Origin of the sequence: Janthinobacterium sp. 61 (assembly GCF_002846335.1) — a bacterium.
GTDB lineage: Bacteria > Pseudomonadota > Gammaproteobacteria > Burkholderiales > Burkholderiaceae_D > Janthinobacterium.
In genome coordinates, this window is record NZ_PJMQ01000001.1 from 4,808,126 (window position 1) to 4,920,801 (window position 112,676).

At 60.2% G+C, this 112,676-nt stretch carries 114 protein-coding genes, 1 tRNA gene and 1 pseudogene (2 of these 116 running past the window's edge); 95 read left to right on the forward strand and 21 right to left on the reverse strand.

The genetic code is table 11. From position 1 onward, the window contains the following. Positions 1–728, reverse strand: partial view of an efflux RND transporter periplasmic adaptor subunit gene (locus CLU92_RS21740; RefSeq protein ID WP_101484822.1) — the 5' portion only. It extends 541 nt beyond the left edge of the window; only the first 728 of its 1,269 coding nucleotides appear in the window; its start codon is at positions 726–728; its stop codon lies beyond the left edge, outside the window. A gap of 156 nt (positions 729–884) precedes the next feature. On the opposite strand from CLU92_RS21740, the gene CLU92_RS21745 reads away from it, so the two are divergent. After that, a complete protein-coding gene (locus CLU92_RS21745) occupies positions 885–2,555 on the forward strand; it encodes a DNA mismatch repair protein MutS (RefSeq protein ID WP_257561222.1) in 1,671 nt (556 codons plus the stop codon). A 16-nt stretch (positions 2,556–2,571) separates the two neighbouring features. Here the strand turns inward: CLU92_RS21745 and CLU92_RS21750 are convergent, their stop codons facing one another. Further along, positions 2,572–4,497, reverse strand: coding sequence for a phosphoethanolamine transferase (locus CLU92_RS21750; RefSeq protein WP_133988821.1), 1,926 nt, complete (start codon positions 4,495–4,497; stop codon positions 2,572–2,574). A gap of 425 nt (positions 4,498–4,922) precedes the next feature. On the opposite strand from CLU92_RS21750, the gene rpsL reads away from it, so the two are divergent. The 6 genes from rpsL to CLU92_RS21780 all read left to right on the forward strand — a co-directional run bounded on the left by rpsL (position 4,923) and on the right by CLU92_RS21780 (position 10,964). After that, entirely contained in the window at positions 4,923–5,306 is a 384-nt protein-coding gene (gene rpsL, locus CLU92_RS21755) for a 30S ribosomal protein S12 (protein ID WP_010394376.1), read from the forward strand. Between the two features lie 152 nt (positions 5,307–5,458). After that, positions 5,459–5,929 (forward strand): 30S ribosomal protein S7, encoded by a 471-nt coding sequence (gene rpsG / locus CLU92_RS21760; RefSeq protein ID WP_010394377.1) that lies wholly within the window; start codon positions 5,459–5,461, stop codon positions 5,927–5,929. Positions 5,930–6,037: 108 nt separating this feature from the next. Then, positions 6,038–8,143 carry an elongation factor G gene (gene fusA, locus CLU92_RS21765; protein WP_101483577.1) on the forward strand — a complete coding sequence of 702 codons (2,106 nt, stop codon included), beginning with the start codon at positions 6,038–6,040 and terminating at the stop codon, positions 8,141–8,143. Between the two features lie 72 nt (positions 8,144–8,215). Further along, positions 8,216–9,406, forward strand: coding sequence for an elongation factor Tu (tuf, locus tag CLU92_RS21770; RefSeq protein WP_101483553.1), 1,191 nt, complete (start codon positions 8,216–8,218; stop codon positions 9,404–9,406). Between the two features lie 179 nt (positions 9,407–9,585). Next, positions 9,586–9,903: a 30S ribosomal protein S10 gene (rpsJ, locus tag CLU92_RS21775; RefSeq protein WP_010394389.1), complete on the forward strand. Its 318-nt coding sequence runs from the start codon at positions 9,586–9,588 to the stop codon at positions 9,901–9,903. 215 nt (positions 9,904–10,118) lie between these two features. Beyond that, a complete protein-coding gene (locus CLU92_RS21780; protein WP_101483578.1) occupies positions 10,119–10,964 on the forward strand; it encodes a DUF817 domain-containing protein in 846 nt (281 codons plus the stop codon). 18 nt (positions 10,965–10,982) lie between these two features. Here the strand turns inward: CLU92_RS21780 and CLU92_RS21785 are convergent, their stop codons facing one another. Beyond that, a complete protein-coding gene (locus tag CLU92_RS21785; RefSeq protein ID WP_101483579.1) occupies positions 10,983–11,531 on the reverse strand; it encodes a tetratricopeptide repeat protein in 549 nt (182 codons plus the stop codon). A gap of 175 nt (positions 11,532–11,706) precedes the next feature. On the opposite strand from CLU92_RS21785, the gene creB reads away from it, so the two are divergent. The 33 genes from creB (at position 11,707) to dsbD (ending at position 32,396) form a co-directional block, all read left to right on the forward strand. After that, the gene (gene creB / locus CLU92_RS21790) at positions 11,707–12,438 is read left to right on the forward strand and encodes a two-component system response regulator CreB (protein ID WP_101484825.1); all 732 of its coding nucleotides are present in this window, start codon (positions 11,707–11,709) and stop codon (positions 12,436–12,438) included. Further along, entirely contained in the window at positions 12,435–13,856 is a 1,422-nt protein-coding gene (gene creC, locus CLU92_RS21795) for a two-component system sensor histidine kinase CreC (RefSeq protein WP_101483580.1), read from the forward strand. The genes creB and creC overlap by 4 nt, the downstream gene beginning before the upstream one ends. A gap of 92 nt (positions 13,857–13,948) precedes the next feature. Further along, a complete protein-coding gene (gene creD / locus CLU92_RS21800; RefSeq protein ID WP_101483581.1) occupies positions 13,949–15,346 on the forward strand; it encodes a cell envelope integrity protein CreD in 1,398 nt (465 codons plus the stop codon). A gap of 264 nt (positions 15,347–15,610) precedes the next feature. After that, a complete protein-coding gene (locus CLU92_RS21805; RefSeq protein WP_101483582.1) occupies positions 15,611–15,799 on the forward strand; it encodes a hypothetical protein in 189 nt (62 codons plus the stop codon). 366 nt (positions 15,800–16,165) lie between these two features. Beyond that, the gene (gene rplC / locus CLU92_RS21810; protein ID WP_010394393.1) at positions 16,166–16,822 is read left to right on the forward strand and encodes a 50S ribosomal protein L3; all 657 of its coding nucleotides are present in this window, start codon (positions 16,166–16,168) and stop codon (positions 16,820–16,822) included. A gap of 3 nt (positions 16,823–16,825) precedes the next feature. Next, a complete protein-coding gene (gene rplD / locus CLU92_RS21815) occupies positions 16,826–17,446 on the forward strand; it encodes a 50S ribosomal protein L4 (RefSeq protein WP_101483583.1) in 621 nt (206 codons plus the stop codon). Next, positions 17,443–17,760 (forward strand): 50S ribosomal protein L23, encoded by a 318-nt coding sequence (rplW, locus tag CLU92_RS21820; RefSeq protein ID WP_010394398.1) that lies wholly within the window; start codon positions 17,443–17,445, stop codon positions 17,758–17,760. Before rplD ends, rplW begins: the two co-directional genes overlap by 4 nt. Next, entirely contained in the window at positions 17,760–18,587 is an 828-nt protein-coding gene (gene rplB, locus CLU92_RS21825; RefSeq protein WP_010394400.1) for a 50S ribosomal protein L2, read from the forward strand. The genes rplW and rplB overlap by 1 nt, the downstream gene beginning before the upstream one ends. A 10-nt stretch (positions 18,588–18,597) precedes the next feature. Then, positions 18,598–18,873, forward strand: a complete 276-nt coding sequence (gene rpsS, locus CLU92_RS21830) for a 30S ribosomal protein S19 (protein WP_008444295.1) — start codon at positions 18,598–18,600, stop codon at positions 18,871–18,873. After that, complete coding sequence (rplV, locus tag CLU92_RS21835) at positions 18,870–19,202, forward strand: 50S ribosomal protein L22 (RefSeq protein ID WP_170840583.1); 333 nt, start codon at positions 18,870–18,872, stop codon at positions 19,200–19,202. Before rpsS ends, rplV begins: the two co-directional genes overlap by 4 nt. A 9-nt stretch (positions 19,203–19,211) precedes the next feature. Further along, positions 19,212–20,036, forward strand: coding sequence for a 30S ribosomal protein S3 (gene rpsC / locus CLU92_RS21840; RefSeq protein ID WP_034753199.1), 825 nt, complete (start codon positions 19,212–19,214; stop codon positions 20,034–20,036). Between the two features lie 2 nt (positions 20,037–20,038). Beyond that, positions 20,039–20,458, forward strand: a complete 420-nt coding sequence (gene rplP, locus CLU92_RS21845) for a 50S ribosomal protein L16 (RefSeq protein WP_034753201.1) — start codon at positions 20,039–20,041, stop codon at positions 20,456–20,458. Between the two features lie 12 nt (positions 20,459–20,470). Further along, complete coding sequence (gene rpmC / locus CLU92_RS21850; protein ID WP_010394412.1) at positions 20,471–20,662, forward strand: 50S ribosomal protein L29; 192 nt, start codon at positions 20,471–20,473, stop codon at positions 20,660–20,662. Then, on the forward strand, positions 20,659–20,931 hold the full coding sequence (gene rpsQ, locus CLU92_RS21855) for a 30S ribosomal protein S17 (RefSeq protein ID WP_010394415.1): 273 nt from the start codon (positions 20,659–20,661) through the stop codon (positions 20,929–20,931). The genes rpmC and rpsQ overlap by 4 nt, the downstream gene beginning before the upstream one ends. 253 nt (positions 20,932–21,184) lie before the next feature. Beyond that, positions 21,185–21,553 (forward strand): 50S ribosomal protein L14, encoded by a 369-nt coding sequence (rplN, locus tag CLU92_RS21860; RefSeq protein ID WP_008444317.1) that lies wholly within the window; start codon positions 21,185–21,187, stop codon positions 21,551–21,553. A gap of 9 nt (positions 21,554–21,562) precedes the next feature. Beyond that, the gene (gene rplX, locus CLU92_RS21865; protein ID WP_034753204.1) at positions 21,563–21,877 is read left to right on the forward strand and encodes a 50S ribosomal protein L24; all 315 of its coding nucleotides are present in this window, start codon (positions 21,563–21,565) and stop codon (positions 21,875–21,877) included. A 6-nt stretch (positions 21,878–21,883) separates the two neighbouring features. Continuing rightward, positions 21,884–22,423 carry a 50S ribosomal protein L5 gene (rplE, locus tag CLU92_RS21870; RefSeq protein ID WP_010394421.1) on the forward strand — a complete coding sequence of 180 codons (540 nt, stop codon included), beginning with the start codon at positions 21,884–21,886 and terminating at the stop codon, positions 22,421–22,423. A gap of 2 nt (positions 22,424–22,425) precedes the next feature. Next, on the forward strand, positions 22,426–22,731 hold the full coding sequence (gene rpsN, locus CLU92_RS21875) for a 30S ribosomal protein S14 (protein ID WP_010394423.1): 306 nt from the start codon (positions 22,426–22,428) through the stop codon (positions 22,729–22,731). Between the two features lie 14 nt (positions 22,732–22,745). Beyond that, positions 22,746–23,141, forward strand: coding sequence for a 30S ribosomal protein S8 (gene rpsH, locus CLU92_RS21880; RefSeq protein WP_034753208.1), 396 nt, complete (start codon positions 22,746–22,748; stop codon positions 23,139–23,141). Positions 23,142–23,151: 10 nt separating this feature from the next. Further along, entirely contained in the window at positions 23,152–23,685 is a 534-nt protein-coding gene (gene rplF, locus CLU92_RS21885; protein ID WP_034778281.1) for a 50S ribosomal protein L6, read from the forward strand. Positions 23,686–23,698: 13 nt separating this feature from the next. Then, a complete protein-coding gene (rplR, locus tag CLU92_RS21890; RefSeq protein WP_071079767.1) occupies positions 23,699–24,061 on the forward strand; it encodes a 50S ribosomal protein L18 in 363 nt (120 codons plus the stop codon). Positions 24,062–24,070: 9 nt separating this feature from the next. Then, positions 24,071–24,589: a 30S ribosomal protein S5 gene (gene rpsE / locus CLU92_RS21895; RefSeq protein ID WP_010394433.1), complete on the forward strand. Its 519-nt coding sequence runs from the start codon at positions 24,071–24,073 to the stop codon at positions 24,587–24,589. Between the two features lie 10 nt (positions 24,590–24,599). After that, the gene (gene rpmD / locus CLU92_RS21900; protein WP_010394435.1) at positions 24,600–24,779 is read left to right on the forward strand and encodes a 50S ribosomal protein L30; all 180 of its coding nucleotides are present in this window, start codon (positions 24,600–24,602) and stop codon (positions 24,777–24,779) included. 30 nt (positions 24,780–24,809) lie between these two features. Next, positions 24,810–25,241: a 50S ribosomal protein L15 gene (gene rplO, locus CLU92_RS21905; RefSeq protein WP_034753211.1), complete on the forward strand. Its 432-nt coding sequence runs from the start codon at positions 24,810–24,812 to the stop codon at positions 25,239–25,241. 32 nt (positions 25,242–25,273) lie between these two features. Beyond that, positions 25,274–26,608: a preprotein translocase subunit SecY gene (gene secY / locus CLU92_RS21910; RefSeq protein WP_101483584.1), complete on the forward strand. Its 1,335-nt coding sequence runs from the start codon at positions 25,274–25,276 to the stop codon at positions 26,606–26,608. Positions 26,609–26,626: 18 nt separating this feature from the next. Next, complete coding sequence (infA, locus tag CLU92_RS21915) at positions 26,627–26,845, forward strand: translation initiation factor IF-1 (protein WP_005663428.1); 219 nt, start codon at positions 26,627–26,629, stop codon at positions 26,843–26,845. Positions 26,846–26,887: 42 nt separating this feature from the next. Next, positions 26,888–27,001, forward strand: a complete 114-nt coding sequence (gene rpmJ, locus CLU92_RS21920) for a 50S ribosomal protein L36 (protein WP_010394471.1) — start codon at positions 26,888–26,890, stop codon at positions 26,999–27,001. 14 nt (positions 27,002–27,015) lie between these two features. Then, the gene (gene rpsM, locus CLU92_RS21925; protein WP_046681666.1) at positions 27,016–27,381 is read left to right on the forward strand and encodes a 30S ribosomal protein S13; all 366 of its coding nucleotides are present in this window, start codon (positions 27,016–27,018) and stop codon (positions 27,379–27,381) included. Positions 27,382–27,398: 17 nt separating this feature from the next. Beyond that, a complete protein-coding gene (gene rpsK, locus CLU92_RS21930; protein WP_010394475.1) occupies positions 27,399–27,803 on the forward strand; it encodes a 30S ribosomal protein S11 in 405 nt (134 codons plus the stop codon). A 257-nt stretch (positions 27,804–28,060) separates the two neighbouring features. Beyond that, the gene (gene rpsD / locus CLU92_RS21935; protein WP_010394478.1) at positions 28,061–28,684 is read left to right on the forward strand and encodes a 30S ribosomal protein S4; all 624 of its coding nucleotides are present in this window, start codon (positions 28,061–28,063) and stop codon (positions 28,682–28,684) included. A 102-nt stretch (positions 28,685–28,786) separates the two neighbouring features. Beyond that, positions 28,787–29,764, forward strand: a complete 978-nt coding sequence (locus CLU92_RS21940) for a DNA-directed RNA polymerase subunit alpha (protein ID WP_008444343.1) — start codon at positions 28,787–28,789, stop codon at positions 29,762–29,764. 134 nt (positions 29,765–29,898) lie between these two features. Further along, positions 29,899–30,291, forward strand: a complete 393-nt coding sequence (gene rplQ / locus CLU92_RS21945) for a 50S ribosomal protein L17 (protein WP_010394482.1) — start codon at positions 29,899–29,901, stop codon at positions 30,289–30,291. Positions 30,292–30,449: 158 nt separating this feature from the next. Next, on the forward strand, positions 30,450–32,396 hold the full coding sequence (gene dsbD, locus CLU92_RS21950) for a protein-disulfide reductase DsbD (protein WP_101483585.1): 1,947 nt from the start codon (positions 30,450–30,452) through the stop codon (positions 32,394–32,396). 87 nt (positions 32,397–32,483) lie between these two features. On the opposite strand, the gene CLU92_RS21955 is transcribed toward dsbD, so the two are convergent. Further along, the gene (locus CLU92_RS21955; protein ID WP_180338560.1) at positions 32,484–33,017 is read right to left on the reverse strand and encodes a Spy/CpxP family protein refolding chaperone; all 534 of its coding nucleotides are present in this window, start codon (positions 33,015–33,017) and stop codon (positions 32,484–32,486) included. A gap of 187 nt (positions 33,018–33,204) precedes the next feature. On the opposite strand from CLU92_RS21955, the gene CLU92_RS21960 reads away from it, so the two are divergent. The 5 genes from CLU92_RS21960 to CLU92_RS21980 all read left to right on the forward strand — a co-directional run bounded on the left by CLU92_RS21960 (position 33,205) and on the right by CLU92_RS21980 (position 40,824). Continuing rightward, a complete protein-coding gene (locus tag CLU92_RS21960; RefSeq protein ID WP_101483586.1) occupies positions 33,205–33,933 on the forward strand; it encodes a response regulator in 729 nt (242 codons plus the stop codon). Then, complete coding sequence (locus CLU92_RS21965; RefSeq protein ID WP_101483587.1) at positions 33,930–35,288, forward strand: ATP-binding protein; 1,359 nt, start codon at positions 33,930–33,932, stop codon at positions 35,286–35,288. Before CLU92_RS21960 ends, CLU92_RS21965 begins: the two co-directional genes overlap by 4 nt. Positions 35,289–35,376: 88 nt before the next feature. Further along, complete coding sequence (locus CLU92_RS21970; protein WP_101483588.1) at positions 35,377–36,549, forward strand: efflux RND transporter periplasmic adaptor subunit; 1,173 nt, start codon at positions 35,377–35,379, stop codon at positions 36,547–36,549. Continuing rightward, positions 36,546–39,656, forward strand: a complete 3,111-nt coding sequence (locus tag CLU92_RS21975) for an efflux RND transporter permease subunit (protein WP_101483589.1) — start codon at positions 36,546–36,548, stop codon at positions 39,654–39,656. Before CLU92_RS21970 ends, CLU92_RS21975 begins: the two co-directional genes overlap by 4 nt. Before the next feature lie 259 nt (positions 39,657–39,915). Further along, on the forward strand, positions 39,916–40,824 hold the full coding sequence (locus CLU92_RS21980; protein ID WP_180338561.1) for a hypothetical protein: 909 nt from the start codon (positions 39,916–39,918) through the stop codon (positions 40,822–40,824). 70 nt (positions 40,825–40,894) lie between these two features. Here the strand turns inward: CLU92_RS21980 and yihA are convergent, their stop codons facing one another. Next, a complete protein-coding gene (gene yihA, locus CLU92_RS21985) occupies positions 40,895–41,632 on the reverse strand; it encodes a ribosome biogenesis GTP-binding protein YihA/YsxC (RefSeq protein ID WP_077398853.1) in 738 nt (245 codons plus the stop codon). A gap of 186 nt (positions 41,633–41,818) precedes the next feature. Here yihA and CLU92_RS21990 point away from each other — a divergent pair, with 186 nt between their 5' ends. From CLU92_RS21990 to CLU92_RS22010, 5 genes are all read left to right on the forward strand, one after another. Then, entirely contained in the window at positions 41,819–42,490 is a 672-nt protein-coding gene (locus CLU92_RS21990; RefSeq protein ID WP_101483590.1) for a cytochrome c, read from the forward strand. Between the two features lie 183 nt (positions 42,491–42,673). Then, the gene (locus CLU92_RS21995; protein ID WP_101483591.1) at positions 42,674–44,770 is read left to right on the forward strand and encodes a cytochrome c biogenesis protein ResB; all 2,097 of its coding nucleotides are present in this window, start codon (positions 42,674–42,676) and stop codon (positions 44,768–44,770) included. Positions 44,771–44,819: 49 nt separating this feature from the next. Continuing rightward, positions 44,820–45,971 (forward strand): c-type cytochrome biogenesis protein CcsB, encoded by a 1,152-nt coding sequence (gene ccsB / locus CLU92_RS22000; protein ID WP_101483592.1) that lies wholly within the window; start codon positions 44,820–44,822, stop codon positions 45,969–45,971. Positions 45,972–46,120: 149 nt separating this feature from the next. Then, positions 46,121–47,098, forward strand: coding sequence for a protein-methionine-sulfoxide reductase catalytic subunit MsrP (gene msrP, locus CLU92_RS22005; RefSeq protein WP_101483593.1), 978 nt, complete (start codon positions 46,121–46,123; stop codon positions 47,096–47,098). A 9-nt stretch (positions 47,099–47,107) separates the two neighbouring features. Continuing rightward, complete coding sequence (locus tag CLU92_RS22010) at positions 47,108–47,761, forward strand: sulfite oxidase heme-binding subunit YedZ (protein WP_101483594.1); 654 nt, start codon at positions 47,108–47,110, stop codon at positions 47,759–47,761. Here CLU92_RS22010 and CLU92_RS22015 read toward each other — a convergent pair. Further along, entirely contained in the window at positions 47,758–47,940 is a 183-nt protein-coding gene (locus tag CLU92_RS22015) for a lipoprotein (protein WP_180338562.1), read from the reverse strand. The genes CLU92_RS22010 and CLU92_RS22015 overlap by 4 nt on opposite strands. 40 nt (positions 47,941–47,980) lie before the next feature. On the opposite strand from CLU92_RS22015, the gene cyaY reads away from it, so the two are divergent. Further along, positions 47,981–48,310 carry an iron donor protein CyaY gene (gene cyaY / locus CLU92_RS22020; protein ID WP_034753246.1) on the forward strand — a complete coding sequence of 110 codons (330 nt, stop codon included), beginning with the start codon at positions 47,981–47,983 and terminating at the stop codon, positions 48,308–48,310. A gap of 64 nt (positions 48,311–48,374) precedes the next feature. Here the strand turns inward: cyaY and CLU92_RS22025 are convergent, their stop codons facing one another. Beyond that, positions 48,375–50,720 (reverse strand): penicillin-binding protein 1A, encoded by a 2,346-nt coding sequence (locus CLU92_RS22025; protein ID WP_101483596.1) that lies wholly within the window; start codon positions 50,718–50,720, stop codon positions 48,375–48,377. Between the two features lie 301 nt (positions 50,721–51,021). On the opposite strand from CLU92_RS22025, the gene pilM reads away from it, so the two are divergent. The 10 genes and pseudogenes from pilM (at position 51,022) to CLU92_RS22075 (ending at position 64,274) form a co-directional block, all read left to right on the forward strand. Next, positions 51,022–51,654, forward strand: a complete 633-nt coding sequence (gene pilM, locus CLU92_RS22030; protein ID WP_180338563.1) for a pilus assembly protein PilM — start codon at positions 51,022–51,024, stop codon at positions 51,652–51,654. A gap of 65 nt (positions 51,655–51,719) precedes the next feature. Beyond that, on the forward strand, positions 51,720–52,223 hold the full coding sequence (locus tag CLU92_RS22035; RefSeq protein ID WP_180338564.1) for a PilN domain-containing protein: 504 nt from the start codon (positions 51,720–51,722) through the stop codon (positions 52,221–52,223). Positions 52,224–52,235: 12 nt separating this feature from the next. After that, entirely contained in the window at positions 52,236–53,273 is a 1,038-nt protein-coding gene (locus CLU92_RS22040; protein ID WP_101483599.1) for a pilus assembly protein PilP, read from the forward strand. A gap of 98 nt (positions 53,274–53,371) precedes the next feature. After that, a pseudogene (locus tag CLU92_RS22045) lies at positions 53,372–54,697 on the forward strand (type IV pilus secretin PilQ); the annotation flags it as partial. 46 nt (positions 54,698–54,743) lie between these two features. Further along, positions 54,744–55,586 (forward strand): Ig-like domain-containing protein, encoded by an 843-nt coding sequence (locus CLU92_RS22050; RefSeq protein ID WP_101483601.1) that lies wholly within the window; start codon positions 54,744–54,746, stop codon positions 55,584–55,586. Between the two features lie 642 nt (positions 55,587–56,228). Continuing rightward, positions 56,229–57,854: a bifunctional shikimate kinase/3-dehydroquinate synthase AroKB gene (aroKB, locus tag CLU92_RS22055; RefSeq protein ID WP_101484828.1), complete on the forward strand. Its 1,626-nt coding sequence runs from the start codon at positions 56,229–56,231 to the stop codon at positions 57,852–57,854. Beyond that, positions 57,851–58,987 (forward strand): deoxyguanosinetriphosphate triphosphohydrolase, encoded by a 1,137-nt coding sequence (locus CLU92_RS22060; protein ID WP_101483602.1) that lies wholly within the window; start codon positions 57,851–57,853, stop codon positions 58,985–58,987. Before aroKB ends, CLU92_RS22060 begins: the two co-directional genes overlap by 4 nt. A gap of 228 nt (positions 58,988–59,215) precedes the next feature. Beyond that, entirely contained in the window at positions 59,216–59,926 is a 711-nt protein-coding gene (gene dsrO / locus CLU92_RS22065) for a sulfate reduction electron transfer complex DsrMKJOP subunit DsrO (protein WP_071079747.1), read from the forward strand. Positions 59,927–59,929: 3 nt separating this feature from the next. Further along, positions 59,930–61,042 (forward strand): NrfD/PsrC family molybdoenzyme membrane anchor subunit, encoded by a 1,113-nt coding sequence (gene nrfD / locus CLU92_RS22070; RefSeq protein ID WP_101483603.1) that lies wholly within the window; start codon positions 59,930–59,932, stop codon positions 61,040–61,042. A gap of 10 nt (positions 61,043–61,052) precedes the next feature. Continuing rightward, on the forward strand, positions 61,053–64,274 hold the full coding sequence (locus CLU92_RS22075) for a molybdopterin dinucleotide binding domain-containing protein (protein WP_101483604.1): 3,222 nt from the start codon (positions 61,053–61,055) through the stop codon (positions 64,272–64,274). On the opposite strand, the gene CLU92_RS22080 is transcribed toward CLU92_RS22075, so the two are convergent. Genes CLU92_RS22080 through mutM form a run of 5 tightly spaced genes read right to left on the reverse strand, consistent with a single transcriptional unit; the run spans position 64,271 to position 70,643 of the window. Continuing rightward, a complete protein-coding gene (locus CLU92_RS22080; RefSeq protein WP_101483605.1) occupies positions 64,271–64,885 on the reverse strand; it encodes a response regulator transcription factor in 615 nt (204 codons plus the stop codon). The two genes, CLU92_RS22075 and CLU92_RS22080, sit on opposite strands and share 4 nt — an antisense overlap. Beyond that, positions 64,882–66,684 (reverse strand): sensor histidine kinase, encoded by a 1,803-nt coding sequence (locus CLU92_RS22085; protein ID WP_180338566.1) that lies wholly within the window; start codon positions 66,682–66,684, stop codon positions 64,882–64,884. The genes CLU92_RS22080 and CLU92_RS22085 overlap by 4 nt, the downstream gene beginning before the upstream one ends. Then, on the reverse strand, positions 66,684–67,859 hold the full coding sequence (gene mutY / locus CLU92_RS22090) for an A/G-specific adenine glycosylase (protein ID WP_180338567.1): 1,176 nt from the start codon (positions 67,857–67,859) through the stop codon (positions 66,684–66,686). Before mutY ends, CLU92_RS22085 begins: the two co-directional genes overlap by 1 nt. A 24-nt stretch (positions 67,860–67,883) precedes the next feature. After that, entirely contained in the window at positions 67,884–69,785 is a 1,902-nt protein-coding gene (locus CLU92_RS22095) for a dynamin family protein (protein WP_101483607.1), read from the reverse strand. Between the two features lie 21 nt (positions 69,786–69,806). Beyond that, a complete protein-coding gene (mutM, locus tag CLU92_RS22100; protein ID WP_101483608.1) occupies positions 69,807–70,643 on the reverse strand; it encodes a bifunctional DNA-formamidopyrimidine glycosylase/DNA-(apurinic or apyrimidinic site) lyase in 837 nt (278 codons plus the stop codon). Positions 70,644–70,809: 166 nt separating this feature from the next. Between mutM and CLU92_RS22105 the strand changes: the two genes are divergently transcribed. The 7 genes from CLU92_RS22105 to pth all read left to right on the forward strand — a co-directional run bounded on the left by CLU92_RS22105 (position 70,810) and on the right by pth (position 76,954). Next, positions 70,810–72,612, forward strand: a complete 1,803-nt coding sequence (locus CLU92_RS22105) for a tetratricopeptide repeat protein (protein ID WP_101483609.1) — start codon at positions 70,810–70,812, stop codon at positions 72,610–72,612. 78 nt (positions 72,613–72,690) lie between these two features. Continuing rightward, positions 72,691–73,329, forward strand: coding sequence for an outer membrane lipoprotein LolB (locus CLU92_RS22110; RefSeq protein ID WP_101483610.1), 639 nt, complete (start codon positions 72,691–72,693; stop codon positions 73,327–73,329). After that, positions 73,326–74,210, forward strand: coding sequence for a 4-(cytidine 5'-diphospho)-2-C-methyl-D-erythritol kinase (gene ispE, locus CLU92_RS22115; RefSeq protein ID WP_101483611.1), 885 nt, complete (start codon positions 73,326–73,328; stop codon positions 74,208–74,210). Before CLU92_RS22110 ends, ispE begins: the two co-directional genes overlap by 4 nt. An 88-nt stretch (positions 74,211–74,298) precedes the next feature. Continuing rightward, positions 74,299–74,375, forward strand: a tRNA-Gln gene (locus CLU92_RS22120). 150 nt (positions 74,376–74,525) lie between these two features. After that, entirely contained in the window at positions 74,526–75,476 is a 951-nt protein-coding gene (locus CLU92_RS22125) for a ribose-phosphate pyrophosphokinase (protein ID WP_034753270.1), read from the forward strand. 166 nt (positions 75,477–75,642) lie between these two features. Continuing rightward, the gene (locus tag CLU92_RS22130) at positions 75,643–76,254 is read left to right on the forward strand and encodes a 50S ribosomal protein L25/general stress protein Ctc (RefSeq protein ID WP_101483612.1); all 612 of its coding nucleotides are present in this window, start codon (positions 75,643–75,645) and stop codon (positions 76,252–76,254) included. A 115-nt stretch (positions 76,255–76,369) separates the two neighbouring features. Then, positions 76,370–76,954: an aminoacyl-tRNA hydrolase gene (gene pth / locus CLU92_RS22135; protein ID WP_101484830.1), complete on the forward strand. Its 585-nt coding sequence runs from the start codon at positions 76,370–76,372 to the stop codon at positions 76,952–76,954. Here the strand turns inward: pth and CLU92_RS22140 are convergent, their stop codons facing one another. Beyond that, a complete protein-coding gene (locus CLU92_RS22140) occupies positions 76,955–78,052 on the reverse strand; it encodes a serine hydrolase (RefSeq protein WP_101483613.1) in 1,098 nt (365 codons plus the stop codon). It abuts the gene before it with no gap. Positions 78,053–78,170: 118 nt separating this feature from the next. Here CLU92_RS22140 and CLU92_RS22145 point away from each other — a divergent pair, with 118 nt between their 5' ends. The 3 genes from CLU92_RS22145 to ychF all read left to right on the forward strand — a co-directional run bounded on the left by CLU92_RS22145 (position 78,171) and on the right by ychF (position 80,223). Next, entirely contained in the window at positions 78,171–78,746 is a 576-nt protein-coding gene (locus tag CLU92_RS22145; RefSeq protein ID WP_101483614.1) for a hypothetical protein, read from the forward strand. Beyond that, positions 78,746–78,979: a helix-turn-helix transcriptional regulator gene (locus CLU92_RS22150; protein WP_101483615.1), complete on the forward strand. Its 234-nt coding sequence runs from the start codon at positions 78,746–78,748 to the stop codon at positions 78,977–78,979. Before CLU92_RS22145 ends, CLU92_RS22150 begins: the two co-directional genes overlap by 1 nt. 152 nt (positions 78,980–79,131) lie before the next feature. After that, positions 79,132–80,223 (forward strand): redox-regulated ATPase YchF, encoded by a 1,092-nt coding sequence (gene ychF, locus CLU92_RS22155; RefSeq protein WP_034778348.1) that lies wholly within the window; start codon positions 79,132–79,134, stop codon positions 80,221–80,223. Positions 80,224–80,328: 105 nt separating this feature from the next. Here ychF and CLU92_RS22160 read toward each other — a convergent pair whose 3' ends face one another. Both CLU92_RS22160 and CLU92_RS22165 read right to left on the reverse strand, forming a co-directional pair. Next, entirely contained in the window at positions 80,329–81,165 is an 837-nt protein-coding gene (locus tag CLU92_RS22160) for a MipA/OmpV family protein (protein ID WP_101483616.1), read from the reverse strand. Beyond that, complete coding sequence (locus CLU92_RS22165; RefSeq protein WP_101483617.1) at positions 81,162–81,605, reverse strand: hypothetical protein; 444 nt, start codon at positions 81,603–81,605, stop codon at positions 81,162–81,164. Before CLU92_RS22165 ends, CLU92_RS22160 begins: the two co-directional genes overlap by 4 nt. Positions 81,606–81,788: 183 nt before the next feature. On the opposite strand from CLU92_RS22165, the gene CLU92_RS22170 reads away from it, so the two are divergent. The 3 genes from CLU92_RS22170 to CLU92_RS22180 all read left to right on the forward strand — a co-directional run bounded on the left by CLU92_RS22170 (position 81,789) and on the right by CLU92_RS22180 (position 85,058). Further along, on the forward strand, positions 81,789–82,883 hold the full coding sequence (locus tag CLU92_RS22170) for a type II asparaginase (RefSeq protein WP_101483618.1): 1,095 nt from the start codon (positions 81,789–81,791) through the stop codon (positions 82,881–82,883). Between the two features lie 128 nt (positions 82,884–83,011). Further along, positions 83,012–83,863, forward strand: coding sequence for an MOSC domain-containing protein (locus tag CLU92_RS22175; RefSeq protein ID WP_101483619.1), 852 nt, complete (start codon positions 83,012–83,014; stop codon positions 83,861–83,863). A gap of 34 nt (positions 83,864–83,897) precedes the next feature. Next, positions 83,898–85,058, forward strand: a complete 1,161-nt coding sequence (locus tag CLU92_RS22180; RefSeq protein ID WP_101483620.1) for a diguanylate cyclase — start codon at positions 83,898–83,900, stop codon at positions 85,056–85,058. 14 nt (positions 85,059–85,072) lie between these two features. Here the strand turns inward: CLU92_RS22180 and CLU92_RS22185 are convergent, their stop codons facing one another. Further along, positions 85,073–87,052, reverse strand: a complete 1,980-nt coding sequence (locus tag CLU92_RS22185) for a monovalent cation:proton antiporter family protein (RefSeq protein WP_101483621.1) — start codon at positions 87,050–87,052, stop codon at positions 85,073–85,075. A gap of 84 nt (positions 87,053–87,136) precedes the next feature. Between CLU92_RS22185 and CLU92_RS22190 the strand changes: the two genes are divergently transcribed. The 8 genes from CLU92_RS22190 to CLU92_RS22225 all read left to right on the forward strand — a co-directional run bounded on the left by CLU92_RS22190 (position 87,137) and on the right by CLU92_RS22225 (position 93,869). Beyond that, positions 87,137–88,171 carry an SIS domain-containing protein gene (locus CLU92_RS22190; RefSeq protein ID WP_373918551.1) on the forward strand — a complete coding sequence of 345 codons (1,035 nt, stop codon included), beginning with the start codon at positions 87,137–87,139 and terminating at the stop codon, positions 88,169–88,171. Then, positions 88,171–88,704 (forward strand): HAD family hydrolase, encoded by a 534-nt coding sequence (locus CLU92_RS22195; protein ID WP_101483623.1) that lies wholly within the window; start codon positions 88,171–88,173, stop codon positions 88,702–88,704. The genes CLU92_RS22190 and CLU92_RS22195 overlap by 1 nt, the downstream gene beginning before the upstream one ends. Positions 88,705–88,749: 45 nt before the next feature. After that, on the forward strand, positions 88,750–89,361 hold the full coding sequence (gene lptC / locus CLU92_RS22200; RefSeq protein WP_243857874.1) for an LPS export ABC transporter periplasmic protein LptC: 612 nt from the start codon (positions 88,750–88,752) through the stop codon (positions 89,359–89,361). Positions 89,362–89,386: 25 nt separating this feature from the next. Next, positions 89,387–89,980: a lipopolysaccharide transport periplasmic protein LptA gene (gene lptA, locus CLU92_RS22205; RefSeq protein WP_101483625.1), complete on the forward strand. Its 594-nt coding sequence runs from the start codon at positions 89,387–89,389 to the stop codon at positions 89,978–89,980. Beyond that, positions 89,980–90,735 (forward strand): LPS export ABC transporter ATP-binding protein, encoded by a 756-nt coding sequence (gene lptB / locus CLU92_RS22210; protein ID WP_099760888.1) that lies wholly within the window; start codon positions 89,980–89,982, stop codon positions 90,733–90,735. The genes lptA and lptB overlap by 1 nt, the downstream gene beginning before the upstream one ends. Before the next feature lie 4 nt (positions 90,736–90,739). Then, positions 90,740–92,218, forward strand: a complete 1,479-nt coding sequence (locus tag CLU92_RS22215; protein WP_101483626.1) for an RNA polymerase factor sigma-54 — start codon at positions 90,740–90,742, stop codon at positions 92,216–92,218. A 69-nt stretch (positions 92,219–92,287) separates the two neighbouring features. Further along, positions 92,288–92,647 (forward strand): ribosome hibernation-promoting factor, HPF/YfiA family, encoded by a 360-nt coding sequence (gene hpf / locus CLU92_RS22220; protein ID WP_101483627.1) that lies wholly within the window; start codon positions 92,288–92,290, stop codon positions 92,645–92,647. 136 nt (positions 92,648–92,783) lie between these two features. Next, complete coding sequence (locus CLU92_RS22225) at positions 92,784–93,869, forward strand: enoyl-CoA hydratase/isomerase family protein (protein ID WP_101483628.1); 1,086 nt, start codon at positions 92,784–92,786, stop codon at positions 93,867–93,869. 120 nt (positions 93,870–93,989) lie between these two features. Here the strand turns inward: CLU92_RS22225 and rapZ are convergent, their stop codons facing one another. The 5 genes from rapZ to ilvA form a co-directional block, all read right to left on the reverse strand. Further along, positions 93,990–94,853 carry an RNase adapter RapZ gene (rapZ, locus tag CLU92_RS22230; RefSeq protein WP_101483629.1) on the reverse strand — a complete coding sequence of 288 codons (864 nt, stop codon included), beginning with the start codon at positions 94,851–94,853 and terminating at the stop codon, positions 93,990–93,992. A gap of 210 nt (positions 94,854–95,063) precedes the next feature. Beyond that, on the reverse strand, positions 95,064–95,999 hold the full coding sequence (hprK, locus tag CLU92_RS22235; protein WP_034753337.1) for an HPr(Ser) kinase/phosphatase: 936 nt from the start codon (positions 95,997–95,999) through the stop codon (positions 95,064–95,066). Positions 96,000–96,035: 36 nt separating this feature from the next. Then, on the reverse strand, positions 96,036–96,518 hold the full coding sequence (locus CLU92_RS22240) for a PTS sugar transporter subunit IIA (protein WP_071079718.1): 483 nt from the start codon (positions 96,516–96,518) through the stop codon (positions 96,036–96,038). A 333-nt stretch (positions 96,519–96,851) separates the two neighbouring features. Further along, on the reverse strand, positions 96,852–97,694 hold the full coding sequence (queF, locus tag CLU92_RS22245) for an NADPH-dependent 7-cyano-7-deazaguanine reductase QueF (protein WP_101483630.1): 843 nt from the start codon (positions 97,692–97,694) through the stop codon (positions 96,852–96,854). A 136-nt stretch (positions 97,695–97,830) separates the two neighbouring features. Then, positions 97,831–99,366 (reverse strand): threonine ammonia-lyase, biosynthetic, encoded by a 1,536-nt coding sequence (gene ilvA / locus CLU92_RS22250; protein WP_101483631.1) that lies wholly within the window; start codon positions 99,364–99,366, stop codon positions 97,831–97,833. 201 nt (positions 99,367–99,567) lie between these two features. On the opposite strand from ilvA, the gene CLU92_RS22255 reads away from it, so the two are divergent. The 13 genes from CLU92_RS22255 to CLU92_RS22315 all read left to right on the forward strand — a co-directional run. Further along, on the forward strand, positions 99,568–100,059 hold the full coding sequence (locus CLU92_RS22255; protein WP_101483632.1) for a YqaA family protein: 492 nt from the start codon (positions 99,568–99,570) through the stop codon (positions 100,057–100,059). A 263-nt stretch (positions 100,060–100,322) separates the two neighbouring features. Continuing rightward, complete coding sequence (locus tag CLU92_RS22260; protein ID WP_101483633.1) at positions 100,323–104,363, forward strand: DUF3683 domain-containing protein; 4,041 nt, start codon at positions 100,323–100,325, stop codon at positions 104,361–104,363. Further along, positions 104,360–104,803, forward strand: coding sequence for an HIT family protein (locus CLU92_RS22265; protein ID WP_101483634.1), 444 nt, complete (start codon positions 104,360–104,362; stop codon positions 104,801–104,803). The genes CLU92_RS22260 and CLU92_RS22265 overlap by 4 nt, the downstream gene beginning before the upstream one ends. Positions 104,804–104,812: 9 nt before the next feature. Continuing rightward, entirely contained in the window at positions 104,813–105,262 is a 450-nt protein-coding gene (locus CLU92_RS22270; RefSeq protein WP_101483635.1) for a gamma-butyrobetaine hydroxylase-like domain-containing protein, read from the forward strand. Positions 105,263–105,360: 98 nt separating this feature from the next. Beyond that, on the forward strand, positions 105,361–105,705 hold the full coding sequence (locus tag CLU92_RS22275; RefSeq protein ID WP_101483636.1) for a YciI family protein: 345 nt from the start codon (positions 105,361–105,363) through the stop codon (positions 105,703–105,705). Positions 105,706–105,707: 2 nt separating this feature from the next. After that, positions 105,708–106,949, forward strand: coding sequence for an RNA polymerase sigma factor (locus tag CLU92_RS22280; protein WP_101483637.1), 1,242 nt, complete (start codon positions 105,708–105,710; stop codon positions 106,947–106,949). 29 nt (positions 106,950–106,978) lie between these two features. Further along, positions 106,979–107,713, forward strand: coding sequence for a bifunctional demethylmenaquinone methyltransferase/2-methoxy-6-polyprenyl-1,4-benzoquinol methylase UbiE (gene ubiE, locus CLU92_RS22285; RefSeq protein ID WP_034753359.1), 735 nt, complete (start codon positions 106,979–106,981; stop codon positions 107,711–107,713). Between the two features lie 31 nt (positions 107,714–107,744). Continuing rightward, positions 107,745–108,689, forward strand: a complete 945-nt coding sequence (locus tag CLU92_RS22290; protein ID WP_101483638.1) for a Tim44 domain-containing protein — start codon at positions 107,745–107,747, stop codon at positions 108,687–108,689. Between the two features lie 152 nt (positions 108,690–108,841). Continuing rightward, positions 108,842–109,480 (forward strand): SCP2 domain-containing protein, encoded by a 639-nt coding sequence (locus tag CLU92_RS22295; RefSeq protein WP_166674655.1) that lies wholly within the window; start codon positions 108,842–108,844, stop codon positions 109,478–109,480. Next, positions 109,477–111,048, forward strand: a complete 1,572-nt coding sequence (gene ubiB, locus CLU92_RS22300) for a ubiquinone biosynthesis regulatory protein kinase UbiB (RefSeq protein WP_101483640.1) — start codon at positions 109,477–109,479, stop codon at positions 111,046–111,048. Before CLU92_RS22295 ends, ubiB begins: the two co-directional genes overlap by 4 nt. 19 nt (positions 111,049–111,067) lie before the next feature. Further along, a complete protein-coding gene (locus CLU92_RS22305; RefSeq protein ID WP_101483641.1) occupies positions 111,068–111,670 on the forward strand; it encodes a methyltransferase in 603 nt (200 codons plus the stop codon). Positions 111,671–111,761: 91 nt separating this feature from the next. Beyond that, positions 111,762–112,070, forward strand: a complete 309-nt coding sequence (locus CLU92_RS22310; RefSeq protein WP_101483642.1) for an FmdB family zinc ribbon protein — start codon at positions 111,762–111,764, stop codon at positions 112,068–112,070. Positions 112,071–112,111: 41 nt separating this feature from the next. Further along, positions 112,112–112,676, forward strand: the 5' portion of a protein-coding gene (locus tag CLU92_RS22315) for a DUF502 domain-containing protein (RefSeq protein WP_101483643.1). It continues 77 nt past the right edge of the window; only the first 565 of its 642 coding nucleotides appear in the window; its start codon is at positions 112,112–112,114; the stop codon falls past the right edge of the window.

The following is a 112,676-nucleotide window of genomic DNA, read 5'->3' on the forward strand; positions in this document are numbered from 1 at the left end:
GCGCGCACGGTCAGTTCATCGACGCGGCGCTGGGCGTTGTCGCGGCTCAGGCGCTGGCGTTCCAGTTCATTGACCTTGGTCTTCAGTGCCAGGGTCACGTCCTCGCTTTCCAGGCCTGCCGCCTGCGAAGCGTGCTTGCTGCGGATGTCGGCTGAATTGAGCGCGTCCTTGGCCTTCTGGTAATCGATTTTGGCGATGATGCCCACTTGCGCCACGCTTTCGTAGCGTTCCAGGGTGCGCTGCGCTGACAGGCGTTCGATTTCCGCCGTATCGGCTTCGCGCCGCGCCAGCAGCTTCTGTTTTTTTGCCAGGATCTGCTGGCGCGCCACTTCCGCTTCCAGTTGCTGCACGCTCGACTGCTCCCGTTTCAGGGCGTCGGAGAGGTCCGGCGATTCAAGCACGGCCAGGATGTCGCCTTTTTTTACCGTGTCACCCGCCTTGGCCTTCAGGGTCACTGTGGCCACCGTGGTCGAGTACAGGGTGGGGCTGATGGCGGCCACCACGCGGCCATTCACGGCTGCGTCGCGGATCAGGGTGCCGCGCGTGACCTCGGCGATGCGCAGGCGGCTGGCATTGACGGAATGTTCGCTGTTGCGCCAGCCGGCAAATACGGCGACGGCGCCGCCGATGACGATGACGGCGCCGGCCAGCAGCAGGGCGCGTTTCTTGTGGCGCTGGCCCGGCGGGGCGGACAGTACGGCGTCTTGAGAGGAGGTATCGCGGATCATGGTCATGTCTCGTGGAGGATGACTTATCCAATGCACGATCCGTGCCACTGCATAAGCCATTGATCTGCAAAGAGAAAAACCGGAGTGTCCGGCTGTCCGCCGTGTCCGCGCCGTCCGCCAGGTGTCCGCGCGGCCTTACCGGCGCGGCATGGAGCGATGGATCTTGATAATCTGGCAATCGGCCTGATCTGTGGCGTGGCAGTGATGGCGCGCGGCGCCATGCTGATCCCTGATTGGAGCCTGATGCCGTCCTCGCCCTCCCAGTTTTCTAGCCTGAACCGCTGGCTGCGCCAGTTTGCCAGCCTGCCTGAACCGGCGGAATTCGATTACCCCTTTGCCCGCAGCGACATTGCCATGCTGCAGCAGGTCGAAGCTGGCCCGGTCCAGCTCGATGAACAGACCTGGGACGAAATGCTGCTCGATGACTACCATATGCAGCTCGCCGATCAGACCAGCATTCTTGGCCAGCAGCGATTGCATCAGCGTCTGGCGAGCGGCATGGCAAGTGCCGCGTCGCGCGCGCGCATCACGGCCCTGCTGGCCGCGCCGGCACAGCAGGCAGCGCTCGAGCAAGCCATGCGGCCGCTGCGCACGGCAGACATGGAAGTGGCTGCGCTGCTGTGCGGCGCGCCCCCGTCAGCGCCGCCGTGGTGGAGCCGCTGGCTGCTGCTGCCGACCCTGGTGCTGCTGGTAGCGCTGCTGGCCGCGTGGCTGGTCGCGCCGTTGGCGTGGGCCGTCGTCGTTCCCGTCTGGCTCTTCCTGATGGCGTTGCAGATGCGTTTTTACGATCGCTGCAAACCGTGGGCGCGTAGCGTGTTTACCTTGCAGCAGATATTGCTGGTGCATGGCCGCCTGGGAGCGCTCGATTCGCCGTTCACGGCGCAGTTGCGCGAAGGCGTCCGGGCGGCAGGCGTGATCAATCGCCAGATCACGCCGCTGGGCTGGATCAAGATGATTCCCCTGCTGAGCGAATATGACGACTGGCTCATGCTGGGCAATATCCGGCGCTATTTCCATAGCCTGCGCGTGGTGCGGCGCGAACGGGCCTTCTTGCGCCAGAGTTTCCGGTTGCTGGCCGACCTCGAGGCCGACGTGGCACTGGCGCGCCACGTGCGCGGCCGCCCGCAATTTTGCTGGGCGCAGGAAGCCGATGCGCGGCAGTTGTCGCTCGATGCCATGGTGCATCCGCTGCTGGGCGGTGCCAAGCCGCTGTCGCTGCGGCTCGATGGCCGGGGCGCCTTCATTTCGGGGCAGAATGCGATCGGAAAAAGTACCTTGCTGCGCGGCGTGGGACTCAATCTGATCAGCGCACGCGCCTTCGGCTTTTGCTATGCGCAGGCCGCCCACGTGCCCATGCTGCCGCTGTATTCGAGCATGCAGAATGAAGATTCCCTCGATGGCGGCGAAAGTCTATATATTGCTGAACTGCGGCGCGCGCGCGAACTGCTGGCGCTGGCCGAGAGCGGGGAACCGGCGCTGTTCCTGATCGACGAGATTTTTCGCGGCACGAACCACCTTGAATCGGTGGCGGCGGCGGCCGCCGTGCTGCATTCCCTGGCCGCGCGCCACCTGGTGATCGTCTCGTCGCACAACCTGGTACTGGGGCCGCTGCTGGAAGACTGCCTGGCGCCCTGGTGCGTGCGCCGCGATGACGCTGGCGCGCTGCAGCTGGCGCCCGGCGTGCTGCAGGCCACGAACGGCATCGCCCTGCTGGCGCAGCGCGGTTTTGACGCCGGTATCGCGGACAAGGCCGGACGCGTCTTCGACTGGCTCAGCACGCACATGGCGCAGCCGGCCGATTGCGGCGGCGTGCTGGAGCGGGCCTGACGGCCGCCCTTACCCTTTACTTTTCCTGTTTCTCCGGCGTGCTCTTGTCGATCACTTCGCGGCAATCGCCGCGGATGATGGCGTTGTCGTAGTTGGTCCAGCCGTAGCTGTCGACGTAGCGCTTGTGCTGCTTGAAACGGGGGCTGGCGATGCTCCATTCGGGCTGTTCGCCGGCGAAGCGGATGTCGCCCAGGTCGAGCAGGGTATGGAACATGTTTTCCGTCGACAGGCGTGCCTTCTGATGGCGCTGCAGCTGCGTCACCTTGTCCGGATAGTGCTGCTGGAATTGCGGCGAATACCAGACGAAGGCGGGCACGTGGAACTCGAACTGCGTGTTGTGGCCATGGAAGGCCAGGCGGCAGCTGCCGTCGTACAAGGTCTGGCCGTGATCGGCCACGTAGACGAGCGAGCTGCGCAGGGCGGTGCGCTGGCCATCATCCTTCAGCATGCCGATCACGTTTGACAGGAACCAGTCCGTGTACAGGATGGAGCTGTCGTAGCTGTTGTTCAGCTGTGGCTTGATGGCCGTGTCCGTGTAGACGGGCTTGTCGACGCCGAACAGCGACGGTTGCCACTTGTCGAAGGATTTCGGATAACGCTGGCTGTAGTTCCAGTGGCTGCCCAGGGTGTGCAGCACGATGAGCTTTTTCGGCGCCGGGTCGGCCAGCGCGTTCTTGAACGGATCGAACAGGATCTGGTCGAAGTTCGAATTATTGGTGAAGCCGCCCAGGTTCAGGAATTGCACCACGTCTGCCTCCTTGGCAAACACGGATACGGGCGTATCGAATTGGCCGAACGAGATCTGGTTCGACAGCCAGTAGGTCTTGAAGCCCGCTTCCTTGTAGGCGGTGAGGAAGGATTTTTCCGAGAAGCCATCCTTGAGGCTTTGCGTGGCCGGCTTGCGCGAGATGATGACGGGCACGGACAGGCGCGTGGCGGAAACGGCCGTGATGACGTCGGCCAGCGGCACCAGGTTGCTTTCCTGTTTCAGCAGGGGATTGGTGTCGCGCTCATAACCGTTCAGGCTCCAGCGGTCGTAGCGCGACGATTCGCCGATTACCATGACGACTACTTCCGGATGGGCGTCGGGATGTTGCTGGTGCGCGCCGAAACGGAAGCTGCTGCTCTTCTTTCCCAGTTCGGCCAGGTACCGACGTTCCTTGTAAAAATCGAAGCCGCGCGCGGCCAGGCCGAAGGGCCAGGAATTGCTGACGGTGTCGAATGCATAGGGCAGGCGCGCCCAGTGGGGAAGGCTGGGCCAGCCCAGTCCCGTTTCGTCGGCGCCGGCGATGCTGGCGTTCTCCGGCTTGCTGCTTTCCTCGTCGTCTTCGGCCGTTTCGTCGTCGGCCGAGCTGGCGTCGCCGAAGCCGGAAGCGCCTGCCTTGGCGCTGGCTGGCGGCAGGCTGGCCTTGGCTGATGCGGGAGCGCTATGCAGAACCTTGGCCTCGAAACCGAATTCGTAGCCATACCACCAGAAGCCGCCCAGCAGGATCAGCAATACGAAGGCGGCCGGGCGCGTCTTGCCGCGCCAGTCGAGGTCGCGCGTGCGCGTGGCCGCCAACCAGCCGAGCGCGCACCAGGCGATCACGCCCAGCATGACGGCGCCCATCAGCCACACTTTTTGCCCCAGGAACTCCATCGCTTCCTTGGGGCTGGTTTCGAAGATGATGCCCAGGTGGTGCGTGGAAATGCCCTGGCCATAGAAGATGAACAGGTAGATTTCCGTCGGCAGGGCCAGGAAGGCGGGCACCAGCAGCCAGTGAAAGTATGCGGGGCGCTTGAACACGCTCCATACGGCCAGCCAGGCCAGCAGCTCAAGCGTGAGCATCTGCCAGGGATGTTCGAGCGCACGCCCCAGCAGCGCGGGGACGAAAGGCACGGCCGTCAGCAAGGCATACGTCAGGAGCAGGAACAGAGTGGCAGGGCGAAGCAAGGAGCGCATAAAGGGAGGCAGCGAAAAATGTCCGCTATTATCAATCCTTTTGTTGTATTGCGGTCGTACAAGAATGCGCCCTACTGATGCTTGGCCTCAGAGAAAGAATGCCAAATCATCAATCATCGCGGGATGCCGCTGCCTGCGCATTGCTGCCAAAGATTAGTCAAAATGCCACAAATGAGCCGCTTTTTTGCCTTTTTTTATAGCAAAAAGCGGTAAACTGATTGACCCCCTGTAACACAAGGTCTAAACTAGCGAGTTCTCGATTTTATTCTGCTCATCGTTTACGTATTGCCTGGCACTTTTTGGCCGCTCCTTATCGAGTGGCTGCGGGCGCCTCCGGTGCGCAGTAGATGAAAGCGGGACGAGGTTTTAGTCGCCGGGCATCTTGCCCGGGTTATTAATCGTAGTTTTTTGTTGGATTTATAACGATGCCAACCATCAATCAATTGATTCGCAATCCACGCGTCGCTTTGACCGTGAAGAGCAAATCGCCGGCGCTGGAAAACAGCCCGCAAAAACGTGGCGTCTGCACACGTGTTTACACAACGACTCCAAAGAAGCCTAACTCGGCTCTGCGTAAAGTCGCTAAAGTTCGTCTGACCAATGGTTTCGAAGTCATTTCGTACATTGGCGGTGAAGGCCATAACCTGCAAGAGCATAGTGTTGTGCTGTTGCGCGGCGGCCGCGTCAAGGATTTGCCGGGTGTGCGTTACCACATGGTTCGCGGTGCCCTGGATACCCAAGGCGTTAAAGACCGTAAGCAATCGCGTTCGAAGTACGGTACCAAGCGCGCTAAAGCAGGCAAGAAGTAATAAGTTGTACGCAGCAAACCCAAGTTTCGCTCAGTGGCAACTAGCTAAGTGAATGTAGTCGACCGCATCTGGTCGAGTAAGTGGAAGACTATGATGGTCGTCCGCGAGTGTGCGAAGAACGCGCGCTCAACTGAAGATTGAAAGGAATTGATATGCCACGTCGTCGTGAAGTACCCAAGCGCGAAATTTTGCCAGATCCAAAATTCGGCAACACTGATGTCGCTAAATTTGTAAACGTGCTGATGCTGTCCGGTAAGAAATCGGTTGCAGAAAACATCATCTACGGTGCTTTCGAGCACATCGCAGCAAAATCGGGCAAAGATCCGCTCGAAGTTTTTGCTACCGCAATCAACAACGCCAAGCCGCTGGTTGAGGTGAAATCCCGTCGCGTCGGTGGTGCAAACTACCAGGTGCCGGTCGAAGTTCGCCCAGTCCGTCGTATGGCTTTGTCCATGCGTTGGTTGCGTGAAGCTGCTAACAAGCGCAGCGAAAAATCGATGCCACAACGCCTCGGCGGTGAGCTGATGGAAGCGGCTGAAAGCCGCGGCGGCGCGATGAAAAAACGCGACGAAGTCCATCGTATGGCTGAAGCGAACAAAGCGTTCTCGCATTTCCGCTTCTAATATAAAGCCAGCTACCGCAAGGCGGCTGTCAAGCATCTGTTGTTCGAGGCCGGGCTCATTTTTGCAAAAAAATGCTGCTCGGTTTTGTCCATTCATTTAGGATTAATTATGGCCCGCAAGACCCCCATTGAGCGCTACCGCAATATCGGTATCTCCGCTCACATCGATGCAGGTAAGACGACCACCACCGAGCGCGTTCTGTTCTACACCGGCGTGAACCACAAGCTGGGCGAAGTCCATGATGGCGCAGCCACCACCGACTGGATGGCGCAGGAGCAAGAGCGCGGTATCACGATTACCTCGGCTGCTGTTACGTGCTTCTGGAAAGGCATGGCAAACAACTTCCCAGCGCATCACATCAACATCATCGACACCCCAGGCCACGTTGACTTCACCATTGAAGTTGAACGTTCGATGCGCGTGCTGGATGGCGCCTGCATGGTTTACTGTGCAGTCGGCGGCGTACAGCCACAATCGGAAACGGTATGGCGTCAGGCTAACAAGTACAAAGTGCCACGTCTGGCCTTCGTGAACAAGATGGACCGTACCGGCGCCAACTTCTTCAAGGTCTACGATCAGATGCGTTCGCGTCTGAAAGCCAACCCAGTACCTATTCAGATGCCTATCGGTGCTGAAGACGTCTTTACCGGTGTTATCGATCTGGTCAAGATGAAAGCGGTCATCTGGGATGACGCTTCGCAAGGCATGAAGTTTGAATACGGCGAAATTCCTGCCAACCTGGCTGCTGAAGCTGCCAAGTGGCGCGAAAACATGGTTGAGGCCGCTGCTGAAGCGTCCGAAGAACTGATGAACAAGTACCTGGAAGAAGGCGACCTGTCGGAAGCCGAGATCAAGGCTGCTCTGCGTCAGCGTACCATCGCCAGCGAAATCGTTCCAATGTTGTGCGGTACCGCCTTTAAAAACAAGGGCGTACAAGCAATGTTGGACGCGGTCATCGAGTACCTGCCATCGCCAATCGACATTCCACCTGTCCCAGGTCTGGACGAGGACGAGCAGCCAGTCGAGCGCGCAGCCGACGACAATGAGAAGTTCTCGGCATTGGCGTTCAAGATCGCAACCGATCCGTTCGTGGGTCAGCTGTGCTTCATCCGCTGCTATTCGGGCACATTGAATTCGGGCGATTCGGTCCTGAACTCCGTGAAGCAGAAGAAAGAGCGTATTGGCCGTATCGTGCAGATGCAAGCCAATGAGCGCGAAGAAATCAAAGAAATGCGCGCTGGCGACATCGCCGCTGTCGTGGGTCTGAAAGACACCACCACTGGCGATACGCTTTGCGACGAAAAAGCAAGCGTCGTTCTGGAACGCATGGTCTTCCCTGAGCCGGTGATTTCGCAGGCAGTCGAGCCAAAAACCAAGGCTGACCAGGAAAAAATGGGCCTGGCGCTGAACCGTCTGGCAGCAGAAGATCCATCGTTCCGCGTGCGTACCGATGAAGAATCGGGCCAGACCATCATCGCCGGTATGGGCGAGTTGCATCTGGACATCATCGTTGACCGCATGAAGCGCGAATTCAACGTTGAAGCCACCGTCGGCAAGCCACAAGTGGCTTACCGCGAAACGATCCGTAAAGTGTGCGAAGAGTCGGAAGGCAAATTCGTCAAGCAATCGGGTGGTCGTGGTCAATACGGTCACGTGGTTCTGAAGATCGAACCGCAAGAACCGGGCAAGGGCTTCGAATTCGTTGACGCGATCAAGGGCGGTACCGTTCCTCGCGAATACATCCCTGCAGTTGAAAAAGGTGTACGCGACACGCTGACTTCGGGCGTGATGGCTGGTTACCCAGTTGTTGACGTTAAAGTCACGCTGTTCTTCGGTTCGTACCATGATGTTGACTCGAACGAAAATGCATTCCGCATGGCCGCTTCGATGGCATTCAAAGATGGCTGCCGCAAAGCATCGCCAGTCATCCTGGAGCCGATGATGGCCGTGGAAGTGGAAACGCCGGAAGACTACGCCGGTACCGTGATGGGCGATCTGTCGTCGCGTCGCGGTATGGTACAAGGCATGGATGAAATTGCTGGTGGTGGCGGCAAGATCATCAAGGCCGAAGTACCTCTGTCGGAAATGTTCGGTTACGCCACATCGTTGCGTTCGTCGACCCAAGGTCGTGCGACTTACACGATGGAATTCAAGCACTATGCTGAAGCACCTAAGCATGTGACTGAAGCGATCGTAAGCTCGAAAGCTAAGTAATAGAAGTTCCGGGCCGGCTTTCACGAGAATGCCGGTCCCTACATTTAAATCATTGTTCTAAGGAAGAATAAAATGGCAAAAGGTAAATTCGAACGGACCAAGCCGCACGTCAACGTCGGCACCATCGGCCACGTCGACCACGGTAAAACCACGCTGACCGCTGCAATCGCAACGGTTCTGTCGAAGAAATTCGGCGGCGAAGCTAAAGCATACGACCAGATCGATGCGGCTCCAGAAGAAAAAGCGCGCGGTATCACGATTAACACCGCCCACGTTGAGTACGAAACGGCGACGCGTCACTACGCGCACGTTGACTGCCCAGGTCACGCCGATTACATCAAAAACATGATTACCGGTGCTGCGCAGATGGACGGCGCGATCCTGGTGTGCTCCGCAGCTGACGGCCCAATGCCACAGACCCGCGAACACATCCTGCTGGCCCGCCAAGTTGGCGTTCCATACATCATCGTGTTCCTGAACAAGTGCGACCTGGTCGACGACGCAGAGCTGCTGGAACTGGTTGAAATGGAAGTGCGCGAGCTGTTGTCGAAGTACGAATTCCCAGGCGACGACCTGCCTATCATCAAAGGTTCGGCACGTATGGCGCTGGAAGGCAAAGAAGGCGAAATGGGCGTTGACGCAGTATTGCGTCTGGCCGATGCGCTGGATGCTTACATCCCAACGCCAGAGCGCGCTGTTGATGGTGCATTCCTGATGCCAGTGGAAGACGTGTTCTCGATCTCGGGTCGCGGTACCGTTGTGACCGGTCGTATCGAGCGCGGCATTGTTAAAGTCGGCGAAGAGATCGAAATCGTTGGTATCACCGATACCGTCAAAACGACTTGCACCGGCGTGGAAATGTTCCGCAAACTGCTGGACCAAGGTCAAGCAGGCGACAACGTTGGTCTGCTGCTGCGCGGCACCAAGCGTGAAGACGTGCAACGTGGTCAAGTTCTGGCAAAGCCAGGCTCGATCAAGCCGCATGCTCACTTCACCGGCGAGATCTATGTTCTGTCGAAAGACGAAGGCGGCCGTCATACGCCATTCTTCAACAACTACCGTCCACAGTTCTACTTCCGCACGACGGACGTGACTGGTTCGATCGAGTTGCCAGCAGACAAAGAAATGGTTATGCCAGGCGATAACGTGTCGATCACCGTCAAGCTGATCAACCCGATCGCGATGGAAGAAGGTCTGCGCTTCGCTATCCGCGAAGGCGGTCGTACCGTCGGCGCTGGTGTTGTTGCAAAAATCCTGGCTTAATTCTTAAGCCTGCATAAAAGAAGACGCGTCGTCGCCCGGCGCCCTTCTTTTTATTCAACTGCCGGGGTTGGCAAGCATTTTGGTGCTATCATGTCGACCCTGACGGTTGTTGCGTCAGAAATTCCCGTATGACCTCATTGCCGTGCAGACTGCGCGGTTCGTTCTTTTAAGGAAATATCATGTCGGCACCAAACCAAAAAATCCGTATCCGCCTGAAGGCTTTCGATTACAAACTGATCGACCAGTCCGCTCTGGAAATCGTTGAAACCGCGAAGCGCACCGGCGCTGTCGTCAAAGGCCCAGTACCACTGCCTACCCGTATTCAACGTTTCGATGTGCTGCGTTCCCCGCACGTCAACAAAACTTCGCGCGATCAGTTCGAGATCCGTACGCACCAACGCCTGATGGACATCGTTGACCCAACGGACAAAACCGTTGACGCGCTGATGAAGCTGGACCTGCCAGCTGGTGTTGATGTTGAAATCAAACTGCAATAAGAGTTTCAAGGGCAGCTGACAATACCGTAGCATCAGGTGTTGGCAGTTGTTCCAGGCTGGCGGGGTGTCCCGCTGCCTGATGATGGGGCCGGGCCTGCTCACAATCGTGAGTGCGCCCGGCCCCATTGCTATTGGTGCTAGGTCGACAATGGCTGCAAGGCCGTACGCGAGCAAAATTGCTTTACAGCGTTGCGGCCGCTCGATAAAGTTCCGGCATGCTCAATGCCCTCGATACCCACCTGTTAAATGCCGCGCCCCGTAACCGCTTGCGCGGCTGGCCGCGTTTCCTGACCGAATTCCTGTATTTTGGTATCAAGGAGGCGAGGTCGTGCCTGTTCGTGGGGCTGTTTTTTACTGCCGTGTTCCTGGTGCCGCGCGCCGGCCTGTTCGGCCTGCCGCGTTATGACGTGCTTCTGCTGGTCGCCCTGGCGATCCAGGGCGCGATGGTCTGGCGCGGGCTGGAAACGTGGGATGAGTTGAAAGCCATCTGCCTGTTTCACGCGGTCGGCTTCGCGTTGGAGGTGTTCAAGGTATCGGGGTCGATCCAGTCATGGAGCTATCCTGATTTCGCCTACAGCAAGGTGTTCGGCGTCCCCCTGTTCTCCGGCTTCATGTATGCGGCCGTCGGTAGCTACATCATCCAGACCTGGCGCCTGCTCGACATGCGGATACGCCACCATCCGCCGTACTGGATGGCGGTGCTGATCGCGCTGCTGATCTATGCCAACTTCTTTACCCATCACTACATCGGCGACTATCGCTGGTATCTGGCCGCCTGCGCGCTGGGCTTGTACGCGCGCACCACTGTGGTGTTTCGTCCGCTCGACCGCGACCGCAGCATGCCCTTGCTGCTCGGTTTCGTGCTGGTTGGCTTTTTTATCTGGCTGGCCGAAAACATCAGCACCTTCTGGGGCGTGTGGCGCTATCCCAACCAGCTTGGCGCCTGGTCGGTGGTGCATGTCAGCAAATGGAGCTCATGGTCGCTGCTGGTGGTGATGACGTTCACCATCGTAGCCCACCTCAAGCACATCAAGGCCAGCATTCACGTCGCCCAGTCCTAGGCCGGGCCCTGGGGCCACTTATTGCAGGCTGGCCGCGACTGCTGCAAAGCGTACGCCCAGCGCCGCTTGCGGGCCGCCTTGCAGCTGCCCGGCGTACTGGCGCAGCACTTCCGCCGAATACGTGCGCGCAGCGGGCGACAGCTTCGGCAGCAGCGGTAGCACGCTTTCCAGATAGCCCGTGCCTTCCTGCCACTTCCCTTGCGCCGCCAGCGCCGACGCCAGTTCCACCGTGCGACGGCCGACACGCGCCTCGCTGCGTGGCTGCGCCGCTTCTTCCGTGGCCAGGGCTTGCCGGTACAGTTGCTCCGCTTCGGCATTCTTGCCCTGCAAGCGCTTGATGCGGCCCAGGTTGTACTGGCGCTGGGAGAGGATGTCTGCGCTGGCACCGGCCTGCTCGGCGCTGCGCAGCGCCTGTACGCAAGCCAGTTCCGCTTCGCCAAACTGTCCCTTGAGTTCGGCCGCGTTGCAGGCGTCGTGTTGTGCGTTGGAGGTGGTGAGTGTCGCTGGCGCCGCGCAGGCGGCCAGCAGGCTGACAGCGCATAGCAGGCTGATGGTATGGTTCTTCATAGTCTCCTCGGACGGGTGTTGGACACGGTGTATCAGTGGAGTCATGCTGCAATAAATATACTATAAGTTTTTTTGGCTCGGTGGCTTTTTGCCGGGGCACCGCAAAGCGCGCGATTGACGCCGCTTGCGTGCGTCGGGGATACTCCGGGTCTGTCCACTAATGCGTGCCGCCGCCATGTCCAAGACTGTCCTGATCGTGGAAGATGAACAGGCGATTGCCGACAGCATCGCCTATGCCCTGCGCACGGACGGCTTTACGCCGCGTCATGTGATGTTGGGCGAGCAAGCCCTGGCCGCGCTGCGCCCAACGCCCGGCGAAGCGGCGCAGATGCCCGTTCTGGTGGTGCTCGACGTGGGCTTGCCTGACATGAGCGGGCTGGAAGTGTGTCGCCGCCTGCGCCAGTTTTCTGAAGTGCCAGTGATCTTCCTGACGGCCCGCAGCGACGAGATCGACCGCATCGTCGGCCTGGAAATCGGCGCCGATGATTACGTCACCAAGCCGTTTTCGCCGCGCGAACTGGTGGCGCGCATCCGCGTCATCCTGCGCCGCGCAGGTGTCGCGCCAGCGCCCCGCGAGACTGGCATGGCGATAGCCGCGCCTGTCGCCGCGACCGCTCCGGCCCGCTTCGCGTTGCGCGCGCTGGAGGCGAAAGTACTGTTTCACGGCCAGCCGCTGGACCTGACCCGCTATGAATACCTGTTGCTGAAGACCTTGCTCGAGCATCCGGGCCACGTCCTGTCGCGCGCGCAGCTGATGGAGCGTGTGTGGAGCGGGGCGCCCGACACGCTAGAGCGCACCGTCGATGCGCATGTCAAATCGCTGCGCGCCAAGCTGCGCGCCATCGATGCGCAGGTCGATCCCATTCATACCCACCGTGGCCTCGGCTACAGCCTGAGCGGCGCATGAAGATCGGCCTGCGCATCCTGCTCGGCTACTTCCTGATCGTCGGCCTTGCCGCGTGGTTCCTGTTGAACGTCTTCATGGAGCAGGTCAAGCCTGGCGTGCGCTCGACCCTGGAAGACACCCTGGTCGATACCTCGCAACTGCTGGCTAACCTGGTGGCGCCCGACGTGGCGGCGGGCACGCTGGCACAGTCGCCCATAGCCGAACGCATGCAGGACTACGCGCGCCATGGCGTCGACGTCAATATCAATGGCGTGCGCAAGCGCACGCTCGATTACCGCATTACCATCACGGACCGGCACGGCATCGTGCTGTTCGATTCCAGCGGGCGCGACGTAGGGCGCGACTATTCGCGCTGGAATGACGTGTATCTCACCTTGCAGGGCAAGTATGGCGCGCGCAGCACGCGCAGCCGGCCAGACGACGAGATGTCGACGGTGATGCACGTGGCCGCGCCGATTCGCGACGGCAATGAAGTGATCGGCGTGCTGACGGTGGCCAAGCCGAATGCCAGCGTGCAAGCGTTTGTCGAACGCAGCCAGCGCAAGATATTGCAGCGTGGCGCCATCCTGTTGCTGCTGTCGCTGCTGATCGGCCTGGCATTCGCCTGGTGGTTGCACCATGCGCTGGGCAAGCTGATGCATTACATCGGCGACGTGGAAGCAGGGCGCAAGGTGGCGCTGCCGGCGCTGGGCAAGAACGAGATTGGCACCTTGGGCCGGGCGCTGGAGGCGATGCGCACGCGCCTGGAAGGCAAGGAATATGTGGAGCAGCTGATGCACACGCTGGCGCATGAGTTGAAAAGCCCGATCGCCGCCATCCAGGCCTCGGCGGAACTGCTGCAGGAAGACATGCCGCCGGCCGAGCGGCGCCAGTTCCTGGCCAGTATCCTGGAACAGAACGCGCGTCAGCGGCAGCTGATCGACAAGCTGCTGGCCCTGGTGCGCGTGGAAAAGCAGCAGCGGCTGGAGCATCCCGAGCGCATCGCACTGAGGCCGTTGCTGGCGCAAGTGGCGCAGGACGCGGCCGCCACCCTGGCGGCACGCGGCGTGCGCCTGCAGATGCAGGCGGACGAGGCGAGCGTGGCCGGGGACGCCCTGCTGCTGCGCCAGGCCCTGGGTAACCTGCTCGACAACGCGGCCGGCTTTGCGCCGCCGGGCAGCTGCATCGATCTGACGGCGCATTGCCAGGGCAGCCAGGTGGAAATTGCCGTGCGAGACCAAGGCGCAGGCATCCCCGCGTATGCGCTCGAACGCGTCTTCGAGCGCTTTTATTCCTTGCCGCGCCCGAGCGCGGGCAAGAGTACTGGCCTGGGCCTGCCCTTCGTGCGCGAGGTCGCTTCCCTGCACGGCGGCGCGGTCGAGGTGCTCAATCATGCGGAGGGCGGCGCCTGCGCGCGCCTGTGCCTGCCGCTGGCCTAGGCTCAGCGCACTTTATTTGCCGGCTTCACACAGACTGCATCGTCAGCGCATACAACTTTTTTACACTGGCATTCTTTATTCAAGGATGCGCCATGCAAAAAACTCTATTCGTCAAAGCGTTGATGGTGTTCGGCCTGATGCTGGTGATCGGCCTGCCTTTGCTGATGATTCAGGAAACGATCAAGGAGCGGATGGAATTCCGCCAGGAAGCCGTCGACAGCATCGCCGCCGATTCGGTGCGCGAACAAACCATCATCGGCCCCATCCTGGTGATCCCCTACACGGAACAATATGAAGAGCGCGTGGAAGTGGGGAAGGGCGATGACAAGACACAGGCAGAGAGTGGGCCTGCGCGCACGGAGTTGCTGCGCCGTACGGTGCAGCGCCGCTTGCTCGTGTACCCGAACCTTTTGCTGCAGGTGGGAACCATCGAGACCGACCGCCGCTACCGTGGTATCCACCAGGTGCTGGTGTACAGCGGCCAGCATGCGTTCAAGGGCGACTTCACGGTGCCGAGTCTTGACCAACTGCCGCGCAAGACGCCGGACGCGCGTATTGCCGTCGGCCAGCCTTTCATTGCGCTATCGATCGAGGATGTGCGTGGCATTCACAATATCCCGAAAATCGATTGGGGTGGGCGCCAAATCGAGTTTGAACAGGGCACCGACCTGTTTGCCTTCCGCAGCGGGCTGCACGCGCCGCTGGGCGCCATGCCGCTGGCGCAAACGCAAGAGGTGAAATTCAGCTTTGACCTGGGACTGGACGGCATCGAACGCCAGCATTTCGTGCCGGTGGCGAAAAACAGCCAGATCAGCATCAAGTCGAATTGGCCTCATCCGCAGTTTGGCGGGCGCTTCCTGCCGTCGCCGAAATATCGCCAGATCAACGCCGATGGCTTTCAGACCGAGTGGAACATCTCGTCGCTGGCCAGCAATGCGCAAACGCAGCTGAGCACCATCGAGGGGGAATTCAAGGTGCTCGACAGTGCGCCGCTGGGCCGGGTGGATCGCTTCAGCGTCGGCTTCATCGAGCCGGTGAACGTGTACTCGCAATCGGACCGCGCCACCAAATATGGATTGCTGTTCGTGGCGCTGACCTTTGCCGCCTTCTTCATCTTTGAAATTTTGAAAAGCCTGCCGATCCATCCGGTGCAGTATTTGCTGGTGGGCCTGTCGCTGGTGATCTTCTTCCTGCTGCTGGTGGGCCTGGCCGAGCATATCGCCTTCCTCGCCGCCTATCTGATTGCCAGCGCCGCCTGTATCGTGCTGACCAGCTTTTACCTGACTTACGTACTCAGGAGCACCGGGCGCGCGATCGGCTTTGGCGTGGCCCTGATGGTGCTGTATGGCGCCTTGTACGGCTTGCTGAACTCGGAAAACAATGCGCTGGTGATGGGCAGCATTCTATTGTTTGCCGTGCTGGCGGCCATCATGGTGGTAACGCGCAAGGTGGACTGGTATCAGATTGGCAGAGGATCAGCGCAAGAGTAGGGCGGCGATATGTGCCCGGCTGCGGCATGGCATTGGCGAGTTGCAGATGATTCCGCGGCTCGCCATTTGTATGGCTGAAGGCGAGCGCGCCAAACGCATAAACTTATCTGGTTTCTACATAAATTGGTGTTTGGTTGGTATTGTTTACGGTATTCTATTGGTGTTACTTTTTTAGTAATGGCGGGCCGTCCGTAGTGTCGTGATGGCGTGGCGGTCCTGCCGGTTCTTCCATCATTTTGTAGATAACCCGAACGGAGACATACCATGATCAAGAAAACCACGGCCTTCCTGTTTGCGCTCGGCCTGAGCGCTTCGTATGCGTTTGCCGGCAATGACTGCACGCTGGAGTGTGCCATCCGGGCCAATGTGTGTTCGGGCGGCATGCCCGGCTCGGCCTCCAGTCCCATCTGTGAGATGATTTACAAGCATTGCATCGAGCAGTGCAAGGTCTGAAATGAGGTGCGCCCGCGTGTGCACCATGCGTGATTGACGAGGTGAAGAGGGCGCGTATGCTGTGTACGCGCCCTCGTTGTTTCTGTCGCTGCCAGCGTGTGCCGCGCGCGCTGTTCATCGCTTCAAGGCCGCATGCGGCCGCGCTTTGGGTGCTTTGCATTGCCTTGCAGCAGCGTTTTTCAAGCCCGCCGACAACTCCCGCAGGGGCGTCGCGCAACACTTTGACATACCTCGTGTTAACTTGTTGCGTCAAGGGTTTTTGTGCTATATACTAGCCGGCTTCGGTATGGATTCGTCTTTTTTGAGTCCTACGTTACTTTGTAGTTAAACAAGCCCCGCCCAATCGCAGGTGGGAATGGAGAAAAAATGAGCCTAGGCCTTCTCGGTCGCAAGGTTGGTATGATGCGCATTTTCACGGATGAAGGGGATTCGATCCCGGTCACCGTGTTGGACGTATCGAACAACCGTGTTGCGCAAATCAAAACCCCTGAAACAGATGGTTACTCCGCTGTTCAGGTCGCATTCGGTCAACGTCGCGCTTCCCGCGTGACCAAAGCTGTTGCTGGTCATCACGCTAAAGCTGGTGTTGAAGCCGGTACTCTGTTGAAAGAGTTCCGTGTCGACGCTGCTAAAGCCGCTGAACTGAAAGCTGGCGATGTTGTCGCTGCTTCCCTGTTCGAAGTCGGTCAAAAGATCGACGTGCAAGGCGTTACCATCGGTAAAGGCTATGCAGGCGTTATCAAACGTTACCACTTCGCTTCTGGCCGTGCAACGCACGGTAACTCGCGTTCGCATAACGTTCCAGGTTCCATCGGTATGGCACAAGATCCAGGTCGCGTTTTCCCTGGTAAGCGCATGACCGGTCATCTGGGTGACGTTAACCGTACGATCCAGAACCTCGTGATCGCCCGTATCGATGCCGACCGTCAGCTGTTGCTGGTCAAAGGCGCGATTCCAGGTGCGAAAAATGGCCAGGTAGTTGTCTCGCCAGCCATCAAAACCAAAGCCAAGAAGGGAGCTTAAACGATGGAACTCAAGCTTCTGAATGCGCAAGGTCAAGCCGCCTCGAACGTTGCTGCAGCCGATACGATTTTCGGCCGTGACTACAATGAAGCGCTGATCCACCAAGTCGTCATCGCTTATCAAGCGAATGCACGTAGTGGTAACCGCAAGCAAAAAGACCGTGAAGAAGTTCACCACACGACGAAAAAGCCATGGCGCCAAAAAGGTACCGGCCGCGCTCGTGCTGGTATGTCGTCGTCGCCACTGTGGCGCGGCGGTGGTCGGATTTTCCCGAACTCGCCTGACGAAAACTTCACCCACAAAGTGAACAAAAAAATGTATCGCGCAGGTATCTGCTCGATCCTGTCGCAGCTGGCTCGCGAAGAGCGCCTGATCGTCATCGACGATCTGACGATCGACGCGCCAAAAACCAAGCTGCTGTCGCAAAAATTGAGCGGCCTGGGCTTTGATTCGGTTCTGATCATCACCGACGTTCTGAACGAAAACCTGGAACTGGCATCGCGCAACCTGCCTAACGTACTCGTCGTTGAGCCACGTCACGCAGACCCGATGTCCCTGGTGTTCTACAAGAAGATCTTGGTCACCAAAGCTGCATTGGCTAAGATTGAGGAGATGCTGGCATGAGCGCGATTTTGAAACATAGCGAAGAACGCTTGATGAAGGTGCTGTTGGCGCCGGTCATTTCCGAAAAGGCCACCATGGTCGCGGAAAAGAACGAGCAAATTGTATTCCGCGTACTGCCGGATGCAACCAAGCCTGAAATCAAGGCAGCGGTCGAACTGCTGTTCAAGGTTGAAGTTCTGTCCGTGCAAACTGCAAACCGCGAAGGTAAGCAAAAGCGCACCGGCAAGTTCAACGGTCGTCGTAACCATACCAAGCGTGCTTTCGTGTGCCTGAAGCCTGGCCAGGAAATCAACTTCTCCGAGGAGGCTGCATAATGGCACTCGTTAAGATGAAACCAACCTCGCCAGGCCGTCGCGGCATGGTAAAGGTGGTGAACCCAGATCTGTACAAAGGTCGTCCGTTCGCTGCCCTGGTTGAAAAGAAATCCAAGACCGCTGGTCGTAACAACAACGGTCACATCACCACCCGTCATATCGGTGGTGGTCATAAGCAACACTATCGCCTGATCGACTTCAAGCGCACCAAAGATGGTATTCCAGCGAAAGTGGAACGTATCGAATACGATCCAAACCGCACCGCGAATATCGCTCTGCTGTGCTACGCCGACGGCGAACGTCACTACATCATCGCAACCAAAGGCATGGCCGTTGGCGACAGCGTGATGAACGGTTCGGAAGCACCGATCAAATCGGGTAACTGCTTGCCAATCCGTAACATCCCAGTCGGCACCGTGATGCATTGCGTCGAGATGCTGCCAGGTAAAGGTGCCCAAATGGCACGTACCGCTGGTGCTGGTGTTGTGCTGATGGCGCGTGAAGGTACCTACGCTCAAGTGCGTCTGCGCTCGGGTGAAGTACGTCGCGTGCACATCGAGTGCCGTGCAACGGTTGGTGAAGTCGGCAATGCCGAGCACAGCCTGCGTAAAATCGGTAAAGCTGGCGCGATGCGCTGGCGCGGTGTTCGTCCTACCGTTCGCGGTGTGGTCATGAACCCGGTCGATCACCCGCACGGTGGTGGTGAAGGTAAAACAGCAGCTGGTCGTCATCCAGTTTCGCCATGGGGCCAACAGACCAAGGGTAAGAAAACACGCAGCAACAAGCGTACGACTTCCATGATCGTCTCGCGCCGCGGCAAGAAATAAGGGGTAGCACATGACACGTTCATTGAAAAAAGGGCCGTTCTGTGACGCCCACCTGGTGAAAAAAGTTGAAGCCGCGCAAGCAGCCAAAGACAAAAAGCCAATCAAAACCTGGTCGCGTCGTTCGACAATCATGCCTGACTTCATCGGCCTGACGATCGCGGTTCATAACGGCAAGCTGCACGTGCCGGTTTATGTTTCCGAAAACATGGTTGGTCACAAGCTCGGCGAATTCGCACTGACCCGTACGTTCAAGGGCCATGCAGCTGACAAAAAGGCTAAGAAATAATGGAAACTAAAGCTATCCTCAAAGGTGTGCGCCTGTCGGACCAAAAGGGCCGCCTGGTTGCTGACCTGATCCGTGGCAAGAAAGTTGACGCTGCACTCAACATCTTGCAATTCAGCCCGAAAAAAGGTGCTGCGATCATCAAACGCGTTCTGGAATCCGCTATTGCGAATGCCGAGCACAATGATGGCGCGGACATCGACGAATTGTTCGTGAAAACGATCTACGTCGAAAAGGGCCCGGTCCTGAAGCGCTTCACCGCGCGTGCAAAAGGCCGTGGCGACCGTATTTCGAAACAATCCTGTCACGTTTACGTGACTGTCGGTAACTAAGGAGCCACGATGGGTCAGAAAATTCATCCAACCGGTTTCCGTCTGGCGGTCACCCGTAACTGGGCTTCGCGCTGGTATGCAGGCAACGGTAATTTCGCTGCCATGCTGAACGAAGACTTGAAAGCACGTGCTTACCTGAAAAAGAAACTGAAGAACGCTTCCGTTGGTCGCATCGTTATCGAGCGCCCAGCCAAGAACGCGCGCTTCACGATCTACAGCTCGCGTCCAGGCGTGGTCATTGGTAAAAAAGGCGAAGACATCGAAGTACTGAAGTCCGCGCTGACCAAGATCATGGGCGTACCTGTTCACGTGAACATCGAAGAAATTCGCAAGCCAGAAATCGACTCGCAACTGATCGCCGATTCGATCGCTCAGCAGCTGGAAAAACGGATCATGTTCCGCCGCGCCATGAAGCGTGCAATGCAAAATGCAATGCGCCTGGGTGCTCTCGGTATCAAGATCATGTCGTCCGGCCGTCTGAACGGTATCGAAATCGCGCGTAAAGAGTGGTACCGCGAAGGCCGCGTGCCTCTGCATACCCTGCGCGCCGATATCGACTACGGTACCAGCGAAGCGTCGACCACCTACGGCATCATCGGTGTCAAGGTGTGGGTATACAAAGGTGACCGCGCGCCTAACGGCGATGCACCAGTCATCGATACCCCAGCTGACGAGAAGAAAAGCCGCGGCCCACGCCGTGACGATGGCAAGCCAGCTGGCCGTCCACGTCCAGCCGGTGCCGGTGCGAAACCATCCACAGCACCAGGTGCACGTGTGCGTACCGCCGCTAAACCGGCCGCCGCAGCAGCACCAGCTGAGAAAGCAGGAGAATAATCATGCTGCAACCAGCACGCAGAAAGTATCGTAAAGAGCAGAAAGGCCGTAACACCGGTATTTCGCACAGCCGCGGCACCGCCGTGTCGTTTGGCGAATTCGGTCTGAAGGCAGTTGCGCGCGGTCGTATCACTGCGCGTCAAATTGAAGCGGCGCGTCGTGCAATGACGCGTCACATCAAGCGCGGTGGCCGTATCTGGATCCGTATTTTCCCGGACAAACCGATTTCGAACAAACCGGCTGAAGTCCGTATGGGTAACGGTAAAGGTAATCCTGAGTACTACGTCGCTGAGATTCAGCCAGGCAAAGTACTGTACGAAATGGATGGCGTTGATGAAGCGCTGGCACGGGAAGCATTCCGTCTTGCCGCCGCTAAACTGCCACTGGCGACGACGTTTGTCATCCGCCAAGTCGGCCAATAATTGGAGTTGTATATGAAAGCATCTGAACTCCGCGGCAAGGACCAGCCAGCTCTGCAAAAAGAGCTGAATGACCTGTTGAAGGCACAGTTCGGCCTGCGCATGCAAATCGCTACGCAGCAGCTGAGCAACACTTCGCAGCTCAAGAAGGTACGCCGCGATATCGCGCGTGTGAAGACGGTAATGAATCTGAAGGAAGCCAAATGAACGAACCAGTGAAACAGTCGCTCAAGCGCACGCTGATCGGTAAAGTGGTTTCGGACAAGATGGACAAGACCGTTACCGTTCTGATCGAGCGCCACGTAAAACATCCTTTGTATGGCAAGATCATCATGCGCTCGAACAAGTATCACGCGCATGACGAGACCAACCAAGTCAAGGCCGGTGATACGGTCGAGATCCAGGAAGGTCGCCCGATCTCCAAAACGAAGGCATGGACGGTGACACGTGTGGTTCAAGCCGCACCAACCGTTTAAATAAAAACCACCGTTTCGGCGGTGGGTTTTAATTAGTACTTGCAGGCCCGCAAATTGTATGTAATACTTGCGGGCTTCGTTCATGTAACGCCGCAAAGTGTCTGGCCACAGACAGTAGCATTCGCGGTCAGTTGATGTATGAAGGTCATGCACCCAAACAGTGAAGCCCAGCAGGGCGGCTCTGGCGGGACCAAGACTGACCGTGGGTCTACATTGTGTGGATTCTTCGGCTTAAGTTGGGAAAGAGAATACTATGATTCAAACTGAAAGCCGGCTCGAAGTGGCTGACAATACCGGTGCCAAAGAAGTAATGTGCATCAAGGTATTGGGCGGCTCCAAGCGCCGTTATGCTGGCATTGGCGATGTGATCAAGGTAACCGTTAAGGTTGCTGCGCCACGTGGCCGTGTCAAAAAAGGTGAAATTTATAACGCCGTGGTTGTGCGCACCGCTAAAGGTGTTCGCCGCCAAGACGGTTCCCTGGTGAAGTTCGACGGCAACGCCGCCGTTCTGTTGAACGCCAAGCTGGAACCGATCGGTACCCGTATTTTTGGACCTGTCACACGCGAACTGCGTACTGAGAAGTTCATGAAAATCGTGTCCCTGGCACCGGAAGTCCTGTAAGGAGTCGTAATGGATAAGATTCGTAAAAACGACGAAGTCATCGTTCTGACCGGGAAAGACAAGGGCAAACGTGGTGTGGTACAGCAGCGTATCGATGCTGAACATATCGTGGTTGATGGCATTAACATCGCTAAAAAAGCGACTAAGCCAAACCCGATGACTGGCGTAACTGGTGGTATCGTCGATAAGACCATGCCAATTCACGTGTCCAACGTTGCATTGTTTAATGCAGCGACTGGCAAGGCAGATCGCGTGGGTTTCAAAGAAGTGGACGGCAAGAAAGTCCGCATCTTTAAATCCTCCGGCGAAGTAGTGAAGGCTTAAGAAATCATGGCACGTCTCCAAGAATTCTATAAAGAAAAAGTCGTTGCCGACCTGACCAGCAAGTTTGGTTACAAGTCGGTAATGGAAGTTCCACGCCTGACCAAAATCACCCTGAACATGGGTGTTGGTGAGGCTATCGCGGATAAAAAAGTTCTCGAGCACGCAGTTGCTGACTTGACCAAGATCGCCGGCCAGAAGCCAGTGACCACCAAGTCCCGCAAAGCGATCGCAGGCTTCAAAATCCGTGAAGGTTACCCGATCGGTACGATGGTCACCCTGCGCGGCGCTCGCATGTACGAGTTCCTGGATCGCTTCATTACCGTGGCTCTGCCGCGCGTACGCGATTTCCGTGGTGTGAACGGCCGTGCATTTGATGGTCGTGGTAACTACAACATCGGTGTCAAGGAACAGATCATTTTCCCTGAAATCGAATACGACAAGATTGACGCGTTGCGCGGTATGAATATCAGCATCACGACAACCGCTAAGACCGATGACGAAGCCAAAGCTTTGCTCGCCGCCTTTAAATTCCCTTTCAGGAACTGATCATGGCCAAACTGTCACTGATTAATCGTGAGATCAAGCGTGCTGACCTGGTGGCGAAATTCGCCCCTAAGCGCGAAGCTCTCAAGGCCATCGTCGATGACCAATCGAAATCGGAAGAAGAGCGCTACGAAGCTCGCCTGAAATTGCAGGCGCTGCCACGTAACTCGAACCCGACGCGTCAACGTAATCGTTGCGCCATCACCGGTCGTCCGCGCGGCACATTCCGTAAATTCGGTCTGGGTCGTATCAAGCTCCGTGAATTCGCCATGCGTGGTGAAATTCCGGGTATGACAAAAGCAAGCTGGTAATAGGAGAATATGCAATGAGTATGAGCGATCCTATCGCCGATATGCTGACCCGCATTCGCAATGCACAAGGCGTGCAAAAGACGACCGTGGCCATGCCATCGTCGAAAGTCAAAATTGCGATTGCCAGCGTCCTGAAGGACGAGGGTTACATTGAAGATTTCGCTGTTGCCGAAGCTGGTGGCAAAGCGGAACTGAAAATCGGTTTGAAGTATTATGTTGGCCGTCCCGTTATTGAGCGCTTGGAGCGCGTGTCCCGTCCGGGTCTGCGCGTCTACAAGGGTAAAGACGAGATCCCTGTTGTGATGAATGGCTTGGGTGTGGCGATCGTGTCGACTCCGCAAGGCGTCATGACTGACCGCAAAGCACGCGCTACCGGTGTCGGCGGCGAAGTTATTTGCTACGTGGCTTAAGGAGTTACACATGTCTCGAGTAGCTAAAATGCCTATCGTAGTGCCAGCTGGCGCCGAAGTCGCCATCTCCGCACAAGCGATCACCGTAAAAGGCCCGCTGGGCGTACTTTCCCAGGCCCTTACCGGTCAGGTCAAAGTAGAAAACAATGCAGGAACCCTGAGTTTCGACGTGGCGAACGACAGCCGCGAAGCCAATGCCATGTCCGGCACGCTGCGCGCACTGGTCAACAACATGGTTGTTGGCGTCACCAAGGGTTTCGAGAAAAAGCTGAACCTGGTAGGCGTGGGTTACAAGGCGCAAGCTCAAGGCGACAAGTTGAATCTGTCCCTGGGTTTCTCGCACCCTGTAGTGCATGACATGCCAGCTGGCGTTACCTGCGCAACACCAACCCCGACCGAGATCCTGATTAAAGGTATCGACCGTCAACAGGTTGGCCAGGTAGCCGCTGAAGTTCGTGCTTACCGCGCTCCTGAGCCTTATAAAGGCAAGGGCGTTCGCTATGCGGACGAAGTGGTTAAGCTTAAAGAAACCAAGAAGAAGTAATTAGGGGCTGACGATGGATAAGAAAGAATCACGGCTTCGCCGCGGACGCCAAACCCGCATCAAGATTGCGGAATTGAAAGTAAATCGCTTGTCGGTGCATCGCACCAACCTGCACATTTACGCCAACCTGATCAGCCCGGATGCAAAAATCCTGGTTTCGGCCTCGACGGCTGAAGCGGAAGTTCGCGCTGAACTGGCAGGCCAATCCGGCAAAGGCGGCAATGCCGCTGCTGCAGCCTTGATCGGCAAGCGCGTCGCTGAAAAAGCGTTGAAAGCAGGGATTACCGAAGTTGCGTTTGACCGCTCCGGTTTCCGTTACCACGGCCGTGTGAAAGCGTTGGCAGAAGCCGCACGCGAAGCCGGTCTGAAGTTCTAAGGATCAATCATGGCAAAAATGCAAGCAAAAATGCAAAGCGACAAGCCGGATGATGGCATGCGCGAAAAAATGATCGCGATCAACCGCGTGACCAAAGTGGTCAAGGGTGGTCGTATCATGGGTTTCGCCGCGCTGACCGTAGTTGGTGATGGCGATGGCCGCGTCGGCATGGGCAAGGGCAAATCGAAAGAAGTGCCAGTTGGCGTGCAGAAGGCAATGGAAGAAGCCCGTCGCAACCTGATCAAAGTACCGCTCAAAAACGGTACCTTGCATCACACGGTTGTTGGTCGTCACGGCGCCTCCAAGGTCCTGATGAACCCAGCTAAGCCTGGTACTGGCGTTATCGCTGGTGGCGCAATGCGCGCTATCTTCGAAGTGATGGGCGTGACGGACGTGGTGGCGAAATCCACCGGTTCGAACAACCCATACAACCTGGTACGCGCTACGCTGGACGGCCTGTCGAAAATGAGCACTGCTTCCGATATCGCTGCCAAACGCGGCAAGTCGGTCGAAGACATTCTGGCTTAAGGTGGACAAAATGACAAACACAGTCAAAGTGCAATTGGTCAAGGGCTTGATCGGTACGCGCGAATCGCATCGCGCTACCGTGCGCGGTCTGGGTCTGCGTCGTGTAAATTCGGTTTCCGAATTGCAAGACACCCCATCCGTACGCGGCATGATCAATAAAGTATCGTATCTCGTTAAAGTTGTCGGGTAAGCCTTCGGGCTTACACGAACGGAGCAAATCATGGAATTGAATACTATTGCACCAGCCGAAGGCGCTAAGCACTACAAGCGTCGCGTCGGTCGCGGTATCGGCTCCGGCCTGGGTAAAACCTCGGGTCGTGGTCACAAAGGTCAGAAATCGCGTTCGGGCGGCTTTCATAAAGTCGGTTTCGAAGGCGGTCAGATGCCTCTGCAACGCCGTCTGCCTAAGCGCGGTTTCAAATCGATGCACGCAACCTTCAAAGCTGAAGTGCGCCTGTCCGATCTGAACAACCTGGCTGTTGGCGATGTCGACATTCTGGTCTTGAAGCAAGCTGGCGTTCTGGGCGTGTTGGCCCGTGACGTGCGCGTGATCTTGTCCGGCGAAATCACCAAAGCGGTGAATTTGAAGGGCTTGAAAGTGTCCGCTGGCGCGAAAGCAGCCATCGAAGCAGCCGGCGGCTCGGTAGCCTGAGTTGACCGCTAACAGCTTGATCGGAGCGAAAATTGGCGACTAATCCACAACTTGCTAAAAGTGCAGCGGCCGGTTTCCCTTGGGGACGGCTCTGGTTTTTGCTTGGCGCATTGGTGGTTTATCGTATCGGTGCTCACGTCCCGGTTCCCGGGATTGACCCGACACAATTAGCCTCGCTGTTCAAGGAGCACGAAGGCGGCGTCCTGGGCATGTTCAACATGTTCTCGGGCGGTGCCTTGTCTCGTTTTACAGTGTTTGCGCTGGGTATCATGCCTTATATCTCGGCCTCGATCATCATGCAGTTGCTGTCGATCGTGTCACCGCAGATGGAAGCGTTGAAAAAAGAAGGCGAAGCAGGTCGTCGCAAGATCACCCAGTACACCCGGTATTTCACGGTTGCCCTGGCACTGTTCCAAGCGTTGGGCATTGCAGTCGCACTGGAGTCGCAAGCTGGTCTCGTGTTGGAACCTGGTCTTGCATTCCGCTTCGTGACGGTCGTCACTTTGTTGACCGGTACAATGTTTTTGATGTGGTTGGGTGAGCAAATTACCGAGCGTGGTTTGGGTAATGGCATCTCGATCATCATTTTTGCCGGGATTGCAGCAGGTCTGCCGTCGGCGTTGGGTGGCTTGTTCACTCAGGTGTCGAATGGTTCGATCGGCAGCTTCAGCGCGATTTTCATCGTGATTCTGGTAGCACTGGTAACGTACTTCGTTGTATTCGTCGAACGTGGTCAGCGCAAAATATTGGTCAATTACGCGAAGCGCCAGGTAGGCAACAAGATTTATGGCGGTCAAACCAGCCATTTGCCGTTGAAGCTGAACATGGCCGGCGTGATCCCGCCGATCTTTGCTTCTTCGATCATCTTGTTTCCGGCCACTATCGTGGACTGGTTTTCAAAGGGCGCCGACAACGCTAACCCTGTGGTGCGGTTCTTGAAAGATTTGGCAGCATCGATGGGGCCTGGTGAGCCTATCCATGCGCTGTTGTACGCAGTGGCTATCGTGTTTTTCTGTTTCTTCTATACAGCGCTGGTGTTTAACAGCAAGGAAACAGCGGATAACTTGAAGAAAAGCGGTGCGTTCATTCCCGGGATCCGTCCAGGCGAGCAAACAGCCCGTTACATCGACAAGATCCTGACACGCTTGACACTTGCCGGCGCAGTCTACATCACCCTGGTGTGTTTATTGCCGGAATTTATGCAAGCCCAGTGGAAAGTACCATTCTATTTCGGCGGTACTTCTTTATTGATTATTGTAGTTGTCACCATGGATTTCATGGCGCAAGTACAGAACTACGTGATGTCGCAGCAATATGATTCGCTGCTGCGCAAAGCAAATTTCAAGGGCGGAATTCCGACGCGTTAAGCGCGGTAAACATACCGAATGGCAAAAGACGACGTCATACAGATGCAGGGCGAGATTCTTGAGAATCTCCCAAATGCAACATTTCGAGTGAAGCTGGAGAACGGACACGTGGTGCTCGGGCATATTTCAGGTAAAATGCGGATGAACTATATTCGCATTCTCCCTGGAGACAAGGTGACGGTGGAGTTAACGCCGTACGACCTGAGCCGAGCCCGCATTGTGTTCCGTACCAAGTAACACACTGAATCAAACCAAAGAAGCGAAAGAAAGAGCCCAAAAATGAAAGTTCTCGCATCAGTCAAGCGGATCTGCCGCAACTGCAAGATCATCAAGCGCAAAGGCGTAGTCCGCGTAATCTGCGTGGAACCACGTCACAAGCAGCGTCAAGGTTAATCGAGGAATAACAAATGGCACGTATTGCAGGGGTTAATATCCCAAATCATCAGCATACCGTTATCGGCCTGACGGCCATCTACGGTGTGGGCCGTCCACGCGCAGAGAAAATCTGTGCATCGACCGGTGTAGCAACCAACAAAAAGATCAAAGATCTGGATGACAGCGAACTGGAAAAACTGCGCGATGAAGTAGGTAAATTCATCGTCGAAGGCGATCTGCGTCGTGAACTGTCCATGAACATCAAGCGTTTGATGGATCTGGGTTGCTACCGCGGCATGCGTCATCGTAAGGGTCTGCCTTGCCGTGGCCAGCGTACGCGTACGAACGCACGTACCCGCAAGGGACCGCGTAAAGCCGCTCAATCGCTGAAAAAATAATCCGCTAGGGAATAATTATGGCTAAGTCGCAAAATAACGCCGCATCAGCACGCGTGCGTAAAAAAGTTAAAAAGAACGTCGCTGAAGGCATTGCACATGTCCACGCTTCGTTCAATAACACCATCATTACCATCACCGATCGTCAAGGCAACGCCTTGTCGTGGGCTACCTCCGGCGGTGCAGGCTTCAAGGGTTCGCGTAAATCGACCCCGTTCGCAGCGCAGGTCGCCGCGGAAGCCGCTGGTAAAGTGGCTGTTGAGTGTGGCGTCAAGAACCTGGAAGTACGTATCAAGGGCCCAGGTCCTGGTCGTGAGTCCGCCGTTCGCGCGCTGAACAACCTGGGCATCAAGATCACCGAGATCCAGGACGTGACGCCGGTACCGCACAACGGTTGCCGTCCACCGAAACGTCGTCGTATCTAAGATAGTGTTGCAGAGGGCGCTTCGGCGCCAGCTGCTTTGCTGTCTGTTGTAACTCAGTACAGTTGTGTGAAATCGCTGGAGCAGGGAGCCGGAAACGGTTATACTGCCCGGCTGTTCTTGCCTGTCAAATTCAATTTGACGGGTTTTTCGTTTTCAGCCACCGTCTGATTGAAACCAAATCAGACTAGCGCCTAACCGCATCAGTGTGTTTCATCATGCATGTGGCTGGGGCGTTATCATTAAAAAAAGGAAGTATCGTGGCACGTTATATCGGACCTAAAGCAAAACTCTCCCGCCGTGAAGGTACTGACCTGTTCCTGAAGAGCGCACGTCGCTCGCTGGACAGCAAGTGCAAACTGGATGTCAAACCAGGCCAGCACGGTGTCAAATCCGGCGCCCGCACCTCGGACTACGGTAACCAACTGCGCGAAAAGCAAAAAGTCAAGCGCATGTACGGCGTGCTGGAACGTCAATTCCGCCGCTACTTCGCTGAAGCAGACCGTCGTAAAGGCAACACCGGCGAAACGCTGTTGAAGTTGCTGGAAACGCGTCTGGACAACGTTTGCTACCGCATGGGCTTTGGCTCGACCCGCGCTGAAGCGCGTCAATTGGTCAGCCACAAAGCGTTCACCGTGAACGGTATCGTTGTCAACATCGCTTCGTACGCTGTCAAAGTTGGCGACATCGTTGCTGTTCGTGAAAAATCGAAAAAGCAAGTGCGTATCGTTGAAGCACTGTCGCTGGCTGAACAAGTCGGCATGCCTAGCTGGGTTTCGGTTGATGCCAAGAAAATGGAAGGTACCTTCAAGTCCCTGCCAGAGCGTAACGAAATCGCTAACGACGTCAACGAATCGCTGATCGTCGAGCTGTACTCGCGTTAATAGTAGTTAGCACCATCACCGCCCACTCGATCGAGTGGGCGTTTTACTAATGCCATCAGCCTTATCGGTGTAATGAGCCGAGGGTATTGAAAAGGACATTTCATGCAAAACAGTTTGTTGAAGCCACGTATTATCGATGTTGAAGCTCTCGGTGCCGGTCACGCCAAAGTCGTGATGGAGCCGTTCGAGCGCGGCTATGGCCACACATTGGGTAACGCGTTGCGCCGCGTTCTGCTGTCGTCGATGGTAGGCTATGCGCCAACCGAAGTGACGATCGCTGGCGTCGTCCACGAATATTCCTCCCTCGATGGCGTGCAAGAAGACGTCGTCGATCTGTTGCTGAACTTGAAGGGTGTGGTTTTCAAAGTCCACAACCGCGATTCGGTAACCCTGACCCTGAAAAAAGAAGGCGAAGGCGCGATCCTGGCCTCCGACATCGACCTGCCGCATGACGTCGAACTGATCAACCCTGACCACGTGATCGCCCACCTGACCGCCGGTGGCAAGCTGGACATGCAGATCAAGGTTGAAAAAGGCCGTGGCTACGTTCCTGGTAACGTGCGTCGCCTGTCGGAAGACACGAACAAGACCATCGGTCGCATCATCCTGGACGCGTCGTTCTCGCCAGTGCGCCGTGTATCGTACTTCGTTGAATCGGCCCGCGTTGAACAGCGTACCGACCTGGACAAGCTGATCATCAACATCGAAACCAACGGCGTGATCTCGCCGGAAGAAGCGATCCGCCAGTCGGCCCGCGTTCTGGTGGACCAGTTGAATGTTTTCGCTGCCCTGGAAGGCACGGAAGCTGCCGCCGAAGCGCCATCGCGCGCTCCGCTGGTCGATCCTATCCTGTTGCGTCCAGTCGACGACCTGGAGTTGACCGTGCGTTCGGCGAACTGCCTGAAAGCGGAAAACATCTACTACATCGGCGACCTGATCCAACGTTCGGAAAACGAACTGCTGAAAACGCCAAATCTGGGCCGCAAGTCCCTGAACGAAATCAAGGAAGTGCTGGCATCGCGCGGCTTGACCTTGGGCATGAAGCTGGAAAACTGGCCGCCTGCAGGCCTGGAAAAGTAATTCGTAGTTGTAGCAAACTGCCTGGGACAGGTGTCCCAGGCTTTTATTTTTGAAGTAACAAACCGGCCCGCGATGTTGCACTAGCTTCATCGATCGAAGAGCTGGAATTTAAACACTCACCGAAAGGATTTATCATGCGTCACGGTCACGGCCTCCGTAAACTGAATCGTACCTCGTCCCACCGTCTGGCAATGCTGCGCAACATGACAGTATCGCTGCTGCGTCACGAAGCGATCAAAACCACCCTGCCAAAAGCAAAAGAACTGCGCCGCGTTGTCGAGCCAATTCTGACCCTGGGCAAAACTGACTGCCTGGCAAACAAGCGTCTGGCTTTCAACCGCCTGCGCGATCGTGAAATGGTCTTGAAGCTGTTCGCTGAACTGGGCCCACGTTACGCCAACCGTAACGGCGGCTATGTGCGTATCCTGAAAATGGGTTTCCGCGTCGGCGATAACGCTCCTATGGCGTTCGTTGAACTGATGGATCGTCCAGATACGACCGAAGCAGTTGAAATCGCTGGCGAGTAATCCCAGTAATTGCATCTAAGAAAGCCAGGCCTAGCCTGGCTTTTTTGTTTTCTGCTGCAGCTATCCTTTCAGCGGTGTACTATTCTCCTTTCGCGCCGGCCCGGCACATGCGCTGCCTGCTCCGCGCGTCCTCTGTCGAATGGTTGAAAAGGTAGTTCATGTCCCGTTTCCCCTCCAGCGCCACTGCGGGCGCCGCGCCGCGCCATCCTTTCCTCACCTGGTTTGCGGCCTGCCTCTTCCTGTTGATCGCCGTTTTTGGCGCCGGCCATGCCCGTGCCGACGATGAGTTCCTTGATCCCGAGCTGGCTTTCAAATTTTCCGCCCGCATGCAGGACCCGGCCACCATCGCCGTCACCTATGTGATTGCCGATGGTTACTATATGTACCACGAGCGCTTCAAGTTCGACGCCGTGGGCGCCAAGCTGGGCACGCCCGTGTATCCGGCCGGCAAGGTCAAGTTTGACGACACTTTCCAGAAGAACGTGGAAACGTTCCGCAAGACACTCACCATCACCATTCCTGTCGAGGCGGCTGGTGCGTTTACCCTGAAGGCGACGGGACAGGGCTGTTCCGACAAGGGATTGTGCTATGCGCCGCAGGATGCTGCGGCCCAGCTGGTGGGTGGTGGCGGCGGCCAGAGCATGGCGCCCGGTGGCGTGGCATCGAAGTTCGCCTTGCCGGCCGCGCCGGCAGCCGACACGGCGGCCGTCAACGGCCCGCAGGCGCAAGCGTCGCCTGGCGTATCAGTGATAAGCATCGCCACCCCCGATATCACGGCCACGCCCGACCCGGTGGCGGTGGCTCCCGTGGCGGCAAACCCGGCGCCGGCGCAGAACGAGCTGGGCAAGATCGAATCGGCGCTGAAGGGAGGCAAGCTGCTGGTCATCGTGCCCCTGTTCATGTTGCTGGGCCTGGGGCTGGCGTTCACCCCGTGCGTGCTGCCGATGGTGCCGATCTTGTCGTCGATCATCATCGGCGATGGTGCCAAGGTCAGCCGCTCACGTGGCTTGCTGTTGTCGCTGACATACGCGCTGGGCATGGCCATCGTCTACACGGCGCTGGGCGTGGCAGCCGGCTTGGCGGGCGAAGGCCTCGCGGCCAAGCTGCAAAATCCGTGGGTGCTTGGCGTTTTCGCCTTGCTGATGGCGGGTCTGGCGCTGTCGATGTTCGGCTTGTATGAATTGCAAGTGCCAGCTTTCCTGCAGGGCAAGCTGACATCCGTGTCGAACCAGCAGTCCTCGGGCCGCCTGGCGGGCGTATTTGTCATGGGCGCCATTTCCGCCCTAATCGTGGGGCCATGCGTGGCCGCGCCGCTGGCCGGCGCCTTGCTGTACATCAGCCAGACGCGCGACGTCGTCATCGGCGGCGGCGCCCTGTTCGCCATGGCCGTGGGCATGAGCGTGCCTTTGCTGTTGGTGGGTATTTCGGCCGGCACCTTGCTGCCCCGTGCCGGAGCCTGGATGGATGCCGTCAAGCGCTTCTTTGGTGTGCTGCAATTGGGCGTGGCCTGGTGGCTGGTCTCGCCCGTGCTACCGGGTGCCGTGCAGATGCTGGGCTGGACGGTGCTGTTCGTCGGTTACGGCATGTATCTGCTGGTGGGCAAGAGCGGTGCGAAGAACGCCTGGGTAGCCAAGGCCTTCGGCCTGGTGTTTGCCGTGTTGGGCGTGCTGCAACTGGTCGGCGTGGCCAGCGGTGGGCGCGACCCGCTGGCGCCGTTGGCCCACCTGGGCGGCGGACAGGTACATGCGCAGCCGTTTACGCGCGTGAAAACCGTGGCGCAGCTCGACGCGGCGCTGGCGCAGCTCAATGGCAAGCCAGCCTTGCTGGATTTTTATGCGGACTGGTGCGTGTCCTGCATTGAAATGGAAAAGCTGACCTTTGTCGACCCTGCCGTGCGCGAGAAGATGGGACAAGCCGTGCTGCTGCAAGTGGACGTAACGGCCAATGACGCCGACGACAAGGCCATGCTGAAGCGTTTCCAGTTGTTCGGCCCACCGGGGATCATCATGTTCAACCAGCAGGGGCAGGAAATCGCCCAGTCGCGCGTGATCGGTTTCCAAAATGCATCGACGTTCCTGACTTCCCTGCGCAAGCTCGAGGAGTAGGTCGGGTTAGCCCGTCAGGGCGTAACCCGACACCACCGTACACGCCAACAAAGTTGTCGGATTACGGTCCTGCGGACCTAATCCTACTTACCCAGCTTTGGGATGCTCCTGCATGCCGCGGTGGCCACCACGATGGCCGCCATGCTTGCCGCCAGGCACGCTGTCATCAAATACTTTCTTTTGCTCCGGCGTCAGTACGGCATAGAAGGTTTTCAGCGAGGCCAAACGGCTTTCCTGGCCAGCGATGCGTTCCTTCGACATGGCAATCCATTGCTCCATACGTTCCGGCGCCGACAGCTTGGCCATCGCTTCGTGCCTGGCCTTCCAGTCGCCCATCGGCTTCTTCGGCGCGTTGGCGGCCGTGAAGGCGGTCCAGGCCGGTTCCTGTGCGGCTGTCAGTTTCAGCTTGTCGTGCAGACGGGCCTGGTATTTGGCCATGCGTTCGGCGGGATTGCCACCACGGTGCTGGCCGCGCTGGCCGTCATGTTGCATCTTGGTACTGGCGGCAGGCGCACTGGCCGCCGCTTCCTGGGCGTGGACGGTCAGCGATGCCGCACCCATGCCGAGTACGCTCATGGCGATGATCAAGTTCTTGCGCAAGGTTGTCATTGAGGCGTTCATCTGGATTCCTTTGTAAAAGATGAGGGATGTACATGTTGCTGCACATGAATCCATGTTGGACGCGCCATGTTTCCCCGAAGTGTCCGCTGCCAGACAGTTTGTATCTATATGTTTCTTCGGGTCTCCTATATACAAGACGATACAAATGCGTTGTGCAAGGGCGGGGGAAGTGGGGATAATTCGTACCATGGAACCCACTTCTACAATTCTCATCGTCGACGATGACCGCGACATCCGCAGTTTGCTGGCGGACTACCTGGAAACGAACGCCTACCGCACCCTGGGCGCGGCAGATGGCACGGCCATGTGGAAAATCCTCGATGAAACGCGGCCCGACCTGATCGTGCTCGACTTGAACCTGCCGGGTGACGACGGCCTGACCTTGTGCCGCAAACTGCGTGCCCAATCGACGGTGCCGGTGATCATGCTGACGGCGCGCAATGAGCCGCTGGACCGCATCCTGGGCCTGGAAATGGGTGCCGACGATTATTTGCCGAAACCGTTCGAGCCGCGTGAATTGCTGGCGCGCATACGCAGCGTGCTGCGCCGCAGTCACGCCATGCCGTCGAATGCCCCGTCCGACAAGGCGCAGCAAATCCGCTTTTCCGGCTGGACCCTGGACTTGACGGCGCGCCACCTGCTCAATCCCACCGGCCTGGTGATCATGCTGTCGGGCGCCGAGTTCCGCCTGTTGCGCGTGTTCCTGGAACATCCGAACCGCGTGCTCAACCGTGACCAGCTGCTGAACCTGACGCAGGGGCGCGACGCCGACCCGTTCGACCGCTCCATCGATATCCAGATCAGCCGCTTGCGGCAAAAACTCGGTGAAGATGCCCGTTTGCCGCAAATCATCAAGACCGTACGCAACGGCGGCTATGTGCTGGCCGGGCAAGTCAACGTGGAGCCGCACGCGTGAAGGCCTTCCTTGGGTCGATGACGGGCCGTGTATTCATGTTTCTGCTGATCGGCATCGTCGCTTCGGCCGCGCTGACGCAGTGGCTGGCCGTGGGCGAACGCCAGCGTGCCATTGAGCAATACCGCGACTACCACGCCGTCGAGCGGGCCGAGCAGCTGGTGATGGCGGCCGACGTGGTGCCGCTGGCTTCGCGCGCCGCCTACCTGAAAGTGGCCAACAAGGGCAGCGTGCGCCTGGAACTGCGTCCCGACACAAAACATGTGCCCGGCGCGCCGACGGAATTTTCCAGCGCCCTGCAAGCCAAGCTGGGCGAGGGCTTCAAGGTCAGCGCGCTGGCCGAACGTCCGGCTGCCTGTATCGAGCCGCGCCAGTCGCCGGGCATGTTCGGTGCCAAACCATGGGGCGGTACCTGTGAAAACCTCGACGTGCGCATGCAGGACGGTCACGTGCTGCGTCTGATGGTCTTGCCGCCACGCCAGCAGCCACCGTTCAATGAACATAACGACTGGATGACCCTGCTGCCTTTCCTGATCAGCATCGCCATCCTCGCTTACCTGGTCACGCGCATGACCATGCGTCCGCTCAAACAACTGGCGCAGGCGGCGAAAGACCTGGGCAACGACATCAACCATCCGCCGCTGACCCTGTCGGGCGCCAGCGAGATCCGGCAGGCCAGTGCCGCCTTCAATGCCATGCAGGCGCGCATACGCCAGCATATTTCCCAGCGTACACAAATGCTGGCCGCCATCACGCATGATTTGCAAACGCCGTTGACGCGTTTGCGCCTGCGCCTGGAAAAAGTGGCCGATACAGAGTTGTATGACCGTCTGGTAGGCGACCTGTCGGCCATGCAGAGCATGGTCAAGGAAGGGCTGGACCTGGCCCGCTCGATGGATAGCACAGAAGCAATGCAGGCGCTCGATCTCGATTCCCTGCTCGACAGCGTCTGCTCCGACGCGGCCGATGCCGGCCAGAATGTAACCCTGGCCGGGCAGGCCAGCATGGCCTTGATGGCCCGTCCCATCGCCATGCGGCGCTGCCTGGTGAACTTGATCGACAATGCCGTCAAATATGGCGTGTACGCGCAGGTCACCGTCGAGCGTATCGCCGGCGCGGCGCGCATCCGCATCCGCGACGGCGGGCCGGGTATTGCGCCAGATCAACTGGCCAAGGTATTCGAACCGTTTTACCGCATCGAGACATCGCGCTCGCGCGAATCGGGCGGAACGGGCCTGGGCCTGACCATCGCGCGCAACATCGCCGAGCAGCATGGCGCCACGGTCTTGCTGGCCAATCATGGTGACGGTGGACTGGAAGTCACCCTTATCGTGCCAGAGTATTACGCAGGAAAGTGAGCATTTCCGTGCGACAATATTGTGCTTTATGCCCCCCTGGCAACTACATTCAACCTGCAGCCCTGCGCTGCAACAGCGTGACAGAACAATGAAAAAGACTAGCTTGGCAATCCTCGTGGGTGCAGCCCTGTGTATCGGTGGCGGCATCTGGTATTTCAATCATCAGTCCGGTGTGGCTGCCGGTGGGCAGGATGGCAAAGGGGGCAAGGGCGCACAGGGACCGACCACCGTGAGCGTGGTTGCGCCGCTGCGCCAGGATGTGCCGATGGTGCTGCAAGCCAATGGCAGCGTGATGTCCATCAGCAGCGTCGATCTGCATCCACAGACGACCAGTACGATTACCAAGGTGCACATTCGCGAAGGCCAGTTCGTCAAACAGGGCGAGCTGATGTTCACGCTGGACGCCCGCAGCGAGCACGCGAATGTTGACAAGGCGCAAGCGCAGGTCTTGCGCGACCGCGCCTCGGTGCTGGATCTCGAACGCCAGCTCAAGCGCAGCCAGGATTTGCTGAGCAAGAACTTCATCGCCCAGGGCGCCGTGGACACCCTGCAAAGCCAGCTGGACGCGGCACGCGGCTTGCTGGCTGCCGACCAAGCCGCCTTGCGCGCCGCCCAGGTCGATTCCAGCTACACCGTCCTGCGCGCGCCGCAGGGGGGCCGTGTGGGCGCCATCAGTGTCTACGCGGGCAGCCTGGTGCAGCCGACCACTTCGCTCACAAGCATCACCCAGCTCGACCCGATCGATGTGGTGTTCACTTTGCCGGAAAGTAGCCTGTCGGGCTTGCTGACGGCGCAGAAGGCGGGCGAGGTAGCGGTCAAGGCGCTGCTGTCGGACGCGGGTGGCAAGCAGCTGGAAGGCAAACTGAACTTTATCGATAATGCCGTCGATCCCGCCACGGGCGTGATCAAGGTCAAGGCCCGCTTCAATAATGGCGGTACCGACTTGTGGCCCGGCCAGTATGTGAATACGCAGCTGACGGTGCGCACGCTCAAGGATGCGCTGGTCATCCCGCAAAACGCCATCATCACCAATACCACGGGCGTCTTCGTGTATTCGATGGAGCCAGATAACACCGCCAAGGTGCGCAAGATTGCGCGCGTGTATGCGTTTGGCCCGAATGCCGTCGTGACCGGATTGACCGGCGATGAAAAAATCATCGTCGATGGCAAGCAGAACCTGCGTCCGGGCGGCAAGGTGCGCCTGGCGGAAAAACACAAGGCAGCCGATGGCGCCGCCGCACCGCAAGGCAAGCCAGCATGAATCTGTCCGAACTGAGCATCCGCCGCCCCGTCATGGTGGTGCTGCTATCCCTCTCCATCATCCTGGCCGGCGTGCTGGCGTATGGCCACATTCCCGTGGCGGCCTTGCCGAGCTACAACACGCCTGTCATCAACGTCAGCGCCGACCTGGCAGGCGCCAGCCCCGATACCATGGCGTCGTCCGTGGCCTTGCCGTTGGAAAAGCAATTTTCCACCATTGCCGGCCTGAGCCTGATCACCTCCACGAGTACCCTGGGCAATACATCGCTGACCCTGGAGTTTGACGCCAGCATCAATGTCAACGAGGCCGCCGTCGACGTGCAGGCGGCCCTGCTGCGCGCTCAGCGCCAGTTGCCGACGGAAATGACGGACTTGCCGTCCTACCGCAAAGTCAATCCGGCCGATGCGCCCGTGCTGTTCATCCAGATGACGTCGCCATCGCTGAACTTGTCGGATCTGAATGATTATGCGGAAAACCTGATCGCGCCCAGCCTGTCGACCTTGCCTGGCGTGGCCCAGGTCAGCGTGAATGGCCAGAAACGCTTTGCCGTGCGCGTGCGCGCCCGTGCCGACCTGATGAACGCGCGCAACCTGACCATGGACGAGCTGGCCACAGCGCTGCGCGCCTCGAACACGAATTCGCCGCTGGGCATCCTCGACGGCCCCAGCCAGACCTTGACCATCCAGGGCAACCCGCAGATGATGAAGGCGGCCGATTTTGCCGAACTCATCGTCGCCACGCGCAACGGCCAGCCTGTGCGCCTGAAGGAAGTGGCCGAGGTGGAAGACAGTTTCCAATCGACCAAGACGGCCGGCAGTTTCAATGGCGAGCGCTCGATCACCTTGCTGGTGCAGCGCCAACCGGATGCGAACACCGTGCAAGTGGTCGATGCCGTGCGCAAGCTCTTGCCGGGTTTCAAGGCACAATTGCCTGCTTCCATCCAGATCAGCCTGGTCAATGACCGTTCCGTCTCGATCCGTGAAGCCATTCACGACGTCAACCTGACCCTGGCCTTGACGGTGATCCTGGTGGTGCTGGTGATCTTTTTGTTCCTGCACCGTGCGGCGGCCACCTTCATTCCGGCCGTCACCATGCCCATTTCCCTGCTCGGTGCGCTGGCCCTGCTGTACTGGCTTGGCTACAGCCTCGACAACGTTTCCCTGCTGGGCATTACCCTGGCCGTGGGCCTGGTGGTCGACGATGCCATCGTGGTGCTCGAAAACATCGTGCGCCATATCGAGATGGGCAAGAAGCCGATCCAGGCGGCCCTCGTGGGCGCCAAGGAAATGGGGTTCACCATCATCTCGATTTCCGTCTCGCTGGTGGCCGTGTTCATCCCCATTTTCTTCATGCCGGGCGTGATCGGCTTGCTGTTCCACGAGTTTGCCGTCGTCGTCTCGCTGTCCATCCTCGTGTCGGCCATCGTGTCGCTGACCCTGGTGCCGATGCTGGCCAGCCGCTTCCTGCCGGCCGATACACGCGAACACAATGACAGCGATCCCACGCATGGCGAGAAGTCCTTCATCGGCCGCCATTTCGAAGCGGGTTTCACGAAATTGCGCAACGGCTATGTCCATTTGCTCGACAAGGCCCTGGCGCATCGTAACGGGGTGCTGTTCATCGCCGTGTGCACGTTTGCGCTGACGGTGCTGCTGTACGCGACCATTCCGAAAGGTTTCTTCCCCGAGGAAGACCTGGGCCAGATCCAGGTGAATACGGAAGCGTCGGAGGATATTTCCTCGGCGGCATTGCAGGACTTGCAAGCCCGCGTGGCGGCCGTGCTCAAGGCGGACCCCAGCGTGCAGGATGTGACCTCGTTCGTCGGCGGCGGCAACACGGGCCGCATGTTCATGGTATTAAAACCGCGCAGCGAGCGGCCGAAAATGCCCGTGGTGCTGGAAAACCTGCGCCGCGCGACGAGCACCGTGCCCGGCATGGCCGTGTATTTCCGCCCCGTGCAAAACTTGCAGTTGGGTGGGCGCCAGAGCAAGAGCCGCTACCAGTACACCTTGCAAAGCGTCAGTCCCGATGCCTTGAATGACTGGGCGGAAAAGTTCATTGCCGGCATGCGCGCCGATCCCGCCTTCCGCGACGTCACCAGCGATTCGCAGATCAAGGGCTTGCAGGCATCCCTCAGGATCGACCGCGACAAGGCCAATCTGCTGGGCGTGCAAATGTCCGATATCCGCACGGCCCTGTACAGCGCCTTTGGCGAGCGGCAAGTGTCGACCATCTATTCCTCGGCAGCGAGCTACTACGTGATCCTGGAAGCGGCCACGCAGGACCGTCAGTATGACGATGCGCTCACGCGCGTGTCCGTGCGCAGCAAGTCGGGCGAGCTGGTGAAACTGTCGAGTATTGCCTACGTGGAACGCACCATCGGTCCCACGGCCGTGAATCACCAGGGGCAACTGCAGGCCGTCACGATCGCCTTCAACCTGGCGCCGGACGTGCCGCTGGGCATCGCCACGGGCAAGATCGATGTGATGGGCAAGGAAATGAGCTTGCCGGCCTCCATCATCACGCGTTACGGCGGCGATGCGGCCGTGTTCCAGGATTCGCAGTCCAGCCAGATCATCCTCATCATTGCCGCGCTGGCCGTCATCTATGTGCTGCTCGGCGTGCTGTATGAAAGTTATATCCACCCGCTGACCATCCTGGCCGGCTTGCCGTCGGCGGCCGTGGGCGCCTTGCTGACCCTGCGCCTGTTCGGCATGGATCTGACCATGATCGCCATTATCGGCATCTTGATGCTGATCGGTATCGTCAAGAAAAACGCCATCATGATGATCGACTTTGCCCTGCATGCGCAGCGCAACGAAGGCATGAGCCCGCCTGAAGCCATCCGCCAGGCTTGCATCTTGCGTTTCCGCCCCATCATGATGACGTCGGCGGCCGCCCTGATGGGCGCCTTGCCCATCGCCCTGGGCCTGGGCGCCGGCGCCGAACTGCGCCAGCCGCTGGGCTTGGCGGTGGTCGGTGGATTGTTGTTTTCACAAGTGATTACCCTGTTCATCACCCCCGTCATCTATTTGTTCCTGGACAAGTACAGCGGCACGGGGCCGATGACGGACGAGCAACTGGTGCTACTCGACAACAAGGCTTGAGCGCGTGCGTGCCCCGTGGGCGCTTGACCGGCGCCCCATTCCTGCGTGAATGGGGCGCCGGTTTTGTATGGGCAGTGATACATACGGTAACAACCGTCAAGAGACGGCTCGGGTACTCTGTTTAGCGCTGCAAGGAATGTCGCTATCCTGTACGCTTCGGGTTGGAAAGGCCGAGGAAGTGTTCCCAAAAGCAAGGGACTCTGGCACTATGGCTGCCCTGTAATGTTATTTCTTCGCTACACAGAAAGCACGATTCATTTTGCATGACACGACCCATTTGTTGGCTGCCGATTCCGATGTTTGCCCCACTTGCGGGCAAGTAATCCAGCCACCACCGGCCTACGGGTCCAAGACCAGCACCACGCGCAAGGTTGCGCTCGGGGTGTCCGTCTTGCTGCACGTGCTGCTGGCGGCGTATGTCCTGTTGCGCAGCGACAAGATCGAAAAGATTCCTCCGCCGAAGAAGGAAAGCGCGATGGTCTACATCGCGCCGCTGAAGGACAAGCCGCAACCGAAGCCGCAGCCCAAGCCCACGCCGAAACCCAAAGACACGAAAGTGGCCAAGGTGAAACCGCCGCCGGCCCCGAGCAAGCGCGTGGTCACAAAAGACGTGCCGCGCGACAAGCCGAAACTGGAAACCTACACGCCGCCGCTGGTGTCGAAAGTGCCGTTGCCGCCGCCGCCGGCTGAAGACATGAGCTCGATGATCGAGCAGCGCCGCAAGCAGCGCGAGGCGCAGAACCCCACGCCACCGGCCGAGGAAAGCGAAAACGACCGCGCCATGCGCGTGGCCAAGGCGAATATCGCTGGCGCCCAGGGGCGTAATTCCGGTAGCGACCGCGAGGATTCGGGCGGCGTGTTTTCCATCGTCAACCAGACTTCGTTCAGCGCGGAAGTCAAGTTCAAGGGCTGGAATGGCAACTTCAAACGCAACTGGCTGAAGCAGGAAAAAGTCGAACTGGGCAATGAGCCCGATATCGAAACGGCCATCATCAAGAAGATGATCCAGCTTATCCGCGCCGAAAAACCTGGTGATTTCATCTGGGAATCGCGGCGCCTGGGGCGCAACGTCAACCTCAGCGCCAGAGTGGAAGACACGGCCGAGCTGAGCGCTTTCCTGCGCCAGGAATTCTTTTCGGAGAAGCGGCCAGGGCCGGGACGGCGCTAGGAACTCGCTGCAATAAAAAAGGCTGCACCGTGTGAACGGGCAGCCTTTTTTTACGTCGCGTTGATGTTGATCAAGCCGGTTTGTCCGACTCCGGCTCGACGTCGTCTTCCATGTCGATCAGTTCGACCATCTGGGCCGCACCGTCTTCGCTGATGCCGGCCAGTTCCATGATCTTGTCATTGGCTTCGTCGATGCCGACGCGTTTCAAGGCCGAGAACAGTTGCACGGTGAACGGGAAGCCGACGCCGTCTTCATCCACATAGCTGTCGAGCTTGGCTTTCGCCTGGCGCAGCGCGTTGACAGACTCATTGCGGTTGAGCTTATCGACCTTCGTCAGGATGCAGTGGATCGGCTTGCCCGTCGGGGCGAACCATTCCAGCATCTGGATGTCCAGGTCGGTGAACGGACGGCGCGAATCCATGATCAGGATCAAGCCGGCCAATTGTTCGCGGCGTTGCACGTAGTCGCCCAGCAGGCGCTGCCAGTGCAATTTGGCCGAGCCCGAAACTTCCGCGTAGCCGTAGCCAGGCAAGTCGACCAGCAGGCATTCGATCTCTTCGACGATGGTGGCATCCTTGCGGTGCTGCGCCACGTGGGCGCCGCCGATGGAGAAGTAGTTGATGTGCTGGGTACGGCCAGGTGTCTTGGAGGCGAACGCCAAGCCTTTCTGATTACACAAGATGTTGATGGCGGTCGATTTACCGGCATTGGAGCGGCCGGCAAAGGCGATTTCCGGCACCGTGGTATCGGGCAGGTCACGCAATTGGTTGACGGTCGTAAAGAAGCGGGCTTGCCAGAGTTTTGACATGGGAGTAGTAAAGCAACAAAAGGGAGCGATAAGGGAGCGATAACGCCAAGAAGCTATTGTACAATAAGGGGTTGTTTATTGTTGCCGGCGTAGCAGCGATGCGGCTTGCGGCCCTGAAAATAAAGCAAAAATCCACAGGGCGCGGCAATGTCCACCACTAATTTCTCACTGTCTCAGGGTGCCTGAATGAATCGTGCGTTTTCACCGTTGTTCAAATCCATGTTGCTCGCTTTGCTGGCTGTATCGGCAACTGCTTCCGCTGTCGAAGCACCGAAACCGGCCGTCAAGGCCGACGCTGCCAAGGGTGCTACCCTGTACGCCGATGGAGATGCGGCGCGCGGCTTGCCTGCCTGCGTATCCTGCCATGGTGCTGCCGGCAACTCGACCATCACGGTCAACCCGAAGCTGGCCGGCCAGCATGAAAGCTATATCTACAAGCAACTGGTCGATTTCACCACGCCGGAGCGCAACCAGCCCGTCATGACGACCTATGCCAAGATGCTCAGCGACGCCGACAAGAAGAATATCGCCGCTTACCTGGGCGCGCAGCTGTCCAAGCCGGGTGCCGCGAAAAACAAGGATACTATCGACTTGGGCAAGAAAATTTACCGTGGTGGCATTGCTTCCAAGCAAGTTGCTGCCTGCGCCAGCTGTCATGGCGCGACGGGCAATGGTCTTCCCGTTCAGTATCCACGCATCGCCGGCCAGCACCAGGACTACACAGTGGCCCAGCTGAGCATGTTCCGCAGCACCAAGGCTGATGCCCGCAAGAACAGCGCGCAAATGCACACCATTGCCGCCCGCATGTCGGATGACGAGATTGCCGCCGTAGCCGACTATATCGCCGGCCTGAAGTAAGTTTTCATATTGGCAAGATATTGCCAGGCGCACCAGCGCGCATGAAGAGGGCGGCCGTCTCAACGGGCTGCCCTTTTTTATGGCAGGGGGCAAACAGGAGTATGCTGCCGCCTTGCGCGGAGAAACTATCTGCTCCATGCCACATTTTCTTGAAGATTGCATATCCCGTATGAGTATCCACGTATGAGCACAGGCACGACCGGAATCGAGTTAAAGACACAACGCCGCAGCCTGGCTGAATTCGTCGAGCTGGTCTCGTCGATGCGCTTTGCCATCAGCTTGCTGACCCTGATCGCTGTCGCCTCCATTATTGGCACCGTGCTCAAGCAGAACGAGCCCATGCCCAATTATGTGAACCAGTTCGGTCCGTTCTGGTTCGCCGTCTTTGACAAGCTGAGCCTGTATTCAGTGTATTCGGCCTGGTGGTTCCTGGTGATCATGGGTTTCCTCGTCGCCTCGACCTCGCTGTGCATCGTGCGCAATGCGCCGAAGATGCTCAAGGATATGCGCAGCTGGCGCGACAATGTGCGCGAGCAATCCTTGCGCAATTTCCATCACAAGATGGAATGGCAGGCGCCGCTGCCGCGTGCCGTGCTGGCGCAGCAAATGGTGATGCGCCTGAAAGACAGCGGCTATGCGGCCAAGGTGGTCGAGAAGGACAATGCCACCCTGGTGGCGGCCAAGCGGGGCGCCGCCAATAAATGGGGCTATATCTTTGCCCACGGCGCCATCGTCATTATCTGCGTGGGCGGCTTGCTCGATTCGGAAATGCCGATCCGCGTACAGCAATGGTTCTTTGGCAAGACGCCGTTTTCCGGCAGTGGCGTGATCGCCGACATTCCCGCCCAGCACCGTTTGAGCCTGTCAAACCCCACTTTCCGCGGCAACACCATGATCCCGGAAGGCTCGTCGAGCAACACGGCCATCATTCCCCAGGCCGATGGCGTGCTGATCCAGGATCTGCCGATCACGATTTTGCTGAAGAAATTCCATATCGATTTCTACAGCACGGGCATGCCCAAGCTGTTTGCCAGCGATGTCGTCATCACCGATCATGTAACGGGAGAAAGTTTTCCTGCCACCATCAAAGTCAACCAACCCTTGCTGTACAAGGGCCTGGCCCTGTACCAGTCCAGCTTTGAGGATGGCGGCAGCAAGCTCAAGTTGACGGGTTTTCCCATGACGGGCAAGACGACGAAACGCTTCGATATTGGCGGCGAAGTGGGCGGCAGTACGCCGCTCGAACGCAGCGATGGCAATTCCTACACGGTGGAATGGTCGGGTTTCCGTCCGTTTAACGTGGAAAATCTCAGCGCCGGCCAGGATGTGCGCGCCGTCAGCAAGGCGGAGAGTTTCAACGATAAATTTGCCGTCGGCCTGGACAAGCGCCTCGGTTCGGCCGCGAAGAATGCCCACAACAAGGATCTCAAGAATGTGGGCCCCTCGGTGCAATACAAATTGCGCGACAAGACGGGCCAGGCACGCGAATACCAGAATTACATGCAGCCCGTCACCGTGGATGGCACGACGGTGTTCCTGGCCGGCATGCGCGTCAACCCCAGCGACCCGTTCAGCTATCTGCGCATTCCCGCCGATGACAATTACAGCGTAAGCGAGTGGATGCGTTTGCGTGCCGCACTGCAAGATCCCGCGCTGCGCCAGCAGGCTGCCACGCGCTATGCGGCGCGCGCCATGCCGCAAGCGGGGGCGGAAGCCTTGCGCGGCCAGTTGCAGGAATCGGCGGCGAAGAGCCTGGGTATTTTTGCCGGCAATGGGCAAGAGGGCGGTTTCCTGGCCATTTCGCGTTTCCTGGAGAAAATCCCCGCCGCCGAGCAGGAAAAAGCGGCCGATATCTTCATGAAGATCTTGAATGGCAGCCTGTGGGACTTGTGGCAGGCGGCGCGCGCCCAGGATGGCTTGAAAGCCATCGAGGCCGATGACAAGCACGGCCGCTTCCTGCAACTGGCAACGAATGCGCTGTCCGACAGCTTCTTCTATGGCGCACCCGTGTATTTGCAGCTGGACGACTTCACGGAAATCAAGGCGTCCGTGCTGCAGGTGACGCGTTCGCCGGGCAAGAGCGTGGTGTACCTCGGTTGTCTGTTCCTCGTGATCGGCGTGTTTTCCATGTTTTATATCCGCGAGCGCCGCCTGTGGGTGTGGATCAAGGATGGCGAAGGCGGCAGCGAAGCCCTGATGGCCATGAGCACGCAACGCAAGACGCTGGATTTTGAAAAAGAATTTGAGACTTTGAAGGCAAAGCTGCCGCAATCGGCGTAAGCTGCGCTGTGTCCGGGACGCTTGCGCGTCGCCGGGAATGGAGAAAATGATGGAATTGGCAAACAAGCAAATATATACGCAGGAACCAGGATTTTTCAAGCGCCTGAGCCTGATCGATTGGCTGTATGGCGCCGGCTTGCTGGCGGCCTCGCTGTTCGGCCTGATGCGCTTTGGCGCCTTCATGGATATCTATGAAAAAGCCATCTTGCTGGCAGCGGCGCCCACGTTCGCGTGGCTAGGCTGGCACTGGAAGCCCGTGCGCTGGCTGATCCCCCTGGCGGCCGTGCTGTCGCTGTTCGCCATCGAACTGTACTCGGGCCATCTGGAGATGGCGAATCAGAAATTTTTCCTGAAATATATCTTGTCGAGCCAGTCCGCCATCCTGTGGATGGGCACCCTGTTCGTGCTGTCGACGCTGTTCTACTGGATCGGCCTGGTAGCGCGCTCGGAATTCGGCTCGTCCGTCGGCTCCCTGCTGTGCTGGGCCGGCGTGGTGCTGGGCCTGACGGGCATGCTGGTGCGCTGGTACGAGTCTTACCTGATCGGCGCCGACGTGGGCCACATTCCCGTGTCGAACCTGTATGAAGTGTTCATTCTGTTCTCGCTGATCACGGCCATGTTCTACCTGTATTACGAGCAGCATTATGCGACGCGCCAACTGGGCGCCTTCGTCATGCTGGTCATTTCGGCGGCCGTGGTGTTCCTGATGTGGTACACGGTCACGCGCGACGCGGCGGAAATCCAGCCGCTGGTGCCGGCCTTGCAAAGCTGGTGGATGAAGATCCACGTGCCGGCCAACTTCATCGGCTACGGCACCTTTGCCCTGTCGGCCATGGTGGCGGCGGCGTATCTGCTCAAATCGAGCGGCTACCTGGTTGACCGCCTGCCGTCGCTGGAAGTGCTCGACGACGTCATGTACAAGGCCATTTCCGTGGGCTTCGCTTTCTTCACGGTAGCGACCATCCTGGGTGCGCTGTGGGCGGCCGAAGCATGGGGCGGCTACTGGTCGTGGGACCCGAAAGAAACCTGGGCGCTGATCGTCTGGCTCAACTATGCAGCCTGGCTGCACATGCGCCTGATGACGGGCTTGCGCGGCCGCGTCGCTTCGTGGTGGGCGCTGGTGGGCTTGCTGGTGACGACGTTTGCCTTCCTGGGCGTGAATATGTTCCTGTCCGGCCTGCATTCTTACGGTAAATTGTAAAAGCGCCCGAGAAAAAGCCCATGGCAGCCTTGCCTTGCCCTGAACTTTTTAAGACACTTTGCTAACGATTTTTTTCATGACAGAAGCGTCATGAACGGCCCGGGAAAACTGGTGTAAGGTATAAACAATCACCTTTTCCCGGAGCCGCCATGTTGATCAAGCGCAGTCCAAACGGCATCGAATTGCCGTATTCTTCCGAAATTACGCCGCGCGCCGTGTTTGAATCGCGCCGCAGCTTCATCAAGCAAGTAGCGCTGGGTTCGATATCCAGCGCGGCCTTGCTGGAAATGGCGAGCCGCGAAGCGTTCGCGCAAGGCACGAATCCCAAGCTGGCTGCCAAGCTCAATCCCGCCTATTCAGCGCTGGAAAAGCAGACGGCCTATAAAGACGCCACCAGCTACAACAATTTCTACGAATTCGGCACGGACAAGAGCGACCCTGCGCAAAACGCTGGCACCCTGCGCACGCGGCCGTGGACAGTCAGTATCGAAGGCGAAGTGAAAAAGCCGATGACCCTGGATCTCGATGCCTTGCTGAAGCTGGCGCCGCTGGAAGAGCGCGTGTACCGGCTGCGCTGCGTGGAAGGCTGGTCGATGGTCATCCCGTGGGTCGGTTATTCCTTCTCGGAAATCATCAAGAAGGTTGAGCCGACGGGCAATGCCAAGTACGTGGAATTCATCACCCTGGCCGACAAGAAGCAAATGCCGGGCGTGGGCAGCCGCGTGCTGCAGTGGCCCTATACGGAAGGCTTGCGCATCGATGAAGCGAACCATCCGCTGGCGCTGCTGACCCTGGGCATGTATGGCGAAACCTTGCCGAACCAGAACGGCGCGCCCGTGCGCATGGTCTTGCCGTGGAAATATGGTTTCAAGTCAGCCAAATCCATCGTCAAGATCCGTTTCGTCAAGGAACAGCCGCGCACCTCGTGGAACCTGTCGGCGCCGTCCGAATACGGTTTTTACTCGAATGTGAACCCGAACGTCGATCATCCGCGCTGGTCGCAAGCTTCCGAGCGGCGCATTGGCGAAGACGGTTTTCTCGCGCGCAAGCGCAAGACCCTGATGTTCAACGGCTACAACGATGTCGCTTCCTTGTATGCGGGCATGGATCTGAAGAAGTTTTTTTAAGGAAAGACCATGGCCATCAATCCCACGACCAGGCAGCTGTCGCTGCTGAAAAGCCTGATTTTCTTGCTGGCGCTGCTGCCGTTTGCACGCATGGTCTGGCTGACGTACACGGGGCAACTGGTGGAACCGCTGGAATTCATCACGCGCGGCACGGGCGACTGGACCCTGTATTTCCTGTGTATCAGCCTGGCGGTCACGCCCTTGCGGCGCCTCACCCAATGGAATTGGCTGATCAAGCTGCGGCGCATGCTGGGCCTGTTCGCGTTTTTCTACGCGGCGCTGCATTTCACCACGTTCCTGTGGTTCGATCACTTTTTTGATGTGCAGGAAATGTGGAAGGATGTGCTCAAGCGTCCGTTCATCACGGTGGGCTTTATCGCCTTCGTCTTGCTCATCCCGCTGGCCGTGACGAGCACGAACGGCATGGTGAAACGCCTGGGCGGCAAGCGCTGGCAGTGGCTGCACCGCCTGATCTATGTCATCGCGCCCCTGGGCATCCTGCATTTCTGGTGGATGAAGGCGGGCAAGAATAATTTCGCGCAACCCATTCTTTTTGGCAGTATCGTCGCGCTACTTCTGCTAATTCGCGTTTATTTCGCCTGGAGTAAACGAGAGAAAAGCGCCAGGACGGCCAAAGCAGCCACCCCGGTGCGTTCCGTTTAAGTGGCTGGTACGATCACTGGCGGCGGCGGCACGGGTGCCGGTTCGACCGGCCCTTTGTCTGGTGCGCCCTTGGCCGCTGGCGGCTTGGGCAGGTACAGGGGGCCGGGCTGGCCGCAGCCGGCCAGGACGCTAGAGACCACAATGGCGATGCCGATATAAAACGCTGAGGATGACTTCACGATTAGAATCACGGTTTGATTAAGATCTTTGGAGTGTAGCATGAGCGAATCGGAATTCCTGGCCCTGGCCGAAGCCACCCTGACCCAGATCGAGGCGGCGCTGGACCGGCTGAACGATGAAGACGTGCTCGACGTCGAATGCAGCCGCAGCGGCAATGTGCTGGAAATCGAGTTCATCGACAACGGCACGAAAATCATCGTCAACAGCCAGGCCCCCATGCGCGAAATGTGGGTGGCTGCCCGTTCCGGCGGTTTCCACTACAAGCGCGTAGGCGACGAGTGGATCAACACGCGCGACAGCTCGGAACTGTTTGCGGCCCTGTCGGCCATGGCCAGCGAGCAGGCCGGTGCACCCGTGGTCCTGAAATAAGCTTTTCGCCGCGGCAATCAAAAAGGGCAGACTTTGCAGTCTGCCCTTTTTGCATCAAACGATCTTAGAACAGTTCGTTCTTGACGGCTTCCTTGGCTTTTTCTTCCTCCGGCGTGCCGCGTGCCGCGCCTTCCAGGCTGCCTACGCCCGTGCCCGGTGGATTTTCCGCATAGTAATACTCGTCGCCCACGTGGATCAGGCCTTCCGGTACCGCGCGTTCCTCGACGGGAATGCTTTTCAGGGCTTTTGCCATGTAGCTGATCCAGATCGGCAAGGCCAGGCCGCCGCCCGTTTCCCGGTTGCCCAGGTTGCGCGGCTGGTCGTAACCGATCCAGGCGATACCTACCAGCTTGGCCTGGTAACCGGCGAACCAGGCGTCGATGGAATCGTTGGTGGTGCCCGTCTTGCCTGCCAGGTCAGGGCGCTTCAAGGCCATGGCCTTGTTCGCCGTGCCGAAGCGCACGACGTCGTTGAGCATGCTATTCATCATGAAGGCATTGCGCTCGTCGATGACGCGGTTGGCTTCTTCGCCCGCCAGGTCCGGCTTGGCTTGCGACAGGATATTGCCATCGCTATCGGTCACCTTGGCGATCAGATACGGATTGATCTTGTAGCCACCGTTGGCAAACACGGCGTAGGCGCCCGCCATCTGCAGCGGCGTCACGTTGCCGGCGCCCAGGGCCAGGGTCAGGTACGGCGGGTTCTTGTCCGCGTCAAAGCCGAAGCGCGTCGCGTATTCCTGGCCATACTTGGCGCCGATCTTGTGCAGGATGCGGATGGAAATCATGTTCTTCGATTTCATCAAGCCCTTGCGCATGGTCATCGGACCATCGTATTTGCTGTCGTAGTTCTTCGGTTCCCACGCCTGGCCGCCCGTCTGGCCCGCGTCGAACGAGATCGGCGCATCGTTGATGATGGTGGCTGGCGACAGGCCGCGTTCCAGCGAAGCGGAATAGATGAAGGGCTTGAAGGCCGAACCTGGCTGGCGCCACGCCTGCGTGACATGGTTGAACTTGTTGCGGTTGTAGTCGAAGCCGCCCACCATGGCGCGGATGGCACCGTCGGTGGTGCTGGCCGAAACGAAGGCCGATTGGACTTCCGGCATCTGCGTCAAGACCCAGGTGTTGCCTTCCTGCATGACGCGGATCACGGCGCCGCGCTTGATACGGCGGTTCGGTGCCGCTTTTTCCGACAGCCAGGCCGCGCCGAATGTCAGGCCGGGGCCCGTAATGGTGATTTCTTCGCCGGCCGAAGTGACTGCCTGCAGCGATTTGGGCGAGGCTTGCAGCACCATGGCGGCGATGATGTCGTCGCTGTCCGGGTGGTCGGCCAGTTCTGTCTCGATGGCGTCATCCGCTTCTGCCTTGGTTTTCGGAATCTCGATGTAGGCTTCCGGACCGCGGTAGCCGTGGCGTTTCTCGTAATCCATCACGCCCTTGCGCAAGGCAATGTAGGCAGCGTCCTGATCGGCTTTGGTGATGGTGGTGTAGACGTTCAGGCCGCGCGTATACGTGTCTTCCTTGAATTGCTCGTAGACCAGCTGGCGCGCCATTTCCGACACGTATTCCGCGTGCACGCCGAAGGCGCTGCTGTCGGTTTTTACTTTCAGCTCTTCATTCTTGGCTTCCGTGTACTGCTCTGGCGTAATGTAGCCCAGCTGCGCCATGCGCTGCAGAATGTATTGCTGGCGCATGCGCGCGCGTTTCGGGTTGACGACTGGATTGTAGGCCGACGGCGCTTTCGGCAAGCCGGCCAGCATGGCCGCTTCGGCCACGGTGAGATCCTGGATATTCTTGCCGAAATAGATTTGTGCGGCCGAGGCGAAACCGTAGGCGCGCTGACCCAGATAAATCTGGTTCATATACACTTCGAGGATCTGGTCCTTGCTAAGGTTTTTCTCGATCTTCCACGCCAGCAAGACTTCATACGCCTTGCGCTTCAAGGTCTGTTCACTGGACAGGAAGAAATTGCGCGCCACCTGCTGCGTGATGGTCGAGGCGCCTTGCTTGGCGCCGCCCGTCAGGTTGTGCAGGGCCGCGCGGGTGATGCCCAGATAGTCGACACCGCCATGTTCATAGAAGCGGTCATCTTCGATGGCCAGCACGGCTTTCTTCATGACATCGGGAATATCCTTGATATGCACCATGTTGCGCCGTTCTTCACCGAACTCGCCGATCAGCACACTGTCGGACGTGAACACGCGCAGCGGCATTTTCGGCTTGTAATCGGTCAAGGTATCGAGCGCAGGCAGGTTCGGATAGGCCATGGCCAGGCCAAAAACCACCAGCAAGACGCCGACGATGCCCAGGCCCAGCAGCGATACCAGCGCCATCAGCAGAAAACGTTTGGGTTTGCTGCCCTTGGTGGGCGGCTTCGAGCCAGCGGAGCCAGCGGTGTTTGAAGATGTCATGCGTCGTATGTCTTTCGGTTAATTATGCCGGTCAATTATAAGCGAGCTTGCCGGGGTGGCAGCGCGCCGTGGCGCTTGCCGGGGGAAGTGTCGACACTTGTCGATACTCTATATAAGCGTGTATTGGCCCGCTGGCAACCAGGATTTGGTAACAATTATTCTGCGCCAGATCATAGCCGGGCCAGATAGGCGCCGCGCGCCGCAGACACCAGCGTGAAATCCATTTACAAGCCAGCGCTGCCAGGACTAGGCTTTCGGATGGCAGGATCCCCTCCCACGCTGACGTTTCTCTATGAAAAACATGTCCATCCGCAGTTTTATTTGCATCGGTTTGCTGGGCGTCGACATGGCGGACGATGCCGTGCGCGTGGTCGAGTTAACACGCAGGCGGGGTAAATTGTCATGCGGGCATTGCGGCAGCGCCGCGCTGGCGGCAGGGGTGATGCTTGAGGGCAATGTCGAAGATGTGCAGGGCCTGGCCACCACCGTGCGTCTGGCTTGGCGCAACAGTGGCAGCGGCTGCACCCGCGTGGCGCTGGCCATGCCGGCCACGGCCTTGATCACGCATGTGATACGCCTGCAGGCGGGCTTGCCGGAGGAGCAGCTCGAAATCCTGGTGGAACTGGAGGCGGCGCAATACATGCCGTTTGCGCTGGAAGACGCCAGCCTGGATTTTTACCAGCTCGGGCCGGCACCGCCGCTTGCCGGCCAGACGGAGCGGGAGATCGAAGTGCTGCTGGTGGCTGCACGACGCGCCAGCGTGCAGCGCCGCCTCGATGCGGCTACGGCGGCCGGCTTGACGCCCGTCGTCATGGATAGCGAAGCGCTGGCGCGCCAGGCGGCCGTTGCACAAGGGGGATGGCAAGCTTTGCCGGACAGCGGCCTGGCATTTCAGCTGGCCTGGGGGCTGGCTTTGCACCGGTACGCCCGATGAAGGCCGTGGCGCAAGTGCCATGTATCAACCTTTTGCCGCATCGGCAGGCGACACGGCGCCGGCGTATGCAGGTGCTGCTGTGGCAGCTGGCCGGCGGGGCGCTGCTGGGATTGCTGCTGGCCCTGGCTGCAGGCGCCTGGCTGCAGCAGCGGCTCGACGCGCAGCTGCACCGTCAGGAGGGCTGGCGCAATGCCATGCAGCAAGTCAATGCCATCCTTGTCACCGGCAAGCTGGTGCAGGGCGAGATGGCGGCGCTGTTGCTGCGCCAACAGGCCATTGCCAGTTTGCAAGAACAACGCAATGCCTGGGTGCGCATGCTGGACGTGCTGGCCCAGGCGATGCCGGCCGGCGTGGCCTTGCACAGTGTGCGCCAGGAAACGGCGATGGTGCGCTTGCAAGGGCGTGCAGTCTCGCAGGACAAGGTCGCGGCAATGCTGTTGGCGCTGGAACAGGCAGCGCCCTGGTCCCGCCCGGAATTGTTGGAAGTGCGGCTGGAAGTGCGCGGTGCGGCAGATGGTGCGGTGGAATGGACGATACGGCTGGCGTTGGCTAGCGCTGGGCAATCTTAGTCGTGGAGGTTGATGATGCTGAGCTTGAAGACCGCATCGCTGTGGCCGCTACCCGTGCGTCTCGCTTGCGCTGCCCTGTCTGGCATGCTGGTGGCCGCCCTGCTGCACGCCGCATGGCTGGATGACATGATGGCTGCCGTGGAGGCGGCGCAAAGGGAAGAAGGCCGCTTGCGCGCCGAGTATGTGTCGGCGCAGGCCCGGGCGAAGCAATTGCCGCAGTGGCGTGCGCAGCAGCGCCAGGCTGGCGCCGAGCTGGCCCTCCTGGAACAGCAGCTGCCCGACCAGCAAGCGATGGCGGTGCTGTTGACGGACATCAACGCCGTAGGCCAGTCGCGCGGTCTGCAATTTTCACTGTTCAAGCCGGGTGCGCCCCGGCCGCGAGCGCCATATGTCGCCTTGCCGATCACCATACAGTTGCGCGGCAGCTATCACGCCATGGGGGCGCTGCTGGCAGACCTGGCGCGTCTGCCGCGCATCGTCACGGTGCATGAGCTTGCCTTGACTCTCGGCAAGGATCGCTTGCTGACGCTCGATGCCGTACTGCAGGCGTATCGCTTGCCCGAAGCGGGGGAACGGGCGGCGCAAGCTGCCTTGTCGTCCAAGGCGGGCCGCTCCGCAGCCGCGCCTGCATGGCATCCGCTTGCCACGGTCGCGCCATATCCCTACGAGGCCGCCGCCTTGGCCGACCCTTTTGGCGCATTGCCTCCAGCGCCCGCGCCCGGCCAGCGGGGCAGCGTGGCGGGGCCCGACCCGCGCCGTGTGCGCGAACCGCTGGAAAGCGTGGCATTGCCGGCCATCAGCATGGTGGGCAGCGTGCAACAGGCCGGGCGCCTGAACGCGCTGCTGCTGGCGGGCCAGCGCGTGTACCGGGTGGCGGCAGGGCAGTATCTGGGGCCGGACCATGGCTTGGTCACGCAAATCAGCGAACAGGCGCTGCAGTACAGGGAGTTGCTGCAGGATGCGGGGGGCGGGTGGCGCGAACGGCATGGCAGCCTGTCCCTGCAAAAGCCGGGTGACACCAAGGCCAGCGTGCCGGAGGCCACGCCATGAAGCCGTTTATGTGGATGTGCTCGATGTGTTGGGCACTGCTGCATGGCGTCGTTCTGGCCGGGGACGAGGCGGTGGTGCTGGTGACTGCGCCGCGCGTGTATGCCGGCGAGAAGATCTCCGTCGATTTCCAGAACGTGGGTGTGCGCGCGGCCCTGCACATCCTGGCCGACGCGTCGGGGCAAAACATCATCGCCAGCGACAGCGTGACGGGCAACCTGACCCTGCGCCTGCGTGACTTGCCGTGGGACCAGGCGCTCGACGTGCTGCTGCAGGCGAAGGGCCTGGACATGCGGCGCAATGGCAATGTGCTGTGGATCGCGCCGCGCGAGGAAATGCTGGCGCGCGAAAAACTGGAACTGGAGCAGCGCGCGCAGATCGCGGAACTCGAACCCTTGCAGTCGGCCATCTTCCCGCTCAATTACCAGAAAGCGGAAGCGTTCCGCACGGTGTTCGGCCTGGACGCGGGGGAAGGGCGCAGCCGGCTGTTGTCGCGCCGTGGCAGCGTGCTGATCGAGCCGCGCACGAATCAGCTGTTCGTGACCGACGTGCCGGCGCGCCTGGAGCAGATCCGTCAACTGATTGCCAAGACTGATATTGCTACGCGGCAAGTGATGATCGAGGCACGCATCGTCGAAGCGAACGACAGTTTCAGCCGCAACCTGGGCGCGCGCCTGGGTTTTACGGACCAGCGCCTGGCACAGGGCCAGCAGCCCGGTTTTTCTTTGGGCGGCAGTGGACGCCGCGCGGCCATCGGCGGCAGCTACCAGGGTGTGGGCGAGGCGACGGGGCAAACGGTGGCCGGCGCCGGCGCTTTTGTGCCGAACACGCAATTCGTCAACTTGCCGGCCGCCAGCATCAATGGCCTGCCGCCGGCCAGCTTCGCCCTGAGCCTGTTTTCGGCGGCCGCCAACCGCTTTTTGAACCTGGAACTGTCCGCGCTGGAAGCGGACGGCAGGGGCAAGATCATTTCCAGCCCCCGCGTGGTGACGGCCGACAAAGTGCTGGCGCTGATCGAACAGGGCATCGAATTGCCCTACCAGGTGGCCACCAGCAGCGGCGCCACGTCGATCACGTTCCGCAAGGCGAACCTGCGCCTGGAGGTAACGCCGCAGATCACACCGGACGGCAACGTGGTGCTGGAAGTGGACGTCAACAAGGACAGTGTGGGCCAGGAAACCCGTTCCGGCTTCGCCATCGACACCAAGCACGTGCGCACGCAGGTGATGGTGGAAGACGGCGGCACGGTGGTGCTGGGCGGTATTTATCAGCAGTCCGAACGGGGCACGGACAGCAAGGTGCCGATTCTTGGCGACATCCCCGTGTTGGGTGTTTTTTTCCGCAGTACGGGCCGCAGTCAAGAAAAAACGGAACTCATGGTGTTTATTACGCCGAAAATAGTGGCAGATCGCCCAGCAACACGTTAATGTCACATCTTTACGTTTAAGTAACAATGCAAACGAAAGCGGACTGATGACGACTATGCGGAATTTTTCTTTAGGCAATACTTCTTGGAGTGCGGTATCGAATTGGCTGACCTTGCTGTTGCTGGGTGCCTCGCTGGCCGCGTGTGGCGGTGGTGGCGGCGATCCGACCATCGATGGTGGCATCAGCGGCGGCACGACGGGTCCCGTGGCCGCGAAAGTCAGCGTGACCTTGTATAACGCGGCAGGCCAGTTCAGCATTGCATTGAGCAATACGACGCCATTGACGGTCAAGGCTTCCGTCGTAGACGCGAATGGCGCGCCTGTGAGCAATGCACTGGTGACATTTTCCACCGATAAGTCGCTCGCGACGCTTTCTACGACGAATAGCACGACGCTCACCGACGCCAAGGGGATCGCCAGCATTACTTTGGCAGCGTTAAATTCGACGGTCACGGGGGCTGGCAAGGTGACCGCTACAGTGGCGGCAGGCCCCGCCAGCGTAAGCGGTGAGGTGAATTACGAGATAAAGACGGCCCAAGCATCGAGTGCCCAGCTGGCGCTGTCCTTGTTGCGCGGAACCAACGCCAGTCATGCACTGTCGAGTGCTACGCCGCTGACGGCAAGGGCACTGCTCAGTGACCTGAGTGGCACACCGGTCTCGGGGGACCGGCTGGTATTCTCGACTGACCATACTCTTGCGGACATATCCTCGTTGACCGGGATCGCGTTGACGGATGCCGCTGGCCAGGTCCATATGCCTTTGCGGCCTTTGAGCCTGTCAGAGAGTGGCGGCGCCACCTTGCTTGTGACAGCAGCGGTCAGTGCCGCTATAGCCAGTAATCAAGGCAACTATTCTGGCGGCGCGACTGAACTTGCCTTGGCAATCTGAATTTGTTGCCCGCCAGCATACCTGCCTATGGCCCTTCCGTGATCTCTGTGAGTGTGCTCGCTGGCGGTGCCCTGTACACGGGCCAGAAAGGCAATGTGCGTTTCAGCTCCAGTTGTGAACGGCTGTTCTTGCACTAGTACGCCAGCCACGCCTGCGGCCACCATCATGGCCTTCCTGGGCGACCAGGCGGGCACCCCTGTTGCTGATGCTATGCCTGTCGTTTTCCAGAGCACCTTGGGCGCGGTCGGCTCCTGCGGCATGGGCGGCTGTACGACGACGAATGCACTCGATAGCGCTGTATCCGTATCACCAAGCCTCGTACAAAATGTTTTCCCGCCCCATGCACTCGGCGTAGCTGACCGGATGGGAAGCAACATTCAGGGTAACCAGGGAAGCTGGCATACCGTTACAATTAACAGCCTGACGCCAGCAAATTGTGTGGTGGGAGTGGATAGTACGTTCTATGTGGCAAACACTACGCCGTGGGGCAATGTGAGCAGTTACCCGTTTACGCTGAAGTTCTCTTGTTCTTGAGGCAAGGGAAAAACGGGCGGTGTTGAGTTTGAATGCGCGCCCGTTTATTTTCTGAATGATATAAAAGTGTCCGAAATTTCCAACAGCAATATTTTTCTTGTCGGCCTCATGGGCGCAGGCAAAACGACGATCGGGCGCATCCTGGCCCGCAAGCTGGGCTTGCGCTTTGTCGATTCCGACCATGAAATCGAGGCACGCACGGGAGCGACCATCCCGTGGATCTTTGAGATCGAGGGCGAGGCCAGCTTTCGCCGGCGCGAGGCCGAAGTCATCCGCGACCTGAGCGCCCAGGAAGGCATCGTCATGGCCACCGGCGGCGGCGCCATCCTCAACGCCGACAGCCGTGCCTACCTGAAGGAACGGGGCACGGTCGTGTACCTGCGCGCCAGCGTCAGCAACATCCTGGCGCGCACCAGCCACGACAAGAACCGCCCCCTGCTGCAGACGGCAGACCCGCGCCGCAAGCTGGAAGAATTGACATCACAGCGCGAGCCCCATTACATGGAAGTGGCCGACATTGTGATCGACACGGGCCGTCCTAACGTACAATCGATGGTTCAGACCATCCTGATGCAGCTGGCCAGCCTCGAATGCGAGGCGTCGCCCAACTGCGTCATTCATGCAGAGCCTTCGATGAACGAGCAATCCAAAATGTTGTTGAGCGTAGACCTCGACGAACGCAGTTATCCGATCGCCATCGGTCCCGGCCTGCTGGCCGACGCCGATGCGCTGCTGCGCCATATCAGCGGCCACAAGGTGGCCATTGTCACCAATACCACCGTCGCTCCCCTGTACCTTGGCCGTCTGCAGGCGGCACTGGCCAGCGATGGCCGCGAAGTGATCTGCATCGTCCTGCCGGACGGCGAAGAATATAAAAACTGGGCCAGCCTGATGCAGATCTTCGACGCGCTGCTGGCCAATAAATGCGACCGCAAGACCACACTGGTGGCGCTGGGTGGCGGCGTGATCGGCGACCTGACCGGCTATGCGGCCGCCAGCTACATGCGCGGCATCGGCTTCGTGCAAGTGCCGACCACCCTGCTGGCGCAGGTTGATTCCTCCGTCGGCGGCAAGACGGGCATCAACCACCCGCTGGGCAAGAACATGATCGGCGCCTTCTACCAGCCGCGCGCCGTGATCGCCGACACCTCGACCCTGGAAACCCTGCCGGCGCGTGAGCTGTCGGCGGGTCTGGCCGAAGTGATCAAGCATGGCGCCATCATCGATGCTGCCTTCTTCGACTGGATCGAGGCGAACATGGCCAAGCTGATGGCACGCGACAAGGGGGCTTTGGCGTATGCGATTGCCCGTTCGTGCGAAATCAAGGCTGACGTGGTGCGCCAGGACGAGCGCGAAGGCGGCTTGCGCGCCATCCTGAACTTCGGCCACACTTTCGGCCACGCCATCGAGGCGGGCCTGGGCTATGGCCACTGGCTGCATGGCGAAGCCGTCGGCTGCGGCATGGTGATGGCCGCCGACCTGTCCTGCCGCATGGGCTATATCGACCAGGTAGCCGTGGAGCGCGTGCGCAAGCTCGTCGCCGCCGCCGGCTTGCCCGTCAAGGCGCCTGACCTGGGTGTCGATCGCTGGCTGGAACTGATGGAAGTGGACAAGAAGAACGAGGGCGGCGCCATCAAGTTCATCCTGTTGAAACCTCTGGGTAGCCCGTGCATCACGTCCGCGCCGCATGAACTGGTGCTGGCCACCCTGGCCGCCGGAGTACAGCAAGCATGACCCCCGAAGACTTCCTCGCCCCGTATGCGGCCCATTCGGCACAGGGGCAGGGACGTCGCTTTGCCGAAGCGGCACACGCCTCGCGCAGCCAGTTCCAGCGCGACCGCGACCGCATCATCCATTCATCGGCCTTCCGCCGCCTCGAATACAAGACCCAGGTTTTCCTCAACCACGAGGGAGACCTGTTCCGCACGCGCCTGACGCACAGCCTGGAAGTGGCGCAAGTGGGCCGCTCCATCGCGCGCAACCTGCGCCTGAACGAAGACCTGGTCGAGGCGATCGCGCTCGCGCATGACCTGGGCCACACGCCGTTCGGCCACGTGGGCCAGGACGTGCTCAATGAGTGCATGCAGGCGCACGGCGGCTTCGAGCACAACTTGCAAAGCCTGCGCGTTGTCGATACCCTGGAAGAGCACTACGGCGCCTTCGATGGCTTGAATCTGATGTTCGAGACGCGCGAAGGTATTCTGAAACACTGCTCGCTGGCGCATGCGCGTGAACTGGGTCCCGTGGCCCAGCGTTTCATCGACCGCACGCAACCGACGCTGGAAGCGCAGCTGACCAACCTGGCCGATGAAATCGCCTACAACAGCCACGATATCGACGATGGCCTGCGCTCCGGCCTGATCACCATCGCCCAGCTGGAAGAGGTGGAATTTTTCGGCCGCCTGTGGCGCGACGTGCAGCAGGCGTTTCCCGGCCTGTCGGGCCGGCGCGCCATCTACGAGACCCTGCGCCGCCTGATCACGGCGCTGGCCGACGATTTGATCGTCACATCGAATGCCTTGATCCTTGACGCGGCACCGCGCGACGTCAGCGAAGTGCGCGCCTGTGCGCCGCTGATCCGTTTTTCGGATGCCATGCGCACGGACGCGACGGAGCTGAAACGCTTCTTGCGGGTGAATCTGTACCGCCACTACCAGGTCAACCGCATGCGCGTGAAAGCGAGCCGCATCGTGCGCGAACTGTATGACAGCTTCATGGCCGAACCGGCCCTGCTGCCGCCCGACTATCAACTCAAGGATGGCGACGTCACGCAGCAGGCGCGCAAGATCGCCGACTACATCGCGGGCATGACGGACCGCTATGCGATCCGCGAGCACCGCCGCCTGTATTCTCTGGATGAATTGTAGGTCGGGTTAGCCGGAACGGCGTAACCCGACACCACCTCCATCCCTGCCAACAAGGTTGTCGGATGACGCGCTTGCACGCTAATCCGACCTACTCCGCATTATCGATCCTGTCAATTGGCATGATCATCTAGGTCCCCACCCGATCACCCCAATACCCCCGCAGCACCTTCTTTTCTATCATGGCAGCAAGTCAACAAGGGCTTGCCGCCCATAGTCAAGGAGAGTGTCATGATTGAATCGCGCCGCAGTTTTTTGCGCGCCTTGCCAGCCGTCACCATCGGGGCGGCCATCGCGCCGCTGCCCGGCAAGGCTGCCACCAAGGGTGAAGGCGGTCAGCGCTGGGCGATGGTGGTCGATGTGCAGAAATGCATCGGCTGCCAGGCGTGCACGGTCTCCTGCATCATGGAAAACGCCGTGCCGGAAAACAGCTTCCGCACCGTTGTCTCGACCTATGAAGTGAAGGAAGAGAACCGCTGCGGCACCTACATGCTGCCGCGCCTGTGCAACCACTGCGCCAATCCTCCCTGCATTCCCGTCTGCCCCGTAGGCGCCACTTTCCAGCGCAAGGATGGCGTCGTCGTCGTCGATGGTGACCGCTGCGTGGGCTGCGCCTACTGCGTGCAAGCCTGCCCGTACGACGCGCGCTTCATCAACCACGAGACGGGCAAGGCCGACAAATGCACGTTCTGTGCGCACCGCGTGGACGAAGGCTTGCTGCCGGCCTGCGTGGAAACCTGCGTGGGTGGCGCGCGCATCTTCGGCGACCTGAATGATCCGGAAAGCATGGTGCACCAGCTGCTCACCGAGAACAAGGTGAAAGTGCTGAAACCCGAACAGGGTACCCAGCCCCACGTGTTCTATCTGGGATTGGACACGCGCTTCGCCGGCCACGTCGAGGGCGAAGCGACACTTTGGCAACCGAGCAAACACGGGAAATAAACCATGGACAGCCACATCACCGAAATTCTCAACGTCACGCGCGAAGCGGCATGGCTGCCGTGGGCGGTGCAGTATTTTTTCCTTATCGGCCTCAGTTACGGCAGCTTCATGCTGACCCTGCCGTACTTCGTCTTCGGCCGCAAGGCGTATGAACGCTTGGGGCGCATCGCGCTGCTGGCATCCCTCGTCTGCGGCATGACGGCACCCGTGGCGCTGCTGGCCGACCTGCACGGGCCGGGCCGCTTCTATCACTTCTATATTTACTTCCAGCCGCAGTCGTGGATGTCGTGGGGCTCGTTCTTCATTCCCCTCTACCTGGGCTGTCTGATGCTGTATGCATGGCTGGCGCTGCGCGTGGACTTCGCCACGCGGGGACAGGGCCAGGACCGTTTGGCCTTCCTGTACCGCCTTGCCGGGCGCGGTGGCGCCGCTTCGCGCAAAGCCATCTGTATCGCCGCCGCCTTCACCTTGCTCGCCGCCTTTGTCGTGGGTCTGTACACGGGCATGGAAGTGATGGTGGTGCGCGCCCGTCCCCTGTGGTTCACGCCCTTCCTGCCGGCGCAATTCGCCGCCACAGCCTTTGTGGGGGCCGTTGGCCTGGCGCTGCTGTTCAACCGCTTCCTGCCGGGCCGCGACAAGGCACTGGAAGTGTCGCTGAACCGCGCGCTGGCCCTGTCGCTGGCGCTGGTGCTGGCGCTGGGTGGCGGCTGGCTGTTCGTCAGCCTGTCCGGCGTGAGTGCCAGCCACAGCATGGCGTTTACCCAGGTGGCCGGCATGCCGCAATGGCAGTTCACGGCTGTCTGGGCCGTGCTGTCGTCCATCGTGCCGATGGCACTGGCCATCTGGCGCCCGGCCACGAGTGGCCTGGTCAATGGCCTGATCGCGCTGCATAGCGCCTGGATGATGCGCTGGACCATTTTCATCGGCGGCCAGACGATCCCGAAAACGGGCGCGGGCCTGTACGACTACCACCTGCCGATGGGGAACGACGGCTTGCTGGGGATCATCGGCACGGCCGGCCTGTGGATCGCGCTGCTGTTGCTGATGCTGGAATTTTTGCCATGGGCGGGACGCGCGATCGCTACCCGTAGCCGTCCTGCCATGGCCACGCACTGAGGAGTTAATGATGAACGATCAAGTACATAACAACGCAAACAACGGCGCCCCTGAAGACGAAAACGAAAAGCGCCGCAAGCTGCTGCGCTACGGCGCCATCGGCGGCGGCCTGGCCGCCTTTGCCGCCAGCTTTTCCACCACGGCAGGCCGCATGGTCGACCACGCGCTGGGCAAGGACAAGCCGGTGCAGAAACTGCACGGCAATTCCCTGCAACCCGAGTTTTCCGTCGATACCGCCACGGGGAAATTGACGCTCAATCCCGACCAGCAGGTCAGCTACACCATGTGCATGGGCTGCACCACGTTTTGCGGCGTGCGCGTGCGCCTCGACAAGAAAAGCGGCAAGGTGCTGCGCGTGGCGGGCAATCCCTACAGTCCCATGTCGGCCGACCCGGCGCTGCCATATCAAACCTCGATCCGCGACAGCTTTGTATCGCTTTCGCGTTTCCAGGAAAAGGGCCTGAAAGGCCGCTCGACCGCTTGTGGCCGGGGCAACGGCGTGCTGGAACAGATGGAGTCGCCGTTTCGCGTGCTGGCGCCCATGAAGCGCGTGGGACCGCGTGGCGGCGGCCAGTGGGAGCCGATCGCCTTCGATCAGCTGGTGAAGGAAGTGACGGAAGGCGGCGATCTGTTTGGCGAAGGTCACGTGCAGGGCTTGCGCGCCTTGCGCGAGCTGGAAAAACCCATCGATCCGGCGCAGCCGGAACTGGGCCCGCAAGTCAACCAGGTGGGCCTGATGTGCAGCACGGACGATGGCCGCCTGGCATTTGGCACGCGCTTTTTCAAGCAGTCGTACGGCAGTCTGAACTTGGTCAACCATGGCTCATATTGTGGCGGCGCTTACCGCAGCGGCTCCGGCGCCATGTTCGGCGACATGAAGAAAATGCCGCATGCGAAAGTGGACCTGGAAAACACGGAGTTCTGCATCTTTGTCGGCACGGCGCCGGGCAATGCGGGCAATCCATTCAAGCGCCAGGGCACGCTCATAGCGAAAGCCCGCTCGGGCAAACGTGATTTCAGCTATGTCGTCGTCGATCCGGTGCTGACGAATGCGGACAGCCTGGCAGCGGGCGACCGCAGCCGCTGGGTACCGATCAAGCCGGGTACGGATGGCGCGCTGGCCATGGCGATGATCCGCTGGATCATCGAGCAGGAACGCTATGACCGTCATTTCCTCGCGCAGCCCAACCTGAAGGTAGCGGAAGCGGCGGGCGAGGCCGCCTGGTGCAATGCCACGCATTTGATCATCAACGAGAAAGGCCATCCGCGCGATGGCCGCTACCTGCGCGCGTCCGACATCGGCGCGGTGGAGCTGGCGGAAGAGGAGCGCTACAAGGATGGCGACGCATTTTGCGTGATCGACGCTGCCACGCAAGCCATCGTGGCGCACAACGCCGCCAAGGGCGAGGGTCGCTTGTTCTTCGATGGTCCGCTGGAAGTGGCAGGCGCGCCGCTGCACCTGAAGACGGCAATGACGATGCTGAACGAGGAAGCGCAGCGCCACAGCATGGATGAATACGCAGCCGCCTGCGGCATCTCGCGCGACATCATCGAAGGGCTGGCGCAGGAACTCACCAGCCATGGCAAGCGCGCAGCCGTCAATGCGCATGGCGGCATGATGTCGGGCGCCGGTTTCTACAACGCGTATGCGCTGGTCATGCTCAATACCCTGATCGGCAATTTGAACCGCAAGGGCGGCACCCTGGTCAATGGCGGCAGCTTCAAGGATGCGGGCCCCGGTCCGCGCTATAACCTGGAGAGTTTCGACGGTGAGATCAAGGCGGCGGGCATGCCGATCGGGCGTAATGTGCCATATGAAAAAACCTCGGAATTCAAGCTGAAGAAGGAAGCGGGCAAGGCGTATCCGGCCAGGGCGCCGTGGTATCCGAACGCGCCGGCACTGGCGACCGAATGGCTCACCAGCGCCATGAATGGCTACCCGTACACCTTGAAGGCGCTGATACTGTGGAGCTGCAATCCTGTCTACGGAATCACGGGCTTGCGCGCGCAGATCGGCAAGGAGCTGGCCGATCCGAAGAAGATTCCGCTGATCGTCGCCATCGATCCCTTCATCAACGAAAGCTCGGCGTTTGCCGATTACCTGTTGCCCGATACCTTGCTGTATGAAAGCTGGGGCTGGGCCGGCGCCTGGGGCGGCATGCCCGTCAAAATGAGCACGGCGCGCTGGCCCGTGGTCGAACCGCGCGTGCAGAAAACGCCGGACGGCCAGACCATCTGCATGGAGTCGTTCTTCATTGCGCTGGCCAAAACGATGGCCTTGCCCGGCTTCGGCCCCGAGGCCTTGCAAGACATGGATGGCCAGCGCTTCCCCCTGCAGCGCGCGGAAGACTGGTATCTGCGCGGCGGTGCCAACATCGCCTGGCAGGGCAAGACAGCTGTGCCAGAGGCGAGCGACGACGATATCGAATTGTCCGGCGTGGCACGCATCCGCTCCGAACTTGAGCGCACACTGAAACCGGAAGAGTGGCGCAAGGTGGCCTTCATGCTGGCGCGGGGAGGACGCTACCAGAGCTATGGCGAGATGTTCGGCCTGCGCCTGCCGCCACCGGCGAATGCCAAGGCGCCCGTGGTTCCCGCTCCGCTGGTCGACGAGACGCCGTATCCGCAGGACTGGTCCACGCACCGCTATCTGAAGCCCATGATGCTGTACAACGAGGGCCTGGGCGTGAGCAAGAACAGCTTGAGCGGCAAACGCTTCCCCGGTACACCTGCCTGGAGAGTGGCGGCGTTTGCCGACGGCACGCCCGTGCGCAAGGCCTACCCGGCCAGCGAGTGGCCATTCGAGTTGATCAGTTTTAAATCAGCGCTGCAGAACTCCTACAGCATCGGCGCGCGGCGCTTGCGCGGCATCCATCCTGACAACCCGGTTGCCGTGCATCCCGACGATGCGGCCCGTTTGAAACTGGAAAATGGCGATGAAATTTACCTGGAAACGCCGGGCGGCAGGGCCAGGGCCACGGTGATGCTGCGCCATGGCGTGCAGCGGGGCGTGATCGCCGTCGAACACGGTTTCGGCCACAAGGAGCATGGCGCGCGGGCTCACCGCATCGGCAAGTCGCGCCAGCCAGACGAGCCGGCCATCGGCGCGGGCATCAACCTGAACGACCTGGGGTTGACGGACCCGAGCCGCGGCGACAAGAACGTGTTTGTCGATCCCGTCTCGGGCACGTCAGTGCGGCAGGGTCTTCCTGCGCGTATCGTGCGGGCTTAGATTTGCCCACCTGCCATCAGCAGCCGGGCTACCTCGGCTGCTGAATGCAGGCCCAGTTTTTCCATCGTGTTATGGCGGTGCACCTGCACCGTCTTGTCGCTGATGCCCAGCTCGCGGGCGATGACTTTCGAGGCTTTGCCTTCGGCCATCAGCAGCGCCACTTCGCGCTCGCGCGCGGTGAGCCTGGCCAGCGCCGTTTGCGCCGTATTCGCGCTGGCGGCGCTGCGGCTTTCTTCCACGCTGCGGGCCACGGCGCGCGAGACGGCGTCCAGCAGCACCTGGTCCTTGCACGGCTTTTCCAAGAAATCGCAGGCGCCGGCCTTCATCGTCTGCACGGCCATGGCCAGATCGCCGTGGCCACTGAGGAAAATCACGGGCAGCGAGATCGCATGGCGCGCCAGTTCCTGTTGCAGTTCCAGCCCGCTCATCAGGGGCATGCGCACGTCGAGCAGCAAACAGCCCGGCGCATGGCCATCATAGCGTTGAAGGAAATCGCGTGCCGATTCGAATGCCTCCACTTTCCAGCCGGCTGAATCGAACAGATAGGCCAGCGAGCGGCGCATGGCGGCGTCGTCGTCGACGACAAAAAGGATGGCATCGCTTTCATTCATGGTGTTTCCTTGTTTGCTTCCATGCCAGTATCTTCAGGCAGGCGGAACCAGACCGTCAAGCCCGGCGCATCGGCATTGGCGTGCGCCGACAGGCTGCCGCCGAACGATTCGATGATGCTTTTGCTGAGCGACATGCCCAGGCCCAGGCCTTCGGTCTTGGTCGTGAAAAAAGGCTCAAACAGGCGCGCCATCTGTGCCGCTTCCAGGCCGCAGCCGGCGTCGCGAACGGCCACCGTGCAGGCGCCGTTTTCCCGGTGCAGCAGCACGCCGATGGCGTGCCCGGGATTGTCGTTCTCCACCTGCGCGTCGAGCGCATTCTTGAGCAAATTCAGGAGCACCTGCTGTACTTGCTGCGGGTCGGCCAGCACGCGAGGGTCAGGACTGGCAGCGTCGTGGCGCCAGCTGATATTGGCTTGCGGATGGGCCGCGCAAAACAGGGCGACGGCTTGCTCCACGGCGAGGGCCAGGGCGAAGGGGGTGCTGTGCGCGGGCCGCTTTTGCGCCATCGCGCGAATGTGACGGATGATGGCGCCCGCGCGTTCGCTTTGCGTGGCGATTTCCTGCGCGCCGTCGAGCAGGGGCGCCGCGTCCAGCCGACCCGCCGCGATGCGGCGCGCCATGCCGCGCGCGAAATTGCCGATGGCCGCCAGCGGCTGGTTCAGTTCGTGCGCAATGGCGCTGGCCATCTCGCCCAGGATGGCCAGGCGCGCCGTGTGGTCGAGCGTGGCCTGGCGCTGGCGTGCCTGCTCCTCCAGTGCGCGCTGCTGGTGCTGGGCGGCGCGTAATTGCTCCGTGCGCCGGCTGACCAGGTATTCCACGCGCACCGTGTGCACGGCCCAGGCCACCAGCAAGGCCAGCACCAGCAGCATCCAGCCCCAGTAGCGGCGCAGCGCCGTCTCGAATGTCAACTTGTTCAGGTAGGCGTAGGGGCCGATGCGCAATTCACGGAACAGCTCATCGACGATCTGGTAGTCGCTTGGCACCGTCCAGCTGTAGCCCTCACTGGTGCGCGGCATGGCCAGCAAGGCCAGCGCCACTTTTTTCGCCAGCGCCGGCGGCGTCTGGCGCAGGGCCACGAAGGGCCAGTCCGGATACAGCCGCGACGAGCTGGCGCAGCGAAAACCGGGAATCGGACGCGTAGTGATCACGCGCAGTTCGTCAGCCTGCACTTCCCCGCGCGTCACCATCTGTTCCAGCAGGCAGGTGCGCACGATGCCGGCATCCATGCGTCCGGACCGCACGGCTTCGACGATCTGCTGCGACGGGAAACCGCTGTAGCGCAGGCTGGAAAAATCGTGCGCGGGATCGATACCCGCTTCCAGCAGCTCGCGTGCGGCGATCTGGTAACCGCCAAACGCATCGGGCGCCACCGCCATCACGTTCTTGCCCGCCAGGTCGGCCAGGTCGTGCAGCGGCGACGCATTGCGCACGACGATGGCCGAGCCGATGGCCTGGCGTGGCGAGTCGGTCCATGGCGATTCGAGCGTGGCGATGCGGCTCGCGCCATCGCTGTGTTCCAGTGCCACGTAATGACCGCTGCTGGTGATGGCAAAGGCGATCGATTGCGACTGCACGGCGCGCGTCAGGCCCGCCTGGTCGTAGTCGGCCAGTACAAAACGGATGCCGGGGACGCTGGCTTGCAGGTGGCGCGTCACGTACGACCAGTCCTGCTGCACGGCGTCGCTGCCCTTGTAGGCCAGCACGCCAATTCTCACCTCAAGTACTTCGGAACGCTCGTCCGCCGCTTGCGCGCCGTGCAGGCACAGCGCCGCCAGTGTCAATGCGACTAGCCTGCGCACTAGAACATGCTGCGCTGCGCTGCGCGCGCATCGCCGAACAGTTCCAGCAACAGTTTCTTGATGGGGGCGGGCAGCGGCGCGTTTGCAATTTTCGCGCTGTCGTACCAGACGTGGGTCGCTTCCCCGGCCAGTGCCAGGCGGCGCGCCAGGGTGATGCGGCAGGGGACGATGTGCAATTTGTAGTGGGTAAATACATGCACGATGGGCAGCAGCCGCTCCTGCGTCTCGATCTCGCCGAATGGCGCCACGGCGCATGCCAGCGCATGCTGGTCTATCTCTCGCGGTGAGTCTTCATCAGCTAGCACGTGGCCATCGAGTTCGGGCAGCGACAGCAAGCCGCCCCAGATGCCCGAGCCGGGACGCTGTTCCAGCAGCACCTGGCCATCGTCGATGATGAGCAGCATGACGGCGTGCTTTTCCGGGCTGTTTTTTTTCGGTTTGCGTACCGGCAGATCCTTGGTGCGGCCGTTGGCGTAAGCCACGCAGCGCGGCTGCAGCGGGCAGCGGCTGCAATCGGGACTGCTGCGCGTGCACAGGGTGGCGCCGAAGTCCATCAAGCCTTGCGTGTAGGCTTCGATGCCCGTTTCCGGCAGCAGCGCTTCTGCGCGGCGCCACATGGCTTCCTCGACCCGTTTTTCACCGGGATAGGCATCGATGCCGAAGGTGCGCGCGAAGACGCGCTTGACGTTGCCATCCATGATGGCTGCGCGCGTGCCGCTGGAAAACGCGGAGATGGCGGCGGCCGTCGAGCGACCGATGCCGGGCAGGTCGGCCAGGAGGACCGGGTCGCTGGGGAAGATGCCGCCGTATTCGGCGACCACGCGCTGCGCGCATTTGTGCAAGTTGCGCGCCCGCGTGTAGTAACCGAGACCGCTCCATTGCGCCATCACGTCTTCCACCGGTGCTTCCGCCAAATCGCGCAGGGTGGGGAAGCGTTCGAGGAAGCGCGCGTAGTAGCCCAGCACGGCCGTCACCTGCGTTTGCTGCAGCATGATTTCGGACAGCCAGATCAGGTAGGCGTCGCGCGTGTTTTGCCATGGCAGCGCGTGGCGGCCATGCTGCTTTTGCCAGGCGATGACGGTGGCGGAAAAAGTTGGGTCGACATAATTTTCAAGCGCGTTCTCAAACTGAGCTGCGCCCTGGGCGGGCGAGAGCGGATGCAGCAGACGTTTCATGCAGGGTTCCAGTGTTCGGTTGTTTTATGTTGCGCTGGCCGTGCGCAAGGCGGCAAGCAATTGTGCCAGCTGCGCCTTGTCGCGTTCGAGCGCTGCCAGGCTGGCTTCGAAGCCGGCGATCTTCTGTTCCAGGCTGCCGGTGGCGTCGTGGATGCGCTGGATCGAGGCAAAGCGCAGTTTCAGCTGTTCCTTGTACTCGACGATCTGTGCTTCGAGCGGCGCCATGATGACTTTCAGCCAGGCGCTGGCGTCGTCGTTGGCGTTGGTGAAACTGCGGCGCACGCGCGAGGCGATGGTGTCGAAGAATTTCTCCATCAGCACGACCCGGCTGGTGGTGAGCAGGGTCGCCGTGCCGAACTGCTTATGGTAGACGGCTTCGATATCGGCGATCTCCTGGCGGTAGCGGGCCAGCGAAAACGGCATCGGCAAGGCCAGCGCCAGGCCATGTTCGGTGGCGAACTTGCGGTACATCACGTTCATCATCTCTGTGATCTCGGCCGTCTTGCCTTCCGAGCGGTCCAGGTTCTGGGCGATGCGTTCGAAATACTGGCGCACGGCTTCGCGCAGGCCCGTGAAAAAGCGGCTGCGCTGCATGGCGGCGCGCACGCTGTCGATATCGTCGCGCACGATGTCCATGCCCAGGCTCGTATAGAGTTCCGTCGACAGGCGGGTAAATACGGCGCGCGTCGCCTGCAGCTTGAACAGGCTGCTGTCGAATTCCTTCTTCTCGATATCGATGCGCCGCATCATGTGCGCGATCACGCTCTGGTTCTTGCCGCGCAGGCTGTTCAGCTCATGCAGCTGTTCGGCGATGCCGCGTGCGCGGGCCGCCGCCTGCACCTGCTGCGCCGCTTCGATGGCGTCCAGATCGAACGCCAGTTGACGCCGGATGATGTCCTTGCGCGCGGGGATCAGTTCCTCGAAAAGGGCCGTCTCCAGTGGCAGCAGGCGGCTCTTTTCCAGCAGCGCCGCATCGTGGTTGATCTTGCCCACCAGGGCCTTTTGCGCCGACACGGGAAACACCTGGCCAGCGTCCAGGGCCAGGAGATGCGCCACGCTGGCCTGCTGGCGCTCGATCGCCTGCGCCACCTCCAGGTCGCCGCGCAATTCATCCCACATGCTGTCGATCTTGTTGAGCACCACCAGGCGGCCGGCGCCGGCGCCGATATGGTTGCGCCAAACCTCGATGTCGCTGCGCGTGACACCCGTGTCGGCGGCCAGGATGAACAGCACCGCGTGCGCATTCGGGATCAGGTTCAAGGTCAGTTCCGGTTCCGTGCCGATGGCGTTCAAGCCCGGCGTGTCGAGGATGACCAGGCCCTGTTTCAGCAGCGGATGGGGAAAGTTGATGATGGCGTGGCGCCACATGGAGATTTCCACCTGGCCGTCCTCGTCGAGCATGGCGGGTGCATCCGCGTCGTCGGCATCGTACAGGCCGTAGCGCGCTGCTTCTTCCACGCTGACTTTTTTCGTCAGGCTGACCTGGCGGATGGCTTCCTGCATGTCGCCGCCCGCATCGATGTTCAGGGGCAGGACGGTCCAGGCGGCGGGCAGGTCGCGGTAGTCGCTGGTTGACAGGTTCTGTGCGCGCGTCTCGATGGGCAGCAGGCGGATCGATGGCTGCCACGCCGGGTCGTACAGCAGCTCGGTGGGACACATGGTGGTGCGGCCCGCGCCCGAGGGCAGGATGCGCTGGCCGTAGTCGGCAAAGAAGATGGCGTTGATCAGCTCGGATTTTCCGCGCGAGAATTCCGCCACGAAGGCCACGGACAGGCGGTCGTCAGTCAGGCGGGAAACGCAGCGGGCCAGGCGCAGCGCGGAAGCGCCGTCGACCAGGCCAGCCGCGCTGGCGGCTTGCCGGTATGCCTGCAAGGCCGCCAGCACATCCTGGCGCCATGCGCTGTATTGTTCCAAGTCCCTGACCATCTGGCTCCCTTTGCGAGTGACTTACTTTTGACAATTCACGCAGTAAAACGTGGAACGTTGTCCTTGCACGATTTGGCGGATCGGCGCGCCGCATACGCGACATGGCTTGCCCGCGCGGTTGTAGGTGAAATACGTCTGCTGGAAGTAGCCGGACTGGCCGTTTACGCCGATGAAGTCGCGCAAGGTGCTGCCGCCTTGCACGATGGCTTCGGCCAGCACGTCGCGTATCGCCTGCGCCAGTTTCTCATAGCGCGCCAGGCCGATGCGCCGGGCCGGCGTCTTCGGGTTGATCCCCGCGCGAAACAGGCTCTCGGAACAATAGATATTGCCCACGCCGACGACGATGTCGCCCGCCATCAGTACCTGCTTGATATTGGTGCCCTTGTTGCGTGTTTTTTCGAACAGCAGCTGGCCCGTGAAGCCGCCTTCCAGTGGTTCCGTACCCAGGCCGCGCAGCAGCGCGTGGCCGTCCAGCGGGCCGTCGGCCTCGTCGTGCCACAGCACGGCGCCGAAGCGGCGCGGGTCCGTCATGCGCAGCACCTGGCTGCCGCCGTCCGCATCTTCCACGACAAGGTCGAAATGATCGTGCTTTTGCGCCTCCGTCCCCGTTGGCAGCACGCGCAAATGGCCCGACATGCCCAGGTGGATAATCAGCGTGCCGTGGCGGAAGTGGATCAGCAGGTATTTGCCGCGCCGCCCCGTCAGGCCGATGGTTTGGCCCGACAATTGTTCGCCAAGGTCCGGAGGGAAGGGCCAGCGCAGGCCGTCGCGGCGGAGCACGACGGCGCGCACGGCGCGGCCCTCGATGTGGGGCGCGACACCGCGTCGTGTGACTTCGACTTCTGGTAATTCTGGCATAAGGCTCGAATGGTTGAAAAGCGGGTAAAAACAGGCAGCTTGCCGGCGGATGGCTGGCCCGGGCACGCCATGCCGCCAGGACGTATATATTTCGTTACATACGTGAAGTACGCGATAGCCGCGTTGGGCGTAGAATCAAACTTTGCCGTTTAGCCAGGATCAGCCATTGAAAAACGCTTTCGCCATTGTAACCTTGTCCGCCCTGATGGCCACGCATGCCATGGCACAGACGCCTGTTGCCCCCGCTAATGCTGCGGCCGGCCCCTCTACGGCCGCGCCCGTCGCGCCACAGGAAGAGGGCGCCGAGTCCAAGGCGGGCGCCAAGGAGGACGCCAAGGCGGAGGGTTTGCCGAAGGTCGAATTGAGCAGCGACTTGCTGTACAAGCTGACCAAGGCTGAAATGGAATTCAAGAGCGGCCAGTGGCAAGGGCCGTACGTGACGATGATGGTGGCGGCGCAGCAGACGCGCGACCCGCGCCTGGCGCGCCGCGCTTCCGAAATGGCGCTGTCTGCCAAGCAGGGCGGCGAAGCGCTGGCTGCCATCCGCCTGTGGCGCGAGCTGGCGCCCGACTCGGACGAGGCGACGCAGTTCTTCCTCGGCTTCGTCGTGTTGACGGACAAAATCGAAGAAGCGGAACCGATTTTTGCCGAACGCCTGGCCAATGCGCCAGCGGGCGCGCGCGGCGTGGCCCTGTTCCAGATGCAGCAGATCCTGTCGCGGTCGAATGACAAGCTATATGCCTACTCGATGGTGACGCGCCTGGTGCAGCCTTACCTGGACATGTTCGAGGCCCATCTGGTGCTGGCGCAGGGCGCCCTGTCGATCGGCGAGCGTGAGCGCGCCATCGGCGAAGCGAACAAGGCGCTGGCGATCAAGCCGAACTCCGAGCTGGCCGTGTTGACTCTGGCGCAGGTGACGGGCGAACCCGAGGCGGCAGGCAAGGTGCTTGCCACATTCCTGCAAAAGAATCCGGACGCCGTCGAAGTGCGCGGCGCGTATGCGCGCCTGCTGGTTGAGCAAAAACAACTGGAGCCGGCGCGCGATCAATTCCTGCTGCTGCTGAAAAGCCAGCCCGATAACGTGGGCGGCCTGTACGCGCTGGGTATCGTGGCGCTACAGCTGGAAGACACCAAGGGCGCCGAGCAGTACTTCAAGCGCTTCCTGGCCGTGCTCGAAAAGTCTCCTGGCGACACGCGCGATCCGTTCAAGGCCCTGATGATTTTGTCGCAGATCGCCGAGACGCGGGGCGACACGGCGGGCGCCATCGCCTGGCTGGACAAGGTCGACAACAGTGCATCAAGCGGCTACGTCGAGGCGCGCTTGCGCCGCGCCCAGCTGATCGCCCGTGGCGGCAATCTTGATGCGGCCCGCAAGGCGCTGACGGAAATCGAAACGGACGATCCGGCAAGCCAGGCACAGGTGCTGCTGGTCGACGCGCAATTCCTGCGCGACGCCGGCTATGTGCAAAGCGCCTATACGGTGCTGGAAAACGCCTTGCTGCGTTTCCCCGACAATCCCGAACTGCTGTACGACTACGCCTTGCTGGCCGAACGCCTGGATAAACTCGATTTGATGGAGGCCAGCCTGCGCCGCGTGATGGTGCTGGCACCCGACAACCAGCATGCGTATAACGCCCTGGGCTACTCGCTGGCCGAACGGGGCATCCGCCTGGAGGAGGCCCATGCGCTGATCGAGAAGGCGCTGCAGATGGCGCCGGGCGACCCGTTCATCATGGACAGCATGGGCTGGGTGCAGTTCCGCATGGGCAACCTGGCCGCGGCGGAAAACGCCTTGCGCCGTGCCTATGCCGTGCGCAGTGATCCGGAAATCGCCGTCCACCTGGGCGAAGTGCTGTGGCAGAAGGGTGACAAGGAAGAAGCGCAAAAACTGTGGCGCGATGCGCAAGGCAAGGACCCGAAAAACGAGGCCCTGAAAAGCACCCTGGCGCGCCTGAATGTCAGTTTGTAACGCAATGTTAACTAAAATATGGGGTCAGGCCCGACGGGTCTGACCCCAGCTTTACGCTGCTGGTTCTTTATTATTCCCATGCCAAAAAAACTCTTCCCCCTCACGCTCGTCTGCCTGGCCCTGTCGGCCTGCTCGACCCTGACCTCTCCCTTTTCGTCCGGCGCCGCGCCATCGTCGCAAGCGGTGGCGCCTTACCGCGAGCAGCTGGAGCTAACGGGCCGCTTGAACGTGGTGTATCAGAAGGATGACAGGCCCGAATCGGCCACCGTCAATTTCAACTGGCAGCAGACGGCGCAGCGCACGGACGTGACACTGTATTCGCCCGTCGGCAGTACCCTGGCCACCATCGCCGTCACGCCGCAGCAGGCCGTGTTGACGCAAAGCGGCAAGGCGCCGCGCAGCGCGCCCGATGTTGATACCTTGAGCGCGCAGATGCTGGGCTGGTCCTTGCCCGTGTCGGGCTTGCGCGACTGGCTGCAGGGCTATGCCGTGGGCGCCGATGGCAAGCGCTTTGTCGCTTCGCCGGCCAACGACAGCGTGACCACCAAGGATGGCTGGCGTTTGCGCTATGTGTCGTGGCAAGATGCTGCAGACAATACACCGGGCGCCTTGCCCCAACCGCGGCGTATCGATGCGGAACGTAATGCCAGCGCGCAGGCCGATGCCGTCTCGCTGCGCATCGTGCTCGATCCTGCCCCTTCCGCACCTGCACCATGACACTGACGACTCTGAACAATTGCCCGGCCCCGGCCAAGCTGAACTTATTTCTACACGTCAACGGCCGCCGCGCCGATGGCTACCACCTGCTGCAGACGGTGTTCCAATTGCTCGACCATGGCGACACCTTGCACTTCGCGCTGCGCGACGACACGGCGATTGTCCGCGTGACGGCCCTCGCCGGCGTGCCGGAGGAGCAGGACCTGATCATCCGTGCCGCCAGCTTGCTGCAAGCGGAAGTGCTGCGCCGCACGGGCGCCTTGCCGCGCGGCGTCGATATCGCCATCGACAAGGTGTTGCCCATGGGGGGAGGCCTCGGCGGCGGTTCGTCCGATGCGGCCACGGCCCTGATGGCATTGAACCGACTGTGGCAGGCGGGTTTGACGCGCGAGGAATTGATGGCGCTGGGCTTGCCGCTGGGTGCCGACATCCCGTTTTTCATCTTTGGTGAGAATGCCTTTGCCGAAGGCGTGGGCGAGGCACTGCAGCCCGTCACCACGCCCGAATGCTGGTATGTGGTGATCGAGCCGGGCGTGCAAGTGCCCACCGCGGCAATTTTTTGCGCGGAAGGCTTGACGAGAAATACCGAACCCGTCACAATAGCGGACTTTTCCAGGTACCTCGCAGAAGGAAACGATGCGGGCGGGTTTGGTAAGAATGATTTACAGCAAGTGGCATGCAGTCTTTTCAAGCCGGTAGCAGATGCGGTAGAATGGCTGGGTGCTTACGGTGAGGCCAGGATGACTGGTTCCGGTGCTTGTGTGTTTAGTGCGTTTGGCAGTCAGGAAGAAGCGGATGCGGTGCTCAGCAATGTGCCACCAGTCTGGATCGCCTGGAAGGCAAAAGCGCTGAGTCGCCACCCGATGCTCACGCTGTTGTAAAGCAAAGCAAGCAGCAAAAAAAGATTTTGCTTAGCGTCAAATAGTCGGTATAATACTGGCCAACATGACGGCAAGCAGTCAGTAACGTAGGGGAATCGCCAAGCTGGTTAAGGCACTGGATTTTGATTCCAGCATGCGAAGGTTCGAATCCTTCTTCCCCTGCCACCATTTCACCGTAGTCTGTCGATGCGAAGTTAGCGTCCAGTGCGGGAAAAAGCAGATATGTCGCCACGCGGCATATTCTAAACAATGACTGACCGGGCACATGCCCGGTTAGTGCTTTTCAAGACTTCTATATCACCTCTTGGGACTCCCATGGCTTACGAAAACCTGATGGTTTTTACCGGCAACGCGAATCCAGCGTTGGCAGAGGGGGTCGCAAAAAACCTCGGCATCCCTCTCGGTAAAGCAAACGTTTCGAAATTCTCCGACGGCGAAGTAATGGTCGAGATTAACGAAAACGTGCGCGGCAAGGATGTTTTTGTTTTGCAATCCACCTGTGCTCCAACCAACGACAGTCTGATGGAAATCATGCTGATGGTTGATGCCTTGAAACGTGCTTCCGCTGGCCGCATCACTGCCGCGATTCCTTATTTCGGCTACGCCCGCCAAGACCGTCGTCCACGCTCCGCGCGTGTGGCGATTTCGGCCAAGGTGGTGGCGAACATGCTGGAAGAAGCCGGTGTCGAGCGCGTCCTGATCATGGACTTGCACGCTGACCAAATTCAAGGTTTCTTCGATATCCCAGTCGACAATATCTACGCTTCGCCAATTTTGCTGGGTGACCTGCAAAAGAAAAACTACCAGGATCTGCTGGTCGTGTCGCCGGACGTCGGTGGTGTGGTACGTGCGCGCGCCTTGGCAAAACGCCTGGGCTGCGACCTGGCCATCATCGACAAACGCCGCCCAAAGGCGAACGTGTCCGAAGTGATGAACATCATCGGTGAAGTCGAAGGCCGCAACTGCGTGATCATGGATGACATGGTCGACACGGCAGGCACCCTGACCAAGGCTGCCGAAGTGCTTAAAGAGCGCGGCGCGAAAAAAGTCGTGGCGTATTGCACGCACGCGGTGCTGTCCGGCCCGGCGATCGACCGTATCTCGGCTTCGCCACTCGATGAGCTGGTCGTGACTGACACGATCCCCCTGTCCGAAGCGGCCCTGGCCTGCGGCAAGATCCGTCAATTGACGTGCGCGCCGCTGCTGGCCGAGACGTTCAAGCGCATCATCAAGGGTGATTCGGTTATTTCCCTCTTTATCGACTAATTCGGTAAGTAGAAACAGACGTAATGCCTGCGGCGCGACCGGCTTTTTGCCTGTTGCGCCGCAGTGTTTTAGTTTTCGGGGCGCGTATGCGCCCATTTCCGAGGATTCCTGGTCGCGGGAATCTTCATAACACAAGGCATCTGCCTTGTTCTTCTTGGAGTATCACATGAAAGTTATCGCATTTAAACGCGAATTGCAAGGTTCCGGAGCGAGCCGCCGCCTGCGCATTTCCGGCCAAACCCCTGGTATCGTCTACGGTGGCGCTGAAGCCCCGGTGCTGATCTCGCTGGATCACAACGCCCTGTACCACGCGTTGAAAAAAGAAGTGTTCCACTCGTCGATCCTGGATCTGGAAATCGACGGTGTTTCCCAGCAAGTTCTGTTGCGCGACTTCCAAGTCCACGCATACAAACAACTGGTTCTGCACGCTGACTTCCAGCGCGTTGACGCTAAGCAAGCTATCCACGTGAAAGTTGCTCTGCACTTCATCAACGCTGACGTTTCCCCAGCAGTCAAACTGCATGGCGCGACCATCAGCCACGTTGCCAACGAAATCGAAGTTTCGTGCCTGCCAGGCCAACTGCCAGAATTCATCAACGTTGACCTGTCGAACATCGACGTCGGTCACTCGTTGCACATCGGCGACCTGGTCCTGCCAGCTGGCGTGACCGCTGTCACCCACGGCGCCAACCTGACCATCGCTACCGCTTCGGTACCGGCTGGCCACGTTGCTGCTGAAGCTGAAGCAGCCGCTGCTGTTGACGCCGACAAGAAGTAATTTTGCCGCCGCAGTAATGCGGTAGTTGCAAGGAAAAACCCGCCAGGTTCGCCGCGCGGGTTTTTTTCTGCCTGTTTTCACCGATAATGTTTTCTTTTTCATTGCAGACACAGCCATGCCCATACGCCTGATCGTCGGCCTCGGCAACCCGGGACCCGAATACGAACAAACCCGTCACAATGCCGGTTTCTGGCTGCTGGACAATCTTGCCAACAGCTTGCCCGGCACGCGCTTGCAGCGCGATTCGCGCTATAACGCCATGCTGGCGAAAACGTCGATAGCCGGAAAGGAAGTCTGGCTGCTCGAACCGCTGACCTTCATGAACCGCTCGGGCCAGTCCGTGGGCGCGCTGGCGCGCTTCTTCAAGATCGCCGCCGATGAAGTGCTGGTGGTGCACGACGAGCTCGATCTGATGCCCGGCATTGCGCGCCTGAAGAAAGGCGGCTCGGCCGGCGGCCACAATGGCTTGAAAGACATCACGGCCGCGCTGGGCACGCAGGATTACTGGCGCTTGCGCCTGGGCATCGGCCACCCGCGCACCCTGAGCCTGCAGCAGCAAGTAGCCGATTTCGTGCTGCACCGTCCGCGCCGCGAAGACCAGGAGCTGATCGAGCAAGCCATCGACAAATCCTTGCAGGTGATGCCGCAGATCGTCGAAGGTAAGTTCGAGGCAGCGACCATGAAGCTGCATACGGCATAATTATTTGGTGGCCTTGCCGAAGCTGGCCATGATTGTTTTCGCCATCTGCTGCTGGCTGGTCTGGGCGCTGCTGCCTTCGCCCGCGTTGGCGGCGATCAGCAAGCCGTCGCCGCTGCCGGGCGCCAGCGCGATCAGCGCGTGCCAGTAGCCGTTAGAACCCAGGTGGGTGAGCACGCGCTGCGGCGCCTGGGGCGGAAAGTGCATCACGCCCCAGCCCAATGCCGCATTCGTGTCGCCCTGCGCCGTGTGCAGCAACATATACGTTTCCTGCTTCAGCAGCTTGCCCTTGCCTTGCTCGCCGTGCAGTTGATCGAGCGCAAACTTGGCCCAGTCTCGCATGCTCAGGTGAATTTCTCCATCGGGTGCCATCATCAGCGGATTGCTGGCCATCAAGCCGGCAATCGGCTTGTTTTCCTTGTGCCCCAGATTTTGCCCCCGCACGGTGGGGCCGAAGGCGGCCCGCATGCCCAGCGGGCCGAACACTTCGGCCTGCATCAATTCTTCATATGTCTTGCCCGTGGCGCGCTCGGCGATGGCGGCGGCGATCATGGCGCCGCTGTTCGAGTAATGCGATTCACCGCGCGGCGTGGCCACCGGCGCGTCGGCCAGCGCGCGCTGCGCGTATTCCAGGCGCAGCAGCGGCAATGGCCGCGTATCCGTGTAGGTGGAATTGATCCATGCCTCGTCCGGATTCGGCGGCAGGCCGGCGCGGTGCGACAGCAGATCCATCAGGTTGACGTCGCGGTACTCGGCGCGCATGCCGCCTGCCAGCGCGGGCAGCATGCTTGACAGTGGCGCATCCCACGACAGCACGCCCCGTTCCACCAGACGCGCGATCAGGGTCACTGTCATGGCCTTGCCGTTGGAACCGATATTCCACACGTCATCAGCGCGCACGGCGTCATGCCCGTCATTGGCCCGCACGCCCGCTTGTGTCTGTGCCTCGATCTTGCCGTCGCGGATCACGAGTATGGCCATGGCCGGCACGCTCTTGTCTGCCAGCGCCTGCTGCAGCATGGCATGCAAGTCATGGGCGCGGGCGGCGCCGCTGAGCAAAAAGGCGGTGCTGCAAACGAGTGAGGCAAGCAGGGTTTTCATGGTGTCTCCAGTCGATAAGGGTGGGGTAACATGTTAAAATGGTCGCAAAACATGATTTAATTATTGTTTTACGATAATTTATTCTAGCAACACTTTACGCATCCGTATACTTTTGAATATGAAAAAAAATCCAACGGGACCGGCGGCACTGAGCCGGCGCGTGCGCTACGGCGTCTCGGCGTTCTTTGTGCTGTACCTGCTGCTGACGGTGCTGGGCTGGCTGGCGCCTGCGCCGGCAGCGCGCGGCAGCCTGGGCAGCGCCGGCATGTATGAATTGCTGCTGCAGTTGCAGAGCCAGCCATTCGCACGCCTGGCGGCCATGCCCTTGTGGCAGCGGGGTCTGGGCCTGGCGCTGGCCTTGCCAGCCTTGCTGGTGCTGGGCGATGCCGTGCGCCAGTTGGCCCTGGTCTTGCGCCAGTTCGAGCAGGGCGTGTTTTTTACGCCGCAGGTGGCGCAGCGCTTTCGCCGTTTTGCCGGCGGCTTGCTGCTGGGAACGGTGTTGACGTTGCTGGAGCCGACCGTGCGCGGCATGCTGTTTGGTTTGCTGGAAGAGGGAACGAGCCAGTTGCGCCTGGTCATCGACATCACGGGCGGCGACTTGTGGACCTTGCTGCTGTGCACGGTTTTCCTTGCGCTGGCGCAAATCCTCCATGAAGGCCAGCGCCTGGCCGATGAAAACAGCGGGTTCATCTGATGGGCATCGTCGTGCGCCTCGACCTGGTACTGGCCAGGAAAAAAGTGAAATCGAAGGAGCTGGCGGCCTTCATCGGCATCACGGAGCAGAACTTGTCCCTCTTAAAATCGGGCAAGGTGCGCGGTGTGCGTTTCGATACGCTGTCGAAAATTTGCGAGATGCTCGAGTGCCAGCCTGGTGACATCCTGGAATTCGATGCGTCGCAGCCGGACGACGCGGACGACGCGCCCTAACAGCAGAGGGGGCGGTTTTTTTGAAGAGTAGGGTGCATAGAGGTACAATTGACCCTTAGAGCATTAATACAGCAAGATTATCCAGAAAACGCCCGCAACGGCCGTTTTGCACCAGCCGCTTGCCGGCAATATTGATTATTTAAAGGTTTTCCATGAGTCTCCAATGCGGTATCGTCGGCTTGCCGAACGTCGGCAAGTCCACCCTGTTCAATGCACTGACGAAAGCCGGCATCCCGGCTGAAAACTATCCGTTCTGCACCATCGAGCCGAACGTCGGCGTCGTTGAAGTGCCGGATCCGCGCATGGATGCGCTGGCCGCCATCGTCAAGCCGGAACGCATGGTCAATGCCATCGTGGAATTCGTCGACATCGCCGGTCTGGTGGCTGGTGCATCGAAAGGCGAGGGCCTGGGCAACCAGTTCCTGTCGCACATCCGCGAAACGGACGCCATCGTCAACGTCGTGCGTTGCTTCGAAGATGACAACGTCATCCACGTGGCCGGCAAGATCAACCCGCTCGACGATATCGAAGTCATCCAGACCGAACTGGCGCTGGCCGACATGGGCACCGTGGAAAAAGCCATCCACCGCGAAAACAAGAAAGCCCGCTCGGGCGACAAGGACGCGGCCAAGCTGCTGGCCATCATGGAACGCATGATGCCTTACCTGAACGACGCCAAGCCGGTGCGCGCCATGGGCCTGGACGCCGACGAAATGGAACTGATCAAGCCTTTGTGCCTGATCACGGCCAAGCCAGCCATGTTCGTGGCCAATGTGTCGGACACGGGCTTTACCAACAACCCGCTGCTGGACCAGCTGACGGCCTACGCGCAATCGCAAAATGCCCCTATCGTCGCCATCTGCGCGGCGCTGGAAGCGGAAATCGCCGACCTGGACGATGCCGACAAGGGCGCTTTCCTGGCCGACATGGGCATGGAAGAGCCAGGCCTGGATCGCCTGATCCGCGGCGCCTACAAGCTGCTGGGCCTGCAAACCTACTTCACGGCGGGCGTGAAGGAAGTGCGCGCCTGGACCATCCATGTGGGCGACACGGCACCGCAAGCGGCCGGCGTGATCCATACCGACTTCGAACGCGGCTTCATCCGCGCGCAAACCATCGCCTATGACGACTTCATTGCCTACAAAGGCGAAGCCGGTGCCAAGGAAGCGGGCAAGATGCGCGCCGAGGGCAAGGAATACGTGGTCAAGGATGGCGACGTGCTGAACTTCCTGTTCAACGTCTAACTTCCTGCCCGGCCCCGGATGGGGCGACAGACAACCCTGCAAATCATTGATTTGCAGGGTTTTTTATTGCCCGGATAACCAGCATGGCTGCAATTGGACGGTTCTCTAGTCCTCGCGGCCGCGCGCCAGGCTATCCGAACGTTGCCATGTCCACATCAGACCGATGCCGGCCGAGGTGCTGCTGTTCTGGCGCAGCAGGGGGCTGGCGCGGTTGGCGGCGCCTGCGTAGTTGTCGTAGCGCAAAAATGCAAAGGCCCGCCAGTCCCGCTGCAGCCGGTACGAACCGCCCAGGCCCAGGCGTGTGAGCATCAGTCCGCTCTTCGCCGCATATGATGGGCGCTGACCGGTGGCAAACGCGGGGCTGACGCCATAAAAGTAATCGTTGATGGCGGCATTGCCCAGCACGGCGCCCAGGCTGGCATCGACATGCCACGCCTGCTGTTCGCCTTGCAGCGCATACACGAGGCGTGGCTCGAACGTGGCGCCCTGGCGGTGCAGGCCGCCGCGCGCTTCGATGACGGCGCGCAAGGGCAGCTCCAGGCCCAGACGGCTGTGTTGCGTCGGCTCGGCCAGCTTGATTTTCAGGCGCGGGCCAAATTCCACCAGGGTGCCCAGATCCGGCATGCCGCGCCGGGCCGGCACGTCGCTGGACCTGGCAGGCAAGGACAGGGCAAAGCCGATATCGACATCGAATCGCTCCGTGTCGAGCAGGCGCGCGCCCACGCCGGAGCGGTCGGCGCGTAATACTTTGCCACGGTAAATCAGATAGGGCAGGGCCAGGCTGCGCGTCGAGCGTTCGCTGGCGCCGGGATAGGCGGGCGTGACGGCTGTGCCGCCAAACACGCCCGCTTCCCATAATGGCAGCGGTGGTTCGATGGCGCGCGCCGGTGCCATGGCGGCGAAGACGGCGGAGGCGGCCAGCAAGGTGGGTGCGAGGTTCATCGAGGAACTCCGCAAGGCTTGCCCACCGGCAGCGATTCGAACTCAGCAACGAAGGCCATCAGCCCCCTCCCGTTCCAGCCCAGTTCATCGCGCACGGCTTCCGCTTCCGCCCTCTTGCCCTGGCGTTCATACTGGTCGATTAGCGCCCTGTAGCTGAGGGCGCTCGATTGTTTGCTGCGCTTTGCCAGCGCAATGGCTTCGCGGAAATGAAATTCGGCCGCGTCGTAGCGGCAGGCCGCGCTGGCGGCGCGTCCCGCCTGGTGATGCAGCCGCTCCTGCCAAGCGAGGTCGCCACGGCCCAGTTCTACATTTTCGACGGCTGCCTCGTAGCTGCGCATGGCTTGCGTCCAGTCGCCCTGGCTGGCCGCTTCCCGCGCGAACTGTTCCTGCTGCGCCGCCGTGCGCAGTTCGATCTGCGTGGAGCAGGCGTTGAGCGCCATTAAGACTAGCGGCAGGATGAGGCAAGAGCGGAGGGGGGGCAATGTGGACATGGCGCTACTGTAGCGCATGCGTAGCGCGCACGTTTGCGCGCTACGCATGAATTGGATATTTCCCCGGGCATGGATGACATATAATTTGCACACGACTTTGTTATTTTTGACAGTACACCTCACGGGAGCACCATGTTTTCACGCAAATTCCATTCTTGTGCACAGCTGATGCTGGCCACCTTGCTGATGGGCTTTATCGCCGCTTCCCCGGCGCGCGCGCAGCAAGCGGCCGTCAAATTGCCGAATGTGGTGATCCTGGCCACGGGCGGCACCATCGCCGGCAGCGGCGCCGACAGCACCACCACCGTGGGCTACACCTCGGCCACCGTGGGCGTCGAGCGCCTGATCGCGGCCGTGCCGGAACTGAAAAAAGTGGCGAATGTGAAAGGCGAGCAAGTGTTCCAGATCGCCAGCGAAAGCATGGGCAATGAACACTGGCTGACCCTTGCCAAGCGCATCAACGTGCTGCTGGCCTCGAACGATGTCGATGGCGTGGTCGTCACGCACGGCACCGACACCATCGAAGAAACGGCCTATTTCCTGAACCTGACCGTGAAAAGCCATAAACCGGTGGTGGTGGTGGGCGCCATGCGTCCGTCGACCGCCATCTCGGCTGACGGCCCCATCAACCTGTACAACGCCGTGATGCTGGCCGGCAGCAAGGAAGCCGTGGGCAAGGGCGTGCTGGTGGCATTGAATGACCAGATCAACGCCGCGCGCGAAGTCACCAAAACGAACACCTCGACGACCGACACCTTCAAGTCGCCGGAACTGGGCATGCTCGGCTACATCCAGGGCAGCAAGGCCTTTTTCTACCGCCAGTCGACGCGCAAGCACACGCTGGAATCGGAATTTGACATCAGCAAGCTCGATGCCCTGCCGCAAGTGGACATTGTCTACGGCTACGCCAACATGAACCGTGTCGGCATGGACGCCTTCATTGCCGCCGGCGCCAAGGGCATCATCCATGCGGGCGTGGGCGATGGCAGCGTGGCCGCGCAAATGAAGCCGGCCCTGGTAGAGGCGCGCCAGAAGGGCGTGCTGATCGTGCGTTCGAGCCGTGTCGGCCAGGGCATCGTGGCACGCAATGGCGAAGCCAATGACGATGAACTCGACAGTGTCGTGTCGGATACCCTGAACCCACAAAAAGCCCGCATCCTGCTGATGCTGGCCTTGACCAAAACGAATAGCACGCAAGAAATCCAGCGCATTTTCTACACGTATTGATCCTTGTCGCGCCAGGCCAGCCTCATTGGCTGAGCCTGGCCGATTTACGCTTGCCCGCTTTGCTGCCATACTTCGTTTCTGAATAACTTTCTGGAAGAAGCAGCAACACTGTTCCTTGTCCCCTGTCCATGGCTATCCTGTCCGACATCATCCTGTATCCCATCAAATCGTGCGCCGGCATCCACTTGCAGGAGGCCGTGCTCACGCATTCCGGGCTGATGAGCGAGCACGTCTTCGACCGCGAATGGATGGTGGTGGATCCGCAGGGTCGCTTCCTGACCCAGCGCGAACATCCGCGCATGGCACTGATCGTGCCGTCCATCAAGGCCACCACGCTGGAATTGCGCGCGCCGGGCATGCTGTGCCTGGAAATCGAGCTGGGCTTGCCGCACCCGGAACTGGCTCCCATGCTGGAAGTGCAGGTGTGGGACGATACCGTGCGCGCCTACGATTGCGATGACGTCACGGCTACCTGGTTTTCCAACGCCATCGGCGTGCCGTGCCGCCTGGCGCGCTTTCACCCGGACGTGGTACGCGCCACCAGCACCGCCTGGACGGACGGCGTGGCCGCCTCGACCATGTTTGCCGATGGCTATCCGGTACTGATCGCGGGCAGTGCCTCGCTCGCCGATGTGAACGACAAGCTGCGCGCCGCCGGCCGCGAGGCGCTGCCGATGAATCGTTTCCGTCCCAACCTGGTCATCGGCGATATCGGCGCCTTCGAGGAAGACTACGCCGCGTTCCTGCAATTTGGCGCCACTGTGCTCAAGCCTGTCAAACCATGCTCGCGCTGTCCGATTCCGTCGGTGGACCAGGCCACGGGCGTGCCCGGACCGGACCCGCTCGACGTCATGCATGGCTATCGCGCCAAGCCCGAGCTCGATGGCGCCATCTGCTTTGGCATGAACGCCATCGTCACCGGCGGCGGCGACGAGCGTATCGTGGTAGGGCAGGACATCGGTTTCGAACTGGCATTTTAAGCATGGCGCCCGTACAGAAGGGTTTAAGGTTTCTATGAATCAAGCAATACCGCCGGACCCGCGCATTGCCAGCCTCGAAGCCGAAAACCAGGCCTTGCGCGCGCGCATGGCTTTCCTGCTGGAGCAGGTCGAGCGCAACCACGACATCATGTGTCGCCACCAGGCGTTTGACCTGGAAATCGTCAGCGCGTCCACGTTTCCCGAATTGATTGGCACCATCTTTCGCACCTTGCCCGTGATTTCCGACCTCGACGGCGTCACCCTGAGCCTGCTCGACGAGGATGACGATATCGTGCTGGTGATGGAAAAGCTGGGCGTCGATTTCAGCGCCTTTCCGCAGTTGCTGTTCGTGCATGCCGTGGCGGAGCTGGGTTTTGCTGCACCAAAGCCCTTGGCCGAGGGAGAAGCGCCCTTGCCGGCGTCGCCGCTGCTGGGACAGTTCGATGCACGCGTGCATGGCCCGCGCTTTCCGCAGATCGACGCTCCCCTGCGCAGCGTGGCGCTGGTGCCCTTGCTGCGCAACAAGCGCCTGATCGGCAGCCTGAACCTGGCCAGCGTCGACGTGACGCGCTTTACGCCCTCGCTGGGCACGGATTTCATCAAGCACATGGCCTCCATCATCGCTATTTGCCTGGAAAACGTGATCAGCAATGAAATGCTGAAATACATCGGCTTGACCGATTCCCTGACGGGCGTCTACAACCGCCGCTATATCGACCGCCGGCTGCTGGAAGAAATCGCCCGCGCGCGGCGCCAGAATTATTGTATTTCATGCATGTATATCGACATCGACCATTTCAAGCTGGTCAATGATACCTATGGCCACCAGGGCGGCGATGAAGTGCTGCGCGAAGTGGCCACGCGCATCCGCACGGAGTTGCGCCGCTCCGATGCGCTGGGACGCTTCGGCGGCGAGGAATTCGTCGTCCTGCTGATTGACGCCGACCTCGACAGCGCGACGTTTGTTGCCGAACGCATCCGCGCCAGCATCGCCGGCACCATGTTTGACTTGCCGGGCAGCGCGCAAGCGTGGGTCAGCGTATCGATCGGCGTGGCCAGCCTTGAGGCGGGTGCGGCCCTGTTGCCGATCGAAACGGTGGCGCAGCAACTGGTGGCGCACGCCGACCAGGCCCTGTACCAGGCCAAGGCGGGTGGACGCAACATGGTCGTCAACTGGCAGCCAGAGGTCGGCTGACCAGGATCGCCTGATTATTTCAGTAGCAATGTTTCGGCTTTGGCCACGGCGTCGGCTGTGCCGCGCAGCACCACCACGTCGCCGCTGGCCAGTTGCGTTTCGGGCGTGACATCGAGACGGTCGCGGCCGCGGCGGATGGCCGTCACAAATGCACCGCAGCCGGCTATGTCGATCATGCTTAAAGGCAAGCCCACGCACTGCGCGCCCTCGTTGACGGTGACCGTATGCAGGCGTTCCAGTTCGGCATCGTCGCCCGCGTCGCTGGAACCGTGGAAATAGCCGCGCAAGGAGGCGTAGCGCTCCTCGCGTGCCGCCTGCACCCGGTGCACCACGCGGCGCAGGGGCACGCCCATCATGATCAGCGCGTGCGAAGCGAGCATCAGGCTGCCTTCCATCAATTCCGGCACCACTTCGGCCGCGCCCGCGCTTTTCAGCTGGTCGAGGTCGGTGTCGTCGTGGCTGCGCACGATGACGGGCAACGTTGGCGCCATTTCTTTGAGTAAATGCAACAACTTCAGTGCCGAGGGGGTGTTGGCGTAGGTAATCACGACGGTGCTGGCCCGGTAGATGCCGGCCGCCACCAGGCTTTCGCGCCGGCCCGCGTCGCCATACGAGACGTTGGCACCGGCCAGTTGCGCTTCCTGCACCCGTTCCGGGTCCAGGTCCAGCGCGTGGTATTCGATTTTTTCCTCTGCCAGCAGGGTGGCCAGGCTTTGCCCGCTGCGCCCGAAGCCGGCGATCAGCACGTGTTTCTGCGACGCCATGGTGCGCGTGGCGATCTTCGTGAGGGCCAGCGATTGCATCATCCAGTCGTTGGCGGCCAGTTTCATGACGATGGCATCGGACTTGGCGATGAGGAAGGGCGCCACCAGCATCGACAGCACCATCGAGGCCAGCACCACCTGCACGACGAACGGGTCCATCAACTTGATGCCGCCAGCCAGGTTCAGCAGCACGAAGCCGAACTCGCCCGCCTGCGCCAGTCCCAACCCCGTGCGCAGGGCCACGCCGTTGCTGGAACCGAACAGCCGGGCCAGGCCCGCGATCAGGGCGAATTTCAGCAGCACGGGGCCGCACAGCAGCAGCAAGACCAGCCACCAGTTGTCGAGCACCACGCGGATATTGAGCAGCATGCCGACGGTGATGAAGAACAGGCCCAGCAGCACGTCGCGGAAGGGTTTGATATCCTCTTCCACCTGGTGCTTGAATTCCGTTTCGGAAATGAGCATGCCGGCAACAAACGCCCCCAGGGCCAGCGACAACCCGGCCCGTTCCGTGATCCAGGCCGCGCCCAGCGTGATCAGCAGCAGGTTGAGCATGAACAACTCCTGCGAGCGGCGCTTGGCGACGATAGTCAGCCAGCCCCGCACCAGCTTCTGGCCGATGAACAGGAGCAAAATGAGGACAAGCAGGGCCTTGCCGCCGGCCCAGGCCAGGGTTTCGGCCAGATTGTCGGAATCGCGAGTGAGGGCGGGGATCAGGATCAGCAGGGGCACCACGGCCAGGTCCTGGAACAGCAGGATGCCGATGATCTTGCGGCCGTGTTCGCTTTCCAGTTCCAGCCGTTCCGTGAGCATTTTGGAGACGATGGCCGTTGACGACATGGCCAGCGCGCCGCCCAGGGCGAAGGCGGCTTGCCAGCTCAGGTGGATGTAGGCGGACAGGTAGCGTCCGACGAACCAGCCGAAGACGACGGTGGCGATGATGGTGGTGACTACCTGCGCCATGCCAAGGCCAAAGACGATGCGCCGCATGGCGAGAAATTTGGGAAGCGAGAATTCGAGTCCGATGGAAAACATCAGGAAGACGACGCCGAATTCGGCCAGGGTGTGGCTGGCCTCGTTTTCCGCCGCCAGCCCCAGCGCGTGGGGGCCGATGACGATGCCGACAGCCAGGTAGCCCAGCATGGGCGGCAAATGCAACATTCTGAAAGCGACCACGCCCAGCACGGCGCTGCCGAGTAACATCAGGGTCAGTTCAAGCGAGGAAAACATGGGTTGCCCGGTGCGGTCAATGGAAATCGTTGTTTGTTGTGACTGGCAAGTTTTTTGCTTTCCTAATTCGTTTATACTTTGGGCATGAGTGTAACCCATGAAAAAACAATGCTGAAAGCTTTTGATCGAATTGACATGCAAGCGACGACCGAGCGCGCCGTCGCGCTGGCCCGCACCACCTTGCAGATCGAGTCCGACGCCATCGTTGCGCTGCACGCGCGCCTGGCCACGGACGACAGCGTGGGCCGCGCCGTGGCGATGTTGCTGCAATGCAAGGGGCGTGTCGTCGTCTCCGGCATCGGCAAGTCCGGCCATATCGCACGCAAGATTGCCGCCACGCTCGCTTCCACCGGTACGCCGGCTCTGTTCGTGCATCCGGCCGAAGCGGCCCATGGCGACTTGGGCATGGTCACTTCGGAAGATGCTTTTATTGCCATATCGTACTCCGGAGAATCGTCGGAATTGATGGCCATCATGCCCGTCGTCAAGCGCATGGGCGGCGTGCTCATTTCCATGACGGGTAAACCGAACTCCAGCCTGGCTCAGCTGGCCGACGTGCACCTGGATATTTCTGTTGAGAAAGAAGCCTGTCCGCTGAACCTGGCGCCGACGGCCAGCACCACTGTGACCCTGGCCCTGGGCGATGCGATCGCCGTGGCCTTGCTGGACTTGCGCGGCTTCAAGGAAGAAGATTTTGCCCGCTCGCACCCGGGCGGCGCCCTGGGCCGTCGCCTGCTCACGCATGTGCATGACGTCATGCGCAGCGGTGAACGGGTGCCCAAGGTGGCCGTGGACGCTTCCTTGCTCCAGGCGCTGGAAGAAATGACGAAGAAGGGCATGGGCATGACGGCCGTCGTCGATGCGGATGACCGTCCCGTGGGCGTGTTCACCGATGGCGACTTGCGCCGCATGTTCGAGCGCGTGCAGGATTTCACGCAAGTGGCGATCCGCGACGTCATGCATGCGCAGCCGCGCAGCATCGCGCCCGAACGCCTGGCAGTGGACGCCGTGGCCGTGATGGAGCAGTTCCGCATCAACCAGATGCTGGTCGTCGATGCCGACGGCAAACTGGTGGGCGCCCTGCATATCCATGATCTGACGCAAGCGAAGGTGATCTGATGGACAGCGTTGCGGACAACCTGGCGCGGGCGGCCAAGGTCAAACTGATGATTTTTGACGTCGATGGCGTGCTCACCGACGGCAGCCTGCATTTCGGCCCGGATGGCGAGATGATGAAAACGTTTAATGTGTATGATGGCCTCGGCATCAAGCTGCTGCAGGAATCGGGCGTGCAGACGGCCATCATCAGTGCGCGCCGCTCGGCCATCACGGCGCGCCGCGCGCAAGACCTGGGCATTACCCATGTGCACCAGGGCGGTCATGACAAGCTGACACCGTTTCGCGAATTGCTGGCGCTGACTGGCTTGACGGAAGAACAATGCGGCTATATCGGCGACGATGTCATCGATGCGCCCATCCTGCGCCGCGTTGGCTTTGCCGTCAGCGTGCCAGGCGGGCGTCCGGAAGCGCTGGGCCTGGCGCACCATGTGACGCAAGCCGGCGGCGGCCGCGGCGCGGTGCGCGAGATCTGTGAATTCGTGCTGCGCGCCCAGGACAACTATGCGCGCGTCATGGCGCCGTTCCTGGAATGAGGCGTACCGCCTCGCCGCCAGTGATATTTGAAAGAGTGAATTCCTATGCGTAAGCCAGGAGGCGCCCATCGCTGGCGCATGATTTTTACCGTGCTGGGGGCAGTCGTCTTTGCGCTGGGCAGCTTTTGGCTGCTGGAAGTGATGAACAAGAATGGCCTGGACATCACGGCCAGCAAGCATCAGGATGAGCCAGACTATTTCATCACCAATTTCAGCCTGGTGCGCATGGACTTGACGGGTAAGCCCAGCTATATCGTGTCGGGCACCAAGCTCACCCATTATCCGCTGGACGATTCATCCGATATCGACCAGCCTTTCGTGCGCAAACTGTCGCCAGGCATGCCGCCGATGAACATGAATGCGGAACTGGCGCATATCGACCAGGACAATACCCGGCTGCAACTGCACCGCAATGTCGTGATCGACCGCGTGGCCAGTCCGAAGTCACAGAACCTGACGGTCAAGACGGAAGCGCTGACGGTGTTCCCGGATGAGGAAAGAATGGAGACGAACGTGCCTGTCGATATCTTGACGGGCGCCTCGCGCATCAATGGCGTGGGCATGAAGGCCAATAACGCCACCGGCGTGGTGGAAGTGCAGAATGCGCTGCGCATGGTCCTCCCGCCGAAACCGCGCCCGGCCGCGGCGGCAAAATGACAGAATGAAACAAGGAAACCATACTATGAAGAACATCTTGCTATTGACTCTATTCTCGACCATTTGCTCGCTGGGCATCGTGGGCACGGCACATGCCGAGAAAGCCGATTCCGAGAAGGAAGCCATCATCACGGCTCGTAGCGGCCACGTCGATGACGTCAAGCAGGTGCGTACCCTGACGGGCGATGTGGTGCTGGTGAAAGGGACTCTGACCATGAAGGCGGGCCGGGCCCTGATCACGGAAGACCCGCAAGGCTACCAGTTCATCACTTTCTGGGCCGATCCTGGCAAGCTGGCCACCTTCCGCCAGAAGCGCGATGGCGCAGGCGACCTGTGGGTGGAGGGCGAGGCGGAGCGCGTGGAATACAACAACAAGACGGAAGTCGTGAAACTGTTTTCCAAGGCCAAGTTGACGCGCCTGGAAGGCACGAAGCCGACCGACGTGGCCAACGGCGCCTTCATCTCGTATGACAGCCGCAAGGAGGAATTTGCGATGGAAAATTCCGATAGCGGCACCAGCACCCCCGATGGCGGCAGCGTGCGCATGGTGATCCAGCCGAAGCCCAAGGCACCGGCGGCGGAGAAAGCGCCGGCCACGCCTGCGTCAGGAAATAAATAATGGACAATACTCGTTGCGGCAGCACCCTGATCGTTCGCGGGCTGCAAAAAACCTATGGCAAGCGGCAAGTCGTGCATGATGTCTCGCTGCAAGTCGAATGCGGAGAAGTGGTCGGGCTATTGGGGCCGAACGGCGCCGGCAAGACCACCTCGTTCTATATGATCGTCGGCCTGGTGCCGTCGGACGGCGGCAGTATCGATATCAGCGGCGTGGATATTTCCCGCCTGCCGATCCACCGCCGCGCGCAGATGGGCCTGTCGTATCTGCCGCAGGAAGCGTCCGTGTTCCGCAAGCTGACGGTGGAAGACAATATCCGTGCCGTGCTGGAAATCCAGACCGTCGAAGGCCGTCCCTTGAAGAAGGCCGAGATCGAGGAGCGCCTGGATAAATTGCTGGCCGACTTGCAGATTGAAAAATTGCGCGAGAATCAGGCGCTGTCGCTGTCTGGCGGCGAGCGCCGCCGCGTGGAAATCGCCCGCGCGCTGGCCACCGACCCCCGTTTCGTCCTGCTCGACGAGCCGTTCGCCGGTGTCGACCCCATCGCCGTGATCGAGATCCAGCGTATCGTGCGCTTCTTGAAGGAGCGCAATATCGGCGTCCTGATCACCGATCATAATGTGCGCGAGACGCTGGGTATCTGCGACCGTGCCTACATCATCAACCAGGGCTCGGTGCTGGCGTCGGGACGCCCCGACGACATCATCGCGAACGAGTCGGTACGCCGGGTCTATCTGGGCGAACACTTCCGTATGTGAGCCAATGAAACAATCATTGCAGCTGCGCACTTCGCAGCACCTGGCACTGACGCCGCAGTTGCAGCAATCGATACGCCTGTTGCAATTGTCTACACTGGAATTGCACCAGGAGCTGGAGCAGTTGCTGACGGACAATCCCTTGCTCGAACGCCTCGACGATCCGCTCGACCGTTCGCTGCGCCTGCTGTCCGACGGCGCCTTGAGTTCCACGGCCGCGCCGGCCGAAGCACCGCCCCAGCCGCCAGGCCAGGAGGCACCCGCCGCGCCGGCCGAAGCGGAAACCTTTGATGGCGAGGCTGGCGACAGCCCTGCCGCAGCGGAGGGCGGCGACAGCGACTGGAGCGAGGCGAGCAGGGGCAAGGCGCCCGACGACGAAGATTCCCGTCCGCAACTTGAAGCCCACCACTGCACCTTGCGCGAACACCTGATGGAGCAGATGCGCGTGACGGTGCTCGAGTTGCGCGACCGCGCGCTCGTCGAGCTGATCATCGACGCGCTCGACGACAATGGCTACCTGGAAGAGTCGCTCGACGACATCCTGGCGCGTTTGCCGGAAGAGCTGGAAATCGACGCTGACGAGATGCGTACGGCCTTGTCCCTGTTGCAAAGTTTCGATCCGCCCGGCGTGGGCGCGCGCAACGCGTCCGAATGCCTGGCGCTGCAAATCAAGCGCTTGCCGCACATCGCCATGGTGACGCGGCGCATGGCCCTCGTCATTGTGGAAAAACACCTGGCCTGGTTTGCCCAGCGCGATTTTAACAAGCTGAAAAAAGCCCTCGATTGCGATGATGAAGACTTGCGCGAAGCGCAGACGGTGATTCGCCAGTGCAACCCGCATCCGGGTGCCGTGTTCGCCTCGGACGTGTCCGATTACGTGGTGCCCGACGTCGTCGTCAAGCGCGCGCGCAATGGCTGGCAAGTCACACTGAACAACGACGTCATGCCTCGCCTGCGCGTCAACGCCATGTACGCCAACTTGCTCAAGCAGGGCAAGGGCGAGGGTGCCATGGGCGCACAGTTGCAGGAAGCCAAGTGGCTGATCAAGAATATGCGCCAGCGCTTCGACACCATCCTGCGTGTAGCGCAAGCGATAGTAGAAAGACAAAAGAACTTTTTCTCGCATGGGGCCGTTGCCATGCGCCCCCTTGTGCTCCGTGAAATAGCTGATACACTGGGTTTACACGAGAGTACTATCTCGCGCGTAACAACTCAAAAGTACATGCTGACCCCGCACGGCATGTTCGAGTTGAAATATTTCTTTGGTAGCCACGTCGCCACCGAAGCGGGGGGCGAAGCGTCATCGACGGCGATACGGGCATTGATCGTGCAACTGACAGGAGCAGAAGACCCTAAAAATCCTTTATCCGACAGTAAGATTGCGGACATGCTGGGGGAACAAGGCATGGTGATTGCGCGACGTACTGTTGCCAAATACCGGGAAGCGTTGAAAATTCCGCCAGTGAGCCTGCGTAAGTGTTTGTAAGTTTTTTTCGGTTCCTCTGCGGGCCGGATACGATGGACCGCACGAACCCGATCATCTTTAGGAGTGTGTATGAATCTCACCATCAGCGGACATCATCTCGAAGTCACACCAGCCATCCGTGAATACGTACAAACGAAGCTGGAACGCGTGAAACGGCATTTCGATCAAGTCATCGATATCGCCGTGATTCTGACCGTGGATAACCTCAAAGAGAAAGAAAAACGTCAAAAGGCCGAAGTCAATTTGCGTCTGAGTGGCAAAACTGTCTATGTGGAAAGTCTGGCGCACGACCTGTATGCCGCCATCGATATCCTGATCGACAAGCTGGACAGGCAAGTGATGAAGTACAAAACCAAAGTGCAAGGGCACGGTAAAGAGGCGATCAAGCATCTGCCAGACAACTCGGAAGAAGAATTCGCCGCCGCCTAAGCGGCCTGCGACTTTCAACCGGTTGTGATCAACTAAGGGCGCACATTGCGCCCTTTTTTGCGCCCGTAGCTGTTGAGCGCTATGTTCCCCTCACAGGCGCTAGAATGTGCCCGTTCTCACTTCTTTTCACTTTGCCATGAGCGACTTCGTCCAGACCTCCATCCGCAACCGCACGGGCCACATCGTGCTCGACCGCCCCAAAGCCCTGAATTCCCTCTCACTGGAGATGGTGCGCGCCCTGAGTACCGTTTTGCTGGCCTGGCGCGACGATCCGCAGGTGGACGCCGTGGTGATCCGTTCCAGCAGTGAGAAAGCCCTGTGCGCCGGTGGCGACATCCGTTTCTTTTACGATGCGGGCCTGGCCACACCGCAGGGCGGCAGTGCGTTGCTGGAAGATTTCTTTACGGAAGAATATGCTTTAAATCATGTAATCCACTTCTATCCGAAACCGTATATCGCCGTGATGGATGGCGTGGTGATGGGCGGCGGCATGGGCGTGGCGCAGGCCGGGCCTGGCAACCGCCTGCGCATCGTGACGGGCCGCACGCGCATGGCCATGCCGGAAGTCAATATCGGCCTGTTTCCCGACGTGGGCGGCAGTTATTTCCTGTCTCGCCTGGCCGGTCAGCTGGGCTTGTACCTGGGCTTGACGGGCTTGACGATCAACGCGGCCGATGCCTTGTACACGGGCCTGGCCGATGTGTACCTGCCCGAGGCGCAGATGGGGGCGCTGCTGGCCCTGTTCGAATCGACGCCAGGCCAGGGCTTGCCGGTCGCCATCAAGGCCCTGGCAGCGCCGTTCCAGGCCCAGGCGGGCGTTTCTGCGCTGACCATGGCGCGCGCGGCGCTGGACCGCCATTTCGGCGCTGGCTCCGTCGCTGCCATCATGGCTTCGCTGGCGCAGGATGACAGCGCGTTTGCCAGCAAGGCGCTGGCGGCCATGCGCCAGCGTTCGCCGCTGATGATGTCGGTGACCCTGGAATTGTTGCAGCGGGGCGCCCAACTGGGCGTAGCCGATTGCCTGCGCATGGAGCGCACCGTGGTGCGCCACAATTTCGAGCATGGCGAAGTGCTGGAAGGCGTGCGCGCGCTGGTGGTCGACAAGGACAATGCTCCGCGTTGGAACCCTGCCAGCCTGGACGAGGTTGATGCGGCCATGGTGGCGCGCTTCTTTGCCCCCGTCTGGCCGGCGCAAGCGCATCCGCTGCGCCATCTGGATTAACAACGCCAAATAACACCGTAGCGAGCGGAAGGGAGGGGTGGTTGAGAAGCGGAACTGTGCTTTACGCACATGAGCATCGCAGACCACCTATACCGAAGCGCAGTAGATTTTAATGGCGTTCTAGCTACGTTCGCGGTGGCGTAGCACGACCCGTTCATTGGGGCCGAAATACTGCGCCAGCCGTTCTGCCATGTACACCGAGCGGTGCTGGCCGCCCGTGCAGCCCAGCGCCACCGTCAGGTAGCTGCGGTTGTCGGACTTGAATGATGGCAACCATTTCTCGATGAAGGCGCGGATGTCGGCCAGCAGTTCCAGCGCGCTGGGCTGCGCGTCGAGGAAGGCGATCACGGGTGCGTCGCGTCCGTCGAGCGGGCGCAGCGCCAAGTCGTAATAGGGATTGGGCAAGGCCCGCACGTCGAAGACGAAATCGGCGTCCAGCGGCACGCCCAGTTTAAAGGCGAAGGATTCAAAGAACAGGATCAGGGGCGCGCGTTCGGAGGCGACAATATCCTTGACCCAGGCGCGCAGCTTGTTGGCGCTCAGTTCCGAGGTATCGATTACATGACCCAGCTGTTCGATGGCCGACAGGCGTTCCCGTTCTTCCGAGATGCACTCGATCAGGGTACGGCGGCTGGCCGGATTCTGGTTCGGGCGCAATTCATGCGACAGGGGATGGCTGCGCCGCGTTTCCGAGAAGCGCGCCACCAGCGAATGCGTGGTGGCCGTGAGGAACATTACCTTGACATCGTGCCCCTGGTCGCGCAGCAGCGCCACATTGTGCGGCAGGCTGGTCAGCGACTCGGCACTGCGCGCATCGACGGCGACGGCCAGTTGCGGTGTACCTTCGTCGAGCAGCGTTTGCACCAGGCTGGGCAGGAGCGCCGGTGGCAGGTTGTCAACACAATAGTAACCGGTATCTTCCAGCACATTGAGCGCGACGGATTTACCGGAGCCGGATATTCCGGTGATAAGGACGATATGCATAGGCCGATCATACAATAAAGATCGGCACTGCGCTCCAAGGCAATGCTCTTTACAAATTATTGCAATTTTGATTGTGGTGTTGGTGAAGCAAATGCTGGAGCACAGATAGTAGGTCGGCTTAGCGCAAAGCGCGTAAGCCGACGCTGCGGCATAGGCCAACATTGTTGTCGGATTACGCGGGGCCTTGCCCCGCTAATCCGACCTACGTTGTTAATCCCCGCTCATTGCCAAACGTTGCCGTTCCATGAACTCTTGCAAGGTATCGATGCCGCGCAGCTGCAAGATGGTATTGCGCACGGCCGCTTCCAGCAGTACGGCGATGTTGCGGCCGGCAGCGACGGGGATGACGACCTTGCGCACGGGTAAGCCGAGCACGTCTTCCGTGGGGAACAGGAAGGGCAGGCGCTCGACTTCTTCTTCCAGCGCGTTGCGGCGCACCAGGTGCACGATCAGTTTCAAGCGCATCTTGCGGCGCACGGCTGTTTCGCCAAAGATGGCCTTGATGTCAAGCAAGCCCAGGCCCCGCACTTCCAGCAGATTTTGCAGCAGAGGCGGACAGCGGCCTTCGATCATGTTGGGCGCGATGCGCGAAAATTCCACGGCGTCGTCGGCCACCAGGCCGTGGCTGCGCGAAATCAGTTCCAGCCCCAGTTCGCTCTTGCCCAGGCCCGAATCGCCCGTGATCAGCACGCCGACGCCCAGCACGTCCATGAACACGCCGTGCATGATGATGCGCTGCGCCAGCTTTTTCGACAGGTAGACGCGCAGGAAGTCGATCACTTGCGCTGCCGGCAGCGGGGTGGAGAACAGGGGAATGTTTTGCTCGTCGCAGATGGCGAGGATGTCGGGCGGCGTTTCCAGCCCTTGTGCGATGATGAGCGCGGGCGGGCCGCCGGCGATCAGTTCACCGATCACATGGGTGCGCGTATTGACCTTCAGGCGCTGATAGTAATTGATTTCCTGGTGACCAAAGACCTGGATGCGGCCCGGATGGATCAGGTTCAAGTGGCCCACCTGGTCGGCGGCCGACGAGACGTCGCCCGAGATCAGGCGTTCGCCGCCGGGGAAGCCGGCGAACCAGCCCAGTTGCAGACTTTCACGATTATCGTCGTACAGGCGTTGTATCGTCAGCGGCGTTTGCAACATGGCAGTCTTCTTCAGGAGTGGAGGAATACCTGAAGTTTAACCTGCCGCTTGCAAACTGGGTTGCCAATTGACGATGCGCGAATGCACGGATTTCGGTTCCGGATCCGTGGCCAGCGCCGTGCGGAACGCGTCGTCGGAAAACATTTCGGCGATTTCCGACAGGATTTCCAGATGTTGCTGGGTGACATGATCCGGAATCAGCAGGAAAAACAGCAGATTGACGGGCTTGCCATCGGGCGACTCGAAGGGAATCGGCTCGGCCAGGCGCACGAAGGCGCCCAGCGGCGCTTTCAGGGTCTTGCTGCCCTTGACCCTGCCATGTGGCACAGCCACGCCATGGCCCAGGCCAGTCGAGCCCAGGCGTTCGCGGGCAAACAGATTGTCCGAAACGGTAGAGCGGGCGATGCCGTAATTGTTTTCGAAGATCAGGCCGGCTTGCTCGAAAGCGCGCTTTTTACTGGAGACTTCCAGGTCCAGCAGGACGTTTTCGAGAGATAATATTTTGCTAAGATTAGTCATGACACTCAATGAAATGGTGCAATGCGCAGAGGGCTTGCGAGCCGAATTATAGGCCTGTTTCCGCGGCCTGTAACGCCAATTCTCAACAGTATACGCCCGCTGCGGGCGCAGTGGGCGCTACAGCTCATGTCGCCATCATTTTAGCAAAAAACCAACGCTGGGGTGTATCGGCTATTTCTTGATTAAAAACACGTAGCGCGCCGGTTTTTCCGCCGCCGAATGCCGATTTTCCGATTTTTCAGCGTCTTTGACATGCACTGGGGCACTACCGCAACGTTGTTTTAAAACACAGCCAATATTCCTGCTGGCATGATTTCTAGGTGTTGCGCGGTGTTACTGGCGCGCATTGCGCAGATTGCCCGGCATCGCGCCCGTGCTGTAGTTGCTGCGCCACGGATTGATATCGAGGCCCCCGCGGCGCGTATAGCGCGCATACACGGACAGTTTTTGCGGCTTGCACTGGCGCAAGATATCGACAAAGATGCGTTCCACGCATTGCTCGTGAAATTCATTGTGTTCGCGGAAGCCAATCAGATAGCGCAGCAGACTTTCCTGGTCGATCTGTGGCCCTGCATACTCGATCTGCACGCTGCCCCAGTCGGGCTGGCCCGTCACCAGGCAATTCGATTTCAACAGGTGCGAGACGAGTTTTTCTTCCACCGGTGCTGCGTCCAGCGCTGCCTTCAAGAGTTGCGGCGAAGGCGAGTACTGCGTGATTTCCAGGTCCAGGCGGTCCAGCAGCACGCCATCGAATTCACCCATTTTCAGCTTGCCGAAATCTTCCTGCAAGGTCAGTTCCACTTGCACAGGCGCGCCAAAACCATTCGACAAGTCTTGCTTGAGCAAGGTCAACAGGGCTTCCGGGCTATCCAGTTTGGTCTGGTTGTAGGAGTTCAGGTAGAGCTTGAACGATTTCGATTCGATGATGTTCGGCGAATCAGCCGGCGCGCTGATCTTGGCAATGGCCACCTGCGGCTTGCCGCGCTGGTTCAGCCACGACAGTTCGTAGGCATTCCAGATGTCGAGGCCAAAGAATGGCAGTGTGCCGTGCAGTTCCAGTTCATCGCGCTTGCCCTGGCGGGGAATCGGGAACAGCAGTTCTGGCGCGTAATCGGTGCGGTAGGCCGAGCTTTTGCCCAGGGGCGACAGTTCGGCGAGGTCGTTGGTGGTGGTCATGGTGGCGTGGCTACAAATTCTGTGAAGGGTGAATGGTAGCCTATTTCAACCCAACGGCAAGGACCGGGGTCAGGCCCTGAGGGGGAATGCGCCCCAGTGGGGCGCATTCGGATTCCGAAGGAACTGACCTTCTGGCTTACCCTAAAAACAGCTTGTACACAGGATTGCTGCTTTCATCCCAGTAACGATAGCCCAAGGTATCGAGGAAGCGGGCGAATTCTCCCATTTCATCGGGCGGCACTTGCAGGCCCACCAGGATGCGGCCCACGTCGCCGCCTTGGCTGCGGTAATGACACAGGGAAATATTCCAGTTCGGCGCCATGCTGTCGAGGAAGCGCATCAGCGCGCCCGGACGTTCGGGAAATTCAAAGCGGTACAGCAGCTCGTCCTGCGCCAGGCGGCTCTTGCCGCCCACCAGGTGGCGGATGTGCGACTTGGCCAGCTCGTCGTGCGTCAAGTCCAGCGTCTTGAATTCATGCTCTTCGAATTTCTTCGCCATCGCCCCGGATTCATGCCGGTCGGCGATCTGGATGCCGACGAACACGTGCGCGGCTTTTTCATCGCTGATGCGGTAATTAAATTCCGTCACATTGCGCGCGCCGATGAGCGAGCAGAAGCGCTTGAAGCTGCCCCGCTGTTCGCGCATGGTGACGGCAAACACGGCTTCGCGGAACTCGCCCAGCTCGGCACGCTCGGCGACGAAGCGCAGGCGGTCGAAATTCATGTTGGCGCCGCAGGCAATGGTGACCAGTGTCTGGTTGACGATAGGGTGCTTGCTCAGGCTGGCCCGCTCCACATAGGCCTTGGCGCCCGCGATGGCCAGTGCGCCGGCCGGTTCCAAAATGGAGCGCGTATCCGTAAACACATCCTTGATGGCGGCGCAGATGGCGTCCGTGTCGACGATGATGATGTCATCGACATATTGCTGCGCCAGGCGGAATGTTTCCTCGCCCACCAGGCGCACGGCCGTGCCGTCCGAAAACAGGCCCACGTCGGGCAGGGTGACGCGCGCGCCCGCTTTGAGCGAGCGCGCCATGGCGTCCGAATCGACCGTTTGCACGCCGATGATCTTGATGTCGGGGCGAATCTGTTTCACGTAGGCAGCTACGCCGGCGATCAGTCCGCCGCCGCCGATGGCCACGAAGATGGCGTGGATGGGACCGGAATGCTGGCGCAGGATTTCCATGCCTATCGTGCCCTGGCCGGCGATCACGTCCGGATCGTCGAACGGATGCACAAAGGTCAGCTTCTGTTCTTTTTCCAGGGTCAGCGCGTGGTTGTAGGCATCCGTGTAGGACTCGCCGTGCAGCACGATTTCCACATGCACGCCGCCGCGTGCCTTAACGGCGTCGATCTTGACGGGGGGCGTGGTGGTGGGCATGACGATGACGGCGCGGCAACCCATGCGCGCGGCCGACAGTGCTACGCCCTGGGCATGGTTGCCGGCCGAGGCGCAAATGACGCCGCGCTTGCGTTCCGCATCGCTGAGCTGGGCCATCTTGTTGTAGGCGCCGCGAATCTTGAAGCTGAACACGCTTTGCATGTCTTCGCGCTTGAAGTAAATCTGGTTGTTCAGGCGCTGCGACAGGGCAGGGGCCAGTTCCAGCGGCGTTTCGGTGGCGACGTCGTAGACGCGGGCGGTCAGGATTTTCTTGAGGTAGTCGATGTTCATAGTCTGCTAGCAAGTGATTCTGGGCCAGAAAGGTACTGGAGCGTGTCGGTCGATAGCGGCGGCGCCGCGGCGGATAGCCTGGCGACAATATTGCTCTGTGGAACTGCGGGCGGGTATGCCTTTGCCTGCCGGCGCGGATTGTGCGGCGCCCAGGCTGCTCTTCATTATAATGGAGAGCCTTACTGCATCGTGAAGTGTTCCATGATCGAATCCGCAATCGCCTGGCTGCTGCAGCTGATCGCAGCACCGGAAGTCGGGCTGACATCGGTCTTTCTGATCAGCTTTATTTCCGCCACCTTGTTGCCGCTCGGCTCGGAGCCGGCCGTCTTTGCCGTCATCAAGGCCAATCCCGCGCTGTTCTGGGCCGCCATCGGCGTCGCCACCCTGGGCAATACCCTGGGCGGTATCGTCGATTACTGGCTCGGGTACCGGGCCAAGCAGGCGTTTGCCAAGGAGCGCGACACGCGCTGGTTCCGCTGGCTGGCCCGCTATGGCGCCAAGACCATGCTGCTGGCCTGGCTGCCCGTCGTGGGCGACCCCCTGTGCACGCTGGCGGGTTGGCTCAAGCTGCCGTTCTGGCCCAGCGTGGCCTACATGGCCATCGGCAAGTGCGCGCGCTACCTGACCATGACGGCTTTGTTGCTGTACGTGCCCGATGGCGTATGGCACTGGATCGGGCAAATGCTGGCGTGATGGCGATGGCGCATATTGCAACGCCTGTTTGCCCTATATTTGGGCAGCTTGATAGTTTGTAGCTGAGTCCGATTCTTGGCATTTTCACGTCAAAAAATCATGGAAACTAATTTTTTATTCATGCAGAAGTAGGCTTTTCCATATTTGCTATGGTGGCAGATGAGGTGCTTAAACCTTAGGCGGGCTAAGGCTGTTCCCGCATGGTGCGGCGCAATAAGATAAAATGGTCCTTTAGGGTCCAGTCCACATCGTCACCACACTCCATGAACGCTCCCGCACAACTCCAAGCTTTACTGGCAGAAACGCCAAATGGTCCCGCAGCAAGCCGCCTGCGTGAAATCCCCTATAACTACACGTCGTTTTCCGATCGCGAGATCGTCATACGCCTGTTGGGGGAGGACTCCTGGCGCCTGCTCGACGAGCTGCGAGGCGCTCGCCAGACGGGCCGTTCGGCCCGCATGCTGTACGAGGTGCTGGGCGATATCTGGGTCGTGCGCCGCAACCCCTACCTGCAGGATGACTTGCTCGATAACCCGAAGCGCCGCCAGGGCTTGATCGATGCCCTGCATCACCGCCTGGCCGAAGTCGACAAGCGCCGCTTGTCCATCGATGCGGCCGGCGGCGACGTGGCCGCCAGTGGCGAAACGCCGGAAGTGGCGCAGGCGCGCAGCAACAATGTCGAGCTGCTGCTGAAAGCGGCCAGCAAGGCCGTGGCCGACTTCGGCGACGAATTCCGCAAGACCTACGATTTGCGCAAGCGCACGATCAAGGTGCTGGGCCGCTACACGGAAAAACACAATGTGCGCTTCGATGGCATGACGCGCGTGTCGCACGTGACGGACGCCACCGACTGGCGCGTGGAATACCCGTTCGTCGTGCTCACGCCTGACACGGAAGAGGAAATGGCCGGCCTGGTGAAAGGCTGCATCGAACTGGGGCTGACCATCATCCCGCGCGGCGGCGGCACCGGCTACACGGGCGGCGCGATTCCCCTGACGCCGATGTCGGCCGTCATCAACACGGAAAAACTCATTACCCTGGGCGCCGTCGAAATGACGGTCTTGCCGGGCCTGACGCATGAATACGCGACGATCAATTCGGGCGCGGGCGTGATCACGAACAAGGTATCGGAAGCGGCGGAAAAAGCCGGCTTCGTGTTTGCCGTCGACCCGACCTCGGCGCACGCCTCTTGCATCGGCGGCAACGTCGCCATGAATGCGGGCGGCAAGAAAGCCGTGCTGTGGGGCACGGCGCTGGACAACCTGGCTTCGTGGCGCATGGTCGACCCGAATGGCGACTGGCTCGACGTCACGCGTCTGGACCATAACCTGGGCAAGATTCACGATATCGCGCTGGCACGTTTCCAGCTGGAGTGGCGTCACCCGAGCACGCGCGACGCGACCAAGCCGAACGCGCCATTCAAGACGGAAATTCTGGAAATTCCTGGCCGCAAGTTCCGCAAGGAGGGCTTGGGCAAGGACGTGACGGACAAATTCCTCGCCGGCTTGCCGGGCATCCAGAAAGAAGGCTGTGATGGTCTCATCACCTCGGCGCGCTGGATTCTGCACAAGATGCCGAAATTCGCCCGCACCGTCTGCCTGGAATTCTTTGGCCAGGCGCGCGACGCGATTCCGTCGATCGTGGAAATCAAGGATTACCTCGACGGCTTGCCAGCCAAGGGCGAGCAATACACGAGCATCCGCCTGGCGGGCCTGGAACACCTGGACGAGCGCTACCTGCGCGCCGTCGGCTACGCCACCAAGTCGAAGCGGGGCGTGTTGCCGAAGATGGCCCTGTTTGGCGACATTGTCGGCGACGATGAAAATGCCGTCGCCCAGGCGGCGTCGGAAGTTGTGCGCATCGCCAACACCCGCGTGGGTGAAGGTTTTGTGGCCGTCAGCCCCGAAGCGCGCAAGAAATTCTGGTTGGATCGCGCCCGCACGGCAGCGATCGCCAAGCACACCAATGCGTTCAAGATTAACGAAGACGTCGTGATCCCGCTCAACCGCATGGGCGAATACACGGATGGCATCGAACGCATCAATATCGAGCTGTCGATCAAGAACAAGCTGCAACTGGCCGACGCCTTGAGCGAATTCTTTGCCAAGGGTAATTTGCCAATTGGCAAGAGTGACGATGCGTCGGACGACCGGGTCGACGATGCGGAAATGCTGGGCGACCGCGCCGAGCAGGCACAGCAGTTGCTGGCGCAAGTCACGGCACGCTGGACGTATCTGCTGGCCCAGCTGGACCGTCCGCTGGCGGACGTGAAGGGTGAGCTGGCCGAGCTGGGCATGGAGCGCTTGCTGCCCGTGTTCGATGCACGCCTGGAAACGCAGCCGACCGCCACCCTGTTCGATGTGGTGCAGGACCGCACCGTGCGCATTACTTGGAAGCAAGAGATCCGCGCGCAGCTGCGCCAGATCTTCAATGGCGCTGCGTTCAAGCTGATCCTTGACGAGGCGACAGCCATCCACGCGCGCATCTTGCGTAGCCGCGTATTTGTCGCGCTGCACATGCATGCGGGCGATGGCAATGTGCATACAAACTTGCCCGTCAACTCGGACAATTACGAAATGCTGCAGGACGCCCACCAAGCCGTGGGCCGCATCATGATACTGGCCCGCTCACTGAATGGCGTCATTTCCGGTGAACACGGTATCGGCATCACCAAGCTGGAGTTTTTGACGGAAGAAGAGATCGGCGAATTCCGCAGCTACAAGCAGCGCATCGATCCGGAAGGCCGTTTCAACAAGGGCAAATTGCTGAACCTGCCGGGCATGGGCGCCGACTTGCGCAATGCCTACACGCCATCGTTCGGCCTGATGGGCCACGAATCGCTGATCATGCAGCAAAGCGATATCGGCGCCATCGCTGACAGCGTCAAGGATTGCTTGCGCTGTGGCAAGTGCAAGCCCGTCTGCTCGACCCACGTGCCGCGCGCCAATTTGCTGTACTCGCCGCGCGATAAAATCTTGGCGACCTCGTCCCTGATCGAAGCCTTCCTGTACGAAGAGCAGACGCGGCGCGGTATTTCCATCAAGCATTGGGAAGAGTTTGAAGACGTGGCTGACCACTGCACGGTGTGCCATAAATGCGTCACGCCTTGCCCGGTCAACATCGACTTCGGCGACGTGTCGATGAATATGCGCAATTTGCTGCGCAAGATGGACAAGAAGAGCTTCAATCCGGGCACCAAGGCGACGATGCTGTTCCTCAACGCCACCGATCCCGTGACCATCAACGCCACGCGCAAGGTCATGATCGGCTGGGGTTACAAGGCGCAGCGCCTGGGCCACGATCTGTTGAAGAAGTTTGCCAAGAAGCAAACCAAGGCGCCGCCGCCATCGACGGGCAAGCCGCCTGTCAAGGCGCAGGTGATTCACTTCATTAACAAGAAGATGCCGGGTAACCTGCCGAAGAAAACGGCGCGCGCGCTGCTCGACATTGAGGACGATAAAGTCATTCCGATCATCCGCAATCCGAAGACGACCACGGCCGATACGGAAGCCGTGTTTTACTTCCCCGGTTGCGGTTCGGAGCGCTTGTTCTCACAAGTGGGCCTGGCGACGCAAGCGATGCTGTGGGAAGTGGGCGTGCAGACGGTCTTGCCGCCTGGCTACCTGTGCTGCGGTTATCCGCAGCGGGGCGCGGGCGAGTTCGACAAGGCCGAGAAGATGATGACGGATAACCGCGTCCTGTTCCACCGCATGGCCAACACGCTCAATTACCTGGACATCAAGACGGTGCTCGTGTCGTGCGGCACTTGCTATGACCAACTGGCAACGTATCAGTTTGAAAAGATTTTCCCAGGCTGCCGCATCATGGATATCCATGAGTATTTGCTGGAGAAAAACGTCAAGCTGGAAGGCGTCAACGGCACGCGCTATATGTACCACGAACCTTGCCACAATCCGATGAAGTTGCAGGAATCGGGCAAGACCATCAATTCCTTGATCAGCACGGTAGACAACGTGAAGATCGAGAAAAATGATCGTTGCTGCGGCGAATCGGGTTCCTTGGCCGTCACGCGTCCCGACATTTCCACGCAAGTGCGTTTCCGCAAGGAAGAAGAGATGGTCAAGGGCGCCGACAAGCTGCGCGGCGACGGGTTTACTGGCGACGTGAAAATCCTCACCAGCTGCCCGTCGTGCCTGCAAGGCCTGTCGCGCTACAATGACGATTCGGGCACGACGGCCGACTACATCGTCGTCGAGATCGCCAAACACTTGCTGGGAGAGAACTGGATGCCGGATTACGTGAAACGCGCCAATGACGGCGGCATTGAACGGGTGCTGGTGTGACCTGCGATTTATGTCAGTTGCTCGATAGCTTCGCCAACAAGCAGGGTTGTGAAACCTTGCTGTGGCGTAGCGAGCGCCTGTCTGTGGTGGCCGTCAATGATCCGGCCTATCCCGGCTTTTGCCGCGTGATCTGGAACAAACACGTGAAGGAAATGACGGATTTGACGCCGGGCGAGCGCAATTACGTCATGGAAGTCGTGTGGCAAGTCGAGCTGGCCGTGCGAGAAGTGATGCAGCCGGAAAAGGTCAATGTGGCCAGTTTCGGCAACATGACGCCGCATGTGCACTGGCACGTGATTCCCCGCTACCGCGACGACGCGCATTTCCCCAATCCAAGCTGGGCCGTGGTACAGCGCGAGACGGCGCCCGAGGTGCTGGCGGCCCGCCGCGCCCTGTTGCCGGCACTGCGCGCCGCCATCATTCAACGTTTATCCGCATAAAGTATTGTCATGACTGAAAAAGCAGCAACACCCCAACCGACCGGTTTGACCGTGCACAACCAGTCGCGCGTGCTCGACGTGGCTTTCGACGATGGCAGCGAATTTGCGCTGCCGTTCGAATACCTGCGCGTGTACTCGCCTTCGGCCGAAGTGCAGGGCCATGGCAAGGGCCAGGAAACCTTGCAGTTAGGAAAGCGCCTGGTGGGCATCACCAGCCTGGAACCCGTCGGCAACTACGCCGTGCAACCGACCTTCAGCGATGGCCACAATTCCGGTCTGTACACCTGGGCCTACCTGTACAAGCTGGGCGCGGAGCAAGCTACCTTGTGGCAAGCCTACCTGGACCAACTGACGGCAGCCGGCTACCCGGGTGACAGCGGCCGCGACGCCAAGGCCGACATGACGGTCAAGCAATCTTCCGGTCACGATCACGGCCCGAGCTGCGGGCATAAACACTAAGGTGAAAAAATAGTGCGGTAATCTTGTCGGATTGCTGCTGGTTCGTTCGTCGTATGAATGCCCGCGCTTGCGGGCATTTTTCTTTTGGAGAAGAGACTATGGAATACCTGATCCTGATCTACGCCGACGAGGCGCGCTATGCCGCAATGCCAGAAGGGCAGATGGCCAGCCTGATGGCGGACTTTGCCAGTTACACGCAGGACCTGGAAGCAGCCGGCGTGCTGCGCGGCGGGGCCGAGCTGGCGCCTGTGGACAACGCCACCTGCGTACGTGTGCGCAATGGCAAGCCTGTCATCACGGATGGGCCGTTTGCGGAAACCAAGGAGCAGCTGGGCGGCTACTATCTGCTCGCCTGCGCCAACCTGGACGAGGCGCTGGCCTGGGCTGCGCGTTGCCCGGTAGCTTCCCTGGGCACCATCGAAGTGCGGCCGGTGACGGCCTGAGCATGGCTGGCGACGCCATCGCGGCCGTCGAGCACGTCTTTCGCCAGGAGAGGGGCAGGGTATTGGCCGGCCTGATGCGGCGTTTCGGCGACCTGGGCCTGGCGGAAGATATGTTGCAGGAAGCATGCCGCAAGGCGCTGGAACTGTGGCCGCACACGGGCATTCCCGATAGTCCCGCCGCCTGGCTCAGTGCCGTGGCGCGCAATGCCGGCCTCGATCAGGTGCGCCGCGCGGGCAAGAGCGTCGTCGATGCCGAGGCCGTGCTGTCGAGCCTGCCGGCATCTGCGATGGAAGAAATGCACGCCATCGACGATGACCGCCTGCGCCTGCTGTTCATCTGCTGTCATCCCGCGCTGGCGCCCGAGGCGCAGGTAGCGCTGGCCCTGCGTACCCTGTGTGGATTGTCCACGGGCGAGATCGCGCGCGCCTTCGGCCTGGCAGAAGCGGCCCTGTCGCAGCGGCTATTGCGCGCCAGGCGCAAGATCGCCGAAGCGCGCATTCCTTTCGAGTTGCCGCGGACGCAAGACTGGCCACACCGGCTGGCGCAAGTACAGCATGTCATCTATCTGGTATTCAGTGAAGGCTATTGTGCCAGCGGGGGCGATAGCCTGGTGCGCGCGGACTTGTGCGCGGAGGCGCTGCGCCTGGGGCGGCTGCTCGACAGCCTGCTGCCCTGCCAGCCGGAAGTGCAGGGTTTATTGGCCCTGATGCTGCTGCAGGCATCGCGCGGCCCGGCCCGTCTCTCGCCCGGCGGTGAACTGCTGACCCTGGAAGAGCAGGACCGGCGCCTGTGGCAGCGTGACTTGATCGCCGAGGGACAGGCCATGCTGGCGCTGGCTTTGCCGGCGCGTTCGCCGGGACCGTATCAGTTGCAGGCCGCCATTGCCGCCTTGCACGCCACGGCGGCTGCGGCCAGCCAGACGGATTGGCGCCAGATCAGCGTCCTGTATGGCGCCTTGCTGCGGCACAAGCCGGAACCCTTGATTTTGCTCAATGCGGTGATTGCCTGTGCGATGGCGCATGGCGCCGAGCACGGCCTGGCGTGGCTGGCGCGGCTGGAAACCGTGCCCAGCCTGGCGCAATCGCATTATCTGCATGCGGCCAGGGCCGACTTGCTGCGCCGCCAGGGCGACCGGCGGGGGGCACTGGCGGCGTATGCGCAGGCGGCAAAGCTGGCGTCGAATGCAGTGGAAAGGCAATACCTTCTCCGGCGTCAGGGGGAAATGCGCCTGCCGCTTGTATAATGCGTGCAAGTTCAAACAGACTGCCTACCATGACCAATACGACCCATTTCGGATACAAAACAGTTGCAGAAGACGACAAAGTGCGCGAAGTCGCCAAGGTGTTCCATTCCGTCGCTGCCAAATACGACGTGATGAACGACTTGATGTCGGGCGGGCTGCACCGTCTGTGGAAGACGTTCACCATTGCCAACGCGGGCGTGCGTCCCGGCTTCAAGGTGCTCGACATCGCCGGCGGCACGGGCGACCTGTCGAAGGCGTTTGCCAAGCAGGCGGGTCCTACCGGCGAAGTCTGGTTGACCGATATCAATGAATCGATGTTGCGCGTGGGCCGCGACCGCCTCTTGAATCGCGGCTTGCTCACCCCCACCTTGTTGTGTGACGCGGAAAAACTGCCGTTCCCCGATAACTATTTTGACCGTGTCAGCGTGGCCTTCGGCCTGCGCAACATGACGCACAAGGATGTGGCGCTGGCGGAAATGCGCCGCGTGCTGAAGCCGGGCGGCAAGCTGCTGGTGTTGGAATTTTCCAAGGTGGCCGCACCGCTGCAAAAGCCGTATGACCTGTATTCGTTCTCGGTCTTGCCATGGTTCGGACAGAAAATCGCCGGCGACGCGGAAAGCTATCGCTACCTGGCAGAATCGATCCGCATGCACCCGGACCAGGAAACGCTGAAGACCATGATGGAAACGGCGGGCCTGGAGCGCGTGCAGTACTACAATTTGACGGCAGGCATTGCCGCTTTGCATACCGGCATCAAGATGTAGTTCACCCTTGCCGGTGATTTTAGGAGATGGAATGAAATTGAAGAAATTTATGGTTGGCATGATGCTGGCCGCGACCACGGTATCCATGCTGGGCGAGGCGCTGGCCCGTCCGATGGGCGGTGGCCGTTCGTTTGGCCGCCAGTCGCAAAACGTGGGCCGCCAGGCGCCCGCACCAGCACCGACCCCGGCACCGGCTGCCACGCCACGCCAGGCGCAACCTGCGCCAGCCCCCGCACCGGCACCTGCCGCCAAGGCACCGAGCCGCTGGAAGGGCTTGCTGGGCGGCGCCTTGCTGGGCCTGGGTTTGGGCGCGCTGCTGTCGCATTTCGGCCTGGGCGGCGCCCTGGCCAGCATGATCAGCACCCTGCTGATGGTGGCTTTGCTGGCTGGCGTGGCCTTCTTCATCTATCGCATGGTGCGCGGCAAGCGTGACAACAATACCAGCGGCAATGCGCCGTTCGCGGGCTTTGGCGGCAACCAGCCTGCGCCGGCCGGCAACGTGCCCGACATCGGCTCGCGCATTCCACCGCTGCCGCCGCTGCAGCCCGTTTCGTCCGGCGTCGGCCTGGACAAGCCGGCACCGGCTGCTGCGCCATGGGGCGTGCCTGCCGATTTCGACAAGGATGCCTTCCTGCGCCACGCGAAGAGCAATTTCATTCGCCTGCAAGCGGCCTGGGACAAGGCGGACGTCAACGATATCCGTGAATTCACGTCGCCGGAAGTGTATGCGGAACTGCGCATGCAAATCCAGGAACGGGGCGCGCAGCCAGACTTTACCGATGTCGTCACCATCGATGCCGAACTGCTGGGCATCGAGACGAGCGTCAACGATTACCTGGCCAGCGTGAAGTTTACGGGCCTGATCCGTTCGGCGCCGGGCGCCGCGGCCGAGCCGTTCGCGGAAGTATGGAATATGTCGAAACCCGTCAGCGGCAATAGCGGCTGGGTCTTGGCAGGCATCCAGCAATTGAATTAATTGTCAAAACTTGCTGAATCATGGCTTAAGTCCATGCGGAATGCATGATGCTTGACAGATATTTCCTGCTGAACTGGTAAGATCGAAACCGCCCACGTTGTTTTACGGGCGGTTTTTTCTTTTTTGGGGCGCGCGCGGCGCGCGGTATAGACATGTCACCACTTTCCGATCTCTCCCTGATGACGCCCGTCATCGCGACCATCAACCATTTGCTGGCGCAGGAGCCGTGGGCGCGCCAGCAGTTGGCACTGCACGCGGGCAAGCTGGCCTGCATCGACACGGGGGCAGTGGCTTTGCGCCTGCGGGTAGACAGCGCAGGCATGCTGGAAGCGGCGCCGGCCGATATGCCGGCTAACGTCACCATCCGCGTGAAATTGTCCGATGTGCCGCTGATCCTGCAAAACCGCGAACGGGCGTTTTCCTACGTCAAGATTGAAGGCGATGCCGAGTTTGCCAATGCGATTTCGCAATTGAGCAAAGGCTTGCGCTGGGAAGCCGAGCATGACCTGGAAAAGGTATTCGGTCCCATGCTGGCCACGCGCCTTGTTTCCGGGGCGAAAGATGCGGCCGCTTTTGTGCGCACGGGCCAGCAGAAGCTGGCCGAAAGCGTGGCTGAATATTTTCTCGACGAAGAGCCCATGCTGATCCGTCCTTCTACCTTGCAAGAGTATTCCGCGGGCGTGACGCGCGTGCGCGATGACGTCGAACGCCTGGCCAAGCGCCTTGCCCGGCTGGAAAAGGCGGCAGCCGCCGCCCAGCCTTTGTCTCCCACACCGGATTTGTCTACATGATATTGAAATTCCTGCGCCTGTTTAAAATCATCCGTGTTTCCATCAAGTACGGTCTGGATGAGATAGCGATTTCTGGTCTGCAAGTTCCCCGCACCGCCAAATTGATCGACACCCTGATTTTCTGGCGCGACCTGTCGTCGCCACGGGGTTTGCGCCTGCGCCTGGCGCTGGAAGAGCTGGGTCCCATTTTCGTGAAATTCGGCCAGGTGCTGTCGACCCGGCGCGATTTGATGCCGCTCGACATCGCCGAAGAACTGGCGCGCCTGCAAGACCGCGTGCCGCCCTTTGATTCCGACCTGGCCATCGCGCAAATCACCAAGTCGCTCGGTGCGCACCCGGACCAGCTGTTTGCCAGCTTCGAGCGCGAGCCGGTGGCTTCGGCCTCGATTGCCCAGGTGCACTTCGCCACCCTGAAAGATGGACGCGAAGTGGCCGTGAAGGTCTTGCGTCCAGGCATGAAAAAGCTGATCGACGAAGACGTGGCCCTGATGCACATCGCCGCCGACTGGACCAGCCGCCTGTGGGCCGACAGCAAGCGCCTCAAGCCGAAAGAGGTGGTGGGCGAGTTCGACAAATACCTGCACGACGAGCTGGACCTGATGCGCGAGGCAGCCAATGCCAGCCAGCTGCGCCGCAACTTCGCCAACTCGGACTTGCTGCTGGTGCCGGAAATGCACTGGGATTATTGCTCCAGCAGCGTCATCGTGATGGAACGCATGGTTGGCATTCCCGTGTCGCAGATCGACCGCCTGGTGGCGGCCGGGGTGGACTTGCGCAAGCTCTCCAGCGATGGCGTGGAGATTTTCTTCACGCAAGTGTTCCGCGACGGCTTTTTCCATGCGGATATGCACCCGGGTAATATTCTCGTATCGATCGCGCCCGAATCGTTCGGCCGCTACATCGCCCTGGACTTTGGCATCGTGGGCACCCTGAACGACTACGACAAGGATTATCTGTCGCAAAACTTCCTCGCCTTCTTCCGCCGCGACTACAAGCGCGTGGCCGAGGCGCACATCGAATCGGGCTGGGCGCCGAAGGATACGCGCGTCGATGAGCTGGAAGCGGCCGTGCGCGCCTGCTGCGAGCCGATCTTCGACCGCCCGCTGAAGGATATTTCTTTTGGACAAGTTTTGCTGCGCCTGTTCCAGACCTCGCGCCGCTTTAACGTGGAAGTGCAGCCGCAACTGGTGCTGCTGCAAAAGACCCTGCTCAATATCGAAGGCCTGGGCCGCCAGCTCGATCCGGAACTGGACCTGTGGCAAACGGCCAAGCCTTATCTGGAAAAATGGATGAGCAACCAAGTGGGGCCGCAAGGCTTCATGGAGCGCCTGCGTGCCGAGGCGCCCCGTTATGCGCATATCTTCCCGCAACTGCCGCGTTTGCTGCACCAGGCCTTGACGGTGCATGGCGAACCGCGCGAAAACGACGTGGAATTGATGAAAACCTTGCTGGCAGAGCAACGCCAGACGAATCGATTGCTGAGCTTTATCGTGTACTTCGTGGGTGCCTTTGCCCTCGGTGCGCTGGGCTTGCAAGTGTTCATGCGCTGGCATCAACTGCCGTTTTAACTGGCTGAGGACGTAAGTGATGGCTGACTTTCAAACCCGCGATCCGCTCTCGCCCGCCTTCTGGGACGAGCGTTTCGAGAAGCAATTTACGCCCTGGGACCAGGGCGGCGTGCCCGCGCGCCTGCGCAGTTTCGTTGCCGGCAGTCCCGCGCCGCTGCGCTGCCTGATTCCCGGCTGCGGCTCGGCCTATGAACTGGTCTTCATGCTCGATCACGGCTGGCATGCCACGGCCATCGACTTTTCACCGGCCGCCGTGGCCGCCGCGCGCGCTGTCGTCGGTGCGCGGGCAGGGCAGGTGATGGAAGCCGATTTCTTTGCCTGGCAGCCAGAAGCGCCTCTGGACCTGATCTATGAGCGGGCTTTCCTGTGCGCCATGCCGCGCGCCATGTGGCCGCAAGTGGCGGCCCGCTGGGCGCAGCTGCTGGCGCCGGGCGCCATGCTGGCCGGTTACTTTTTCTTCGACGACAATGCCAAGGGGCCGCCATTTGGTATTTCGCGTGAGCAATTGCAGGCCTTGCTTGCGCCGCATTTCGACTGCCTGGCCGACGAAGCCGTGGACGATTCCATTGCCGTCTTCGCAGGCAAGGAGCGCTGGATGAGCTGGCGCCGCCGGGCGGACTGAGCCTGGCAGGCCGAGCGAGCGGGCATTTTCCGCTGGGAATGGCGGAAAAGCTTTATAATTCAGGGTTTTTGATGATTTTCTCGGAGTAGAGATGCCGATTTACGCTTACCGTTGTGACGAGTGTGGTTTTGCCAAGGATGTCTTGCAAAAGATCTCCGATCCAGTACTGACGGTGTGCCTGTCGTGCGGCAAGCCCAGTTTCAAGAAACAATTGACGGCCGCCGGTTTCCAATTGAAGGGCACTGGCTGGTACGCGACCGATTTCCGCGGCGGCACGGCGCCCACCACGGCTATTCCGACCGGCCCGGCCGATAACGCCAAGCCCGCCCCAGCCGCCGAGAGCGCGCCTGCCGCGGCGCCTGCGTCCACCCCGGCTGCTGCTGCGCCGAAAGCGGATTGAAAAAGCGCGCCGCGCCGATACGATCCATTACCGAGAAACCGATGCGTAAATACTTTATTACCGGATTACTGATTTTGGTTCCCCTGGCCATTACCGCCTGGGTCTTGAATCTGGTCATCAGCACAATGGACCAGTCGCTGTTGCTGGTGCCCGGCAGTACGCAGCCCAGCGTATGGTTCGGTCACAAGGTTCCCGCGCTGAGCACCATTCCCGGCCTGGGGACGGTATTGACGGTACTGATCGTTTTCTTCACGGGCTTGCTGACGAATAACCTGGTCGGCAATTACGTGGTGAAACTGTGGGAAAAATTGCTGCAACGCATACCCATCGTCAATTCCCTGTATTCAAGCGTCAAGCAAGTGTCCGATACCTTGTTTTCCCCGTCGGGCAATGCCTTCCGCAAGGCTGTGCTGGTGCCGTATCCGCACCAGAACTCCTGGACCATCGCCTTCCTGACCGGCGTGCCGGGCGGCGATGCGGCGAACCACCTGGTGGGCGACTATGTCAGCGTGTATGTGCCGACGACGCCCAACCCGACGTCAGGCTTTTTCCTGATGATGAAGCGTAGCGATGTAGTCGAACTCGACATGAGCGTCGATGCGGCGC

Coding starts and splice junctions, on each gene's coding strand:
- CLU92_RS21745 (WP_257561222.1), top strand. CDS start 885: ATGGATCTTGATAATCTGGCAATCGGCCTGATCTGTGGCGTGGCAGTG.
- CLU92_RS21750 (WP_133988821.1), bottom strand. CDS start 4,497: ATGCGCTCCTTGCTTCGCCCTGCCACTCTGTTCCTGCTCCTGACGTAT.
- rpsL (WP_010394376.1), top strand. CDS start 4,923: ATGCCAACCATCAATCAATTGATTCGCAATCCACGCGTCGCTTTGACC.
- rpsG (WP_010394377.1), top strand. CDS start 5,459: ATGCCACGTCGTCGTGAAGTACCCAAGCGCGAAATTTTGCCAGATCCA.
- fusA (WP_101483577.1), top strand. CDS start 6,038: ATGGCCCGCAAGACCCCCATTGAGCGCTACCGCAATATCGGTATCTCC.
- tuf (WP_101483553.1), top strand. CDS start 8,216: ATGGCAAAAGGTAAATTCGAACGGACCAAGCCGCACGTCAACGTCGGC.
- rpsJ (WP_010394389.1), top strand. CDS start 9,586: ATGTCGGCACCAAACCAAAAAATCCGTATCCGCCTGAAGGCTTTCGAT.
- CLU92_RS21780 (WP_101483578.1), top strand. CDS start 10,119: ATGCTCAATGCCCTCGATACCCACCTGTTAAATGCCGCGCCCCGTAAC.
- CLU92_RS21785 (WP_101483579.1), bottom strand. CDS start 11,531: ATGAAGAACCATACCATCAGCCTGCTATGCGCTGTCAGCCTGCTGGCC.
- creB (WP_101484825.1), top strand. CDS start 11,707: ATGTCCAAGACTGTCCTGATCGTGGAAGATGAACAGGCGATTGCCGAC.
- creC (WP_101483580.1), top strand. CDS start 12,435: ATGAAGATCGGCCTGCGCATCCTGCTCGGCTACTTCCTGATCGTCGGC.
- creD (WP_101483581.1), top strand. CDS start 13,949: ATGCAAAAAACTCTATTCGTCAAAGCGTTGATGGTGTTCGGCCTGATG.
- CLU92_RS21805 (WP_101483582.1), top strand. CDS start 15,611: ATGATCAAGAAAACCACGGCCTTCCTGTTTGCGCTCGGCCTGAGCGCT.
- rplC (WP_010394393.1), top strand. CDS start 16,166: ATGAGCCTAGGCCTTCTCGGTCGCAAGGTTGGTATGATGCGCATTTTC.
- rplD (WP_101483583.1), top strand. CDS start 16,826: ATGGAACTCAAGCTTCTGAATGCGCAAGGTCAAGCCGCCTCGAACGTT.
- rplW (WP_010394398.1), top strand. CDS start 17,443: ATGAGCGCGATTTTGAAACATAGCGAAGAACGCTTGATGAAGGTGCTG.
- rplB (WP_010394400.1), top strand. CDS start 17,760: ATGGCACTCGTTAAGATGAAACCAACCTCGCCAGGCCGTCGCGGCATG.
- rpsS (WP_008444295.1), top strand. CDS start 18,598: ATGACACGTTCATTGAAAAAAGGGCCGTTCTGTGACGCCCACCTGGTG.
- rpsC (WP_034753199.1), top strand. CDS start 19,212: ATGGGTCAGAAAATTCATCCAACCGGTTTCCGTCTGGCGGTCACCCGT.
- rplP (WP_034753201.1), top strand. CDS start 20,039: ATGCTGCAACCAGCACGCAGAAAGTATCGTAAAGAGCAGAAAGGCCGT.
- rpmC (WP_010394412.1), top strand. CDS start 20,471: ATGAAAGCATCTGAACTCCGCGGCAAGGACCAGCCAGCTCTGCAAAAA.
- rpsQ (WP_010394415.1), top strand. CDS start 20,659: ATGAACGAACCAGTGAAACAGTCGCTCAAGCGCACGCTGATCGGTAAA.
- rplN (WP_008444317.1), top strand. CDS start 21,185: ATGATTCAAACTGAAAGCCGGCTCGAAGTGGCTGACAATACCGGTGCC.
- rplX (WP_034753204.1), top strand. CDS start 21,563: ATGGATAAGATTCGTAAAAACGACGAAGTCATCGTTCTGACCGGGAAA.
- rplE (WP_010394421.1), top strand. CDS start 21,884: ATGGCACGTCTCCAAGAATTCTATAAAGAAAAAGTCGTTGCCGACCTG.
- rpsN (WP_010394423.1), top strand. CDS start 22,426: ATGGCCAAACTGTCACTGATTAATCGTGAGATCAAGCGTGCTGACCTG.
- rpsH (WP_034753208.1), top strand. CDS start 22,746: ATGAGTATGAGCGATCCTATCGCCGATATGCTGACCCGCATTCGCAAT.
- rplF (WP_034778281.1), top strand. CDS start 23,152: ATGTCTCGAGTAGCTAAAATGCCTATCGTAGTGCCAGCTGGCGCCGAA.
- rplR (WP_071079767.1), top strand. CDS start 23,699: ATGGATAAGAAAGAATCACGGCTTCGCCGCGGACGCCAAACCCGCATC.
- rpsE (WP_010394433.1), top strand. CDS start 24,071: ATGGCAAAAATGCAAGCAAAAATGCAAAGCGACAAGCCGGATGATGGC.
- rpmD (WP_010394435.1), top strand. CDS start 24,600: ATGACAAACACAGTCAAAGTGCAATTGGTCAAGGGCTTGATCGGTACG.
- rplO (WP_034753211.1), top strand. CDS start 24,810: ATGGAATTGAATACTATTGCACCAGCCGAAGGCGCTAAGCACTACAAG.
- infA (WP_005663428.1), top strand. CDS start 26,627: ATGGCAAAAGACGACGTCATACAGATGCAGGGCGAGATTCTTGAGAAT.
- rpmJ (WP_010394471.1), top strand. CDS start 26,888: ATGAAAGTTCTCGCATCAGTCAAGCGGATCTGCCGCAACTGCAAGATC.
- rpsM (WP_046681666.1), top strand. CDS start 27,016: ATGGCACGTATTGCAGGGGTTAATATCCCAAATCATCAGCATACCGTT.
- rpsK (WP_010394475.1), top strand. CDS start 27,399: ATGGCTAAGTCGCAAAATAACGCCGCATCAGCACGCGTGCGTAAAAAA.
- CLU92_RS21940 (WP_008444343.1), top strand. CDS start 28,787: ATGCAAAACAGTTTGTTGAAGCCACGTATTATCGATGTTGAAGCTCTC.
- rplQ (WP_010394482.1), top strand. CDS start 29,899: ATGCGTCACGGTCACGGCCTCCGTAAACTGAATCGTACCTCGTCCCAC.
- dsbD (WP_101483585.1), top strand. CDS start 30,450: ATGTCCCGTTTCCCCTCCAGCGCCACTGCGGGCGCCGCGCCGCGCCAT.
- CLU92_RS21955 (WP_180338560.1), bottom strand. CDS start 33,017: ATGAACGCCTCAATGACAACCTTGCGCAAGAACTTGATCATCGCCATG.
- CLU92_RS21960 (WP_101483586.1), top strand. CDS start 33,205: ATGGAACCCACTTCTACAATTCTCATCGTCGACGATGACCGCGACATC.
- CLU92_RS21970 (WP_101483588.1), top strand. CDS start 35,377: ATGAAAAAGACTAGCTTGGCAATCCTCGTGGGTGCAGCCCTGTGTATC.
- CLU92_RS21975 (WP_101483589.1), top strand. CDS start 36,546: ATGAATCTGTCCGAACTGAGCATCCGCCGCCCCGTCATGGTGGTGCTG.
- yihA (WP_077398853.1), bottom strand. CDS start 41,632: ATGTCAAAACTCTGGCAAGCCCGCTTCTTTACGACCGTCAACCAATTG.
- CLU92_RS21990 (WP_101483590.1), top strand. CDS start 41,819: ATGAATCGTGCGTTTTCACCGTTGTTCAAATCCATGTTGCTCGCTTTG.
- CLU92_RS21995 (WP_101483591.1), top strand. CDS start 42,674: ATGAGCACAGGCACGACCGGAATCGAGTTAAAGACACAACGCCGCAGC.
- ccsB (WP_101483592.1), top strand. CDS start 44,820: ATGGAATTGGCAAACAAGCAAATATATACGCAGGAACCAGGATTTTTC.
- msrP (WP_101483593.1), top strand. CDS start 46,121: ATGTTGATCAAGCGCAGTCCAAACGGCATCGAATTGCCGTATTCTTCC.
- CLU92_RS22010 (WP_101483594.1), top strand. CDS start 47,108: ATGGCCATCAATCCCACGACCAGGCAGCTGTCGCTGCTGAAAAGCCTG.
- cyaY (WP_034753246.1), top strand. CDS start 47,981: ATGAGCGAATCGGAATTCCTGGCCCTGGCCGAAGCCACCCTGACCCAG.
- CLU92_RS22025 (WP_101483596.1), bottom strand. CDS start 50,720: ATGACATCTTCAAACACCGCTGGCTCCGCTGGCTCGAAGCCGCCCACC.
- pilM (WP_180338563.1), top strand. CDS start 51,022: ATGTCCATCCGCAGTTTTATTTGCATCGGTTTGCTGGGCGTCGACATG.
- CLU92_RS22035 (WP_180338564.1), top strand. CDS start 51,720: ATGCAGGTGCTGCTGTGGCAGCTGGCCGGCGGGGCGCTGCTGGGATTG.
- CLU92_RS22040 (WP_101483599.1), top strand. CDS start 52,236: ATGATGCTGAGCTTGAAGACCGCATCGCTGTGGCCGCTACCCGTGCGT.
- CLU92_RS22050 (WP_101483601.1), top strand. CDS start 54,744: ATGACGACTATGCGGAATTTTTCTTTAGGCAATACTTCTTGGAGTGCG.
- aroKB (WP_101484828.1), top strand. CDS start 56,229: ATGGGCGCAGGCAAAACGACGATCGGGCGCATCCTGGCCCGCAAGCTG.
- CLU92_RS22060 (WP_101483602.1), top strand. CDS start 57,851: ATGACCCCCGAAGACTTCCTCGCCCCGTATGCGGCCCATTCGGCACAG.
- dsrO (WP_071079747.1), top strand. CDS start 59,216: ATGATTGAATCGCGCCGCAGTTTTTTGCGCGCCTTGCCAGCCGTCACC.
- nrfD (WP_101483603.1), top strand. CDS start 59,930: ATGGACAGCCACATCACCGAAATTCTCAACGTCACGCGCGAAGCGGCA.
- CLU92_RS22075 (WP_101483604.1), top strand. CDS start 61,053: ATGAACGATCAAGTACATAACAACGCAAACAACGGCGCCCCTGAAGAC.
- CLU92_RS22080 (WP_101483605.1), bottom strand. CDS start 64,885: ATGAATGAAAGCGATGCCATCCTTTTTGTCGTCGACGACGACGCCGCC.
- mutY (WP_180338567.1), bottom strand. CDS start 67,859: ATGAAACGTCTGCTGCATCCGCTCTCGCCCGCCCAGGGCGCAGCTCAG.
- CLU92_RS22095 (WP_101483607.1), bottom strand. CDS start 69,785: ATGGTCAGGGACTTGGAACAATACAGCGCATGGCGCCAGGATGTGCTG.
- mutM (WP_101483608.1), bottom strand. CDS start 70,643: ATGCCAGAATTACCAGAAGTCGAAGTCACACGACGCGGTGTCGCGCCC.
- CLU92_RS22110 (WP_101483610.1), top strand. CDS start 72,691: ATGCCAAAAAAACTCTTCCCCCTCACGCTCGTCTGCCTGGCCCTGTCG.
- ispE (WP_101483611.1), top strand. CDS start 73,326: ATGACACTGACGACTCTGAACAATTGCCCGGCCCCGGCCAAGCTGAAC.
- CLU92_RS22125 (WP_034753270.1), top strand. CDS start 74,526: ATGGCTTACGAAAACCTGATGGTTTTTACCGGCAACGCGAATCCAGCG.
- CLU92_RS22130 (WP_101483612.1), top strand. CDS start 75,643: ATGAAAGTTATCGCATTTAAACGCGAATTGCAAGGTTCCGGAGCGAGC.
- pth (WP_101484830.1), top strand. CDS start 76,370: ATGCCCATACGCCTGATCGTCGGCCTCGGCAACCCGGGACCCGAATAC.
- CLU92_RS22140 (WP_101483613.1), bottom strand. CDS start 78,052: ATGAAAACCCTGCTTGCCTCACTCGTTTGCAGCACCGCCTTTTTGCTC.
- CLU92_RS22145 (WP_101483614.1), top strand. CDS start 78,171: ATGAAAAAAAATCCAACGGGACCGGCGGCACTGAGCCGGCGCGTGCGC.
- CLU92_RS22150 (WP_101483615.1), top strand. CDS start 78,746: ATGGGCATCGTCGTGCGCCTCGACCTGGTACTGGCCAGGAAAAAAGTG.
- ychF (WP_034778348.1), top strand. CDS start 79,132: ATGAGTCTCCAATGCGGTATCGTCGGCTTGCCGAACGTCGGCAAGTCC.
- CLU92_RS22160 (WP_101483616.1), bottom strand. CDS start 81,165: ATGAACCTCGCACCCACCTTGCTGGCCGCCTCCGCCGTCTTCGCCGCC.
- CLU92_RS22165 (WP_101483617.1), bottom strand. CDS start 81,605: ATGGCGCTCAACGCCTGCTCCACGCAGATCGAACTGCGCACGGCGGCG.
- CLU92_RS22170 (WP_101483618.1), top strand. CDS start 81,789: ATGTTTTCACGCAAATTCCATTCTTGTGCACAGCTGATGCTGGCCACC.
- CLU92_RS22175 (WP_101483619.1), top strand. CDS start 83,012: ATGGCTATCCTGTCCGACATCATCCTGTATCCCATCAAATCGTGCGCC.
- CLU92_RS22180 (WP_101483620.1), top strand. CDS start 83,898: ATGAATCAAGCAATACCGCCGGACCCGCGCATTGCCAGCCTCGAAGCC.
- CLU92_RS22185 (WP_101483621.1), bottom strand. CDS start 87,052: ATGTTTTCCTCGCTTGAACTGACCCTGATGTTACTCGGCAGCGCCGTG.
- CLU92_RS22190 (WP_373918551.1), top strand. CDS start 87,137: ATGAGTGTAACCCATGAAAAAACAATGCTGAAAGCTTTTGATCGAATT.
- CLU92_RS22195 (WP_101483623.1), top strand. CDS start 88,171: ATGGACAGCGTTGCGGACAACCTGGCGCGGGCGGCCAAGGTCAAACTG.
- lptC (WP_243857874.1), top strand. CDS start 88,750: ATGCGTAAGCCAGGAGGCGCCCATCGCTGGCGCATGATTTTTACCGTG.
- lptA (WP_101483625.1), top strand. CDS start 89,387: ATGAAGAACATCTTGCTATTGACTCTATTCTCGACCATTTGCTCGCTG.
- lptB (WP_099760888.1), top strand. CDS start 89,980: ATGGACAATACTCGTTGCGGCAGCACCCTGATCGTTCGCGGGCTGCAA.
- CLU92_RS22215 (WP_101483626.1), top strand. CDS start 90,740: ATGAAACAATCATTGCAGCTGCGCACTTCGCAGCACCTGGCACTGACG.
- hpf (WP_101483627.1), top strand. CDS start 92,288: ATGAATCTCACCATCAGCGGACATCATCTCGAAGTCACACCAGCCATC.
- CLU92_RS22225 (WP_101483628.1), top strand. CDS start 92,784: ATGAGCGACTTCGTCCAGACCTCCATCCGCAACCGCACGGGCCACATC.
- rapZ (WP_101483629.1), bottom strand. CDS start 94,853: ATGCATATCGTCCTTATCACCGGAATATCCGGCTCCGGTAAATCCGTC.
- hprK (WP_034753337.1), bottom strand. CDS start 95,999: ATGTTGCAAACGCCGCTGACGATACAACGCCTGTACGACGATAATCGT.
- CLU92_RS22240 (WP_071079718.1), bottom strand. CDS start 96,518: ATGACTAATCTTAGCAAAATATTATCTCTCGAAAACGTCCTGCTGGAC.
- queF (WP_101483630.1), bottom strand. CDS start 97,694: ATGACCACCACCAACGACCTCGCCGAACTGTCGCCCCTGGGCAAAAGC.
- ilvA (WP_101483631.1), bottom strand. CDS start 99,366: ATGAACATCGACTACCTCAAGAAAATCCTGACCGCCCGCGTCTACGAC.
- CLU92_RS22255 (WP_101483632.1), top strand. CDS start 99,568: ATGATCGAATCCGCAATCGCCTGGCTGCTGCAGCTGATCGCAGCACCG.
- CLU92_RS22260 (WP_101483633.1), top strand. CDS start 100,323: ATGAACGCTCCCGCACAACTCCAAGCTTTACTGGCAGAAACGCCAAAT.
- CLU92_RS22270 (WP_101483635.1), top strand. CDS start 104,813: ATGACTGAAAAAGCAGCAACACCCCAACCGACCGGTTTGACCGTGCAC.
- CLU92_RS22275 (WP_101483636.1), top strand. CDS start 105,361: ATGGAATACCTGATCCTGATCTACGCCGACGAGGCGCGCTATGCCGCA.
- CLU92_RS22280 (WP_101483637.1), top strand. CDS start 105,708: ATGGCTGGCGACGCCATCGCGGCCGTCGAGCACGTCTTTCGCCAGGAG.
- ubiE (WP_034753359.1), top strand. CDS start 106,979: ATGACCAATACGACCCATTTCGGATACAAAACAGTTGCAGAAGACGAC.
- CLU92_RS22290 (WP_101483638.1), top strand. CDS start 107,745: ATGAAATTGAAGAAATTTATGGTTGGCATGATGCTGGCCGCGACCACG.
- CLU92_RS22295 (WP_166674655.1), top strand. CDS start 108,842: ATGTCACCACTTTCCGATCTCTCCCTGATGACGCCCGTCATCGCGACC.
- ubiB (WP_101483640.1), top strand. CDS start 109,477: ATGATATTGAAATTCCTGCGCCTGTTTAAAATCATCCGTGTTTCCATC.
- CLU92_RS22305 (WP_101483641.1), top strand. CDS start 111,068: ATGGCTGACTTTCAAACCCGCGATCCGCTCTCGCCCGCCTTCTGGGAC.
- CLU92_RS22310 (WP_101483642.1), top strand. CDS start 111,762: ATGCCGATTTACGCTTACCGTTGTGACGAGTGTGGTTTTGCCAAGGAT.